Raw genomic sequence first — 115343 nt, 5'->3', positions numbered from 1 at the left:
CCGGCGGGTACTCCTTCACCCTCTGACGCCGGGCGGCGCGTCCGCCGGGGGCGGGCGCTGTCGGGGGCGCGCGCTAGCGTGGTGTGCGTGCCCGACTCACCCCTCGACGCATCGCTGGCCGGGGCCCTCGGCGGCCGGACGGCCACCGCCCTGCAGAAGGCCTTCGGCCTGCGCACGGTCGGCGACCTGCTGACGCACTTCCCTCGGCGCTACGCCCGTCGGGGCGAGCTCACCGCCCTCGACCAGCTGCCGCTCGGCGAGTCCGTCACCATCGTGGCCCAGGTGCTCGACGTCCGCGAACGCACGATGCGGGCCCGGCGCGGGTCGATCCTCGAGGTGCGCATCGGCGACGGCCAGGGCATCCTCACGCTCACCTTCTTCAACCAGGCCTGGCGGGCGAGGGACCTCGTGCCCGGCGCCCGCGGCATCTTCGCGGGCAAGGTCGGCGACTACCGGGGGCTCCGTCAGCTCGCGCACCCCGACTACGAGCTCTTCGACGCCTCGCACGAGGCCGTCGCCGGGGTCGGCGACCAGCAGGCCCAGAAGTGGGCGAAGCAGCCCATCCCGATCTACCCGGCCAGCGCCTCCGTGGCGTCCTGGCAGGTGCAGAAGTCGGTCGAGGTGCTGCTCGACGGACTGCCGCCGATCGACGACGCGGTGCCGGCGTCGGTCCGGTCCGAGCTCGACCTCATGCCCGTGTCCGAGGCGTACGAGCGCATCCACCGGCCCGAGAGCGATCGTGACCACCTCACGGCTCGTGACACCCTGCGGTTCGACGAGGCCTTCGTGCTGCAGAGCGCGCTGCTCCAACAGCGGGCCCTCGTGCGTCGATCGGCCGCGACCCCCCGTCGTGCCGCCCCCGACGGCCTGCTCGCCGCCTTCGACGCGGCCCTGCCGTTCGAGCGGACGGGTGACCAGCGCCTGGTCGGCGACGAGATCACCCGCGACCTCGAGGCCGAGGTGCCCATGAACCGCCTCGTGCAGGGCGAGGTCGGCTCGGGCAAGACCCTCGTCGCCCTCCGGGCGATGCTCGCCGTGGCCGAGAGCGGTGGGCAGTCGGCCCTGCTGGCTCCGACCGAGGTGCTCGCGGCTCAGCACCTGCGGTCGATCACGGCCACCCTCGGGCCCGACCTCGCCGCCCGACTGCGCCCGACCCTGCTGACCGGCCAGATGACGGTGGCCCAGCGCAAGAAGGCGCTGCTCTCCATCGTCAGCGGGCAGGCGCACGTCGTGGTGGGCACCCACGCACTGATCAGCGAGGCCGTCGAGTTCTTCGACCTCGGCCTCGTCGTCGTCGACGAGCAGCACCGCTTCGGCGTCGACCAGCGCGAGGCGCTCCGCAAGAAGGGCGCCACGCCGCCGCACGTGCTCGTCCTCACGGCGACGCCGATCCCGCGCACCGTGGCCATGACGGTCTTCGGCGACCTCGACGTCTCGACCATCGCCGAGCTGCCGAAGGGCCGTCAGCCGATCGAGTCGTTCGTCGTCCCCCTGGCCGACCACCCGACCTGGGGCGGCCGCATCTGGCAACGTTCGGCCGAAGAGGTCGCGAAGGGGCGACAGGTCTTCGTCGTGTGCCCGGCGATCGACGCGGTGACGGCCGAGCCGGGTGACCCGCCCGACGCCGAGGTCGCGCCCGGTGACGACCCCGACGGCGCCGAGCCCTCCGACGCACCGGCGCCGGAACGCGCCAGCGTCGAGGGGGTCATGGCCCGGGTGCCCACCATCCCCGTGCTGCAGGGCCTGCGGGTCGAGCCCCTGCACGGCCGCATGTCGTCCGACGAGAAGGACGACGTCATGCGCCGCTTCGCGGCCGGCGACATCGACGTCCTCGTCGCGACGACGGTCGTCGAGGTGGGGGTCGACGTGCCGAACGCCTCGACCATGGTCGTGCTCGACGCCGACCGCTTCGGCGTCTCGCAGCTCCATCAGCTGCGCGGCCGCGTCGGCCGTGGCGGCCACCCGGGCCTCTGCCTGCTCGTCACCCACGCGGCGGCCGACACCGTGGCCCGCGAGCGGGTCGACGCGGTCGCGGCCACACTCGACGGCTTCGAGCTCGCGCAGGTCGACCTCGACCTGCGCCGAGAGGGCGACGTGCTCGGCAACCTCCAGTCGGGCGGCCGCTCGTCGCTCCGGCTGCTGAGGGTCGCCCGCGACGGCGACCTCATCGGACTCGCCCGCGAGCACGCGGCCGAGGTCCTCGACGCCGATCCCCGCCTGGTCGACCACCCCGCCCTCGCCGCCGCCATCGCGCGGCGCCTCGACGACCGGGGCCGCGAGGCCATGGGCAAGAACTGAGCCGGTGGTGACGCGTGACGCGTCCTCGACCCGGTCCTCGCCCTGGGCATCCGTCCGGGGTCGGCGGGCTACAGTGACCGGATGAGCAGGATCGCCGTCGTCCCGGGTTCGTTCGACCCGGTGACCCTCGGTCACGTGGACGTGATCGCCCGGGCCGCCAACATCTTCGACGAGGTCCACGTCCTCGTGGTGCACAACCCCGAGAAGAGCGCGTTGTTGCCCCTGGCGCAGCGGGTCTCGTTGCTCACCGAGTCGCTCCGGGCGGCGGGGCTGCCCGACACCGTCACGGTGCACAGCTGGAGCGTCGGGTTGCTCGTCGACTACTGCACCGAGGTCGGGGCGAGCGTGCTCGTCAAGGGCATCCGCTCGCAGGTCGACGTCGCCTACGAGACCCCGATGGCGATCATGAACCGCAGTCTGGCCGGTGTCGAGACCGTCTTCCTGCTGCCCGATCCCGCCCACGCGCACGTGTCGAGCTCGCTGGTGCGACAGGTGGCCTCGCTCGGCGGCGACGTGTCGCCCTACGTGCCGGCGGCCGTCGCCGCCTACCTCAGCACGACCTGACCCCGACCCCACCCGACGAGGACGCCGCGATGACCACGACCAACGACCCCACCGTCGAGCCCGCCGCCGTCCGGGCGGCCGGCTCCGGTCCCACGATGTCGCTCGACGAGGTCCAGCAGCGGGCACGGGGCGTCCTCGAGGCCGTGGCCACCGTCATCGACGGCAAGGACGGCGCCATCTCGACGGCGCTCACCGTGTTGCTCGCCGAGGGCCACCTGCTGATCGAGGACGTCCCCGGCGTCGGCAAGACCCAGCTCGCCCGGGCGCTCGCCAAGGCCGTCGACGCGACCGTGACCCGCATCCAGTTCACCCCCGACCTGCTGCCGAGCGACATCACGGGCGTCTCGGTCTACGACCGGCAGAGCGGCGGCTTCGAGTTCAAGCCCGGTCCGGTCTTCGCCAACGTCGTCATCGGCGACGAGATCAACCGTGCCTCGCCGAAGACGCAGTCGGCGCTGCTCGAGAGCCTCGAAGAGCGCCAGGTGACGGTCGACGGCATCACGCATCCCCTCCCGTCGCCCTTCCTCGTCGTGGCCACGCAGAACCCCGTCGAGATGGAGGGCACCTACAACCTGCCCGAGGCCCAGCGCGACCGGTTCATGGCCCGCATCTCGCTGGGGTACCCGGACGCCCGCAGCGAGCTGCGCATGCTGCAGCAACGCGAGCGGGTCAGCCCTCTCGACACCCTGCGCCCGCTGGTGTCGCTCGACGAGCTCACGCGCATGATCGCGGCCGTCCGCACCGTCTACACAGCCCAGGCCGTCGAGGAGTACGCCGTGCGGATCGTCCAGGCGACCCGGGTCCACCCCGACGTGCGGCTCGGGGCCAGTCCCCGCGCGACCCTGCAGCTCATGCGCGCGGCGAAGTCCTGGGCCGCGCTCAACGGCCGCGGCTACGTGGTCCCCGACGACGTCGACGCCCTCTCCGGTCCCGTCCTCGGTCACCGGGTGATCCTCGCCGGTCGAGCCGGTGCCGGTGCCGCCTCGGCGGCCTACGACCTCGTGGCCGAGATCGTCGAGCAGACCGCCGTCCCGCTCGGCGACGCGGCCGACGCGCGCTGAGCATGGGACGGGGTGGGGTCCCCAGGCCGACCGGCCGTGGCGTCGGCGTGCTCGCCGCCGGGGTGCTGGTCGTGCTCGTGGGCTGGCTGCTCCAGGCCCCCGCCCTCGTCTTCGCCGGCACGACCCTGGTCGTGCTCATCGTGGCCGTCACGATCTCCTTGCTGTTCCGGACGGCCGACGTGCGGGTCACCCGTCGCTTCACTCCCGACCGCGGCGTCGCGGGGTGGTCCGCCGTCGAGACGGTCGCGGTCCTCCCTCGTGGGGGGCGGACCTCCGGCACCGTGCGGGTCCGCGAGCAGCTGCCGTTCGGACGATTGTCCGACGCCGAGGCCGCAGCCGTCCTGCTGGTGCCGGGCCGCGCCTCCTCGGCGGTCTTCCGCCACCACGACCTGCCGCGCGGCCGACACCGCATCGGCCCGCTGCACGTCGACCTCGTCGAGTCGTACGGCGTGGCCCGTCGACGGGTCGTGGCCTCCGGCGTGGCGGAGTTCGTCGTGGTGCCCGAGGTCGTCGAGGTGGGACTCGGCCGCGAGTCCCGTGCGCTGGGCGACGGGTCGAGGCGTCAGCGCGAGCACAGCCTGGCCAGCGGCGAGGACGATCCGGTCACCCGCGAGTACCGCCGGGGCGATCCGATGCGACGGGTGCACTGGAAGGCCACGGCACGACACGGCGAGCTCATGGTGCGGCAAGAAGAGCAGCACGGCCTGCCGAGTGCGCGGGTCGTCATCGCCGTCGCGGCCGAGGGATGGCCGGACGCCCGTCCGACCCTGCCCCCGACGAGCAGGGTCGGGGTCAGGGCGGCGACGGCCGCGATTCCTCTCGTCAGCGACGCCTTCGAATGGGCGGTGTCGTTCGCCGCGACGGTCGCGGTCGAGGTGGGCCACGCGGGCTCGGCGACCGTGCTGACGACACCCGGCGGCACGCTCGTCGCCCGGCACGATCCCGACTCGACCACGATGTTCCTCGACGACCTCGCCGACCTGCGGCTCGACGACGCGCCCGGGGCGCCCGCTCCGGCCCCGTCACCCCGCGAGCCCGTCGTGGCGGTCGTCTCCGGGCTGGGCCGACCCGACCTCGACCTGCTCGTCGCCTCGAGGGCCCCCGGGTCGTCGGCGGTCGCGGTCGTCGTCACGGCCGCGCTGCCCCTCGGCGCCGGCCTGACCTCGCGACCCACCCGCCCCGCCGACGGTCGTGCTCGGGCCGACGACCGCGTGCTGGCCCCCGACGAGGTCGCCGGTGCGCTGCGCGACTCGGGCTGGCGGGTCGTCGAGACCGACTCGAGCGTCGACGTCGGCCGCCTGATCACGACGTCGGGAGTCCTCGATGACTGAGTCGCCGACCCGCACGGGGTTCTTCGGTGCCGAGCCCACGGGCGCCGTCCGCGGGCAGACCACGGCCCTGCTCTGGCTCGTGCTCGTCCTGTCGCTCGCGAGCCTGCACCCCGTCTTCGTCGGGATCGGATGGTGGGTGGCCGGGGCCGTGGTGGCCGCCGTCGTGCTGGGCGGTTCCCTCGTCGTGCGGGCGCTGGGGGGCGCCTCCTGGCTGGGCGTCGTCGGTGGGGCGGTGCTGGGCGCCCTCGTCACGACGGCGTTCGCCTCGGGCGGCACGGCCCTGCTGGGCGTCGTGCCGACGGGGTCCACCTTCGCGCGCCTCCCCGAGCTGTCCGCGCAGGCGAACGCGGCGATCGTCGAGGGCTCGGCCCCCGTCGAGGTGAACGACGGCCTGCTGGTCACGGTCGCCCTCTCGGTGCTCGTCGTCGCCGTCGTCACCGACCTGCTGTCGTCGGTGGGGCAGCTGCCGGTCGTGACCGGGGTCTTCCCCGCCCTCGTGCTGGCGGTGCCGACCTTCGTCCCGGGCGTCGTCACGAGCTGGCCCTGGGTGGTGGCCACCGTGCTGGCCTTCCTGGTGCTGCTGATGGTGTCCACCGGCCGACGACCCTCGCGCGCCGGCCTCGTCGGAGCCGCCGCGTCGGTCGCCGTGGCGGGGTTGCTGACGGCCGTCGTCCCGCTCACGGGCGTGGCGCCGTTGACCGGTTCGGGCACCGGGACCGGACTCGCGACCGGCGTCAACCCGATCATCGACCTCGGCGACGACCTCCGGCGGGGTGCCCCGGTCACCGTCCTGTCGTACCGGACCGACGACCCGCAGGGCAACTACCTCAAGCTCGTCGACCTCGTCGACTTCTCGGGCCGCACCTGGAGCCCCGCCGACGTGCCGCTCGACCCGCTCAACACGCTCGACGCGCTGCCCGACGCTCCCGGCATCGACCCCGGCACCGCTCGACGCGACGTCACGACCGACGTCACGATCGGGGCGCTCCGCAGCCCGTACCTGCCCGTGCCGGTGCCGCCCGCGACCATCGAGGGCCTGGACGACGGGTGGCGGTTCGTCGACGAGAGCGGCGTCACCGTCCGCAGCGATTCCGAGGGCACGCAGGGCCTCGAGTACGAGGTGACGAGCCGGCCCGTCGATCCCAGCCCCGAGCAGGTCGTCGCCTCGCTCGACGACACGGGGCCCGACATGGCGCCCTATCTCTCGGTGGACGAGGTGCCGCAGTCCGTCACCGACCTCGCGGCGCAGGTGACGGCCGGTTCCGCGAACCCCTTCGACGCGGCCGTCGAGCTGCAGGACTTCTTCCGCGACGGCGACTTCACCTACTCGGAGGACACCCCGGTCGAGCGCGGCTACGACGGCAGCGGCCTCGACGCGATCGAGACGTTCCTGCAGGTCCGCAGCGGGTACTGCGTGCACTTCGCCTCGGCGATGGCCGTCATGGCTCGGACGCTGGGCATCCCGTCGCGAGTGGCCGTGGGCTTCCTGCCGGGCGACCTGCAGGGCGTCGGCGACGACGCCGCGTTCCGGGTCAGCAGCGACGACCTGCACACCTGGCCCGAGCTGTACTTCGCCGGACTCGGGTGGGTCCCCTTCGAGCCGACCGTCGGCCTCGGCGCACCGCAGCAGTACCTGCAGCAGACCGGCGTCGAACCGAGCGACGTCCCGAGCGACGACGCCAGCACCGCGCCCGACGCGAGCACGGCGCCCTCGGCGTCGGCCGCCCCGACGAGCGCGGCCCCGGGCGCGAGTGCCACGCCGACGTCCACCGCCTCCGGCCAGGGAGCCGGCGGCGGTCCCGTGCCGACGATCGCCCTGTCGGTGCTCGCGGCGCTCGCGCTGGCGGCCCTCGTCGTCCCCTCGGGGCTGCGGGCCGGTCGCCGTCGCCGCCGCCTGTCGGCGTCGCCTCCCGACCTGGCCCTGCACGCCTGGCGCGAGGTGGTCGACACCGCTCGGGACCTCGGCGTCCCGGTGACGGCCGCGATGACCCCTCCGGCCGTCGCCGACCTGCTGGCGCAGCGACTCGCGGTTCTCGGCGACGGTGCCGCGGCGACGACGTCACACGCACCGTCCACCGGCCGGACGGCCACGGCCCGGGAGGCGCGGGCCGCGTCCGTCGCGCTGCTGGACGCCCTGCAGGCCGAGCGCTTCGGAGCCGAACCGGCCGCCCGACAGGTGCAGGCGGACGCGCGTCGGGTCATCGCCGGGCTCCGTGCCTCGTCGTCCGTGGGGCAGCGTCTCACCGCCACGATCGCGCCGCGATCACTCGTCAGGGGTACGGAGGCGGCGTCCGGCTCGACGGCGTAAACTCTTCGTTCGTGCCTCATTTCACCCAGACCCCCTACACCGTCCCGGTGTTCGACCTCGTGCACCGTCCGGGCGAGATGCGCGAGCACGAGCTCGACGTCGTCGTGCCCGAGAAACTCGGCGAGGGCCAGATCTCGGTGCCGAAGGGTGCCGAGATCGCTATCGACGTCAAGCTCGAGGGGCTGCACGACGGCATCCTGGTGTCCGCACACGTGTCGGGCACGGCGGTCGGCGAGTGCAGCCGGTGCCTCCGTGACATCTCCGAGCCCGTCGAAGTCGATTTCGCCGAGCTTTTCGCGTACGATGTCGACGAAGCTTTTGACTATCAGGTTCAAGACGATCACGTGGATCTTGAACCCGTGGTCAGAGACGCAGTGGTTCTGTCACTGCCCTTCCAGCCGGTCTGTCGGCCGGATTGTCCGGGCCTCGACCCCGAAACGGGCGAGCGCGTGGACGACATCCCCGACTACCAGCCCCGCGAGATCGCCGACCCCCGCTGGTCGGCACTGGCAGGGTTCCAGGCTGAATCGGCACCCGCCGACGGCACGTCACAGGGCACCGGTCACGACGACCAGCGCCCGGCCGACGAGCAGCACTGAACACCACCGCGTCACCCACCATCGTCAGACCCAGGCACCCGTGAGGGTGCCGACAGAGAGAAGAGAAACCCATGGCCGTCCCGAAGCGCAAGCAGTCACGCTCCAACACGCACGCTCGTCGTTCGCAGTGGAAGGCCACGCCGGTCCAGCTCGTCAAGACGATCGAGAACGGCAAGGTCACCTACAGCCTCCCGCACCGTGCCAAGGTCGTCGAGGACAGCGCCGGCACTGCCCTGTACATGGAGTACAAGGGCCGCAAGGTCGCCGACGTCTGATCACCGACGTGAACCCGTCCACCCTCGCGGTGAGCGCATGAGTCAGCCCGAGTCGAGCCCTGGTGCCGACCGGGCTGTTCTCTTGTCCCGACTGCAGATCGAGCTCAGCGACGACCTGATCGACCAGGCGCTGACCCACCGGTCGTACTCGTACGAGCACGGCGGCGTGGGCAACAACGAGCGCCTCGAGTTCCTCGGCGACTCGATCCTGGGCCAGGCCGTCACGGTCATGCTCTTCACCGAGAACCCCGACCTCGACGAGGGCGACCTCGCCAAACGTCGGGCCAGCCTGGTCAGCACCGTCGCCCTGGCCGAGGTGGCGCGGATCATCGGCCTCGGCCCGCACCTGCGCCTCGGTCGCGGCGAAGAGCTGACCGGTGGTCGCGACAAGCACTCGATCCTGGCCGACACGGTCGAGGCCATCATCGGGGCGACCTACCTCGAGGCCGGCGGTGAAGCCGCCACGGCGCTCGTGCTGCGTCTCGTGGCTCCTCTGCTGGTCGACCCGGATCGCTTCGGCGCCGCGATGGACCCCAAGACCAGCCTGCAAGAACTGGCAGCGACCCTCGGCCGGGGCATGCCCTCGTACTCGGTGACCGACAGCGGGCCCGACCACGACAAACGGTTCCACGCCGTCGTCGCCCTGGGCGACGACCAGGGAGTCGCCGAGGGGTCCGGCAGCAGCAAGAAGCAGGCCGAGATGGCCGCCGCCCTCGGGGCGTGGACGTCCCTCAACGCGTCGGCTGCCGGCGTCGCCGCCGCCCGTCGGGCCGCCGCCTCCGTCGACTGACCGTGCCCGAACTGCCCGAGGTCGAGGTCGTCCGTGCCGGTCTGCACCCGGTGGTGTCCGGCGCCGTGGTGACGGCCGTCGAGGTGCTCGACCAGCGGTCGCTCAAGCGACACCGTGGTCCGAGCGACGACTTCGTCGACCGGCTCGTCGGCGGCACGATCGATTCGGCCGTCCGCCGGGGCAAGTTCCTCTGGTTCCCCTTCGAACCGGTCGAGCGGCACGAGCAGCCCCTGGCCCTGGTCGCGCATCTCGGCATGAGCGGGCAGGTGTTGCTCCGCAGCCGGGATGCCGAGCCCGACCGTCTGATGCGCATCCGGCTCGACGTCGAGAGCCCGTCGCTCGGCCCCGTGCGGCTCGCCTTTGTCGACCAGCGCATCTTCGGCTCGATGGCCCTCGACGAGACGGTGCCCACCCTGGACGGGCGCGCGGCGGGGTTCGCCGGCCCGCGCCTCCTGGGTTCCGACGTCCTGGCCGCGGGGGAGGCCACACCCGGCACCACGACCGCCACCACGGCCGTCGGCACCGACGCCGACCCGGCCGCCTGGGTGCGCCGCGTCCCGCAGCAGGTCTCGCACATCGCGCGCGACCCGCTCGACCCCGCCTTCGACGAAGCGCGGGTGATCACCCGTCTGCTGGACCGCCGCACGGCGGTGAAGCGGGCGCTCCTCGACCAGGGTCTGCTGAGCGGGGTGGGCAACATCTACGCCGACGAGAGCCTCTGGGCCGCGCGGGTCCACCCCGAACAGCCCACCGAGTCGTTGTCGAGGGCTCGGGCGCGGGTGCTGCTGGCCGAGGTGCGGGTCGTGCTGCTCAAGGCCCTCGGCGAGGGGGGCACGAGCTTCGACGCCCAGTACGTCAACGTCAACGGCCAGTCGGGCTACTTCAGCCACAGCCTCGCGGCGTACGGGCAGCAGGGGCGTCCGTGCCCTCGGTGCGGCACGCTCATCGTGCGCGAGGCCTTCATGAACCGGTCGAGCCACTTCTGCCCCCGCTGCCAGCGAGTGCGCACGCGCTGAACCCCGACGGCCGGGGGCGTCCGCCTCCCCGGTCCGCGGGGCCTCCGCCCCTATCCTTGAGCGCGGGTCACCACCCGTCACGAGTCCCGAGGAGGCGCGGCGCATGTACCTGAAGAGCCTCACGCTCAAGGGCTTCAAGTCGTTCGCCTCCGCGACCACGTTCGCCTTCGAGCCGGGGGTCACCTGCGTCGTCGGCCCGAACGGTTCGGGCAAGAGCAACGTCGTCGACGCCCTCGCCTGGGTGATGGGCGAGCAGGGGGCGAAGAACCTGCGCGGCGGCAAGATGGAGGACGTCATCTTCGCCGGCACGTCGACCCGCGGTCCGCTCGGTCGGGCGCAGGTCGTGCTGACGATCGACAACTCCGACGGGGCCCTGCCCATCGACTACACCGAGGTGACGATCAGTCGGACGCTCTTCCGCAACGGGGGCAGCGAGTACGCCATCAACGGCGAGGGCTGTCGGCTGCTCGACGTGCAAGAGCTCCTCAGCGACTCCGGCCTCGGCCGCGAGATGCACGTCATCGTGGGGCAGGGGCAGCTCGACGCCGTGTTGCGCGCCACTCCCGAGGACCGCCGGGGCTTCGTCGAGGAGGCCGCCGGCATCCTCAAGCACCGTCGTCGCAAGGAGAAGACCCTCCGCAAGCTCGAGGCCATGCAGACGAACCTCACGCGCCTCAGCGACCTCGCGGGCGAGATCCGCCGCCAGCTCAAGCCGCTCGGGCGCCAGGCCGAGATCGCCCGTGAGGCGCAGACCATCGCGGCGGTCGTCCGCGACGCCCGCGCCCGTCTGCTGGCCGACGAGGTCGTCGCCCTCCGCGAGTCGCTCACGGCCCGGTCGAGCAGCGAGGCCGAGCGCAAGAGCGAGCGCCTCGTCCTGCAGGGCCGCCTGGACGAGAACAAGCAGCGCGAGCACCGCCTCGAGCAGGCCATGGTCGGCGACGCCGTCGACGAGGCCCGCCGGGTGGTCTTCGGACTCGAATCGGTCCACGAGCGCCTGCGCAGCCTGTCGAGCCTCGCGCAGCAGCGACTCCAGCTGCTCGCCCAGCAGGGGGACCGACCCGCCGTGGCGACCACCGTCAGCTCGGGCATGGTCGCCGACGCCCGCGACGAGGCCGAGCGCCTGCGCGGCGACGTCTCGCAGGCCGAGGCGGCGGTGGGGCAGGCCGGGGCCGACCTGGCCACGGCCCGGGCCTCCCTCGACGCCCTCGACGTCGAGATCCAGGCCCAGAGCGTCCTCGTCTCGCAGCACGACCTCGAGGCGACCCGCCTGCGCGGCGCCCTCGAGGCGGCACGGTCGGGGCTCGCGGCCGTCCGGGGCGAGCAGCTGCGGCAGCGCGCGGCACTCGAGGCCGCCGAGGCGCGTCGCGACGCCGGGCGGGCCGAGTACGCCGAGCTCGAGCAGCGGTCCCCGCGGGCCGACGCCGACGGCGTCGACCACGCCGCCGTCCAGGCCGAGGCCGAAGAACAGCTGTCGACCCTCACGGCGAGCGTCGACGAGCGGCGCGACCGCCTGCACGCGGCCGAGCGTGAGCGCGACGCCCTCGCGGCCCGCCGCAGCGCGCTCTCGCTGGCCCTCGACCAGAACGACGCCACGGCCGCCCTGGTCGCCGCGGGCCGACCGGGCATCCGCGGCCTGGTGGCCGAGCACGTCCAGGTGAGTCCCGGCTACGAGGCCGCCGTCGCGGCGGCGCTCGGCAGCGTGGTCGACTCGGTGCTGGCCGACGACGTCGAGGCCGCCGTCGACGCGGTCGCGCACGCCACCGAGGCCGAGCTCGGTCGGGTCGAGGTCGTCGTGGCCGAGCCCGAGCGGCTCCGGTCGACGCTCGACGTCGATCTCCCGGCCGGGACCGTCGCCGCCACGGCCGTCGTCACCGCGCCTCCCGGGGTGCTCGGACTGCTGGCCGCCACCGTCGTGGCCGACGACCTCGCGGTCGCTCGCTCGGCCTGGCGGGCACTCGCCGGCCACCCGATCCCCGTGACCGTCATCACGCGGGCCGGCGAGGTGCTGACCGACTACGTGCTGCGCGGCGGGTCGGGCGTCGAGCGGTCGCGTCTCGAGCTCGTCGCCGAGCGCGATGCGGCCGCCGAGCGGCTCACCGGCGTGGCCACCGAGATCGAGCGGCTCGCTCCCGGGCTCGCCGAGCTCCGGGAACGGCTCGCCACGACGCGTACCCGAGCGAAAGAGGCAGCGGCCGCCGCCCGGGACGAGGAGGCGCGGGTCACCTCCCACGGGCAGCAGCTCGGTCGTCTGCGTGCCCGGGTCGAGGCCGCCGAGGCCGAGGTCGATCGGCTCTCGGTCGCGCTCGACGCGTCGGTCGAGGCCGTCGACGCCGCGAGCCGCGCCGTCGACGCCGCGGCGGCCGCCCACGACGAACACGCCGCCCGCCCGCGTCCGCTGCTCGACGCGTCGGCGCGCGACGGCCTGCTGGCCGAGGTCGAGACGGCGCGCGCCGTCGAGACCGAGCGCCGCATCGCCCTCGAGACCGTCCGCGAACGGGTCCGGGCCGAGATCGCCCGGGCCGAGGCCCTGCAGCGACAACTCGACGAGCAGCGGGCGGCCGCCGAACTCCAGGCCCGTCAGACGGTGGTGCGGCATCGCCAGATGGCCGCCACGTCGTCCGTGCTCGAGGCCCTGCCGCCGACCCTGGACGCCGCGGCCCGGTCGGTGGCCGAGGCGCGCGCGGTCCTGGCGGAGGCCGAGGCGGCCCGGACCGAGCAGAACACCGAGCTGCAGGCGCTCCGCGGAGCCGAGCGCGAGCTGCGCGACCGGCTCGCCACCGTGACCGAGAGCGTGCACGGCCTCGAGATGGAGATCTACGAGAAGACTCTTCACCTGTCCGGGCTGCTCGAACGGGCCGGCTCCGAGCTCGGCCTCGTCGAGGACGTCCTCGTCGCCGAGTACGGCCCACACGTCCTCGTGCCGAGCGACGACGAGGTCGCGACCCGCCCGTCCGTGGACGACGAGGTCGACCTGGTCGACGTCGACGCCGCGGGCGAGGACGGCGCCGCGGGCGAGGACGACGCCACGGGGGACGGCGCTGGCCGTGCCGCCCGGGGAGCCGACGGTGCCGCCGGCCTCGACGACGCGCCCCTCGCCGGGACCGCCACCGCGCCTCCTCGGGGCGTGCCCTTCGACCGGGCGACGCAGCAGCGCCGGCTCGCCGTGGCCGAGAAGAAGCTGGCCCGGCTCGGCCGGGTGAACCCCCTGGCCCTCGAGGAGTTCGCGGCGCTCGAGCAGCGCCATCTCTTCCTGACCGAGCAGCTCTCCGACCTGACCGGCACCCGCGCGGACCTGCTGACGATCATCGACGAGATCGACGACAAGATGCAGACCATCTTCGCGAGCGCGTTCGCCGACACCCAGGCCGCCTTCGACCGGGTCTTCCCGATCCTCTTCCCGGGGGGCAGCGGTTCGCTCCACCTGACCGACCCCGACGACCTGCTGGCGACCGGGATCGAGGTGACGGTGAAGCCCGCCGGCAAGAAGATCGAGCGGCTCTCGCTGCTGTCCGGGGGCGAGCGGTCGTTGGCCGCCGTGGCGTTGCTGATCGCGATCTTCAAGGCCCGGCCGAGCCCGTTCTACATCATGGACGAGGTCGAGGCGGCCCTGGACGACGCCAACCTCGGCCGGTTGTTGACGATCTTCGAGGACCTCCGCGAGTCGAGCCAACTGATCGTCATCACGCACCAGAAGCGCACGATGGAGATCGCCGACGCGCTCTACGGCGTCTCGATGCGTCAGGACGGGGTCAGTGCCGTCGTCGGCCAGCGCGTCGTCGCCGAGCCCGGCACCGCCGCGGGCGGCACGGCCGAGCGCGACATCGCCGACGCCTCCTGAGCCCGGCCCCGACGTGAAACGCAGGAGGCGCGACCTGCGTGGCCGCGCCTCCTGCGTTCTCGTCGCGCCCCGTGGGGCACCGGGGTGTCAGTCGATCGGCGTGTCGACGACCCCGCCGTTGATGCTCAGCACGTGCCAGGCGGTGCCGTCCCACTCGACCGTGTTCGCCGCGGCGTTCTCGATGTGCGGCACCTCGCGACCGAGGATCTCGGCGAGGGTGAACCGGATGATCGTGCCGTGGCAGACGACGACGATGTGGGCGTCGTCACCGTCGAGGGGCAGCCGCGTGTCGCGGATCATCTCGAGGGCGCCGAGGCCGCGGGCCGCGACCGACTCCCGCGGTTCGATGTCGGGGTAGTCCGCGTTCGGCTGGTCGGGGATCGGCGACTCGGGGGTGCGGCCCTCGTGCGACGCGTAGTCGCGCTCGATCAGTTCGTCGTAGGCGTCACCCAGCTCGATGCCCAGTTCGGCGGCGATGATCTCCGCGGTCTCGCGGGCACGCCCGAGCGGCGACGACACGATGGCGCTCCACTCGACGCCGGCCAGCAGGCGAGCCGCCTCGAGGGCCTGGCCGCGGCCCGTGTCGTTCAGGGGGATGTCCGAGGAGCCCTGGAGCTTGTCGGCGAGGTTCCAGTCGGTCTGACCGTGGCGGATGAGTTCGAGGCGCATCGGGGTGTTCCGTTCCGTGGTGCGGCCGCGGGGGTGCCGCGGGGAGTGGCGACGGGCGGCCCCGGTGGGGACCGCCCGTCGGGGGATCAGTGGTCGTCGTCGGTGCTCGCCGTGACGCCGGCCTTCGCGCGGGCGTCCCGACGGGTCTTCGCGAGGCTGGCGACGGTCGCGACGGCGATCGTCAGCACGATGAAGCCGAGGGAGAACCAGATCGGGATCTCGGGGATCCAGGTGATCGGCTCGCCGCCGTTGATGAACGGCACCTCGTTGACGTGCAGGGCGTGGAACAGCAGCTTGACGCCGATGAAGGCGAGGATGACCGCGAGGCCCTGGGCGAGGTAGACGAGGCGCTCGAGCAGGCCCGAGATGAGGAAGTACAGCTGGCGCAGGCCGAGCAGCGAGAACGCGTTCGCCGTGAAGACGATGTAGGCCTCTTGCGTGAGGCCGAAGATGGCCGGGATCGAGTCGAGCGCGAAGAGCACGTCGGTCAGGCCGATCGCGACCATCACGAGGAAGAGCGGGGTGAAGAGGCGCTTGCCGTCGACCTTGGTGGTCAGCTTCTGGCCGTCGTAGTCCTGCGAGGTGGGGATGACGCGGCGCAGGGCGCGGATGAGCTTGCTGTCCGCCTCGTCCTTCTCGTCGTCGCCGTGGCCGCCCTTGACCTGGCTGTAGGCGAGCCAGAAGAGCAGGATGCCGAAGAGGTAGAAGACCCACGAGAAGTTCTCGATGATCACGACGCCCGCCGCGATGAACAGACCACGCGACAGCAGGGCGATGGCGATGCCGACGAGCAGCACCTTCTGCTGGTAGATGCGGGGCACCGCGAAGCTCGTCATGATGATGAGGAAGACGAACAGGTTGTCGACCGAGAGGGCCTTCTCGGTGATGTAGCCGGCGAAGTACTCGCCACCGAAGGTCCAGTTCGAGAAGACGCCGACCCCGACGCCGAACAGGACGGCGATGCCGATGTAGACGCCCGACCAGATGGCCGATTCGCGGATGGTCGGCTCGTGCGGCGTGCGCACGTGACTGAAGAAGTCGAAGAACAGCAGGCCGATGATGCCGGCGATGGTGATCGCCCAGGTCAAGAAGTGGACGTCCATGTGTGTACCTCCAGTACGCAGCGGGTACCGAAGGTCTCCTCCACTCGCGACGCGTCCTGATCAGGACGGCTGCGAACCGGTGCACCGGGTCGAGATCGGTCTCTTCCGTATTGACGACGCCACCGCGTGGGAGTACTCCCCTTCAACCTGGCGAGCTTACAGCCTCTGCACGTCCGCGGTCTCGCCCGGGGCCGAATATGCTGGCCCGCATGGCTTCTCCCTGGTCCCTCTCCGGTGCCCTCCGTGGCATGTTCGCCAAGAAGACGATCGACGAGACCACGTGGGACGACCTCGAGGCCGCCTTGATCGGCGCCGACTTCGGCCCGGACGTGACCGAGCAGATCATCGACGACCTGCAGGCGAAGGTGCAGCGCTACTCGACCACCGACCCCGCCGACCTCAAGCGCATGCTGCGCGAGACCCTCGAAGAGCGCCTCTCCAAGCTCGACTCGACCCTGAAGCTCAGCGCGCGACCCGCCGTCGTGCTCATGGTCGGCGTCAACGGCGTCGGCAAGACGACCACCATCGGCAAGTTCGCCAAGTTCCTCCGCAACTACGACCGCTCGGTCGTCGTGGGCGCGGCCGACACGTTCCGGGCCGCGGCCGTCGAGCAGGTCGCGACCTGGGCCGATCGGGCGGGGGCGCGCATCGTCCGCCCGCAGCAACAGGGGCAGGACCCCGCGTCCGTGGCGTTCCAGACGGTCGAGCTCGCCATGCGCGAGGGCATCGAGATCGTCCTGATCGACACCGCCGGGCGCCTGCAGACGAAGTCGGGCCTGATGGACGAGCTCGGCAAGATCAAGCGCGTCGTCGAGAAGCAGACCGAGATCGCCGAGGTGCTGCTCGTGCTCGACGCGACGACGGGTCAGAACGGCCTCGCCCAGGCGCAGGCCTTCATCGAGCACGCCGGGGTCACGGGCCTCGTGCTGACGAAGCTCGACGGTTCGGCCCGCGGCGGCTTCGTCCTCGCGGTGCAAGAACAGACGGGCATCCCGATCAAGCTGGTCGGGCAGGGCGAAGGCATCGGCGACCTCACGGGCTTCACGCCGCACGTGTTCGTCCAGAACCTCATCGCGTAGCGAGCCCCGGCGGGCACGGGTCACACGGCCTGGCGCCCGGCCCCGGCCTCGAGCAGGTGTCGCAGGGCCTCGGGCGCGACCTCGCCCCGCGCCTCGGTCGCCCTCGCCCAGAGGCGGCCCGCCCGGTACGACGAGCGCACGAGCGGCCCGGCCAGCACGCCGCTGAACCCCATGTCCTCCGCGATCTCCCGGAAGTCGACGAACTCGTCCGGGTGCACCCATCGCGCCACCGGCAGGTGTCGCGGGCTGGGACGCAGGTACTGGGTCAGCGTGATGACGTCGGTGTGCGCCTCCCTCAGGCGCTCGAGGGCGTCGATCACCTCGTCGCGATCCTCGCCCATGCCGAGGATGAGGTTCGACTTGGTGACTAGGCCGGCGTCGTGCCCCTGCCGGATGACGTCGAGCGACCGCTCGAAGGTGAACGCGGGGCGGATGCGCTTGAAGATGCGCGGCACGGTCTCGACGTTGTGGGCGAAGACCTCGGGACGGGCGTCGAAGACCTGCGCGAGCAGGTCGGGGCGACCGTTGAAGTCGGGGACGAGGATCTCGACCCCCGTGCCCGGGTTCAGCTCGTGGATGCGACGGATGGTCTCGGCGTAGAGCCACGCGCCTCCGTCGTCGAGGTCGTCGCGCGCGACGCCTGTCACGGTCGCGTAGCGCAGCCCCATCTCGCGCACCGACTCGGCGACCGAGAGGGGCTCGCGGCGGTCGATCGGGCTCGGCCTGCCCGTGTCGATCTGACAGAAGTCGCAGCGCCGCGTGCACTGCGAGCCGCCGATCAGGAACGTGGCCTCGCGGTCCTCCCAGCACTCGAAGATGTTCGGGCAGCCGGCCTCCTGGCAGACCGTGTGCAGCTTCTTGTCGACCACGAGCTCGGTCAGGGCGCGGTACTCGGGGCCCTGCCTCGCGGTCGTCCTGATCCAGGTCGGCTTCTTCTCGATCGGGGTCTCGGCGTTGCGGGCCTCGACGCGCAGCAGGCGTCGTCCCTCGGGGGCGGTCGTCGTCATCGGTGGGCTCCCACGGGGTCGGGTCGGGCCGGCACGCGGCCGGCGGTCTCGAGGCTGGTCAGGTAGGCGGTCAGGGAGGTCTCGAGGGCGTCCGCGACGTCGGTCACGGCCACGCGCCTCCCGGAGGCGCGGGTCAGGCTGGTCACGCCGGCGTCGGTGATGCCGCAGGGCACGATCCCGGCGTACGACGACAGGTCGGCGTCGCAGTTGAGGGCGACGCCGTGCATCGTCACTCCCTCGGCGACCCGCACGCCGACCGCCGCGACCTTCTCGTCGCCGAGCGGTCCGCGCACCCAGGCGCCGCTGCGCCCCTCGACGCGGACGGCCGACACCCCGACGCCCGAGCACACGGCGATCAGGCACGCCTCGAGCGCCCGGACGTGGGCGACGACGTCCAGCGGTTCGGGCAGGCGCACGATCGGGTACGCCACGAGCTGGCCGGGGCCGTGCCACGTGATGCGTCCGCCGCGGTCCACCCGGGTCACGGGGGAGCCGTCGCGCGGCAGGTCGGCGGGCTGCGTCCGCGTGCCCGCCGTGTACACCGACGGGTGCTGGCAGAGGACGAGGGCCGAGTCCAGCCGGCCGGCCACGACGTCGGCGTGCAGCTCGCGCTGCAGGCGCAGGCCCTCGTCGTAGTCGAGTGGCGGGCCCGTGAGGCCCGTGCGTCGCGTCGTGGTCACACGCCGAGGCTAAGCCCATTGATGCACTCGGTACAACAACGACGGACCGAGGAGGCGCGGCCACGCAGCACAGGAGGCCGACGGTCGGTTAAGATGGGCGCACCATGGCCACTTTTGGAACCCTCTCCGACCGCCTCGCGGAAACGTTCAAGAACCTCCGCAACAAGGGCAAGCTGAGCCCCGCCGACGTCGACGGCACCGTGCGTGAGATCCGTCGTGCCCTGCTCGACGCCGACGTCGCGTTCGACGTCGTCAAGGCCTTCACGAACACGGTCCGCGACCGCGCCCTCGGCGACGAGGTCAGCAAGGCCCTGAACCCGGCGCAGCAGGTCGTCCAGATCGTCAACGAAGAACTGGTGCAGATCCTCGGTGGTCAGCAGCGCCGGCTCGAGTTCGCGAAGAACCCGCCGACCGTGATCATGCTCGCGGGCCTCCAGGGTGCCGGCAAGACGACCCTCGCGGGCAAGCTGGCCAAGTGGCTCGCGAAGGACGGCCACACGCCCATGCTCGTGGCGGCCGACCTCCAGCGCCCCAACGCGGTGACGCAGCTGCAGGTCGTCGGTGAGCAGGCCGGTGCCCACGTCTTCGCGCCCGAGCCGGGCAACGGCGTCGGCGACCCCGTCAAAGTCGCGAAGCAGGCCATCAAGTACGCCCGCGACAAGCAGTACGACACCGTCATCGTCGACACGGCCGGCCGTCTCGGCGTCGACGCCGAGCTCATGAAGCAGGCCGCGAACATCCGCAAGGCGGTCGATCCCGACGAGGTGCTCTTCGTCATCGACGCGATGATCGGTCAGGACGCCGTCGCGACCGCCAAGGCCTTCCAAGACGGGGTGGACTTCACCGGCGTCGTGCTCTCCAAGCTCGACGGAGACGCCCGCGGTGGTGCCGCACTCAGCGTGGCCTCGGTCACCGGCCGCCCCATCATGTTCGCCTCGACGGGCGAGTCGCTCGACGACTTCGAGCCGTTCCACCCCGACCGCATGGCGAGCCGCATCCTCGACCTCGGCGACATCCTCTCGCTCATCGAGCAGGCCCAGCAGGCCTTCGACGAAGAAGAGGCGATGGCGGTCGCGCAGAAGATCGCGACCGACTCCTTCACGCTCGACGACTTCCTCACGCAGATGCAGCAGCTGCGCAAGATGGGTTCGATCAAGGGCATGCTCGGGATGCTGCCGGGTGCCAAGGGCATGCGCGAGCAACTCGAGAACTTCGACGAACGCGAGATCGTCCGCACCGAGGCGATCATCCAGTCGATGACCAAGCAAGAGCGAGCGATGCCCAAGCTGCTCAACGGCTCGCGTCGCCTCCGCATCGCCCGCGGTTCGGGCATGACGGTCACCGACGTCAACCAGCTCGTCCAGCGCTTCGAGCAGGCGTCGAAGATGATGAAGACCGTCGCCAAGGGCGGCGTGCCCCAGGTGCCCGGCATGGGGCCGATCCCCGGGGCCTCGTACGCCGGCAAGAAGGCGCAGCCCAAGAAGAAGGGCTCAAAGGCCGGCAACCCGGCCAAGCGTGCCGCACAGAACGCCGCCCTCACCACGAGTGCCAGGTCGGCGTCCTCGGCTCCGGGCGGCTCGGGCTTCGGGCTCGGCGGCGGCGGGGCCGCCGCGGGTGGCGCGGCGCCCTCACCCGAAGAACTCGCGTCGCTGCAGAAGATGCTCGGACGCGGCTGAGCCGACCCGCGCCTCCTGACGGCCCTCGACGCCCGCCCCGCCTGCTGCGGGGCGGGCGTCGTCGTGTGCCCGCCGCACCGCAGGCGGCTGGTCACTCGGCTGCGGACAGCCCTTCGTCGAACTCGCGGACCAGCGACGCCACGACGGGGCGCAGGTCGCCCCCGTGCGCGGCGGCGACGGTGAGCTGACGTTGGTAGCTGGCCCCGCGGTCGGTGATCGTCGCGAGCGAGTGCAGTTCGTCGAGGCAGCCGAGGCGTTCGGCCGCCGGCTCGAGCGACGTCACGAGTTCGCGCAGGTCGTCCGTCACCAGTCGTTCGTCGCCGGCCGCGTTCTGGATCACGATGGCGTCCATGCCGTAGCGGGCGGCGCGCCACTTGTTCTCACGGACGAACCACGTGTGCATGCTCGTCAGGGTCTCGCCGCGGTCGAGCCGCTCGGACATGTCGTCGACGAGGCACTGCACCAGTGCCGTCACGGCGGCGAGCTCGTCGGTCGTCGCGATGCCGTCGAAGACGCGCGTCTCGAGGGTGCCCCACTTCGGTGAGGGGCGGAGGTCCCAGCGCAACTCGCTGTGGTCGTCGATCACGCCGGTGTGGGTCATGTCGGCGACCATGGCCTCGTACTCGGACCAGGTCGCGAACTGGGGCGGCAAGCCCGCCGTCGGGAGCTGCTGGAACATCAGGGCGCGGTTCGAGGCGTACCCGGTCTCCTCGCCCACCCAGAACGGGCTGGACGCCGTCAGCGCCTGGAAGTGCGGCAGGTAGGTGAGCATGCCGTTGAGGATCGGCAGCACCTTGTCCTGGTCGTCGATGCCGACGTGGACGTGGACGCCCCAGATCATCATCTGGCGGCCCCACCACCGCGTCCGGTCGATCAGGGTGGCGTAACGCTCCTTGTCGGGCGTCACCTCCTGGTCGGCGTAGCGGCTGTAGGGATGCGTCCCGGCGCACATGAGGTCGGCGCCGAGCACGGAGGCCGGGCCCCGGACCAGGTCGATCGTGCCCCTGAGGTCGTCGACGGCGTCGGCGACCCGACGGTGCACGCCCGTGACGACCTCGACCGTGTTGGTGAGCAGTTCGGTGGTCAACCGTTCCGGACCGCCGTCGTTGACGTGGGCCAGGTCGGCGAGGATCGCCGGGGCGTGCGGCGCCAGTTCTCCCGACTCGTGGTCGACGAGGGCGAGCTCCCACTCGACGCCGAGGGTCGACCGCTCTGAGGTCGTGAAATCGATGCGCATCCGCGTGGCCTTCCCATGGGCGTCAGGGCGGTTCCATCCTGCCAGTCGGGTGCCGGTCGGGGCCGTCCGGCGGGCCGGCCTGCGCCGCCCGTGACGTCCGGTGACGCCGAGGAGGCGCGGTGCCGGACACGACGGGACGCAATTCGTGCAGATGGCCTTTCGTCTGCAACAATGGGAGGTCGAGTCTTCTGTCGTCCGACCCTCTAATCAGACGACGTTCGACTCCCATCAGAGCTTTCGAGCCGAGTGTGCCCCCACGCTCACGGCTGGCAACTCGCCCACATCACATCACACAGGAGAATTGTGGCTGTCAAGATCCGTCTCAAGCGCATGGGCAAGATCCGCGCCCCCTACTACCGCATCGTCGTTGCCGACTCGCGCACCAAGCGTGACGGTCGCGTCATCGAAGAGATCGGCAAGTACCACCCCACCGAGGAGCCCTCGTTCATCGAGGTCGAGTCCGAGCGTGCGCAGTACTGGCTCGGCGTCGGCGCTCAGCCGACCGAGCAGGTCGCCGCTCTGCTGAAGCTCACGGGCGACTGGGGCAAGTTCAAGGGCGACGCCGACGCCGTCAGCACCGTCAAGACCAAGGCTCCGAAAGAGGCCTTCGTCGCCGACGAGAAGAAGAAGCCGGTCCTCGTGCCCAAGACCGAGAAGCCCGCGGCCAAGGCCGAGGCTCCCGCCGAGTCCGGCGACGACGCCGAGACCACCGAGGCGTAGTCGGTGCTCGCACCTGCACTCGAACACCTCGTCCGGGGGATCGTCGATCACCCGGACGAGGTGCAGGTCGTGGAGAAGAACTCCCCACGAGGCGACGTCCTCGAGGTGCACGTCCACGCGGACGACCTCGGTCGCGTCATCGGCCGTGCCGGTCGCACCGCCAAGGCCCTCCGGACCCTGATCACCGCGCTGGCCGACGGCAAGCGGGTCCGGGTCGACGTCGTCGACGGCGATCTCTAGACCCGTGCCGTCCGACCGCAAGACCGAACTCCGGGTGGGGCGCCTGACCAAGGCCCACGGCCTCAAGGGCGCCCTCAAGCTCGAACTCTTCACCGACACCCCCGAGCAGCGCTTCGTGCCGGGTGCCGTGTTCCGCCTCCAGGTGCCCGCCGACAGCGCCTGGCACGACAAGACCCTCACCCTCACCGAGCTGCGCTGGTACAACAGCCACCCGGTGGGCTTCTTCGACGGGGTCGACGACCGCACGGCGGCCGAGTCGCTCGTCAAGGCGATCCTCTGGGTCGACCAGGACGCCGACGAGCTGCCCCACGAGGACGACGCCTGGTACGACCACCAGTTGGTCGGCCTCCGCGTCGAGCGTGACGGCGTCGTCGTGGGCACCGTGGCCCGGGTCGACCACCTGCCGGCCCAAGACCTGCTCGCGGTCGACACCGCGTCGGGCGAAGTCCTCGTCCCGTTTGTATCGGCCCTCGTGCCGAAGGTCGACGTCGAGGGCGGCGTGGTCGTCGTGACCCCGCCGCAGGGGCTCTTCGAAGAGCTGGCCGACGACACCGACGACGAGCCGGCCTCCGACGACGTCGACCAGTCGGCCGCCGACGGTGTCGACGAGCCGGCCTCCGACGGCGAGTCCGCTCCCGACGACGAGCGCTGACCCGTGCGCATCGACATCGTGTCGATCTTCCCCGAGTTCTTCGGGGTGCTCGACATCTCGCTGCTCGGCAAGGCGCGGCAGCAGAAGCTGCTCGACGTCGAGGTGCACGACCTGCGTGACTTCACGCACGACCGGCACCGCACCGTCGACGACACCCCCTACGGTGGCGGGGCAGGCATGGTCATGCGGCCCGAGCCCTGGGGCGAGGCGCTCGACCATGTCTTCGGCGAGACGTCCACGCCCGACGACACGATCATGATCGTTCCGTCGCCGGCCGGCACGCCCTTCACCCAGGCCACGGCTCGCGAGCTCGCGTTCGCTCCGCACCTGGTCTTCACCTGCGGCCGGTACGAGGGCATCGACCAGCGCGTCGTCGAGCACGCCGCAAGCCGGGCGACGGTGCGCGAGATCAGCTTGGGCGACTACGTGCTGAACGGTGGCGAGGTCGCCGTCACGGCGATGATCGAGGCCATCGGTCGTCTCGTCCCGGGCGTCGTGGGCAACCCCGAGAGCCTCACCGAAGAGAGCCACGAAGACGGCCTGCTCGAGTACCCCAGCTACACCAAGCCGGCGTCCTGGCGGGGTCTCGACGTGCCTCCGGTGCTGCTGAGCGGCAACCACGCGGCGATCGCGACCTGGCGTCGCGAGCAGCAGCTCGAGCGCACCCGCCGGGTACGGCCCGACCTGCTCGACTGATCGGGCCGAGCCTGCGCGGTCCGGGCGTCCCGGCCCGACCCGCCGGGGAGGGTCCGCCGGGGACGGCCCGTCCGGGTCACCCGCGCGCGGTGAGCACGAGCGGCCCGTCCTCGGTGACGGCGACGGTGTGCTCGACGTGTGCGGCCCGCGAGCCGTCGACGCTGCGGAGCGTCCAGCCGTCGGCGTCGGTCACGATCGCGTCCGTGCCGCGCATCAGCCACGGCTCGATCGCGACGACGAGGCCCGGTCGGACGGGCCACCCGCGCCCCGCGCGCCCGTCGTTCGGCACGTGGGGGTCGCCGTGCATGGTGCGTCCGACCCCGTGGCCGCCGAACTGCAGGTTGACGCCGTAACCCGCCCCGCGAGCGACCTGTCCGATCGCAGCCGAGACGTCGCCGAGCTTGGCGCCCGGCCTCAAGGCCGCGATGCCGGCGTCGAGGGCCACCTCGCAGGTCTCGATCAGGCGGAGGTCCTCGGGCGACGCCCGCTCGCCGACGACGAACGACACGGCCGAGTCGGCGACCCAACCGTCCACCGAGGCGGCGAAGTCGAGGCTGAGCAGGTCTCCGTCGCGCAGGCGGTAGCGATGCGGCAGGCCGTGCAGGGCCGCGTCGTTGACCGACGTGCAGATGACCTTGCCGAACGGGCTCGCCCCGAACGACGGGTGGTAGTCGACGTAGCAGCTCTCGGCCCCCGCCTCGCGGATCATGCGGTGCGCGAGCGCGTCGAGGTCGAGCAGGTCGACGCCGGGTCGCGCGGCCGCACGGGTTGCCTCGAGCACGCAGGCGACGAAGGCTCCGGCGGGTCGCATGCGTTCGATCTCGTCGGGGGTGCGCAGTTCGATCATGCAGCCATTCTTCACGAAGCCCTCGTAGCCTCGACCGCATGACGACGCGCAGGATCTTCTACCGCCTCCTCTGGGTGGCCGTCTTCGTGCTGCCGCTCTGGGTGCTGCTGGGTCGGGCGTTCTTCGGCGTCCCGCTGGGCCTGCAGTTCGTCGGCCAGTTGCTGCTCGTTCCCCTGCTCTTCGTCGGGCAGGCGGTGGCCACCGGCGTGGTGGTGGGCCGCCGCAGCGTCCGGCGGGCGAAGGCCGTGTCGTGGGCCGACGCGGGTCTGCTCGCCCTGTCCTGGCTCGGCCAGCTCGGCCTGGGGTTCTTCATCGTCGACAGCTCCGCCGAGTCCGCGTCCGCGTCGGCCTTCACGCAGGTCGCCGGCGGGGTCTCGTCCCTCGACCTCTCGACCGCCCTGTTCGCCCTCTGCGCCGTCGTGACGATCGCGGCGGGCGTGGGCCTGTTCGCCTGCGCCCTCTGGCAGTTCGTGAAGGAGGCGCGGGCCCGCATGGCGACGTCGCTCGCCGATCTCGAGCGGGTCGCGTCGGGCACCGGGGCCGCCGCGGGGCGTCGGCCCGGCTACGGCGACGACGGCCCCGTCATCACCATCACGCCGCGAGGCTGACACGGGTGCCCGCGCTGTGGCACAATAGGCGCTTGTGCCTGCGCACGACTCTGCCACAGGGGAGTCTGCCGATCCAGAGCACACCTTCTTCATCATGACGGGCGCGTGACGCGCCCCAGACACGCAGTCGACCTGTGGCGGTTGCAGAGAGCGAACGACAATGCACATCCTCGACGCGGTTGACTCCGCCAACCTCCGCTCGGACGTCCCCGACTTCCGCGCCGGCGACACCGTCAAGGTGCACGTCAACATCATCGAAGGCACGCGCTCGCGCGTCCAGGTCTTCCAGGGTGTCGTCATCGGCAAGCAGAACGAGGGCATCCGCGAGACCTTCACGGTCCGCAAGGTGAGCTTCCAGGTCGGCGTCGAGCGCACCTTCCCGGTGCACTCCCCGGTCATCGACCACATCGAGGTCGTCAGCCGCGGTGCCGTCCGTCGCGCCAAGCTCTACTACCTGCGCGAACTGCGTGGCAAGAAGGCCAAGATCAAGGAGAAGCGCGACAACTAGTCACGCCCCTCAGCGACATCACGCGAGCTCCCCGCCATCTAAGATGGCGGGGAGCTCGGGTGGTTAAATGACGAATGACACAGTGAGGCGCGCCCTGCGTCCTCGACGCGACGACGGCGGAAAGCGCGGCATCGGCACCTTCGTGCGCGACGTGCTCGTCATCTTCCTGGCGGCCCTCCTGATCTCGTTCCTGATCAAGACGTTCCTGATCCGGTCGTTCTACATCCCCTCCGGGTCGATGGAGCAGACGCTCCAGATCAACGACCGCATCATCGTCAACGAGCTCGTACCCGACCTCGTCGACGTCAAGCGGGGCGACGTGGTCGTGTTCACCGACCCGGGCGGTTGGCTCGACGGCACGGCTCCCATCAGCACGACCACCGGCAACCCGGTGTCCGACGGCTTCTCGTGGTTCCTCACGCTGGTCGGGCTCGGCGCACAAGACAGCAACGACCACCTGATCAAGCGGGTCATCGGCCTGCCGGGCGACACCGTCGAGTGCTGCAACGACTTCGGCCAGATGTCGGTCAACGGCGTCCCCCTCGACGAGCCCTACGTGAACCTGCCCCCGGGCGAGACCCGGGTCTCGGCCGACGACTTCTCGGTCACGGTGCCCGCCGACTCCCTCTGGGTGATGGGCGACAACCGCTACAACTCGAAGGACAGCCGGTACAACGGCGCCACTCCGAGCAAGGGGTTCGTCCCGATGAGCGACGTCGTCGGACGCGCCTTCGTCATCAGTTGGCCCACTGAGCGCTGGACGTGGCTCGGCGACTACCCCGACGTCTTCCGCGGCACCGAGCGAGAGGGCGAATGAGCCCCGTCGTCGACCCCACCCTCGACTACGAACGCGAGCTGCACGCCGCCGGCGCGACCTGGGTGATCGGCTGCGACGAGGTCGGTCGGGGCGCCATCGCCGGGCCGGTCGCGGTCGGGCTCGGGGCGGTCCACGTCGAGTGCCTCGACGTCCCCGCGGGTCTGCGCGACTCGAAGCTCCTGTCCGAGAAGCGACGCGAGGCCCTCTACCCGCTGGCGACGTCGTGGGTGTCCCATCACGCGGTGGGCTTCGCCGAAGCGCACGAGGTCGACCGGCTGGGCATCGTCGTCGCCCTCGGGCTCGCCGGCAAGCGTGCCCTCACGGCGCTGCACCACGCCGGTGTCGGCATCATGCAGTCCGTGGTGGTGCTCGACGGCAACCACGACTACCTGTCACCCCAGCTCGCCACCCCTCCGCGCATCACGACCAGGGTCAAGGCCGACCGCGACTGCGCGTCGGTGGCGGCGGCGTCGATCATCGCCAAGGTCGAACGCGACCGGCTGATGATCGAGGCCGACGGCGTCCACCCGGGCTACGCCTGGGCCGGCAACAAGGGCTACGGCTCGTCGGCGCACTACGGGGCCCTGTCCGAATTGGGTCCGTCGCCGCTGCACCGCCTCACCTGGCTGCACTGACCTCGAGCGCCTACGCCGGCAGCAGAGGGACGACGGCGTCCGCTGCCCCGAGGGCCGCGTAAGCTCGACTCCGATGGACGAGGACGATTTCGAAGACTACGACCGCGAGGTCGAGCTCGCGCTCTACCGCGAGTACCGCGACGTGGTGTCGCAGTTCCGCTACGTGGTCGAGACCGAGCGGCGTTTCTACCTGGCCAACGAGGTCGACCTGGTCCGGCGTGACACCGAGCACGACTTCTACTTCGAACTGTCGATGACCGACGTCTGGGTCTGGGACGTCTACCGCTCCGACCGCTTCGTCAAGTCGGTCCGGGTGCTCACCTTCAAGGACGTGAACGTCGAAGAGCTCACGAGCCGCGACCTCGAGCTCCCGAAAGAACTCGCACTCGACGAGTAGTCGTCCGTCGCCACGCGACCTCCTGGCGCGGGACTCGTCGCGTCTCGACTCGGCTCGTCCCCAGCCGCGGCCGGGTCGGTGGCGTCCCCAGCCGATGCTCCGCCGGCCCTCCGAGGGGCGCGCCTCCGCCAGCCTGCTGGCAGGAGGTCAGACATGGCGAAGAAGGACGAATTGGGTCGGCGCGGCGAAGACGTCGCGGCCGAGTACGTCGAGGCGCAGGGCATGCGGGTCGTCGAGCGCAACTGGCGGTGCCGCGAGGGCGAGATCGACGTGGTCGCCCTGGACGGCGACGAGGTGGTCGTCGTCGAGGTCAAGACGCGGTCTGGCACCGGCTACGGTCACGCGCTCGAGGCCGTGACGCCGACCAAGCTGGCCCGTCTGCGACGGCTGGCGGGGGCCTGGTGCCAGGCGCATCCCACCTCGACGCCCCGGGGGGTGCGCATCGACGTCGTGGGCATCACGGTGGAGCGGTGCGCGGGGCACGAGCGGATCGACCACGTCCGCGGGGCCGGAGCATGAGCGTGGCGCGGACGCGGGCGGTCGCCCTGCTGGGCGTCGACGGAGCCCTGGTCGAGATCGAGGCGGACATGGGTGCCGGGCTGCCGGCGTTCGTGATCATCGGACTGCCCGACACGTCGCTGGGTGAGGCCCGTGACCGCGTCCGGTCCGCAGCGACCAACTCCGGGTGCGCCTTGCCGGCGCGCAAGCTGACCGTCAACCTGTCACCGGCGTCGCTGCCCAAGCAGGGGTCGTCCTTCGACCTCGGCATCGCCATCGCGGCCCTGGCCGCAGCCGAACTCGTCCCCGCCGAGTCCGTCGAGGGCGTCGTCCACCTGGGCGAGCTCGGGCTCGACGGCCGGCTCAGGCCCGTCGACGGAGTCCTGCCCGCCGTGTTGGGTGCGCGCCGGGCAGGGGCCGCCACCGTCATGGTGCCGACCGACAACGCGGACGAGGCCGCCCTCGTCCCCGGCATCCGCGTGGTGGCCGTGCCGAGCCTGCGCGAGGCGGCGATCTGGCACGGTGCAGGGCTCGAACCCGAGCCGGTCGTGGCCATCACGCGATCGCGCACCGAACCGACGGTGCCGGCCGCACTCGACCTCGCGGACGTCATCGGCAACGTCGACGCCGTCGAGGCGCTCGTCGTCGCCGCAGCCGGCGGCCACCACCTCCTCATGGTGGGGCCGCCCGGCGCAGGCAAGAGCATGCTGGCGGCCCGTCTGCCCGGTCTGTTGCCCGACCTCGACGCCGATTCGGCCCTCGAGGTCGCGTCGATCCGTTCGTTGGCCGGGGTCGCCGTCACGGGCGATCTCGACCGGAGGCCGCCGTTCGAGGCGCCCCACCACACCTGCAGCGCGGCGGCCCTGGTCGGCGGGGGCAGCGGGGTCATCAGGCCCGGCGCCGCGTCGAGGGCGACCCGGGGCGTGCTGTTCCTCGACGAGGCGCCCGAGTTCCGACAGACGGTCCTCGACTGTCTTCGCCAGCCCCTCGAGTCGGGCGAGACCGTCGTCCACAGGTCACGGGCGGTGGCGCGTTTCCCCGCGAGGTTCCAACTGGTCGCGGCGGCGAACCCCTGTCCGTGCGGGCAATACGGCTCCCGCGACTTCGACTGCAGTTGTTCCCCGCACCAGCGGCGTCGCTACCTGGGCAAGCTCTCCGGGCCTCTCGTCGACCGCATCGACCTGCAGTTGCGGGTGGCCCGCATCAGCTCGTCGCAGTTCCGCGCATCGGCCGACGTCGTCCCGACGACGACACGCCAGGCCCGCGAACGCGTCGACCGGGCGCGCGGCCGTGCCGCCCGCCGACTCGAGGGAACACCCTGGCGGTCGTCCGGCGAGGTCCCGGGAACCTGGCTGCGTGATCCGGCGAACCGCCTGGCCGTGGCGGACTCACAGCCCGTCGACCGGGCGCTCGAGACCGGTGCCCTGACGATGAGGGGTTACGACCGCGTGCTGCGGGTCGCCTGGACCCTCGCCGACCTCGACGACGAACCCGCCCCCGTCCGCCGTCACGTGGTCCGGGCCCTGAGCATGCGGCAGTCGCTGTGAGCGACCTGCTCCGGGCGACCCCCGCCGAGCTGGCCGACCTCGTCCGGCCCCTCCTGCCCGGCGCCCACGAGTTCAGCGAGGCACAGACCCTCGAGGCGTTCGCCCTGGGCGCCTGGACAGGTGTGGTCGAACCGGGTGACGCGGTGGGTGGCGTCGTCCGGTCACTGCTCGGACCGACCGTGGGGCTCCGCCTCGTGCTCGAAGCGGCGGTCGGTCACGACGACCCCCGCGCGGGTCTGCTCGCGGGAGCCCTGATCGAGGCAGGGGCCACCCGCGACGACGTGGAGCGGCTCGACCTCGTACGGGCGCTCACGAGATGGCGGCCCCGTCTCGAGACCAGCGTGATCCTCCGGTCGTTCCGCACGGCGACCGTGGTGGGATCGAGGCTGCTCGTGCCGCGCACCCCGCTGTGGCCCGAGGCCCTCGACGACCTCGGCCATCACACTCCCGTGGCCCTCTGGGCACGAGGTCCGGCGTCCGTTCCGGCGCCGACGTCGAGCATCGCGATCGTCGGCTCGCGGGCGGCGACGGCCTACGGCGAGCAGGTGTCGGCCGAGCTCGCCGGCGGCGTGGCCGACCGGGGTCTCGCGGTCGTCTCGGGTGCCGCCTACGGCATCGACGGTGCCGCCCACCGGGCGGCCCTGGCCGCCTCGGCGACGACGGTGGCCGTCATGGCCGGGGGAGTCGACCACCTCTACCCGGCCGGTCACGACGCCCTGCTGCGACGCGTCATCGAGACGGGTCTGGTGATCTCCGAGGCTCCGTGCGGGGGCAAGCCGTCGCGGTGGCGGTTCCTGCAACGCAACAGGCTGATCGCGGCGTTGACGGCCGCGACCGTCGTGGTCGAGGCCGGCGGCCGCTCGGGGTCGCTGAACACGGCCGCCCACGCGCAGTCGCTCGGTCGTCCGGTCGGGGCCGTGCCCGGCCCGGTCACCTCGCCGTCGTCCGTCGGCTGCCACGCCCTGATCCGGTCCGGTCTGGCCGAGTGCGTGACGGGTGCCGACGAGGTCCTCGCACTCGCGGGGGTGTCGACCGACCTCGTCGTCGCCTCGTACGAGGGCCGACGGCTCGACCCCGAGACGATGCGGGTGCTGGACGCGCTCAGCACGACGGCGACCCGGGAGACCGACGAACTGGCCGTCGCAAGCGGGCTGTCGCTCGAGACGGTCCGCGACGTGCTCGCCGAGCTCGACCTGTCGGGTGCGGCCCGGCGCTCCGGCTCGGGGTGGCGACGAGTGAGGGGGCGCCGCGATGGTTAGCCTGTCGGCATGCACGAGCCGGGATCGAGACGCGAGGGGCGGGCGCTGCCGTGACGCGCCTCCTGGGCGAGGTCGAACGGTTCGCCGACCACCTGCACGACGGCCGGGGGCTCAGCGACCACACGGTGCGGTCGTACGCGGCCGACCTCGACTCCCTCGTCGCCTTCGCCGAGAACCGGCTCGGTCGCCCGGGTGAGGTGGGCGACCTCGACCTCGACCTGCTTCGCGACTGGCTCTGGCAGGGCACGCAGGCCGGGCTCGCCCGGGCCACCCTCGCCCGGCGGTCGGCGAGCGTCCGGGCCTTCACCCGGTGGCTCGACGAGACCGACCGCACACCGGTCGACGTCGGTGCCCGACTGCGTGCGCCGAAGCCCGAGAGTCGCCTGCCGCGCGTCCTCACGCGCGAGCAGGTCGACGGCCTGCTGGCCTCCCTCGCCGTCCGGGCGGACACGGGCGACCCCAGGGCACGCCGGGACCTCGCGGTCGTCGAACTGCTCTACGGCGCGGGCCTGCGCGTGTCGGAGCTCGTCGGGGCGGACCTCGGCGACGTGGACCTCGAACGGCTGACCGTGCGGGTGACCGGCAAGGGGGCGAAGCAGCGCGTCGTGCCGTTCGGGGTGCCGGCGGCCGAGGCCCTGGGGCGGTACGTCGACCTCGCCCGCCCGACGCTCGTCACCCCGGTCACGGACGGCGCCTTCTTCGTGGGGTCGACCGGGGGGCGGCTCGGCACGAGGGCCGTCTACCGACTGGTCGCCGGGCTGCTCGCAGACCTCCCGGGCGGCGGGCCGGCGGGGCCACACGCGTTGAGGCACACGGCCGCCACCCATCTGCTCGACGGAGGGGCCGACCTCCGGGCCGTCCAGGAGCTGCTCGGTCATGCGAGCCTCGGCACCACGCAGATCTACACGCACGTCTCGACCGACCGCCTGCGCGACAGCTACCGGTCGGCACACCCGCGCGCCTGACGACGCTCCACCCGACGACGCCCACGACGCCCGAGGACCCTCCGAGCACCCGACCGTGCTGCGGTCGTCGACCCGGCGGGTGCCGGCCGGTGCCGGGCGGTGTTCAGCGGGGCGTCGTCGGCAGCAACACCGACGGCTCGATCCCGCCCAGGAACACCAGGGGCGAGACGTACTCGCCGTCGATCCGCGCCCCCAGGTGCAGGCACGGTCGGTCGGCGCAGTGCCCTCGCTCGAGCACACCGACGGTCTGCCCCCGCGTGACGGCGTCGCCCTTCGAGACACCGGCCACCACCGGTTCGAAGCTGCTCAGCACCCCGCCCGGGTGGGCGATCGACAGGACCGGCCGGTCCACCACGACCCCGGCGAAGTGCACGACGCCGTCGTCCGGGGCCGTCACGACCGAGCTCTCGACCGTCCCGACGTCAATGCCGCGGTGCCCCGGCGACCACGGGTTCGGCGGCCCGACGAAGGGCCGGACCACCGGATGGGGCGAGGCGACCGGCCAGGCCCACACCGCGCCTCCTGCGCTCGCTGCCCGGGGATTCGCTGTCCGGGGGTTCGCGACCGCGGGCGTGACCGAGAGCGACCCGGCGAGGACCGTGACGAGGGCCGCCGTCGTGAGGGTGACGAGAAGCCGCGTCGTCGGCCGCAGGTGAGAGCGCATACCGGCACCTTGCCGGTTGCGCAAGCTTTCTCGGCGAGGCGTAAGGTTCACCCGTGCACGAACACCCCGTGCACATCGTTTGTGGGGGAGTCGTGGCCACGAGCCCTGCTCCTCGAGCCGTGAAGGAGTACAGGTGTCGAACACCACTGCAACGACGAAGAGCTTGAACAGGCGGGTGACCGCGCTGGCCGTGGCGGCGGCCATCGGCGGGTTCCTGTTCGGTTTCGACTCGTCCGTCATCAACGGCGCGGTCCAGTCGATCACCGACGAGTTCGGTCTCACCGAGTTCGCCTCGGGCTTCGCGGTCGCCTCGGCCCTGATCGGTTGTGCCATCGGTGCCTACGTCGCCGGCCGCCTCGCCGACAAGATGGGTCGCATCAAGGTGATGCTGATCGGTGCCGGTCTGTTCCTGATCAGCTCGATCGGTGCGGCCGCGGCCTTCGCCGTCTGGGACCTCGTCCTCTGGCGCGTCATCGGCGGCCTCGGCATCGGCATCGCGTCGGTCATCGCGCCCGCCTACATCAGCGAGGTGTCGCCCAAGGCGATCCGCGGTCGCCTGGCGTCGTTCCAGCAACTCGCCATCACCCTCGGCATCTTCGCCGCCCTGCTGTCGGACCAGCTCTTCGCGGTCACGGCGGGTGGCGCATCCGAGCCGTCGCTCTTCGGCCTCGCCGCGTGGCGCTGGATGTTCCTGGTAGGAATCGTCCCGTCGGTCGTCTACGGAATCCTGGCCTGGCGTCTGCCCGAGTCGCCGCGGTACCTCGCCGGTGACGGACGCGAGGCCGAGGCCAAGAAGGTCCTCCAGACGATCGTCCCGGCAGAGACGGTCGAGACGAGCCTGAAGGAGATCACGGACTCGATCCGCACCGAGGCAGAGCTCGAGAAGAAATCGTCGATCCGCGGCACCCGCTTCGGCCTCCAGCCCATCGTCTGGGTCGGGATCATCCTCGCCGTGCTGCAGCAGTTCGTCGGCATCAACGTGATCTTCTACTACTCGACCACCCTCTGGCAGGCCGTCGGCTTCCAGGAAGAGGACTCGTTCCTCATCTCGACCATCACCGCGGTCGTCAACGTCGCGGTCACGTTCATCGCGATCGGGCTCGTCGACAAGGTCGGCCGTCGGCCCATGCTGCTCACCGGCTCCATCGGCATGTTCGTCAGCCTCGCCGTCACCGCCCTGGCCTTCAGCCAGGCGACCACCTCGGCGAGCGGCGACCCGTCGCTGCCCGGCGCCTGGGGCCCCGTGGCCCTCGTCGCGGCCAACCTCTTCGTCGTGTCGTTCGGTGCCACGTGGGGCCCGCTCATGTGGGTGCTGCTCGGCGAGATGTTCCCCAACAGCATCCGTGCCACGGCACTCGGCGTGGGCAGCATGGCCAACTGGATCGCCAACTTCATCGTGACGGTGTCGTTCCCCACCCTCGCCGCACTCAGCCTCACGCTGTCGTACGGCATCTTCGCGTTCTTTGCGCTCGTGTCGTTCTTCTTCGTGCTGGCGAAGATCCCCGAGACGAAGGGGCGCTCGCTCGAGGAGATGGGCACCTCGGCCGTCCAGGCCGATGCGGGGCGGTCGGCGAAGGCCTGAGCCCGACACGATCCACGAACGTCCCGTCCAGATCCTGGGCGGGACGTTCGTGCACGTCGGGGTCCCCGCCCGGGGTCGACCTCCACCTCACCGGGCCCGTGGTGGTGCTAACATGAGCGATGCAGCCTGCTCAGCAGGCTGACTTCGCGTGCCCTGTGCGTCCCCGGACGCACCGACGTCGAGGCGACCTGGTCGCCTCGCGCCGCTCCCGGCCTCCACGTCCATTCGGTCCGAACCGCCTCACGGTGGGCTCGGCGGACGTGTGCCCGGGCACCAGGCAGTGGCGACCGACCGGTCGCCCGACAACCGACAAGCAGGCACACCCGCGGGTGTGCCCAGAAACAAGGAGAACGACCATGGCCGTCGTCACCATCCGCCAGCTGCTCGACAGCGGCGTCCACTTCGGACACCAGACCCGCCGCTGGAACCCGAAGGTGAAGCGCTTCATCCTCGCCGAGCGCTCGGGCATCCACATCATCGACCTGCAGCAGTCGCTCGGCTACATCGACAAGGCGTACGACTTCGTCAAGGAGACCGTCGCACACGGCGGCACCATCCTCTTCGTCGGCACGAAGAAGCAGGCCCAGGGCTCCATCGCCGAGCAGGCGAACCGCGTCGGCCAGCCCTTCGTCAACCAGCGCTGGCTCGGTGGCCTCCTGACCAACTTCCAGACGGTCTCGAAGCGCCTCGCCCGCATGAAAGAGCTCGAGGACATCGACTTCGACGACACCACGCAGGGCTTCACCAAGAAAGAACTGCTGATCAAGAAGCGTGAGCTCGACAAGCTCCACAAGACGCTCGGCGGAATCCGCAACCTCACCAAGACGCCGTCCGCCCTCTGGGTCGTCGACACCAAGAAAGAGCACCTCGCGATCGACGAGGCCAAGAAGCTGGGCATCCCGGTCATCGGCATCCTCGACACGAACTGCGACCCCGACGAGATCAACTTCCCGATCCCGGGCAACGACGACGCCATCCGTTCCGTCGGCCTGCTGACGCGCATCGTCGCCGACGCTGCCGCCGAGGGTCTGGTGCAGCGTCACCAGAAGCCCGAGGACGCCGACCAGCCCGTCGAGCCCATGGCCGAATGGGAGGCCGAGCTGCTCGCGCAGGGCGAGGCCAAGGCCGCCGACGCCGCCGCCGAGGCACCTGCTGCCGAGGCCCCCGTGGCCGAGGCCCCCGTCGAGGAGAACGACGCCGACGCGCAGGTCGCCGCGAAGCCCCTGGGCGAGCCGGTCGTCGAGCCCGTCGCCGAGGCGACCGAGGCCACCGCGGCCGAGCCGGCCGACGCCGACTCGAAGTAGTCCTCTCCTTCACCCTTCCGACTCCACGAAAGGAAGTCAGACACATGGCCAACTACACCATCGCTGACGTCAAGATCCTCCGTGACCGCCTCGGCGCGGGCATGGTCGACAGCAAGAACGCCCTCGAAGAAGCCGACGGCGACATCGAGAAGGCCGTCGAGATCCTCCGCGTCAAGGGACTGAAGGGCGTCGCCAAGCGCGAGGGCCGTCAGACCACCGCGGGTCTCGTCGCCGCCAAGCCCGGTTCGGGGTACGCCACGCTGATCGAGCTCGCCAGCGAGACCGACTTCGTCGCGAAGAACGAGAAGTTCGTCGCCCTGGCCGACCAGGTCCTCGAGGCGGTGCACGCGGGCGGAGCCTCCAGTGCCGCCGAGGGCAACGCCGCCGCGATCGGCGGCCAGACCGTCGAGGCCTTCGTCAACGACGAGGCCGCGCTCATGGGCGAGAAGGTCGAACTGCGCACCGTCAACCGCATCGAGGGCGAGCAGTTCGCCATCTACCTGCACAAGACCTCGAAGGACCTGCCCCCGCAGGTCGGCGTGGTCGTGGGCTACACGGGTGACGACGCCGAGACCGCTCGGTCGATCGCTCAGCACATCGCCTTCGCCGCGCCGACGTACCTGTCGCGCGACGACGTGCCGACCGAGCAGGTCGACAAGGAGCGAGCCATCGTCGAGGAGACCGCGAAGAACGAGGGCAAGCCGGAAGCGGCCCTGCCCAAGATCATCGAGGGACGCCTCACCGGCTTCTTCAAGGAGATCGCCCTGCTCGACCAGGCCTACGCGAAGGACAACAAGTTGTCCGTCGCCAAGGTGGTCGCCGAGGCCGGACTGACGATCACGGGCTTCGCCCGCATCAAGGTCGGCGCCTAGACAGCACCGTGACGGGGTCCGAGACGAACGTGTCTCGGACCCCGTTCCCATGCCCGGCCGAGGTGACGACGTCGGGTGCATCATCGGCGACGGACGGCGACCAGCCCGAACTCGCTAACCTGGCTACGGCCACGACGAGACGGAGACTCGCATGACATCGGAAACGACCGGACGACGACGCGTCCTGCTGAAGCTCTCGGGTGAGGCCTTCGGCGGCGGCCAGCTCGGCGTGAACCCCGACGTGGTCGGCTCCATCGCCCGTGAGATCGCCGACGCGGCGACCGACGTCGAGATCGCCATCGTGGTAGGTGGCGGCAACTTCTTCCGCGGTGCCGAACTCAGTCAGCGCGGCATGGACCGGGGCCGGGCCGACTACATGGGCATGCTGGGCACCGTCATGAACGCCCTCGCCCTCCAGGACTTCCTCGAGCAGGCCGGCGCTGCCACCCGCGTCCAGTCCGCCATCGCGATGACCCAGGTCGCCGAGCCGTACATCCCCCGTCGCGCCGAGCGGCACCTCGAGAAGGGGCGCGTCGTCATCTTCGGTGCCGGCGCCGGCCTGCCGTACTTCTCGACCGACACCGTCTCGGCCCAGCGAGCCCTCGAGATCGGGGCCTCCGAGGTGCTCGTCGCCAAGAACGGCGTGGACGGCGTCTACTCGGCCGACCCCCGGCACGACCCGTCGGCGGTCAAGCTCGACCAGCTCACGTACCAAGAGGCGCTGATGCAGGGGCTCAAGGTCGTCGACTCGACCGCCTTCAGTCTCTGCATGGACAACGGCATGCCCATGCACGTGTTCGGCATGGAAGGCGAGGGCAACATCGCCCGCGCCATCCGCGGCGAACGCATCGGAACAATCGTCAGCAACTAGACGACTAAACTCGACCGCGAACCGAACAAGGAGCACCAGTGGCGATCAACGACGTACTCACCGAGACGCGCGAGAAGATGGACAAGGCGCTCGACGCCGCCAAGAACGACTTCGGGACGGTGCGCACCGGCCGCATCAACCCCGCTCTGTTCCAGAAGATCCCGATCGACTACTACGGGACCCCGACCCCGCTGGCCCAGCTCGCCTCGCTGCAGGTGCCCGAGGCGCGCACCATGATCGTCACCCCCTACGACAAGACGGCCCTCAAAGAGATCGAGAAGGCCATCGCGACCTTCCCGAACCTCGGGGCCAACCCGACGAACGACGGCACGATCGTCCGAGTCACCATCCCCGAGCTGACGCAAGAGCGTCGCAAAGAGTTCGTCAAGCTCGTGCGCAGCAAGGGCGAGGACGCCAAGGTGCAGGTGCGCAACGTCCGTCGCAAGTCGAAAGAGGCGCTCGACGCCCAGAAGACCGAGGTCGGCGACGACGAGGTCGCTCGTGCCGAGAAAGAGCTCGAGTCGATCACCAAGGGGTACATCGACTCCATCGACGACGCGTTGAAGAAGAAAGAAGCGGAGCTGCTCGAGGTCTGATGAGACAGCGACCCGACGGCGCCGGCCCCGACGACTCGTCACCGGCTCAGAAGAGCACTCTCGGTAGTCGCCGGGCCGACTTCGACGCTCGAGCGCAAGCGGCCCGCCACGACATCGAGAGCCAACTGCGGGCAGGCAAGGCGCGCCTCGACTCGCGCAACGAGAAGTTGACGGCGCGCACCGGTCGCAACCTTCCGGCCGCCATCGCCGTGGGTGTCCTGCTCGGGGCCGCGGTCTTGTTGAGCCTGATCTTCGTCAAGGCGTTCTTCATCATCGTGGCGGCGGCCCTGATCGGTTCGTTGTGCTTCGAACTCGCCAGTGCCCTGCGCTTCGCCGGGCGCGACGTGCCCCGCCTCCCGAGCGTCCTCGCCGGCGTGGCCGTGGTCCCCGCGGCCTTCTACGGCGGAGCCGGCGGCCAGTGGGCCGCTCTGGTGGGCGGCATCGTCGTCGTCTCCGTGTGGCGCCTCGTCGAGACGGCCCGTCCGTCGCACCGAGCCGGCGCCTCCGCGCTGGGTCGTGATCTCGGTGCCGGTGCGTTCGTCCAGATCTACTGCTCGTTCCTCGGCAGCTTCATGGCCCTCATGGCTGCTCGACCCGACGGCCAGTGGTGGACCCTGTCGGCTCTCATCGTCGTGATCGCGGTCGACACCGGTGCCTACGCGACCGGCCTGAACTTCGGCAAGCACCCGATGGCGCCCCGCATCAGTCCCAAGAAGACCTGGGAGGGCTTCGCCGGTTCGGTGGCCGCCAGCCTCATCGCGGCCGTGCTGTTGTCGGTCTTCCTGCTCGACGAGCCGTGGTGGTTCGGTCTCGTCTTCGGTGGCGTCATCATCGTGACCGCCACCATCGGCGATCTGTCCGAATCCCTCATCAAGCGCGACCTGGGCATCAAAGACATCAGCACCTGGCTTCCCGGACACGGCGGGTTCCTCGACCGGCTCGACAGCACGTTGCCCTCGGCCGCCGCGGCCTACGCCCTGTACCTCCTCTTCGCGTGACGCCCGTCCGCCGGTACTGACCGGCCGCGCGTCCAGCGGCTTGCCATCGGCCCATGCGGCATGATGGTGGCCGTGAGCAGCACATTCCCGATCGTTCCCAAGGGCAAGCGGGGTTACGACGTCGACGAGGTCGACGCGTTCCTGGTCGAGGCCCGGAAGGCCTACGCCGGCGAGACCGGCCTCGGCATCGACTCCGCCCGCATCCGACGCACGGCCTTCGGGTTGACCAAGAACGGGTACTCGACGGCACACGTCGACGCCGCGCTCGAACGTCTCGAGGACGCCTTCGCCAGTCGGGAGCGCGAACGGGCCGTCTCGTCGGGCGCCGAGTCGACCTGGTTCTCGACCGCGCGCTCCGGGGCGGAAGACATCGTGGCCCGTCTCGAGCGACCGCAGGGCCACCGCTTCGACAGGGTGGGCATCCTCACGACCGGCTACCACCCGCGAGACGTCGACCGCCTCACCCGGCGGCTGCACGGCTACTTCACCGACGGCCGCCCCCTCAGCATCGACGACGTCCGGGCTTCGGTCTTCCGGGCGAAGCGCGGCGGTTACCGCGAGAGCCAGGTCGACCTGGTGCTCGACACGGTGGTCGACGTCATGCTGGCCGTCCGCTGACGGTCACGGCCGGGCCTCTCCTCTTCCCCCGAGCCTCCGACACGCTGACGGGTCGTCCCTGGCCCTCCGGCGTCCCATCGGTTACCCTGGACGGACTCATGGGCAGGCACGCAGCGAATCCGACCCCCGGTCCCTCTCGACGAGAGCACCCGGCCGCGGTCGAACGACCCTCGACCCGCCGGCGCATCCGCGTGCCGGCCTCGCAGAGCGTCGTGCGACGCCCCGCAGCCGGCTCCCTCGCGTTCACCGGTCCCGTCCGCGATGCCGTACCGGCCGCTCGTCGAACCGGATTCCCTCGACGGGTGGCAATTCCCCTCGTCGGTTTCTGTGCGTCGTTCGCCTTCGTGTCGGCCTCGCTCGTCAACCCCTTGGCCGGTGCCGAGGCCGCGACGACCGTTCCGGGCGCTGCGTCGGTGCTGACGGCCCCCGGTCAGACCCTCACGGTCGCCGGTGCCGCCGTGACCGTCGCCGACCGGGACGCCTACGGCGTGACCGAGTACGTGCCGCCGCCGCCCCCGCCCGTCGTGGTGGCCGAGACCGAGAAGCCCGCGGCCCCGTCGGGTGCGACGTCCGGCTCTGCCAAGAAGTCGTCGTCTGCTCCCGTGGCGGGTACCCCTGACCCGGGCAGCGCGAAGGCCGTCGCCGCCGAACTCGTGGCCGCTCGCGGCTGGGGCTCCGACCAGTACGACTGCCTGGTGTCGCTGTGGCAGAAAGAGTCCAGCTGGAACGTCTACGCGTCCAACCGGTCGAGTGGTGCCTACGGCATTCCCCAGGCCCTGCCGGGTAGCAAGATGGGCTCCGTCGGTGCCGACTGGCAGACCAATCCCGCCACGCAGATCACGTGGGGGCTGAACTACATCGGCGGCCGCTACGGCAACCCCTGCGGTGCTTGGGCCCATTCCGTCGCCAACAACTGGTACTGATCCGTCGCACGGCCCTCGACCTCGGGGGCCGTTGCTACGCTGGTCGTCATGCCCCGCAGCAACCGCTCCCGTCGCTCGCGCGACCGGCGTGACGCCGACGAGGCCTACGACGTCACCCGAGCGTCGTTCGGCGGCTTGACGGTCGAGACCAAACACGGGCGTTCGTTCAACGTCCAGTCGGTCTCGGCGACGTCGGCCGTCAAAGAGTACGTCTGCCCCGGCTGCTCCTTGGGCATCGCTCCCGCGACGCCGCACGTCGTGGCCTGGCGTGCCGACGGGCTGTTCGGTGCCGAGGACGACCTGGCGGCCCGCCGCCATTGGCACACCCACTGCTGGAGGATCTCGTGACGACCCCCGACGCCGACGCTCTCGAGATCCGCGGGGGCGTCCTGCTGCCCGCGCGGCGTGAGGACGTCGAACTGCACACCGGCGACGGGCTGACCCTGGTGGGCGAGCTGAGCCTCCCGGCGGACCGCGAGCCCGTCGGCACGATCGTCGCGTTGCACCCTCTGCCCACCGCCGGCGGGTTCATGGACTCCCACGTCATCAGGAAGGCCGCGGCCCGTCTTCCGGCCCTGGCCGACCTCGCCGTGCTCAGGTTCAACTTCCGCGGGGTGTCGTCTCCGCGAGGTCGGTCCGAGGGTGAGTTCGGCGAGGGGGTGGCCGAAGCGGCCGACCTCGCCGCCGCCGTGGCCTTCGTGGGCGATCGCGGTCTGCCCACCCCGTGGTTGGTGGGTTGGTCGTTCGGCACCGAAGTCGCCCTGAAGCACGGCCTCGACGTCGAGGTGGCCGGCGTCGTGCTGCTGTCCCCACCACTGCACCGCACGTCCGACGCCGAACTCGGGGCGTGGCACGACTCCGGGCGGGCCGTGGTGGCCGTCGTGCCCGAGTTCGACGACTACCTGCGTCCCGACGAGGCGCGACGTCGCTTCGCCCTCGTTCCCGAGGCCGAGGTGGTCGCCGTCGAGGGAGGCAAGCACCTCTGGGTCGGCGAGAAGCAGACCAGTCGCGTGCTGACCGAGATCGTCCGTCGGGTCGCGCCCGGTGCCCTGCCGCTGCCGTCCACCTGGCCGCCCCGCGCCTCCTGACGGTGCCTCCGCCGGACGGCGGACTGTCCACCACGCCGGGCTCGGAGCGACCGGGGCGTAGCGCGTCTCAGAGCTGGTTCTGGCGTGGCACGTAGACCTCGCGGATGATCAGCAGGATCGACGCGGCGACGGGGATGGCGATGAGTGCGCCGAGCACTCCCAGCAGGGTGCCACCGACGAGGGCCGCGATGACGACGATCACGCCCGGGACGCGGACCGCCCGCCGCATGATGCGCGGGCTCAGCAGGTAGGCCTCGACCTGCATGTAGACCAGGTAGTAGACGGCTGTCGTCACCCAGGTGGCCGGTGACTGGGGCAACAGCGCGATCTGTGCCAGCACGATGATCGCCGAACCGCTGATGGTGCCGACGAGGGGGATGATCGACCCCAGGAACGCGATGAACGCGAAGACCGCCGGCTGTTGGGCTCCGATGATGGTGAGGAACACGAAGCTCAGGATGCCGTTGAGCGCCGCGAGCGTGAACTGGCCGATGACGTACCGACCCACCGATTGGCTGATCTGTTCGGAGATGTCGACGAACGTGGCCCGCTTCGAGGCCGGGACGAGCTGGTAGAGCGCGCGCTTGACGCTGTTGATCGACGAGGTGAAGTAGATCGTCAGGATGACCACGACGACCGTGCCGAAGAGGCCGTTGCCGATCGCGACGCCGACGGCGAGGACCCCGCCGCCGATCGTGACGACGTTGTCGGGGTTGGTCAGGAAGTCGACGATGGAGTCGAGCGCGTCCTGCACGTCGAAGACGTTCTGGGGGACGAGTTCTTGCAGGTTGTCGACGAACTGCTGGGTGGTGACGCTCTGCAGGTACGACGTCAGCGCCTGGATGAGGCTCGTGGTCTGCTGCACGATGACGGGCACGATCGCGAAGACGACGCCCACGAAGGCGCCCACCACGGCCACGAGGACGATCACGATGGCGATGCCCCGGGGCACCCGACGCTTCTCGAGCCACGAGACGACCGGGTCGAGCCCCAGCGAGATGAACAGGGCCGCGCCCACGTAGGTCAGGATCGTCGAGAGCTGGCCGACGGCACCCCCGATGACGAGGGCGACGAGCACTCCCAGCCCCGCGAGCAGACCGATGCGGAACGGGTTGTGGATCTTCACGGGCGGGCTCCTGTCGACGGCACGGGCCGGTCGAGGTCACGGCGGCACCGACTGCCCGACACGGCCTGTCGCCCTACTCTGACGTACCGCCGCCGACTTGTCCGATCATGCCACGCAGGTTCTCGAAGTACTCCGCGACGGCGTCGCGTTCGGCCGTGATCTCGGCCAGGCGTTCTTCGGCGTCGCCGATGAGGTCGTCGGCCCGCTGCTGGGCATCGGCCAGGATCGACCGTGAGCGTTCGTCGGCGTTGGTGAGCACCTCGTGGGCCGTCTCGTCGGCGTCCGTCCGGGTGGTGCGGGCGTACTCGAGCGCGGTGCGTTCGAGGTCGTCGGCCTCGCGCCGGACCTCGGTGGCACGACGGGTGGCCTCGGCGAGCTGCTCGGCCGCCGCGTCGAGCAGCTCCTGGGTCTCGGCGACGGCGTGCTGGTGTCGCTGCGTGAGCTCGACCTCGGCCTCGTCGCGACGGGCCAGCAGCTCGACCTCGAGGTCGGCGCGCCCCTGGTCGACGTCGCGGCGCAGGTCGGCGACGGCCCGTTCGCGGTCGGCCTCGAGCCCGGCGCGGACCCGGACGTCGTCGGCGGCCAGGCGGGCGCGCTGGGCCTCGGTCTCGTCCGCCAGGGCGGCGCGGGCCTCGACGGTCTCGGCGGCGAGTTCGGCGCGTGCCTGCTCGATCTCGGTCGCGAGTTCGGCCCGCCGGTCGGCGTCCTCGCGGGCGAGACGGTCGGCCTGCGCCTCGCTCTCGCGGGTGAGGCGCTCGTCGGTCTCGACGGTGATGCGCGCGATGCGTTCGCGTGACGTGGTCTCGGCGAGGTCGAGTTCGTCGCGCCGGCGCCGGGTCTCGCGGTCGAGCTCGGTGCGGGCGTCGCCGACCTCTTTCTCGAGTTCGGCACGGGCCTGTGCGATCTCGGCCGCGAGGCGGTCACGACCGGTCGCGATCTCGCGCTCGAGCTCGACCCGGGTGGATTCGACCTCGTCGGTGAGGTCGGCACGGGTGGCGTCGACGTCGCGGGCGAGGAGCGCGCGGGTCTCGGCGACCTCGTGGGCGAGCTCGGCACGGGCCGCGGCGACGTCGCGTTCGAGTTCGGCGCGCTGGGCCGCGACGTCGTCGGCCAGCTCGGCGCGGGCGGCCGTGATCTCGCGGTCGAGTTCGGCGCGGCGGGCGCCGACCTCGGCGTCGAGGTCGGCGCGGGTGGTCTCGTCGAGTCGGGCCAGCTCGGCGCGGACGGTGACGCCCTCGCGCTCGAGGTCGGCGCGATGCCGCCCGGAGTCGCTCTCGAAGACGGCTCGGGCCTCGCGCGTGTCGGCGGCGAGGGTGTCGGCCTCGTCGCGGGCCTCGGCGAGGTCGCGGGCGACGGCGGCCCGCTGCTCGGCGACTTCGTGCTCGACCTCGGCACGCAGCGCGGCTGCCTCGCGTCGAGCCGTCGAGACGTTCTGGGCCGCCTCGGTGGCGGCCGAGCCGCGGATCGAGATGGCGTCGCGCTGGGCCTCTTGCAGCAGGTCGCGTGCTTCGGCCTTGGCGCGTGCGACCAGACGGTCGGCGTCGGCGGTGGACTCGGCGACCTGCGCCGCGGCGCGGCCCCGGGCGTCGTCGAGCACGGACGTGGCCCGTTCGCTCGCGTCGTCCAGCAGGCGCTTCGCCTCGGCCGTCGAGGACGAGCGCAGGGCCTCGGCGTCGATGTCGGCCTGGCTGATCACCAGGGTGGACTGCTGTTCGGCCAGACGCAGGGTCTGCTCGAGCTTGCTGCCGAGACCGGAGTACGTGGGGGTGCCGGCCTCTTCGAGCTCGGCACGGATCTCGTCCACCCGCTGCTGGAGGAACGCGACCTCGCTCGCCCGGTCGGCCCGGTCGGCGTTGGCCTTGATGAGCTCCCGCCGCAGGTCGCCGAGCACGCGGTCGACCTCGTCCTTGCGGTAGCCCCGGAGTTCGATGCCGAAATCGGCTTCGTCAGCAGCCACGGTGTCTCCTTCGATGCAGGGTTCGGACCAGGGGAGCGCGGCCCGCGACACGATGCTAGTGGGAGGCCCTCGACGGACCCCGATCCACGGGTTAGGTGCCTCTCAGCCTCGTCGGATACGCTGAGCCGTCTTAAATTCTGCTGCCGCGCCCGGCCCCCTGGCCAGGCTCGTGCGAGGCCCGTCGTCGACCACGACGGTTCCTGGCGCCCCGACCGGGATGGTGGCTCGGAGGGAGAGAAACGTGCGTTTCATCGTCGCAGTCGTCGTCGTCGTCCTGGCGGCGGTGATGGTGGCGTTGGGCTTCGCCCAGCGCACCGTCTTCGCACCGCCGCCGAGCGTGTCGTCCCAGGTCGACACCGCCGACTCCGACGCGACCGTCACGGTCGTCCCGGCCTCGGCGCTGCACGGCCGCGACGGGCGTCAGACGGTCTCGGTGTCGGGCGGCGACACCGCCTTCGCCGCCTACGGCCGCACGTCGGACGTCCTCGGGTGGGTCGGCGACGCCAGCTACAACGAGGTCGAGTACGACGAGGCGTCCGGTCGGCTCGTCAGCCGCACGGTCGCCGGCGACACCACCGAGGTGCCCGACCCGACGGACTCCGACCTCTGGTTCGACCAGTTCGCGGGCAACGACCTCACCTTCTCGCTCGACGCGCCCGACGACGTCTCCCTCCTCATCGTCTCGGACGGCAGCCAGCCCGCCCCGTCCGACGTCCGCATCACCTGGCCGCTCTCGACCGCGACGCCCCTGGCCGGGCCGCTGATCGTCGGTGGGCTCGTGGTCCTGCTGATCGGCATCGGCCTGTACGTCTGGGCGATCCTGCACCACCGCCGGACGCGTGGCCCCCGTCGGCGCTCGGGTGACGGGAAGCGACCCCGCCTGTCGCGTCGGGCCGGTCGCAAGGCGGTCAAGGCGCTCGACGCCGCCGGCACCGAGACCCTGGCGCCCGGCCGCGGTCGTGCCCGCGGCATCCGTCGGTTCGCCGCCGTGGCGCCGATCGTGCTGGTCTCCTCGCTCGCCCTGTCGGCGTGCACCGCCGACTACTGGCCGCAGCAGGCGCCGGCGGCGGGTTCCGACTCGTCCACGCCGACCCCGACGCCCACCTCGACCGACGGCACGGACTCCGGCGACCAGGGCAACGCGCTGCAGCCCCCGGTGATCAGCGTCGCCCAGGCGAAGCGCATCGTCGAACGCATCTCGGCCACGGCGACCGAGGCCGACGCATCGCTGAACGCCGACCTCGCGGCCACCCGTTTCACGGGTCCGGCCCTCGAGCAGCGTCAGGCGAACTACACCATCCGTTCCAAGGACGCTGCCGCCGCCGCGCCCCTGGCGATCCCCACGGGCACCGTCACGCTGACGCTGCCGCAGCAGGCCGACTCGTGGCCGCGCTCGGCGTTCGTCGTCGTGCAGGACGCCGACGCGAGCGTGGCGCCCGTCGCCCTCACCCTCGAGCAAGAGAGCGCCCGCGACCCGTACAAGGTCGAGTACGCGGTCAGCCTGCAGACGCAGACCCCGTTGACCGTCGCACCCGCCTCGATCGGCGCCGCCCGGCTCTCGCCCGACGTCAAGCTGCTCACGCTGCAGCCCGACCAGCTGGCCGAGGCCTACGGCGACATCCTTCGCAACGGCGACGAGAGCCAGTACGCCGCCCAGTTCCAGACCGAGGGCGACACGCTGCGTGAGAAGATCGGCAAGGCCTACAAGGACGCGAAGCGTGCGGCCCTGCCCACCACGGCGTCCATCGACTACACGTCCCAGGCCGACGACGAGACCCCCGTCGCCTTCGCCACGAACGACGCCGGTGCCATCGTCTCGGTCGCGTTGAACGAGATCGAGACCGTCAAGCCGACGGCCACGGGTGCCAAGGTCAACCCCGAGGGCACCGTCAAGACCCTGCTGGGGCTCGACGAGTCGTCGAAGGGCATCGAGGCGACCTACGGCGTCGAGCTCTTGTTCTCCGTCCCGCCCGTCGGCAGCGACGACCCCATCGTCCTGCTCGGTTTCAGCCAGGCCCTCACCTCTGCCAAGGAGCTGCCATGACCAACCTCCCTCCCGTCCCCGCCGGTCTCCGCGGCGCCGTCGACCTCTCGTCGCTCGTCAACCGTCCGCCGGCCCCCGCCCCGGCGGGTCCGTCCGCCGGGGCGCCCGTCGACGGTGCGCCCGCAGGAGGCGCGGGTGGCGTCCCGGCCCCGTCCGCCGGTCAGGTCGCGGTGCCGGGCCTCGTGCTCGACGCGACCGACGCCACCTTCACGCAGGTCCTCGAGATCAGCAACACCGTCCCCGTGATCGTCGACCTGTGGGCGGAATGGTGCGGCCCGTGCAAGCAGCTGTCGCCCGTCCTCGACAAGCTGGTCGGCGAGTACGCCGGCCGCCTGCTGCTCGTGAAGGTCGACGTCGACGCCAACCCCCAGCTGACGCAGGCCTTCCAGGCGCAGTCGATCCCGGCGGTCGCCGCCGTGATCGGCGGTCGTCCCGTCCAGCTCTTCGTGGGGGCCCTGCCCGAGGCCCAGGTCCGCGACGTCTTCGAGCAGGTGCTCGAGCTGGCCGCGCAGAACGGCGTGACCGGCACGGCGGTCGTCGACGGCGCCCCGGTGGGCGAGGCCGACGAGGTCGAGCCCGAGCCGGAACCGCTGCCTCCGCACCACCAGGACGCTTACGACGCGATCGACCGGGGCGACTACGCCGCGGCCATCACGGCCTACAAGACCGCCATCGCGCAGGACCCTCGTGACCAGCTCGCCGTGGCGGGCCTCGCCCAGGTCTCACTGCTCGAGCGGCTGCAGGGGGCGTCGCTGTCCGACGTCCGTGCGGCGGCCGCCGCCGCCCCCACCGACCTCGACGCCCAGCTCGACGTGGCCGACCTCGACCTCAGCGGGGGGCACATCGACGACGCCTTCGACCGCGTGCTGACCGTCTTCCCGTCGCTCGACCCCCACGGCCGTGACGCCGCCCGGGCCCGCCTGCTCGAGTACTTCGAGATCGTCGGGGTGGACGACCCCCGGGTGGCGACCGCCCGTCGTCGTCTGGCGACGCTGCTGTACTGAGCCGCGCCTCCTGCACGGATGACGGAACCCCCGCGACCCGGAAGGGGCGCGGGGGTTCCGTCGTGTGTCGGCGTCGGATCAGCGGCGCAGCTTGAGCCAGACGACCCCGAGCGGCGGCAGCTGGACGTCGGCGGCCGCGGGGCGACCGGCCCAGGGCTCGTCGGTGGCGGTGACTCCGCCGAAGTTGCCCACGCCCGAACCGCCGTAGACCTCGGCGTCGGTGTTGAGGATCTCGTCCCAGCGACCGGCCTCGGGCAGGCCGAAGCGCATGTGCACCGGTTCGCCCGAGAAGTTCGCCAGGACGGCGATCGACTCGCCCGAGCCGGACTTGCGCATGAAGGCCACGACGCTGTGCTGCGCGGCACCGCCGTCGATCCACTCGAAGCCGTCGGTGTCGAAGTCGTGCGCCCAGAGAGCCGGCTCGTCGCGGTAGACCTCGTTGAGGCGGGCCACCAGGCCGTGGAGCCCCTGGTGGGCGGGCTGGTCGAGGATCCACCAGTCGAGCCCTCGTTCTTCGCTCCACTCGCCGGGCTGGCCGAACTCGCTGCCCATGAAGAGCAGCTGCTTGCCGGGGTGGCCCCACATGTAGGCGAGGTAGGCCCGCACGTTGGCGAGCTTCTGCCACTCGTCGCCGGGCATCTTGTTGAGCAGGGACCCCTTGCCGTGCACGACTTCGTCGTGGCTGATCGGCAGCATGAAGTTCTCGCTGAACGCGTAGACGAACGAGAACGTGATCTCGCCGTGGTGGTGCGAGCGGTAGAGCGGGTCCTCGGCGACGTAGCCGAGGGTGTCGTGCATCCAGCCCATGTTCCACTTGAGGCCGAAGCCCAGGCCGCCCTCGCTGGTCGGGCGGGTGACGCCGGGCCAGCTCGTGCTCTCTTCGGCGATCATGACGATGCCGGGGTGGCGCTTGTACGCCGTCGCGTTCGCCTCTTGCAAGAAGCTGATCGCCTCGAGGTTCTCGCGCCCGCCGAACTCGTTCGGCAACCACTCGCCCTCGTTGCGGCTGTAGTCGAGGTAGAGCATCGAGGCGACGGCGTCGACGCGCAGCCCGTCGATGTGGAACTCCTCGAGCCAGTACAGCGCGTTCGAGACGAGGAAGTTGCGCACCTGCGAGTCGCCGAAGTTGAAGACCAACGTGCCCCAGTCGGGCTGCTCGCCGCGGCGGGGGTCGGAGTGCTCGTAGACGGCGCGACCGTCGAACTTCGCGAGGGCCCACTCGTCCTTCGGGAAGTGCCCGGGCACCCAGTCCATGATGACGCCGATCCCGGCCTGGTGCAGGCGGTCGATCAGGTAGCGCAGGTCGTCCGGGCTGCCGAAACGGCTGGTCACGGCGTAGTAACCGGTGACCTGGTAGCCCCAGGAGCCGCCGAAGGGGTGCTCGGCGAGCGGCATGAACTCGACGTGGGTGAACCCGAGCTCGCCGACGTACTCGATGAGCTGGTCGGCGAGTTCGCGGTAGTTCAGGCCCGGCCGCCAGGAGCCGACGTGCAGCTCGTACACGCTCATCGGTCCGGAGTGGACGTCGTTCTCGGCCCGGGCGGTCATCCAGGCGTCGTCGGCCCAGGCGTGGGCGGCCTTCGTGACGACGGACCCGGTGAGCGGCGGCACCTCGGAGGTGCGCGCCATGGGGTCGGCGCGCTCGACCCAGACGTCGTCGGGCGTGAGCACCTCGTACTTGTAGATCCCGTCCGTGACGCCGGGCACGAAGAGCTCCCAGACGCCGTTGCCGTCGAGGCGGCGCATCGCGTGCCGCTCGCCGTCCCAGCCGTTGAGGTCGCCCTTGACGCGGACGGCGCGGGCGTGCGGCGCCCAGACGGCGAAGGAGGTGCCGGTCACGCCCTCGTGCTCGCGGACGTGGCTGCCGAGCATCTTCCAGAGCTGCTCGTGGCGGCCCTCTCCGAAGAGGTACAGGTCGAACTCGGTGACGGTGGGGGCGAAGCGGTAGGGGTCGTCCGAGACCCACGCCGCGCCTCCTTCGTAGGTCGCCTCGACGGTGTAGGCGCCCACGGGCTCGTTCGTGACGCCCTGCCAGAGGCCGTGGGCCACGTGCTCGAGGGCGAAGGACGACCCGGAGGCGCCGGTCACGGTGACGGTGTCGGCCAGCGGTCGGACGACGCGGACGGCGGTGCGACCGCCGCGGGGGTGGGCACCCAGGACGGCGTGCGGGTGGCCGTGGGTGCCGTTGGCGGCCGAGAAGACCTCGTCGTCGCCCAGGGCGAAGGAGGTGTCGGGCTCGGTCGGGGGAGTGGTGGTCATCGGGTCGCTCCTACGGGGCTCGGTTGAGGTCGACGGAGAGGACGTGCACCGGTTCGACGAAGGCGTCCAGTCGGACGTAGTTGTCGTCGCCCCAGGTCCACGACTGACCGGTGATCAGGTCGCGGACGGTGTAGGTGCCACCGGGCTGCAGGCCGAACTTCGTGACGTCGAGGTGGACGGTCGTCTCGCGCGCCGAGTGCGGGTCGACGTTGGCGACGACGATGATGCCGTCGGCGCGTCCGCTGCGGGTGTGCGCACGGGACAGGTACTTCGAGAACACGAGGATCGACTCGTCGTCGCTCGAGTGGATCTCGAGGTTGCGCAGCTGGCGCAGGGCCGGGTGGGAGGCGCGGATGCGGTTGAGCTGCGTCAGGTACGGCGCCAGCGAGGCCCCCGCCTCTTCGGCGGCGGCCCAGTCACGGGGCTTGTACTCGTACTTCTCGTTGTCGATGTTCTCTTCGCTGCCCGGGCGGGCGACGTCCTCGAAGAGCTCGTAGCCCGAGTAGACGCCCCAGGTCGGCGAAGCCGTCGCGGCGATAGCGGCACGGATCTTGTAGGCCGCGGGACCGCCGAACTGCAGGTAGGGGGTCAGGATGTCGTGCGTGTTGACGAAGAAGTTCGGGCGCAGCCAGGCGCTCGTCTCCTTCGACAGCTCGTCGAGGTACTCCTCGAGCTCCCACTTCTCGTTGCGCCAGGTGAAGTACGTGTACGACTGGTGGAACCCCACCTGCGCCAACGCCTGCATCATGGCCGGCTTCGTGAACGCCTCGGAGAGGAAGATGACCTCGGGGTTCGTCTGCCGGATCTCGTGCAGCAGCCACTCCCAGAAGCGCACGGGCTTCGTGTGCGGGTTGTCGACCCGGAAGATCGTGACGCCGAGTTCGATCCAGTGACGGACGATGCGGAGCACCTCGCGGCTGACGCCCTCGTAGTCGTTGTCGAAGTTCAGGGGGTAGATGTCCTGGTACTTCTTGGGCGGGTTCTCGGCGTAGGCGATCGTCCCGTCGGGCAGGGTCGTGAACCACTCGGGGTGCTCGGTGACCCAGGGGTGGTCGGGCGAGCACTGCAGGGCCAGGTCGAGCGCGAGTTCGAGACCGGCGTTCTTCGCCGCGTCGACGAACCAGCGGAAGTCGGCGACCGTGCCGAGGTCGGGGTGCACCGCGTCGTGCCCGCCGTCGGGCGAACCGATCGCGTAGGGCGATCCGGGATCGTTCGGCCCCGCGGTCAACGTGTTGTTCGGGCCCTTGCGGAAGGTCGTCCCGATCGGGTGCACGGGCGGGATGTACACGACGTCGAAGCCCATGCGGGCGATCGAGGGCAGGCGGCGGGCCGCGGTGCGGAACGTGCCGCTCTTCCAGGTGCCGTCGGCCTGCTTGCGGGCGCCCTCGCTGCGGGGGAAGAACTCGTACCAGCTGCCGAGGCCGGCGCGGCTGCGTTCGACGCGGAGCGCCTCGGGGGCGCTGCGCGTGACGAGGCTCGCGAGCGGCGTCACCAGGAGGACCGCGGCGAGGCGCGGATCAGTGGCGACGCGGAGTCGCGAGGCGGGGGAGAGGGCGGGGTTCGCGAGGGCCTTGGCCGCGTCGCGGATCAGGGTCGTGTCGGGGTGGTTCTCGACGGCCTCGGTCAGCAGTCGACTGCCGAGGGCGAACGTGACCTCGACGTCGAGACCGGCCGGCACCTTGATCTCGGCCGCGTGCAGCCACGTGGCCCAGTCGTCGGTGTAGGCCTCGACCTGCCAGGACCAGTCGCCCTCGACCTCGAGCTGTACCTGGGCCGTCCACCGGTCGGTGCCGGGGATGCCGGCGACCATCCGGTGCCGGGTCTCGGCGCCCTCGGGGTCGATCGTGACGAGGTCGGCCCCGATCAGGTCGTGGCCCTCGCGGAAGACGGTCGCCCCGAAGGTGACCACCTCGCCGGAGAAGGCCTTCGTCGGGAACACTCGGTCGGGGGTCGTCGGGGTGAGGCCCGTGATGGGGATCCGCCCGACTCTGGGTTCGTATGCTGTCGCCACGTTGTCGACCGTACCCGGTCTGGCCCGCCCGGTCCCGGCCCGGGGCCCCGCAGGGCCGACGGTCGACGATCGGGGTGCGGAAGAGGCGATTCGGGGTACAAAAACGTGTCCACCCTGTCGCCGACAGACGCCCCGGTCCGTTTTGTCCCCCCAACTGGGTGCATGCATCGGCATGAATCCCCTGTCGGCACTTTGGGGGACCGCGTAATGTCGATCCTGTCGTCGCGGCCTGCCCGCCCGAAGAACCCGAACTCCTCGAGAGCCCGGCGCCCGACGACACCGATCGGCCGCCCGACCCGGAGCCGACAGCCCCTGCAGCGCCGTGCGCCACCCCGAAGTCGACCCGACCGACGGCGCACGGCGGTGCTCGAGCGCGCCTCGGCGCGCGGAACAGGACCGACATGAACAAGCTCGTCACGGGTGCCGTCGCCGGTGCCGCCGGCATCGCCCTCCTCCTCGGCGGCGCCGGGACCTTCGCCCTCTGGAACGCCAGCACAGAGGTCAACGCCGCCAGCGTCGCCTCGGGCACGCTCTCGCTCACCCAGTCGTCGGCGGGCAGCTGGACCGACGTGACGAACGGTCGCAGCACGGCCCTCACGGCCGCCCAGGTCGCCGCCTACAAGATCGTCCCGGGCACCAAGCTGCAGTTCACGCAGCCGATCACCATCGCCGCCTCGGGCAACGACCTGCGCGCCGACCTGACCTACGACGCGACCTCGGTCACCGGCAGCCTCAAGCCGTACGTGACCAACACGATGGTCCTGTCGACGGCCGCCGGCGGCACGACGCTGCCCTCGGGCGTGACCGCGGGCAGCACGGCCGGCAGCTACGTCGTGGCTCCCGTCTCCGCCGGCAGCACCTCGGCCGTCGTGACCTTCGTCGTCGAGCTGCCCTCGACGGTGTCCGACGCCGCCAGCCAGGGCGGCACGCTCGACCTGAGCAAGCTGACCTTCACGCTGAAGCAGCGCGCCATCGCGTAGCGGGTGTCGGCGGCCCGACGGCCACCGCACCCCGTCACCCACCGGCGACCGGACCGCACCCGACGCGGTCCGGTCGCCCCCTTCCGTCCGTCCGTCCCGCCCAGGGACCCACGGGCCGCCGCATCGCACGATCGACCACCAGGGGGTGAGACGTTGACCGGACCGTCCCGCGGACGCGCGCGTCACCGCTCGGTCGAGCGCGCCTCCTCGTCCCGCCGTCCGCTGCGCTCCCTGTGGGCGGCGACCGCCGTCGTGGCCGGCGCGGTCACCGTCGCCCTCGTGGCGACCGGGGGGACCTACGCGCTGTGGAACTCCTCCGTCAAGCCGACGGCCGTCACGGTCGGTTCGGGGACGGCGGGCCTCTCGGTCGGCGCCGTCAAGGCCCTCGACACGTCCGCGCTCGGCCCCGGCGGCGCGACCGCGGGGACGTTCACCGCGACCAACACGGGGTCGGTCGACCTGGCCATGCGGGTGTCGGCCGGGACCACCACGGCGTCCGCGTCCGCCCTGCCCGGCGAGCTGACCGTCAGGCTCGCCGCCGTGGCGAGGGCCGCGGACTGCGTCGTCGGCGTCGGCGGCTACTCGGCCCGGCCCGCCGCGTTCGACACGGGGAGCGGGTACTTCACGTTGCCGGCCGGAGTCACCGTCACCGGCTGCGTCGTCGTGACACTCGACTCGGACGTCCCGGCGACCCTGCAGAACCAGACCTCGTCGATCGGGCTCGTCCTGACCGGGACGCAGGTGGCCCCGTGAGCGGGCGCCGCCCCGTGAACGGGCGCCGCCCCGTGAGCGGCCGCCGCACCGTGAGCGGGCGCCGGCCCCGGACGACCACGCGATCGACGCTGGCCGCCGTCGTCGTGGGCGTGATCGTCGGTGTGGCCCTGGCCTCGGGAGGCGCGGCGTCCGCCCTCTGGACGGCGTCCGCCACCGTCACCGAACAGGTCAGGACCGGCGCCGTCGGCCTCACGGCCGGCACCCTCGACGCCCTGCAGGCCGACTACGCCGGATCGACCAGGTCGCTCACGGCGCCCTGGACGTTCACGAACTCGGGGACGGTCGCGGCGTCCTACTCGACGAGCGGCAGCCTGAGCTCGGGCAGCTCCGCCGCCCTCGCCGCGTCGATCGCCGTCGTCGCGTGGCCGGTGACCGCCGCGTCCGCGTGCACGTCGACGACCGCCGTCGGCCCGGGCAGCGTCAGCGGCACCTGGTCCGCCGTGCCGAACCTCACCGGGACGTTGGCGAGCAAGGCCGCCGCGACCTGGTGCCTCCGCACCTCGATCGCGACGTCCTCTCCCACCGGGCGCGTGAACCCGGTCCTCACGGCGTCGCTCGCCTCCGGGTCGTGGGCCGCCACGCCGCAGGACCGCCGGATCGTCCAGAACAACACGATCGTCCCCCCGCAGACGGCGGTCTGCCGCACCGACGGCGAGGCCTACGCCTGGCTCGACTTCGACCCGTCGACCCGGGCGACCGCGACCCGGTACGCGACCTACGTCGGCGGCACCCGGATCTCGAACGACGAGCGGACCGGCGACTACCCGCACTTCGCGTTCACCCGCGACAACCTGCCCAGGGACCCCTTCGGCGACGGCCCGATCCACGTCGACATCCGCGTGATGGTCGACGGGCAGCCGACCGACCTCATGGCCGTCGGCACGGTCACGGTGGTCTACGACCAGTACGGCACGAGGAACATCCAGTGCGGGTGACCGGCGGTCGGGCGGTCGCGGTCGTCGTCGCCGTCGCGGCGGTCGTCCTGGGCCCCGGCGTCGTCTCGGCCGCGGCTCCCGCCACGGCCTCGACCGCGCCTCGCCTCATGGTGAGCGACGACGGCCGACACTGGCAGGGTCGCCTCGACTCCGCTCTCTTCGGCGACGGACTGCGGCTCGTCCCCGGGGCCGGCACGGTGGGCACCTTCTGGGTCAAGAACCTGTCGAGCGCGCCGGCCGTGCTCAGCGCCCGCCTCGTCGACGTCACGACCTCGTCGCCCGCGTTCGCCGAGGCGGTCACGGTCCGCTCGCACTCCGACCTCGACGTCGGCGACCTGCCGCCCGTCACCCTGTCCGGCGACGGGTGCACCCCCGTGCTCGCGCCGGTCCGCCTCGCCGCCGGGCAGGAGGCCCCGGTCACCGTCTCGGTCGACCTCGACGCCTCCGCCGCCGCGGGCACCGGTGACCAGACCCTGGACTTCGCCGTGCTCGTCACGCTCACAGGGCTGGCCGGGTCGGCCGTGCCGGCCGGCTGCGCGTCGGCCGGGACCGCCGGCGCGGCGGACCCCGCCGAGACGAGCACAGGAGGCGCGGGAGGCGACCGTGCCTCGAGCGCGACGATCGAGGCGGTGGCGACCCGCGCCTCCTCGGCCGGTGCGGCCGACGAGACGGCGCCCTCCGTCGGCGACGGCGCCTCGCGCGGGGCCGCCGACGGGTCGGGCGCGGACACCGAGCTGCCCGTCCACTCCCTGGACGTGCTCGACGACTTCGTGCCGGAGCCCTTGCGGGGCAGCTGGCTGCCGCTGCTGATCGCGGCGATCGCGGTGCTGTCGGGCGCGTTCGTGGCGGTCGGACGCCGTCGCCCGGACGAGGTCGACCCCTCGGGGGAGCAGCCGTGAGCGGCCGCCGCGCCGCCGTGAGCGGCCGCCGCGCCGCTGTGCGCGAAAAGGGGCTGGTGCACGCTCTCGGCCTCGGCCTCAGTGCGGGGCTGTTCGTGCTCGTGCTCGGCCTCGCGACCGTGTTGGTCGTCGTGCCGAAGGTCGCGGGGGCGACGCCCCTGACCGTGTTGACCAGTTCGATGGAGCCGCGGCTGCCCCCGGGCACGCTGATCGTGGTGAAGCCGACCCCGACCGACGAGATCCGGATCGGTGACGTCGTGACCTACCAGATCGAGAGCGGCCGCCCCGAGGTGATCAGCCACCGGGTGACCGAGATCGTGTCGTCGTCGGACGGCGGCACGGCGTTCGTCACCCAGGGCGACAACAACTCCGAACCCGACGAGGCGCTCGTGCTGCCCGAACAGGTCCGCGGCACGCTGTGGTACTCGGTGCCGTGGCTCGGCTTCGTCAACCAGGTCGTGAACGGCGACGCCCGGTCGTGGATCGTGCCGCTGCTGGCGATCGCGCTGCTCGGCTACGCGGGCTACTCGGTGGCCGCCGGCCTGGTGGAGGCGCAGCGACGGCGGGCGGGGACGCGGAAGGCCCGCCCGGCCCCGCGCTGAGCGGGGGCCGGACGGGCCCGGGGGAGGCGTCTACTTCGTGAAGCCGACGACCGTCCAGTCCACGTCGCTGGCACCGGCGCGGGCGCCGAAGTTCGCGAGCTTGGGGCTCTGGAACGAGATGTACGGCGCCTGGATGATCGGCATCGAGTGCCCGATCTCCCAGATCTTCTCGTCGGCCTGGTTGTACAGGTCGGCGGCCTTCTCGGGATCGCCCTCGGCGACGGCCTGGCTGAGCAGGTCGTCGATCTCGGGGCTCGAGACGCGACCGTAGTTCTGGCCCTGCTCGTCCGAGTTGTAGATGCTGACGCCGGACGCCTGGTAGCCGGTACCGGCCCAGACGAAGATCGTCATGTCGTAGTTGCCCGGGGTGACGTTGTCCTCGAAGAACGAGTCGACGCTGACGGCGTTGATCGTCAGCTTGATGCCGACCGCGGCGAGCTGGCTCTGCATGACCTCGGACAGCTGCTGCGAGATGGGCGTGCCGGACGGGATCGTCACGGCGATCTCGAGCTGCTTCCCGTCCTTCTCGAGCACGTCGCCGTTCAGCTCCCACCCGTCGTCGGCCAGGATCTTCTTCGCCTCGTCGACGTCGTAGTTCCCGGTCTCCTTCGCATTGTCCTGGTAGGCGCCGTCGGTGCTGAGGAACAGGTGGTTGTTCAGCGTGGTCAGCTCGTAGGGCAGGGTGCCCGTGATGACCTTGCCGAGCGCCTCGCGGTCGACCGCGTGCTGGATCGCCTGACGGATCTTCTCGTCGGCGAGCACGCCCTTGGTGCTGAAGTCGACGTGCGTGTAGCGAGCCGACGGTGCCGCCCGGATGTCGGTGTCCTTCGCGTCCTTCAGGCGGTCGTAGCGCTCCGACGAGTTGCCCGTGACGAAGTCGATCTCACCGTTCAGGTAGGCGTCGACGTCGGCGTCGCTGTCGAGGGCGCGGAAGACCACCGAGTCCAGCTTCGGGGCGTCGCCCCACCAGGTCTCGTTGGGCACGATCGTGACCGTCTGGGCGGTCGTGTCGATCTTCTCGACCTCGTAGGGGCCGCCCGAGACGGGCAGGGTGTCGACGTAGGCCGTGTTGAAGGCGTTCGGGTCGTTGTAGAGGCTCGCGGGGTAGAGCGGGGCGAACATGCTCTTCCAGTCCGAGAACGGCTCGGCGTAGGTCACGACGACCTGCTTGTCGCTCGAGCCCGCCTCGACGGAGGCCATGCGGTCGGGGCCGAGGGTGCTGCCGACGAGGTACTCGGGGTTCGAACCGTCGAGTGCGGTCTTCCAGGCCTGGAAGTCGGCGACCGTGATCGGGGTGCCGTCGTTCCACACCGCGTCGGGGTTGATGTCGTAGGTCACGACCAGCGGGTCCTCGCTGGTGGCCTCGGCGCTCGTGACGAGGTTCTCGTCGATCTGCGCGACGCCCTTCTCGTCGATGCGGAACGGCTGGGGCAGCACGGCGCTCTCGATCAGCGAGGCGTCGGCCAGGGCGCCGTCGAGCTGGCCGTAGTTCCACTGCGAGGGCAGCTGGCTGAGCGGCAAGGTCAGCGTCCCGCCCTGCTCGACATCGGCCGCCGCCGTGGCGTTGATGTCGCCGTCGGGGGACAACTGGCCGTTCTTCGCGGCTCCGTCGCCGTCGTTGCCGCCGCCACCGCTGCACGCCGTGACGACGAGAGCGATGCTGACGAGGCCGGCCGCGAGGCCGAGCTTCTTCGTGATCTTCATGGCACTCCGAACTGAAGGGTGGTGAAAAGTGCTGATCAGACGGGATGCTGCATCGTCGTCGACTCGTGCGGGCACGCGTCGCGACACCTCCCGAGAGCTGACCGCGTGTGCCCAAATGTACGGACGCCTTGAATCCACGCAAACTTTCATGTGAATTTGTTACACGCTCGAAACCTGGCCAGCTGGTCGGGCCGCGGGGTACGTCTAGTGTGATCTGCCATGGCTCGATTCCTCGCCCGCCGGCTGGTGTACTACGTCGCCCTGGTCTTCATCGCGACGTCGCTCACCTACTTCCTCGCCTCGGCGACCCTCAACCCGCGCTCCGTCTACGCCGACCGCAACCCGCGTCCGTCCACCGAGATCGTCGACGCGAAGCTCAGCTCGATCGGGGTCAACGACAAGGACCCTCTCGGCGAGCGCTACGTGCACTGGGTCGGCGGCGCCCTCACGGGCGACCTCGGGCAGACCATCCAGGACAAGCCGGTGGCGCAGGAGTTCGGGCCGAGGCTGGGCGTCAGCCTGCGCCTCCTGCTGGTGGGATCGATTCTCGGCATCGTGCTGGCCGTCGTGGTCGGCACCTGGAACGCCATCCGGCAGTACGCGTTCTCGGACCGCGTGTCGTCGGTGCTGTCGTTCGTCCTGATCTCGACGCCGGTGTTCCTCACGGCGGTGCTGCTCAAGATCGGGGCGACGAAGCTCAACGACGTCCTGGGGTACCAGCTGATCACCTTCACGGGCGAGGCGACGCCCAACCTGACCGGCGGGCTCGGCACGATCGCCTGGGACCGCATCGCCCACCTGCTGCTGCCCACCATCTCGATCGGCGTCGGCCTGATCGCCGTCTACAGCCGGTACCAACGGGCGACGATGCTCGACGTGCTGCAGGCCGACTACATCCGCACCGCCCGGGCCAAGGGCCTGCGACGTCGGCCGGCGATCTTCAAGCACGGGCTGCGCACCGCGCTCATCCCGATGACGACGCTGTTCGCCTTCGCGTTCCTCGGGGTGCTGACCGGTGCGACCTTCACCGAGAAGATCTTCGCCTGGAACGGCCTCGGCGCCTGGTTCATCGACGCCGTCCAGGCCAACGACATCAACGTCGTCGTCACCTACACCCTCTACAGCGCCGTCGTCGTGCTGCTCGCCGGCTTCGTGTCGGACGTGCTCAACGCGGTGCTCGACCCGCGCGTCCGAGCGCAGAAGTAGGGCCGCGCCATGACCCGGTTCACACCCGACCTGCTCGAGGGGCCGTCCGACGCCGTCGTGCCCGAGTCGCGAGAAGAGGTCGCCGCCACGTCGACGAACCGCTTCGCGCTGACCTTCCGTCGCCTGTTCGCCAACCGCGGGGCCACCGTCGGGCTCGTGACGATCGTGCTGCTCTTCATCTTCGCCTTCGTCGGCCCGCTCGTCTCGCCGTACGCTTACAACTACATCGACTACACGGCCCTGTCGTCGCCGCCGACCGGGGCGCACTGGTTCGGCACGAACAACATCGGCCAGGACGTCTTCGCGCAGACCGCGCGCGGCCTGCAGAAGTCGCTGCTGATCGGCCTGCTGGTCGCCCTGTTCTCGACGGTGATCGCGGGCATGCTCGGCGCGATGGCCGGCTACTTCGGCGGCTGGATCGACCGGGCCGTGATGGTCTTCGTCGACCTGCTGCTCGTGCTGCCGTCGTTCCTGATCATCGCGATCCTGTCGCCGCGCCTCAAGCAGTACGGCTGGTTGATCCTGGTGGCCCTGCTCGCCCTGTTCGGCTGGATGATCACGGCCCGCGTGGTGCGCTCGCTCACCCTCAGCATCAAGGAGCGCGAGTTCATCCGCGCCGCCCGGTACATGGGCATCGGCCACTTCACCATCATCGTGCGGCACATCCTGCCGAACGTGGCCTCGTTCCTCGTGATCGACGCCACCATCGCCATCGGGGCCGCGGTGCTCACCGAGTCCGGGCTGTCGTACTTCGGCTTCGGCGTGCAGCCGCCCGACGTCTCGCTCGGCACGCTGATCGCCCAGAACCAGAGCGCGGCGACCACCAAGCCGTGGCTGTTCTTCTTCGCGGCCGGTGCGCTGATCGTCTTCGCCCTCGCCAGCAACCTGCTGGGTGACGGGCTGCGGGACGCGCTCGACCCGACCTCGACGGCCGGGCGCACCGGTCGTCGCCGTCCCACCCGCGGACGGACGGCCGAGAGCCGAGGAGGCGCGGTGCCGCTCGGGCGCACCGGCGGCGTCTCCGAGGCCGCGAGCCCCGCCCCCGGGGCCGACGTCGGCTCGCCGGCGCCGACCCGCACGAACGACGAGAAGGGGGAGCGCGCATGACGCTCACCGAACCGGTCGACCGCACCCGCGCCTCCTCGGCTCCGGTGCTCGAGGTGCACGACCTCACCGTGACCTTTCCGACCCCGGACGGCGACGTGCGCGCCGTCCGCGGCGTCGACCTGACGCTGCGCCGCGGCGAGGTGCTCGGCATCGTGGGCGAGTCGGGCTCGGGCAAGTCGGTCACGAGCCTGGCCGTGCTCGGCCTGCTGCCCGCCACGGCCAAGGTGACGGGGTCGATCACGCTCGACGGCGAAGAACTGCTCGGCCGCGGCGACAAGGCGATGTCGGCGATCCGCGGCAAACGGATCGCGATGGTCTTCCAGGACCCGCTCTCGGCGTTCACCCCGGTGTACACGGTCGGTCAGCAGATCGCCGAGACGGTCCTGATCCACCGCGGCGGCACGAAGAAGCAGGCTCGTGAGCGGGCGATCGAGCTGCTGGGGCTCGTGGGCATCCCCGAGCCGGAGCGACGCGTCGACTCGTTCCCGCACGAGTTCTCGGGCGGCATGCGGCAGCGCGCGATGATCGCCATGGCGATCGCGAACGACCCCGACGTCATCCTCGCCGACGAGCCGACCACGGCCCTCGACGTGACGATCCAGGCCCAGGTCATCTCGGTGCTGCGCACGGCGCAGCGCGAGACCGGGGCCGCGCTGCTGTTCGTCAGCCACGACCTCGGCGTCATCGCCGGGTTCGCCGACCGCATCGCCGTGATGTACGCCGGCCGCGTCGTCGAGACGGCGACGGCCGACGACCTCTTCGCCCACCCGCGCATGCCCTACACCGTGGGTCTCATCGGCGCGCTGCCGCGCCTCGACCAACGGTCGGACCAGCCGCTCGTGCCGATCCCCGGCACACCGCCGTCGCTGTTGTCGCTGGCGCCGGGCTGCCCGTTCGCGGCGCGGTGCCCCCTGGCGACGGCCGAGTGCCGGGTCGACGAGCCCGCGCTCGAGCAGGCTCCGGCGGTCGAGGCGGGTCACCGCGCGGCCTGCCTGCACGCCGACCAGCTGGTGGGGGAGGGCACCGACCCCGAGGACGTCTACGACCTGCCGCCCGTGCCGACCTCGGGCCTCGCTGCCGTCCCGCGGGCGGAGCGGGACCGGGTGCTGCACGTCGACGGGCTCGTCAAGACGTTCCCGCTCACCAAGGGGTCGGTCTTCAAGCGACGCGTGGGCAGCGTCTGGGCGGTCGACGGGGTCGACCTCGACGTGCGCGAGGGCGAGACCCTCGGCCTGGTCGGCGAGTCCGGCTCGGGCAAGAGCACGACGCTGCACGAGATCATGGACCTCCGGGTGCCCGAGGCCGGCACCATCGAGCTGCTCGGCACGGCCCTCGACCGAAAGCTCGACGGGTCGACGGTGAAGCGGCTGCGCGGTGCCGTGTCCATGGTCTTCCAGGACCCGATGGCGAGCCTCGACCCGAGGCAGCCGGTCAGCGACATCATCGCCGAGCCGTTGCTCGCGATCGGTCGGCCCCGCGACGAGGTGTCGCGTCGGGTGCCCGAGCTGATGCGCCTCGTCGGGCTCGAGCCCGCCGCCGCGACGCGCTACCCCCACGAGTTCTCGGGTGGCCAGCGGCAGCGCATCTCGATCGCGCGGGCGCTCGCCGCCGACCCGAAGCTCATCGTGCTCGACGAGCCGGTGTCGGCGCTGGACGTGTCGATCCAGGCCGGCGTGCTGAACCTGCTGGCCGAGCTCAAGGCGAAGCTCGACCTGTCGTACCTCTTCGTGTCGCACGACCTCTCGGTCATCCGTCACGTGGCCGACCGCGTCACGGTGATGTACCTCGGCCGCACCGTCGAGACGGGACCGGTCGACGAGGTGTTCGAGCACCCGCTGCACCCGTACACGCAGGCGCTGCTGTCGGCCGTGCCCGTGCCCGACCCCGTCAAGGAACGGGCACGCGAGCACATCGTGCTGCCGGGCGACCCGCCCACGCCGACCGTCAAGCAGACCGGCTGCCGGTTCCGCAGCCGCTGCCCGCTCTACGCGATGCTGCCCGAGGCGCAGCGGTCGCGCTGCGAGGACGAGGTCCCCGCGATGCTGCCGCACGGACGCGACGGGGCCGACCACACGGCCGCGTGCCACTTCGCCCGCGAGAAGCAGCTGGTCTGAGGCCCGAGCGCTAGCCGACGAGCGCGGAGGCCGCGGTGACGACCGCCACGTTCACGGCGACCGTGCCCCAGAAGGCGACCTGGAACGACCGCTTGCTCGTCTTGTGCCGCAGCAGTTGTTGTGCGGCGAGGGCCCCGGGCCAGCCGCCGAGCAGGCCGAGCAGCAGCAGGACGCGTTCGGGCACGCGGCGTCGTCCTCGACGGGCGGCGGACTTGTCGACCGCGTAGACCGCCGCCGTCACCAGGCCGAGGGCGACGGCTGTGGCGACGAGCCAGGGGAGGGCCCCGTCGATCCGGGCGGACGGCCCGGCGGAGGCGACGACACCCACCACGACCGCGACGGCCACGACGAGCAGCAGCCCGACGACGAGGGCGACCCGGCCGGCCCGTGTCGGGCGCGGGGCTCGTCCCCGGGGCGCCGTCCAGCTCTATCCGACGGAGGACACCCGCACGGCGGCCGGCCCCCGGTCGCCGTGGCGGTCGACCTCGTACGAGTAGGCGTCACCGACCCGGGGCCGGGCCGTGCCGCGGCTGAACGCCGTGATGTGGACGAACGCCCGGCCGCGTCCCGAGGCCGGGGTGAGGAACCCGAAGCCGCGGTCGTCGTCCCACGAGGTGAGCGTGCCCTCGACCCGGGCCGGGCTGCCGGTCATGCGCCCGACCCTATCCCGCGTCGCCCGTGCCGCATTCGGCCATCCCGCCACGAGGTCGACATCCCGCCACGTTTTCGCGTGGCGGATTGTTGACTTCGTGGCGGCGTGGCGGCGTGGCGGCGTGGCGGCGTGGCCGCAGATCCGAGGAGGCGCGGCGCGGGTCAGTCCCGACGGATCGCCGCGTAGGATCCGCCGGTGGCGCGCACGAGGTCGTCGGGTGCGATCTCGATGTCGAACCCGCGCCTCCCGCCGCTGACGAAGACCGAGGCGAAGGAGGCGGCGCTCGCGTCGACCACGGTCGTCGCGGCGGTCCGCTGCCCGAGCGGGCTGATGCCGCCCACGACGTAGCCCGTGCGGCGTTCGACCAGGGCGGGGTCGGCCAGCGAGGCCTTCTTGGCCCCGACGGCGGCCGCGAGCGCCTTGAGGTCGAGGCGACCCGAGACGGGGACGACGCCCACCACGAGGGTGCCCTCGGCGTCGACCACGAGGGTCTTGAAGACGCGTTCCGCCGAGAGGCCGAGCTCGGCGGCGGCCTCCTCGCCGAAGTTCGTCGCCGTGTCGTGGTGTTCGTAGGTGTGGGCCGTGAAGGGGATGCCGGCCGTGGTGAGCGCGACGGTGGCCGGCGTGGCGGGGCCGCGCGCCCCTCCGGACGCCTTGCTGGTCACGAGGCCACCTCGGTCGTCGTGGCGCGGAACACCACCACGGTCGGCCCCGAGACGAGCAGGTCGTCACCGGGGGCCGTCGCCTGCGGCAGGCTGCGGTCGTCGCTCGACCACAGGGCCTCGTACGCCGTCACCCCGTGGTGTCGGGGGAGCGTCACCGAGACGGCGGTCTCGGCCCCGTGCACCACGACGAGGACCGTGTTCGGCGCCTCGTGCTCGGGCGTCGAGGTCGCGAGGTACTGCATCGTGCGGACGCCGGGGTCGTTCCACTCGTCGGGACGCATCTCGTCGCCCGAGGCCGAGTGCCACGACATCTCGTTGGCGCTGAGCGTGCAGGCGCCGTCGAGGCCGAACCGCGACGGGCGCAGGGCGGGGTTCTCGGCTCGCAGCCGGGAGAGCGTGGCGACGTCGTCGTGCAGGTCCCGGTGCCAGGGTTCGTCGGACCAGTCGACCCAGGTGAGCTCGCTGTCGGTGCAGTAGGCGTTGTTGTTGCCGTGCTGGGTGCGGCCGCGTTCGTCGCCGGCGGTCAGCATGGGGATGCCGGCCGACACGAAGAGGGTGGCGAGCAGGTTGCGCATCGAGCGGCGCCGGGCGTCCGAGATCCAGGGGTTGACGCTGTCGCCCTCGACGCCGTGGTTGAACGAGCGGTTGTCGTCGGTGCCGTCGCGGTTGTCCTCGCCGTTGCTGAGGTTGTGCTTGCCGTCGTACGACACGAGGTCGAGCAGGGTGAAGCCGTCGTGCGCCGTGACGAAGTTCACGCCCGACAGCGGACCGCGCTCGTGGGCGTAGATGTTGCTCGACCCGCTGAGCTTCGACGCGAAGCTGCCGAGCCCGGACGGGGGAGCGCCCTGCGACCGGGCCGCGGCGATGTCGGTCAGCCAGAAGTCGCGGGCCCGGTTGCGGAACCGGTCGTTCCACTCGATCCAGCCGTCGGGGAAGGCCCCGGTCTGCCAGCCGCCCATGCCGACGTCCCACGGCTCGGCGATCATCTTGACGCCCTCGAGCGCCGGATCGTCCACGATCGCACTCAGCAGCGGGTGCTCGGGGTCGAAGACGTGGTCCGCACCACGTCCGAGCGTGGCGGCGAGGTCGAAGCGGAAGCCGTCGATCTGCACCTCGTCGGCCCAGTACCGCAGGGAGTCGAGGACGAGCCGCGAGGCGGCCGGCGTGCTCGTGTCGAGCGAGTTGCCGCACCCCGTCACGTCGACCGGCCGACCCTCGGCGTCGTGTCGGTAGTAGCCGGAGCCGTCGAGACCGCGCAGGCTCGTGACCGGGCCGCCGACCTCGCCCTCTTCGGCCGTGTGGTTGTAGACCACGTCGAGGTAGACCTCGATGCCGGCCTCGTGCAGTAGGCGCACCATGCCCTTGAACTCGCGGAGGATCGCCGAGGCGCCGGCGAGCTGCGCGTCGCGGCTGGCGTAGGCGGCGTGCGGGGCGAAGTAGCCGAGGGTGTTGTAGCCCCAGTAGTTCTCGATGCCCTGCGCGACGAGGCGCTGCTCGTCGACGTGCTGGTGCACGGGCAACAGCTGCACCGCCGTCACGCCGAGGCCGATCAGGTAGGCGATGGTCGACTCGGCGGCGAGGCCGGCGTAGCTGCCGCGCAGCTCTTCGGGCACGAAGGGGGCCAGGCGGGTGAGGCCGCGGACGTGCGCCTCGTAGACCACCACCCGGTCGAGCGGCGTGCGGGGCTTGGACACCCCACCCCAGTCGAACGACTCGTCGACGACGGCCGACTGCCACGTGCCGCGTCCGGTGCGACCGAGCCCGCGCGCGTAGGGATCGAGCAGCTCGAGCGAGGGGTCGAAGGCGTTGCCGCCCCCGGCGGGGCCGTCCGCCCGCAGCCAGTACCGCCGCCCGGGGGTGAGGGCGCCGTCGGTGGCGCTCCACACGTCGTGTGCGTCGCGGACCATCGGGACGACACGGTCGTGCGGGGCGTCGTCGATCACGACGTCGATCCGGGACGCCGACGCGGACCAGACGCGCAGCGTCGGCCCGTCGGGGCCGGAACGGATGCCGAGATCGCGCAGGGGGTCGGGGTCGGTCACGCGTTTACAGTAGAGGAGGCGCGTGTCGGCCCCGAAATCATCGAGCGTCTCCGCCCCACCCAGCCTGAGGACCCGAACATGAGCGTCTACCTCGACCACGCGGCCACCACGCCGATGCACCCGGCGGCGATCGCCGCCTACGCCGAGGCGCTCGGCACGGTCGGCAACCCGTCGTCCATCCACTCGGCCGGCCAGAACGCCAAGCGCGTCCTCGAAGAGGCCCGCGAGCGCGTGGCCGCGACCCTCGGCTGCGACCCGATCGAGATCGTCTTCACCTCGGGCGGCACCGAGGCGGTCAACCTCGCGATCAAGGGACTGTGGTGGGCGAGGCAGTCCGACCGACCGCGGCCGCGCCTCCTCGTCCCCGCCGGCGAGCACCACGCCACCGTCGACACCGTCGAGTGGCTCGAACGGTACGAGGGCGCCGTCGTCACCTGGCTGCCGCTCGACGAGCAGGGCCGGCTGCGCGTCGACGCCCTCGCCGCGGCCCTCGACGAGCACGACGACGTCGCCCTGGTCAGCCTGCTCTGGGCCAACAACGAGGTCGGCACGATGCAGCCCGTCGACGAGGTCGTGGCGCTCGCCGCCGCCCACGGGGTGCCGGTGCACTCGGACGCCGTCGCCGCCTACGGGCAGGTGCCGATCGACTTCGCGGCCTCCGGGCTCGCGGCGCTCAGCGTCAGCGCCCACAAGATCGGCGGGCCCATCGGCATCGGCGCGCTCGTGCTGTCGCGGTCGGCGACCGTCGTGCCCCTGATCCACGGGGGCGGACAGCAACGACAGGTGCGCTCGGGCACGCAGGACGCCCCGGCCGCCGTCGCCTTCGCCGTGGCGGCCGAGCAGCCGCACGGGGCCTACGAGCCGCTGCGGGACCGGCTGATCGCCGGGGTGCTGGCGTCGGTGCCCGGGGCCGTGCTGCGGGGCGACCCCGTCGACCGGCTGCCCGGCAACGCCCACTTCACCTTCGACGGGTGCGAGGGCGACTCGTTGCTGTTCCTGCTCGACGCCGCCGGGGTCAGCGTCTCGACCGGATCGGCCTGCCAGGCGGGCATCCCCGAACCGTCCCACGTGCTGCTCGGCATGGGCCTGCCGGCGGACGCGGCCCGCGGTGCGCTCCGCATGACGATCGGCCACACGAGCACCGAGGCCGACGTCGACGCGCTGCTCGCGGCGCTCCCGACCGCCGTCGCGCGCGCCACGACGGCCGGTTACGCCGACCGCGCCCCGGTGCTCGGCGCCCGCTGATCCGCCCGCCGGGCAGGGCACCCCGGCCACGACCCCCGAACGGGTGGGTTGTCGCCCCCGCGCGGGGGTGGTGTACTCGACCCCAACACACGTGAGCACGCCTCACCGGCCGGGCCCCACCACCCCGAGCCGCCGCCGCATCCCGGCCCGCCGCCCGCTCACCACGGGCGTCCATCGCACCACCCCGAGCGCCGCCCCCACCAGGCGACGCGGATCAGGAGCACCACCATGTCGCAGCACCGCTCTGCCTCCGACACCCCTCACGGCGAGGTCCCGCGCGACGACGTCGCGACGCACGACCGGTCGGCGCCGAGACCTCGTCGCCTCCGCAAGGTCGCGGCGCTCGCCGCAGGCGGTGCGCTGGTCGTCGGCGGACTCGGCTACACCGTCGCGGCCTGGACCGACAGCGAGTGGGTCTACGCCGGGGACGGCACGGGCGGCCCCGGCATAGGCACCGGCACGTTCGAGGTGCAGCAGAGCGTCACCTCGCCCTACACGGCGGGCTTCTCCGACTACGAGACCGCACCGGGTCGCGGCACGGTCTTCACGCCGGGCGCGCAGACCCTGAGCCCGGGCGAGAGCGTCTACTCGGGCGTGGCCCTGCGGACGACGGCCACGACGAGCGTCCCCGCCGACGTGCAGGTCCGGGCCGCGGTGCCCGCCACCGGCGTGACCGTGGCCGATGCCGGGGGAGCGCTCTTCAGCGCCCTGACCGTCCGCGTCGCGACCGTCGAGGTCACGGCCGGGGGTGCCGCGCCGACCTGCACCGCCGCCGCGTTCACCGCGCCGACGACCATCGCCACGGGTTCGCTCTCGACGACGGGCGCCACGGCCACCCAACGACTCGCCGCCGCGTCCGGCACCACGCAGTTCTACTGCTTCGAAGTGACCCTGCCGGCGAGTGCCGCCACGTCGGCGAGCTCGACGCTCCAGGGCCGTACCGCCGCCCCGGCGTGGGAGTTCGCCTCGACCAGCGTCGAGTGACGGGCCGACCGGTGGTCGACACCGTGACCCGGCCCCGGGCGGAACGTCGGGGCCCCGAGGTCGAGCCGCGCCGGGCGGATCGCCGTGAGCGCCGTCGCCGACGCCCTCGCCGCCGACCGGTCGACGTCGTCAGCACGCTCCTGCTGTCGGTGGTCGGCCTCGTCGGCGCGGTCTGCCTCCTCTGGCTCGCCGTCTCGACGGTCCTCGGCCTCTCGCTCGTGGTCGTCCTGACCGGCTCGATGAGTCCCACCGTGCCCGCGGGCGGCGCCGTCGTCACCCGGGCGATCGCGGCGGCCGACGTGCGGCCCGGCGACGTGGTCACGGTGCCCCGACCCGGCTTCGACGTCCCCGTGACCCACCGGGTCGTCTCGACGACCGCCGTGCCCGGCGACGCCGCCGCGCGCTCCCTCGTGCTGCGGGGCGACGCCAACGACTCGGACGACCGCGACCCCTACGTCGTGCGCGACGCCCGGATCGTCGTCGCCTCGGCCCCGGGCCTCGGCTTCGTCCTGACGACGATGTCGACCCCGTCGGCCCGCGGGCTCGCGGTCGCCGTCGTCGGTGCCGCCGTCGTGCTGGCCTTCTGGCCGACGCGACGCGGCGCCGTCCGCCGAGGGTGAGGACGACCGTGGACGGGGAGTCGAGTGGCGGCGCGCCCGGCGGGCCGAGCGGCGAGCACCACGGCCGCGGTGCGCACCACGACCGCGGTGCGCACCGCGGACCCACGACCCGCGGGCACCGCGCCGCGACGACGCTCCTGGCCGTCGTGGGGACGGCCGCGTTCGTGCTCGGCGGGGCCCTCACCGTCCAGGCCGGCACCGCCCGTGCCCTCGAACCCGTGCCCGAGACCGGCCTCGACGGCCACCTCGTGCTGGCCGACGAACTGACCGGCACCGAGGACATCGCGCCCGCGGCCCCGGGCCGCTGGCAGATCGCGACCGACGTCACGACCGGCGACCGGGTGGCACTCGGCCTCGAGCTCGTCAGCTCGGGGTCGCTCGTCGACGACGAGGCCGGATTCACGCTGGGGGTCGAGACCTGCGACGTCGAGTGGCAGCGGGTCGAGACGACGCCGCTCTGCGCGACCGGGGCGCGGACCGTGACCGCCCCGACCCGCGCCTCCTCGTTCGTCGACGGCAGTCCCTCGTGGCCGGTGCGGTCGGTCGGGGGCTCGGGCCGGGTCTTCGTGCTCGTCAGCCTCGGTCTCGCCGGTGGGCGCGGCGACGACGCCTCGTCCATGGGACGGAGCGCCCGGGTCGGCGTCGGCATCACGGCGACGGCGCTGGACCCCGTCGCGACCCTCCCGGCCGAGCCCGAGCCGACCGTCACGACCGCCGTGCCCGGCGACCCGGCCGGTCCCGGCCCGGGCGGGGCGGACCCGGCGGCGCCCGGCACCGGCGGCACCGGCACCGGCCCCGGCGGCGTCGCCCCCGTCATCGACTCCGCCGGCGACGGGCGCCCCGTCGACGTGACCCTCAGCGGCGTGGACGCCCCGCGGGCGCTCGCCTTCACCGGCGGCCTCTCGTCCGGCCCGGCCATCGCGGGTGCCGGTGCCCTGGTCGTCGGCCTCTCGCTGCACCTCCGCGGACGACGCCGGGCGGTGACGTCGTGACCGGCACGCACGGCCGCCGTCGCCGTCGCCCCACGGGTGTCGCCCGCCTCGTCGCGGCGCTCACCGCGCGACGGGCCGTCGTCGCCGTGGCGGCCGTCGTCGCCGTCGTGGGTGCCGTCATCGTGCCCCCGCCGCCCGTGACGACCGCCGCCTGGACCGACTCCGAGCGCACGTACGGGCTCGTCGGCACCACGAGGTTCACCTGCGGCACCGACACCGGGTACGCCGCCGCCGCGTCCAGCCGGTTCGTGCGCGGCAGCCTGGCCGGCACCGACCTCGACACCGTCGCGGCCGTGCGTGGGGCGGACCTGACGCGCACCCGCTCCGGCGTCGTCACCGCGGTGCCGGCATCGCCCGCCCCGACCACGGACGCGGGAGGCACGACGACGTTCCGCAATCCCCTGTCGGCGAGCGCGGGGTCGGGTCTCGTCGGCCTCGACCTGACCGGGCTCGGCACGAACCTGCCGGCGGGGTCGGCCGGAGCCCTGAACCAGTTCACGCGGGTCGCCCCGACCGGCACGGCGGCCGCCGCCGCGGGTCTGGTGAGCGACTCGGGCGGGCTCGGCGTGACGCCGACGACCCCCGCCTCGTCACTGCCCGGTCCCGCCCGCATCGGCCTCACCTCGGTGCTGCCCGCCTCGACCGCCCTCGACCGGGCCGACCTGACCGTGGGCGCGGTGGCGTCCACGGCGACCCTCGACGGCTGCCGAGCCCTCGAGAGCCGCATCTGGGGCGACGGCAGCGTGACGGGGGTGACCCGCGACTACGGCATCGCCGGTCTCGCCCTCGAGCTGCACAGCCCGGCGGTGGCGGGACTGTCGGGTCAGGTGTCGAGCACGGTCACGAGCCTGAACACGGCCGCCGCCGGCCTGACGGGCGTCAACGGCACGATCTCGAGGACCGTCCGGGACGGCGTGCTCGCCACCGTGAACGGCCTCACGAACCTGCTGAGCCTGGGCGGGGTCACGGGTTCGGTCACCCTCACCGGCCTGGCCCTGCAGTCGGCGGTGGACCCGGTGCTCGCGGGGTCGGTCACCAGCACGGACGGCACGGTCACCATCACCCCGTCGACCGGTGTGGTGTCGGTCGACCTGGCCACGCTGGTCGGCCAGCCCGGCGGGCTGAACGGGCTCGCCCCGAACACCGAACTCGTGCTGAGCGCGGCGGCGATGGCCTCGATCACGACCACGGTCGGGTCGATGCTCGACGGCCTGACCCAACGGGTCGTGGCGGCGCTGCAGTCCGCGGTGTCGGCGGCGCAGCTGTCGGTGGCGTTGACGGTGACGTTGCGGGCGACGGTGCTCGGCGTCCCCGTCGACGTGCTCGCCGTCGACGTCGCGATGGGGGGAACGCTCGGCCAGTTGCTCGCGTCCCCGTCCACCGCGACGGCGGTGGTCACCACGCGGGTGCTGAGCGGGGCGCTCGCCACCCTGCTCGGCAACGTGCTGAACCCGCTGCTCGCCGCGTTGACGGGCTCGGCCGGGTCGCTGCTCGCGTCGGTGGCCACGCTCGTCCGCTCCACGCTCGTCACCCCGGTCACCACCCTCGGCAGCACCCTCTCGACCACGCTCGCCCCGGTGCTCACGGCGCTCGGCACCCTGACCACGCGCCTGCCGTCCGTCCTGTCGCTGAGGGTGAACCTGCGCCCCGACCAGGCCGGCTACCCGGGCGGCGTCGTGACCGGCGTCCCGCCCGACAAGTGGACGACCGTCCCCTACCAGGTGGGGGCGTTGCGGGTGGCCCTGTCGGCCGGAGCGACGACGGTCACCTCGCTCGACCTCGCGACCTCGCGGGTGGGACCCGTCAGCACCGTGCCCCGGTAGTCGTCGTCTCCGACCCGAGGAGGCGCGGGTCGCGCCTCGCGGGCCGCCTCGCGTCAGACTGGGGCCATGCAGCTCTACTCGGCCTCGCCCCTCGTCCGGACCCGCCAGGTGACCGGAGACGTCGTGGCCGTCGGCCTCGTCGTCCTCTTCGTCGTGCTCGGGGTGAGCATCGCGACCTTCATCGGCACCTTCGCCGACCTCGGGAGGCAACTCGAGGAGGCGGGGGCCGGCTTCCAGGGCGCCATGCAGGACGCGTCGCGCGCGCTGCAAGGGCTGCCCCTGGTCGGCGGTGCGGCCAGCGCCCCGTTCGACGGGGCCAGCGGGGCCGGACAGTCCCTGGCCGACGCCGGACGGCAGCAGCAGGACGGCGTGGCCCGGGCGGCGCTGGTCGCCGGACTCGTCGTCGCCGGGGTGCCGAGCCTCGTGGTGCTGTGGGTCTGGCTGCGCGGGCGGATCGCGTTCGTGCGCCGCGCCTCCTCGGTCCGTGCGCTGCTCGCCCTGCCGGGCGGCGAGGACCTGCTCGCGTTGCGGGCACTCACCGGCCGCGACGCGAAGGCCGCCCTCGCCGTGTCTCCCGACCCGGTGGCCGCCTGGCGCGCGGGGGATGCCGCGGTCGTCCGCCGCCTCGCCGACGTGGCCCTGCGGGAAGCGGGCGTCGCCCGGCGCTGACGCGGGCCGACCGGTGCCGACCTCGGGGAGAGGAGACGAAGGAACCTTTCCGGGCGATCGGACATGTACGGGAGGCAGCAACGGACCAGAGGGGACGTCGACATGACGACGAGAAGCGAGCACGACCGGTGACGGGGGACGCCGACGTCTGGGCCCGGGCGGTCGCAGGGGACCCGGCCGCGTTCGGGACCGTCTTCGACCGCCACCAGGCACGGGTGCACGGCCACGCCCTGCGGCTGTGCCGACACCGGCACGACGCCGAGGACGTCACGGCCATGGTCTTCCTCGAGGCGTGGCGCCGTCGGGACGCGGTCCGCATCGTCGACGGGTCGGTCCTCGCGTGGTTGCTCGTGACCACGGGCCACGTCGCCCAGAACCTCGCCAGGTCGACCCGTCGACACCGCATCGCCCTGGCCTCCCTGCCGCCGCACGCCGACGTGGACGATCCCGCCGACGACGTCGCGGCGCGACTGGACGTCGTCGATCGGGACCGGCGGTTGAGAGTCGCCCTCGACGGCCTGGGCAAGGCCGATCGCGACGTCCTCGGGCTCTGCGTGCTCGAGGAGTTCCCGATGGCGACCGCGGCCGAGGCGCTCGGCGTGCCCGTCGGGACCGTCAAGTCCCGACTGTCGCGGGCCAAGTCGCGACTCGCCAAAGCGATGTCGGCTTCCGAGTCGGCCTCCGGACGTCCCGTCACCCTGACCGGAGAGAACCGATGAGCGACGCACCGAACGACCGTCCGAACGGCCCACACGACGCGCACGACGCGCTCGGCCTTGACCGCGACCGTGCCGCGGCCGTCCGCGGCCTCCTGATCGAGACCGTCGCGCGCGAACCCGACCGCGCCCGTTCGGTCCGTCGCCGGCGGGTCGTCCTGCTGTCGGTGGCCGGCGCGGCCGCCGTGGCGCTGGCCGTCGGGGGCGTCGCGCTCGCCGGGGGCGGCACCCTGCCGTCGGGAAACGGTGAAGCGGCCCCCACCTCGCTCCCGTCCGATCGACCCGAGGACGATCCCGGCACGTCGCCCGGTGTCGTCGAACCGGCCGGGACGCCGTCGGCGACACCGGTCCCGCCACCGGCACCGGTGGTGGACGATCCGACGGCCCCGTCGACCTGGATCGTGTCCACCGATCGGATCGGGCCGCTGGTCCTCGGCGGCCGGCTCGAGGAGCAGGCCGCCCGGCTCACCACCTTCGACCGGCACCCGGACGACGGCTACGGCTGCCCGGCGTCGTTCTTCTCGGACGGCCGGGGACTGAGTCTCGCTGTCTCGCGCGGGTCGTCTCCGGACGCGACCGAGATCGCGACCGTCTCCGCCGACCCGACGTTCGACGACCCGGCCGCCCTCGCGAGCGCCACCCCCCGGACCGCGTCCGGCATCGGGCTCGGCGACGACGAAGCGACACTGCTCGCCGCCTACCCGGATGCCGAACTCACTCTCGACCACCACGAGAACTACGGGACGCAGTACGCCGTCGCCGGCGACGACGGGCAGTACCTCGTCTTCGTGGTGGGGACGTCCGACCGGATCACCGACATGAGCGTGGGCACGACGCGCATCGCCCCGCCCGAGTACTGCGGATGAGACGAGACCTCACCCTGTCGTCGGGAGGCGCGGGGCGGGTGGCGCGAGGCGGGCGGCGGGAGGCGCGGGGCACGGGCAGGCCCGGCCCACGCGGGCCGGGTAAGCTCGGGGACCATGATCGCACTGGATTTCTCTGAGCAGATTGCCGCCCTCCGGGCCACGTTCGAAGACATCCGTGCGGTGATCGGGCAAGACCGTCTCGTCGCCGAGATCGCCGAGCTCAGCGAACAGGCCTCGGCCCCCGACCTGTGGGACGACACCGACAACGCCCAGAAGGTCACCAGCGCCCTCAGCCACCGGCAGTCCGAGCTCGAGAAGCTCGAGACCACCGAGGCGCGGCTCGACGACCTCGAGGTGCTCGTCGAGATGGCGAACGACGGCGACGACCAAGAGAGCGCCGACGAGGCCCAGGCCGAGCTCAGGGCCCTGCAGAAGATGATGGACGTCCTCGAGGTGCAGACGCTGCTCGACGGCGAGTACGACCCGCGCCCGGCCGTCATCACGATCCGCGCCGGGGCCGGCGGGGTCGACGCCGCCGACTTCGCCGAGATGCTGCTGCGCATGTACCTGCGCTACGCCGAGAAGCACGGCATGTCCGCCACCGTCATGGACACCAGCTACGCCGAAGAAGCCGGCATCAAGAGCGCCACCTTCGAGATCGACGCCCCCTACGCGTTCGGCACGCTCAGCGTCGAGGCCGGCACGCACCGGCTCGTGCGCATGAGCCCCTTCGGCGCCGCCGGCAAGCGCCAGACCAGCTTCGCCGCGGTCGAGGTCATCCCGCTGATGGAAGAGACCGAGTCGATCGACATCCCCGAGAACGACATCCGCGTCGACGTCTTCCGGTCCTCGGGCCCCGGCGGTCAGAGCGTCAACACGACCGACTCGGCCGTGCGGCTGACGCACATCCCGACCGGCACCGTCGTCTCGATGCAGAACGAGAAGAGCCAGATCCAGAACCGCGCCGCCGCCATGCGCGTGCTGCAGTCGCGCCTCCTGCTGCTGCAGAAAGAAGCCGAGAACGCCAAGAAGAAAGAGCTGGCGGGCAACATCACCGCCAGCTGGGGCGACCAGATCCGCAGCTACGTGCTGGCGCCCTACCAGATGGTCAAAGACCTGCGCAGCGAGCACGAGGTCAACAACCCCTCGAACGTCTTCGACGGCGATCTCGACGGCTTCATCTCGGCGGGCATCCGCTGGCGCAAGCGCGACGACCAGGACTGACCGGGCGTCGCCCGCCCGGCGGCTCCCAGCACATCCATAGCCGCCCCGCCGCAGCGAGTCGCTGCGGCGATCGTCGCCGGCCGCACTTAGGGTGATCCCCGTCATGATTCGGTTTGATGAAGTCACCAAGGTCTACGTCGGCAACCCCCGGCCCGCGCTGAACGCCGTCACCCTCGAGATCCTCAAGGGCGAGTTCGTGTTCCTCGTGGGGGCGAGCGGCTCCGGCAAGTCGAGCTTCCTGCGGCTCGTGCTGAAGGAAGAGAAGCCGTCCCAGGGCCAGATCCACGTCCTCGGGCAGCGTCTGGGCACGCTCTCGAGCCGCAAGGTACCGTACTTCCGGCGCAACCTCGGCGTCGTGTTCCAGGACTTCCGGCTGCTGCCGCAGAAGAACGTGTTCGACAACGTCGCGTTCAGCCTCCAGGTCATCGGCAAGAGCAAGGGCTTCATCCAGGAGGCCGTGCCCGACGTCCTCAAGATGGTCGGCCTGGTCGGCAAGCAGCACCGTCTGCCGCACGAGCTCTCGGGCGGCGAGCAGCAGCGCGTCGCCATCGCCCGTGCGATCGTCAACAAGCCGGCGATCCTGCTGGCCGACGAGCCCACCGGCAACCTCGACCCGTCGACCAGCGCCGGCATCATGACCCTGCTCGAGCGCATCAACGCCGGCGGCACGACGGTCATCATGGCGACCCACGACGCGGGAATCGTCGACCAGATGCAACGACGGGTGATCGAGCTCAGTGCGGGCAACATCCTCCGCGACGAGCGTCACGGCGGCTACCAGACCCAGGCGGTGCCCATCCAGGCCATCGGGGTCGAGGACCTCAGCACGAGAGGGGCCGACGCATGAGACTCGGACTCGTCATGAGCGAGGTCGGCAGCGGCCTCCGTCGCAACGCCTCGATGGTCATCTCCGTCGTGCTCGTCACGTTCATCTCGCTGACCTTCGTCGGCACCGCGGCCCTGCTGCAGATGCAGATCACGCAGATGAAGGGCTACTGGTACGACAAGGCCCAGGTCGCCGTCTACCTCTGCACCGACACCGACACGACCGGCAACTGCACCGGGGCGATGGCGACCAAGGACCAGATCGACGGCGTCCGCGCCCAGCTCGACAGCGACGTCCTGACGCCCTACGTCGACAAGTTCTACTTCGAGGACCAGACCCAGGCCTACGACCGCTTCAAGCAGCAGTTCGCCGACAGCCCGGCCACCGAGTTCGTGCAGCCGGCGTACCTCAACGAGACTTTCTGGGTGAACCTCAAGGACCCGACGCAGTCCGACGTCCTCACCGAGAGCCTGTCGAGCCTGGCCGGCGTCCAGAGCGTCGTCGACCAGCGCGGGTACCTCGACCCGATCTTCTCGGTGCTGAACGCGGCGAGCTACACGGCCATCGGCATCGCCTCCCTCATGTTGATCGCTGCCGTGCTGCTGATCGCCACGACCATCCGGTTGAGCGCGTTCAGCCGGCGTCGAGAACTCGGCATCATGCGCCTGGTCGGGGCGTCCAACCGGTTCATCCAGACGCCGTTCATCCTCGAGGGGGTGATCGCGGCCCTCGTGGGCTCGTTGCTGGCCGGTGGGGCGATCGTCGCGATCGTCAACTTCTTCGTCAAGGGCTACCTGGCGGTGACCTTCCAGGGCACGCCGTTCATCGGACTGCGGGACGCCGCCCTGGTCGTGCCGATCGTCATCGTCGTCGGCATCCTGCTCGCAGCCCTCAGCGCGAACGTCGCCATCAGGCGCTACCTCAAGGTCTAGAAGCCGGCCCCGTGAAGGAGGCGCGGTGTCCGTCAGACGGGCACCGCGCCTCCTTCGCTGTATACTGAACGGCTGCCTGTCGGCAGCACCCCCACCCGAACGACCAGGAGGCCAGCGTGGCGAAAGAACGCGGTGAGAAGGTCGTGGCCACGAACCGCCGCGCGCGCCACGACTACACGATCGAGACGACGTACGAGGCGGGCATCGTCCTGAGCGGCACCGAGGTCAAGTCGCTGCGGCAGGGCCGCGCGTCGCTGGTCGACGGGTACGCGTTCGTCGACGCCGGCGAGGCCTGGCTCGACGCGGTGCACATCCCCGAGTACACCGAGGGCACCTGGAACAACCACGCACCCCGGCGCAAGCGCAAACTGCTGCTGCACCGCCACGAGATCGACAAGATCGGGCAGAAGACCAAGGAGGGCGGCTTCACGGTCGTCCCGCTCAAGATCTACTTCAGCGACGGTCGGGCCAAGGTCGAGATCGCCCTCGCGAAGGGAAAGCGCGAGTACGACAAGCGCCAGACCCTGCGCGAGCGCACCGCGACGCGCGAGGCGCAGTCGGCGATGTCGGCGCGCAAGCACCTGGGGGAGTGACCGGTCGGTCGTCGGGCACGGGCGGGCGGGTCGCCGACGGTGGCGCGAACGCGTCGGACGACGTAGACTGATGGGCCGCACGGAAACGTGCGTTGGTAATTCAAGAGCGTGTGACGACGGCCCCCTCATGGGGATGATCGGTTTCGACATCGCCTGTGTGCGAACGAGAAGCGGGCCGAGGATCCAGGGTTATCTCGTAAACGATCTCTGGAAAACAATAAGTGCCAATAACAAGCGCACTGACTTCGCTCTCGCTGCGTAAGCAGTAGAGCCACATGGAGTCCGTCAGTCTGGTGACCGCCTTCTAACCAGATCCTGACGTCATTTAGATGGCTTGCTGTGTGACTACGCCTGGGGGTCACACGGGACTTGCACTCGGGCTGGGCTCGTCGACCTAGAAGCCAGTAACAAAGGTCGGAGCCGAGCAGAACGCCTCATCTGGCTACGCCCGTAGAATGCGTGCAATCTCAGCGATGGACGGGGGTTCAATTCCCCCCATCTCCACCACCGGTCGTCGTCACACCTCTCGAACACCGAACGCCCCCGCCTCTCGAGGCGGGGGCGTTCGTGCGTCCCGGGCCTGAGCGGTCTGCGCGGTGTCGCACCGCCGGATGAGCATCGCACCGCCGAAGTGGACGGTGCGACGTTCATCCGGCGGTGCGACACCTGCGAAGGGGACCGGGGGCCGGGTGTGGCCGCCGCCGGACGCGGCACGGCCCTTGCCGGACGGGGAACGGCCCCCGCCGCTGCCGAGGCAGCGACGGGGGCCGTCGTCGTGGTGCGGGTGTTACTCGCCGGCCACGTCGGTGGTCGCGAGCTTCGCGCGGCGGCGAGCGAGGACCATCAGCGTCGAGCCGAGCAGCAGGACGGCGGCGCCGATGCCGATGGCGGCCTCGGTGCCCTCGCTACCCGTGTACGCCAGGCCCGTGGTGCCGGTGGCGATCGGGGTGGCGGGCAGGGCTGCGGGCGTCACGGCGGCGACAAGGCTGAACGCCACGTCGGCCGAGGGGTCCGAGACGATCGGCTGACCGGCGGCGTCGAGCACCGGCAGGCCGTCGGCGTCGAGGAGGAACGACACGGCGGCAGCCGTGTAGTCGTTCGGCGTCAGGGCGAGGGTGACGGTCCAGTTGCCGGCGGCGTCGACCACGATCGGGTCGGCGGGGTCGGCGGGGACCGCAGCGGCGGCGGCGCGTCCGTTCTCGGCGGCCTCGAGCTCGTCCAGCTGGTCCGTCGGGACGACGGCCAGCAGGATGTTCGAGCCGGGGGTGCCGGTGCCCTCGAAGGTGACCTGGTCACCGACGACGACCTGACCCTGGGTGGGCGAGGTGATGACCGGGGCGTCGAGGACGACGTCGGTCGGCGGGACGACCACTGCGGGCAGGTTGAACGAGCGGGGGACGTCACCCGAGCCCGCGCCGCCCGTGACCTGGGTCACGCGGACGGACTGCGCCACCGTGGCGTCGTCCGGGTAGGTGTAGTCGAGCGTCCAGCGGCCGTCGATGACGACGATCGCACCGGTGCCGGGGAGGCGGTTGCCGTCGGCGCCGAGGACGTTGACGGTCGAGCCGGAGGTGCCGGTTCCCGAGAAGGTGACGGTACGCGTGGCGGTGGTGGTGTCCGCGGCGGGCGTCTCGACGACGAGCGTCTGGCCCTGCGGCAGGACGAACGCGACGGGGGCGTCGCCGGTCCCGGAGCCACCCGTGACCTGGGTCACGCGCACGCTCTGGTTGCGGTCGACGGTCTCGGGGTAGGTGTACTGGAGCGACCACTGGCCGCCGACGACGGCGACGGCGCCGGTGCCGGGGAGGCGGTTGCCGTCGGTGCCGAGCACGTTGACGGTCGAACCCGAGATGCCGGTGCCCGAGAAGGTGACGGTGCGCGAGGCGAGCTGCTGGCCGACCTCGGGGGTCGTGACCGCGAAGACCTCGACCGGGGCGACGGCGGGCAGGCTGAACGAGCGCGTGACGGTCGGGTCGAAGCCGCTGAAGCCCTTCTCGCCGTCCACGAAGATGGTCTGCGCCACGATCGCCGTGTCGGGGTACTGGATCGTCGTCGAGAAGGCGCCGGTGGCGTCGGTGGTCGTGCGGGCGAGCACGGCTCCGTCGGTGTCGGTGTCCTTGATGATCACGTTGGCGTCGGCGATCGCCGTACCCGCCACGGTGACCAGACGCGAGTCCGTGGTCGAGGCGGCGGTCGGCGAGGTGACGATCAGGTCACTGTCGACGGCCTGGGCCGCCGTGGTGGAGAGGAGGGCCCCTCCGAGGGCGAGCGTGAGGACGGCCGGGACGGCCACCGCACGGCGCCAGGAGAACTTGGTGATCACGTGGTGAGTGCTTTCTTGATCGGTGGTGCAAGCGTCATCGCTTGTCCGCCCCCGGCCCAGCGCCGGGTGAGACGCGCAGCACGAAGGGAACCCCCCGTGCCCACCGAACCTATCCGGAACCTGAGAGAAACCCACCGAACTGTCCGGAATGCGCAGGGTGGTTGTCGGGTCACCCCTGTTTCACCTGGGTGGGAGTCGACACCGGGGCCGGCGGATCGGCAGGTGTCAGACCGGCGCGGGCCCCGACGACCCCCGCCGCACGAGCGACGCGGGTGGCGCCTCGACCGACGCCACGCCCTCACCCGCGAGCACGCCGAGCAGCATGCCGGCGGCCACCTCGCCGAGGCGTTGCACGTCGTGGCTGACCGCCGAGAGCGGGGGCGTCGACAACTGGCACTGCGACGAGTCGTCCCACGCCACGAGCGTCAGTCGCGTCGGCACCTCGACCCCGAGTCGTTGCGCCGCGGCGAGGCCGCCGAGCGCCATCTGGTCGTTGTCGAAGACGACGGCCGTCGGCGGCGTCGGCCCCGAGAGCAGACGCGAGAGGGCGGCCGCGCCGGCGTCCCACGAGTAGTCGCCCTCGATCGTCTCGACGACGGACGAGGAGGCGCGACTCGCGGCGACCAGCGCCTCCTGCCTGACCTGCGTGTGCAGCAGCGCTCCCGGGCCCGACACGTGCGCGAGTCGACGGTGCCCGTCCGCGACGAGCGCGGCGACGGTGTCGCGCATGGCCACGCCGTCGCCGGTCCAGACGGCGGGCAGGTCTCCCGAGAGGGCGGGGTCGCCGAGCACGACCGCGGGCAGGCCGAGCTCGCGCAGCAGGGCCGGTCGGGGGTCGTCGTCGGTGAGGTCGACGAGCACGACCGCGCCGAAGTCGCCCGAGGCCGCCCACCGCCGGTAGGCCGACAGCTCGGCGTCGCGGTCGGCGAGGGCCTGCAGCAGCAGGGTGTGGCCGCGCGGGCGCAGAACCCGTTCGATGCCGGCGATCAGTTCGTGGTAGAACGGCTCCGCCCCCAAGATCTCGCCGGGGCGGACGAGGGCGAGACCGACACGACGGCGGTCGCCCGGCCCGGCAGGGGCAACCCGGGTGTCGACGATCGAGTCGGTCATGCGCCCGAACCTACAGCCCCCGACAGGTCGGAGCGACGCCCGTGGTGACCCGCGACCCCGACCGGACCCCGACGCAGCCCCCTGCCCGGCCCGCGACGCCGTGGCGGTCGCACACCTCGGCGCCCACCCCGGCACAGCCCGCGATGCAGCCCACCTCGCAGCCGGCGCCCCAGCCCGCGCCGCAGACCAGCCGCGAACTCGTGGTCGACCTCGTGCGGTCGTCGGGCCCGATCAGCCGTGTCGAGCTCGCCCAGGCCAGCGGGCTGACGCAGGCGTCGATCTCGACGATCGTCCGGCGGCTGCTGGACGAGGGGCTCGTCCGGGAGACCGGCCGGGTCGCGTCGACCGGTGGCAAACCGCGCACGATGGTCGAGATCAACCCGCGTGCCGTCTACGGCATGGGAGTGCAGATCGGTGAGGACGCGCTCACCTACGTCGTCACCGACATGCGCGGGGGAGTCGTCGGGCGCCTGCAGGTCGACGCCGGGCCCGCCGCGTCCGACGACGTCACGGCCGCCGCGGTCCGCATCGTCGACGGCTTCCACGACGTCGTCGGCAGCCTCGGCCTCGCGAGCGGGGCGGTGGCCGGCCTGGCCGTCGTCGGTCCCCGTGCCACCCTCGCCCACGGGGTGCGTACCGGGCCCCGGTCGACCGAGAGCGCCCTCCACGCCGGGCTGCACGCCGCGCTGGCCCTGCGCCTCGGCCTGCCCGTGATCGTCGACAACGATGCGGCGGCCGCCGCGCTCGGCGAGTTCTGGAGTCGCCAGGTGCCGCGCTCCGAGACGTTCGCCTGCGTCTACCTCGGGACGGGGGTCGGTTCCGGCATCGTGCTCGACGGGGCCCTGCACCGGGGCGCGAGCTCGGGCGCCGGAGAGCTCGGCCACGTGTCGATCGACCTCGACGGCGAGCCCTGCTACTGCGGCAACCGCGGCTGCCTCGAGCTCGCGGCGTCGCCCGGGGCCGTCGTCGCCCGGGCCCGGCGCGACGCCGCCGCGTTCGACGACCTCGGCCTCGCCTGGGCGCCGGGCGGGGTCGCGCGCGACTTCGACCTGCTCGCCCGCGCGGCGATCGCCGGTCACGCCGCGGCCGACGGGCTCGTCACGCGCGCCGCCGAGCAGCTCGCCGCCGGGGTCGTCACGCTCGCCAACCTGCTCGACCTCGACCGCGTCGTGCTGAGCGGACCCGGGGTCGCGGTCGCCGGCTCGATCTACGCCCGGGCGGCCGTCGAGGCCCTGGCCCGCACGGCGTTCTCACGAGGCGTGCACACCACGAGGGTCGAGGTCTCGACCGACCCGCGCGACGCGGCCGCGATCGGTGCGGCCGCCCTCGTCGTGCAACGCGCCATCTCGCGCTGACCCCGCGACGGTGCCCGGACCCGGCCCGCGCCTCCTCGGCACCGCGAGTCGTGCACTGCACCGGGTCCGGTCGGCGGCCCGGGCGGGCCCGCACGCCTCCGCGCCGCGTTCCGTGCAGCACACCGCGTCTAGTCGGGGTGCCGTGCACGAAACGCGGTGTGGTGCGTGGGGAGGTACGCCGCGCAGCGTGCCCCCGCTGCCCGGGCGGGCCCACCTGCCTCCGCGCCGCGTTCCGTGCAGCGCACCGCGTCTCGTCGGGGTGCTGTGCACGAAACGTGGTGTGGTGCGGGCCGGGCCAGCGCGGGCCGGGCGAGCGCGGGTCGGGCCGGTGTGGTTCGTCGCGGCACCGCAGGAGGCGCGGGTCACGATCCCGACACGTCCTCACGACTTTCTTGACTCGCTTACGTAAGTCGTCTAAGAAAGACCCCGGGACCAGGCGACGGCGCCTGGCACGACGAAGGGTCGACGATGCCTCTCTCCATGACCAACCGCCGACGGGTCGGGTTCGGTGCGATCGCACTCGCGACCGCCGCGGGCCTCGCGCTCACCGGGTGCACCGCCTCGAGCGGCGGCGACGAAGGCGGCATCACCGCCAACACGGGCCCGGCGGGCGACCTCACGGCCAACTTCAACCCGTTCTCGGCCACGGCCGACAGCACCTCGCAGGGCCTGCTCTACGAGCAGCTGTTCTACTACAACGTGCTCACCGGCGCCGACCCCAAGCCCATGCTGGGCGAGGAGTACGAGTGGAACGACGACGGCACCGAGCTGACCGTCGACCTGCGCACCGGCGTGCAGTGGAGCGACGGCGAGGACTTCACGGCGGACGACGTCGCGTACACGTTCCAGACGATGCTCGACAAGCCCGAACTGAACCGCGTCGGCTTCGAGGGCACCGTCGAGGCCACGGACGACGACACGGTGGTCTTCACCTTCGCCGACACCTCGTTCGTCAAGGGCCCGGACATCCTCGGCCAGGCCGCGATCGTGCCCGAGCACGTCTTCTCGAAGCTCTCCGACATCGCGACCGACCCGGTCGAGAAGCCGATCGGCACCGGGCCGTACATGCTCGACACCTTCACCCCGCAGAGCTACGTCTACAAGGCGAACCCGAACTACTGGCAGTCGGGCAAGCCCGAGGTCAAGAGCATCCGGTACATCGCCCTGGCGAACAACACCTCGGCCACCGACGCGGTCGTCGGCGGCGACCTCGACTGGTCGAGCATCTTCATCCCCGAGGCCGACAAGGTGCTCGGCAGCAACCCCGACGTCAGCTACGTCGCCACCCCGCTGCAGCAGATCACGTTGATGACCTGCTCGAACGCCGACCTCGGCTGCACGGGCCCGCAGACCGACCCGGCCGTGCGCCAGGCGATCTACAAGGCGATGAACCGCGACCAGCTGAACGACCTGGCCTTCTCGGGCACGAACAAGCAGATCTCGCCGACCTTCATGACCCTCGGTCGTGACGACGACTACATCAGCCCCGACGTCGAGAAGGAGACGCCGATGACGGCCGACACCGAGGGCGCCGACGCGCTCCTGCAGTCGGCCGGCTACGCGAAGGGCTCGGACGGCATCTACGCCAAGGACGGCCAGAAGCTGCAGCTCGAGATCCAGGTCGTCACCGGCTACTCGGACTACATCGCGGCGATCGACGCCATGGCCGAGCAGCTGCGCGCGGTCGGCATCGAGATCACGCAGAGTGCCAAGTCGTACAACGAGTGGGTCGCCGCCCGCAACAACGGGCAGTTCCAGCTGACGATGGACTCGCTCGGCCAGGGCCCGTCGACCGACCCGTACTACCTCTACAACGGCAACTTCGACTCGACGACGACCTCGCCGGTGGGCGAGCAGGCGATCAACAACTTCGCCCGCTACTCGAACCCGACCGTCGACGCCGCGATCGTCGCGGCCGAGCAGACCGACGACGTCGCGGCCAAGACCGAGCAGTACTTCACGATCCAGAAGGAGATCGTGGCGGACATGCCGTACATCCCCGTGCTGCTGCAGTCCACGCTCACCGAGTTCAACAACGCGAAGGTGACCGGCTGGCCCACGGGCGACGACGACACCGAGAACTTCCCGGCGACGTGGAAGACCTGGGACAACGCCCAGACCGTCCTGAACCTGAAGCTCAAGTGATCGTGGTCGGGACCGAGAAGGTCAGGAGGCGCGGATGAGGTACGTCGCGCAGAAGGTCGGCTTCTACGCGGTCGCGTTGTTCGCGGCCCTGACGCTGAACTTCTTCATCCCGCGGTTGCTGCCCGGTGACCCCGTGGACATCCTGCTGGCCAAGATGCAGCAGAAGGGACCGGTCAGCGAGGCGACCGTGACCAGCCTGCGCCTCCTTCTCGGTTCCGACTCGGACGAACCCCTGTTCTCGCAGTACGTGCAGTACCTCGGCAACCTGGCCCGGGGGGACCTCGGCATCTCGGTGTCGTACTTCCCGGCCGGGGTGTCGACCATCATCGGCCAGGCCATCCCGTGGACGATCGCCCTGATCGGCATCGCGACGATCCTGTCGTTCGTCTTCGGGGTGGGTCTCGGGACCCTCGCCGGCTGGAAGCGCGGTTCGGTGCTGGACAACTTCATCCCGGTGACGACGATGTTCCAGGCGGTGCCGTACTTCTGGCTCGCGCTCATCCTGTTGTACGTGTTCGGCAGCGTCCTGCGGGTGTTCCCGCTGTCGGGCGGCTACAACGTGTACGAGGCGACGCCGGGGCTCAACTGGACGTTCGTCCAGAGCGCGGTGCTCTACGGCACGCTGCCGGCGTTGACGATCATCATCTCGTCGATCGGCGGCTGGCTGCTCGGCATGCGCAACATGATGGTGTCGACCCTCAGCGAGGACTACATCGTCACCGCCGAGGCCAAGGGCCTGTCGCCGATGCGCATCCGCCAGAGCTATGCGGCCCGCAACGCGGTGCTGCCGCAGTTCGCGGGCTTCGCGATCTCGCTCGGGTTCGTCGTGTCGGGCTCGATCGTGACCGAGCAGGTGTTCTCGTACCCGGGCATCGGCAACGCGCTCTTCACGGCGACGCAGAACAACGACTACGCGCTGATGCAGGGCATCTTCCTGGTCATCACCCTCGCCGTGCTGGGGACGAACTTCATCGTCGACCTGATGTACGGCTTCATCGACCCGCGCACGCGCGCCAAGCGTTAGGACGACGAGCATGTCCACGATCGACCTCGGCCAGCTCGCCGACCCGAACTCGCCCACCGGCGACAGCGGCGCGGGCACCGGCCGGAAGGGCCTCAAGCGGGTCTTCCCGCACGTGACGCCCAAGCTCTGGGTGGGGGCGGGCATGATCGCCGCCATCGCCCTGTTCGGCCTGGTCTTCCCGTTCGTCGTCCAGAACCCGCAGGCCATCAGCGACGTCGGCCTGAGCGCCCCGAGCGGGGAGCACCTGCTCGGCACCACGCAGACCGGGCAGGACGTCTTCGCCCAGCTGGCCTACGCGACCCGCGGCTCGCTGCTGATCGGCGTGCTGGTCGGCGTCGTCGCGATGGCGTTGGCCATCGTCTTCGGCGTGATCGGCACCTACGTCGGCGGGTTCGTCGACGAGGCGTTCTCGCTGTTCTCGAACGTCGTGCTGGTCATCCCCGGCCTGCCGCTCGCCATCATCGTGTCGAGCTACGTGCCGCAGAAGGGCCTCGTGGTGATCGCCTTCGTGATCGTCATCACGAGCTGGGCGGCCAGCGCCCGCGTGCTGCGTGCCATCACGCTGAGCCTGCGGTCGCGCGACTACGTCGCCGCGTCGCGGGTGTCGGGCGAGAAGACCTGGCGCATCGTCGCCGTCGAGATCCTGCCCAACGTGCTGCCCGTGCTGGCCAGCCAGTTCTTGTTCGCGGTGATCTTCGCGATCCTCGCCGAGGCGGGACTGTCGTTCCTGGGGCTCGGCGTCTCGGGCCAGTTCACCTGGGGCTCGATGCTCTACTTCGCGCAGAACGGGCTCGCGCTGCGACTCGGCGCCTGGTGGTGGTTCGTGCCGCCGGGGCTGATGATCGCGCTGCTGGGGTGCGCGCTGTCGCTGATGAACTTCGCCATCGACGAGATCATCAACCCGAAGCTGCGCGACCAGACCCGGGCCGGCGTCAGCCGGGCCGACCGCAAGCGACTGGCGCGGGCCGAGGCCGCCGCCGGCACCACCGAGGGGGCCACCGCATGAGCACCGTCCTGACCGTCGAGGACTTCAGCGTCGACTACGCCGTCGAGCACCCCGTGCACGCCGTCAAGAACGTCAGCTTCGAGCTGGCCCGGGGCGAGATCCTCGGGCTGGCGGGCGAGTCGGGCTGCGGCAAGACGACGCTCGCCTACGGCATCAACCGGCTGCTCAAGGCGCCGGCCGTGATCACGGGCGGTCGGGTGGTCTTCCACGACGCCGAGGGCGCCGACATCCTGCTGCCCGAGCTCGACGACAAGGCGTTGCGGGCGTTCCGCTGGGACAAGCTGTCGATGGTGTTCCAGGGGGCGATGAACGCGCTCAACCCGGTGACGACGATCCAGGCCCAGCTCGAGGACGTCTTCAAGACCCACCGGCCGTACTGGAAGAAGGCCGACCGCGTCGAGCGGGCGGGCAAGCTGCTCGAGACCGTCGGGGTCGACCGCAACCGACTCCGGTCGTATCCGCACGAGCTCTCGGGCGGCATGCGCCAGCGCGTGATGATCGCGATGGCGCTCGCCCTCGGCCCGCAGATGATGATCATGGACGAGCCGACCACCGCCCTCGACGTCGTGGTGCAGCGCGAGATCCTGCGGGAGATCGGGCGGTTGCGCGACGAGTTGGGCTTCGCGGTCATCTTCATCACGCACGACCTGCCGTTGCTGCTCGAGATCAGCGACCGCATCGCCGTGATGCGCGCGGGCGAGATCGTCGAGATCGGGGAGTCCACCGAGCTCTACACGAACCCGCAGCACGAGTACACGAAGAAGCTGCTCGGGTCGTTCCCGAGCCTCACGGGCGACCGCGGGGCGTTCATCCGCAGCGGGGTCGACGAGACGGCCGGGGACGGCGCGACCCGCGCCTCCTCGGGGCACGAACCGGCGACGTCCGTCGCCACGAGCACAGGAGGCGCGGCGTGAGCACGCTCGAGTTCCGGAACGTCGTCAAGGACTACCGGGTGCGCGGGGGCCGGGGTGAGAAGGGTCGCCTGCGCGCGGTGGACGACGTCAGCTTCACGCTGGAGGCCGGCAAGACGGTGGCCCTGGTCGGTGAGAGCGGCAGCGGCAAGTCGACCATCGCCAAGATGCTGCTGCAGCTCGAACGGCCGACGAGCGGCTCGATCGTGCTCGACGGTGCGGTCGCGCCCCGGCACGGCGAGGCCCTCCGTCGCTACCGGAGCGACGTGCAGATGGTCTTCCAGGACCCGTTCGCCTCGCTCAACCCGTTCCACTCGATCGGGCACCACCTGGCGCGGCCGCTGCTGCTGCACGGCAAGGCGACCCGCTCGACGGTCGACGAGAAGGTGCGCGACCTGCTCGGGCGGGTGCAGCTCGGCCCGGCCGCCGACGTCGCCGCGCGTCGACCGCACGAGCTGTCGGGCGGGCAGCGGCAGCGCGTGGCGATCGCCCGGGCCCTGGCGCCCGAGCCGCGCATCCTGATCGCGGACGAGCCGGTCTCGATGCTCGACGTGTCGATCCGGCTCGGGGTGCTCAACCTGCTGGCCGACCTGCAGCGGCAGGAGGACCTCGGCGTTCTCTACATCACGCACGACCTGGCGACGGCCCGCCACTTCTCGGACGAGATCCTCGTGATGTACAAGGGGCAGGTGGTCGAGCGCGGGACCCCCGACGAGGTCATCCTGAACCCGCAGCACCCCTACACGCAGCAGCTCGCCGAGGCCGCGCCCGACCCCGAGAAGCGCATCGCTGAGCGGCGCGCCGCCCGCGCCTGACCGGCACCGCCCCTCCTGCGCCTGAACCGCGCCCCATCCGCCCGGCCATGAACCCGGTTTCGAACGTTGCCCCCCGTTGCTTCCGGGTGTTTCGTTCGAAACGGGGTTCATGGTGGGCGGGCCCGACTCCACGCCACACCCTCGATCGCTGGGAGCGACATGAGCACCACCGACACCACCACCACCGGCACCACCACCCGCGCGACGCAGCGCACCGTCCGCACCCTGCACACCGGCTGGAGCCTGCGCAGCACTGCGGGCCCCGTGCCTCCCGAGATCGCGGCCGTCGACGTGCCCGCGACCGTCCCGGGCACGGTGCACACCGACCTGCTGGCGGCCGGCCTGATCGTCGACCCGTACCTGGACGCGAACGAGCACCTGCTCGCCTGGATCGGGCAGGCCGACTGGTCGTACGCGACGACGTTCGACTGGCGGCCCGACGGGCACGACCGTCACGAGCTGGTCTTCGCGGGCCTCGACACCGTGGCCACCGTGTTGCTCAACGGCGAGGTCGTCGCCGAGACGCGCAACCAGCACCGCACCTACCGGGTCGGGGTCGACGGACGGCTCCGCGAGGGGTCGAACGACCTCGAGGTGCGCTTCGGGTCGCCCGTGGCCTACGCCGACGCGCAGAGCCTGGCGCTCGGCTACCGGCCGCACGTGAACCACCACCCCTACAACGCGATCCGCAAGATGGCGTGCAGCTTCGGCTGGGACTGGGGGCTCGACACGGCGACCTCGGGCATCTGGAAGCCGGTGACGCTCGAGTCGTGGTCGTCGGTGCGGCTGGCGTCGGTCCGACCGGTCGTGACGGTCGACGGGGCGCGGGGCGTCGTCGACGTGCACGTCGACCTCGAGCGCGCCGGGGCGTCGGTCGGGGACGGGGCCGCCCCGGTGACCGTCCGGGCGACCGTCGGCGCCGTCACGCAGGAGGCGCGGGTCGAGTCGGGCGTGGACTCCACGGTCGTGCAGGTGGTCGTCGACGACCCCGAGCTCTGGTGGCCGCGGGGGCACGGCGGGCAGCCGCTGTACGACGTGACGGTCTCGGTGACCGGGGGAGGGGACGGGGACGTGGGCCGCGCCTCCTCGGGGGGTGACGGCGACGGAGTCGACGCGACCCGCGCCTCCTCGGCTGACGGGGAGCGGGCAGGCGACGTGCTCGACGAGTGGTCGTCGCGGATCGGGTTCCGCACCGTCGAGGTGCAGGTCGAGCCCGACGAGGTCGGCACGAGCTTCACGGTGGTGGTGAACGGCGAGCCGCTGTGGATCAAGGGGGCGAACTGGATCCCCGACGACGCGTTCCCGCACCGCATCGGGCGCGACCGGTACCGGGACCGCATCGAGCAGGCCGAGTTCGGCAACGTGAACCTGCTGCGGGTGTGGGGTGGCGGCATCTTCGAGTCGGACGACTTCTACGAGCTGTGCGACGAGCGCGGCATGCTCACCTGGCAGGACTTCCTCTTCGCCTGTGCCGCCTACGCGGAGGAGGACCCGCTGCGCGGCGAGGTCGAGGCCGAGGTGCGCGACAACGTGACGCGGCTCATGACCCACCCGAGCCTGGTGCTGTGGACGGGAAACAACGAGAACATCTGGGGCCACGACGAGTGGGGCTGGGAGCGCCGGCTCGACGGGGCGACCTGGGGGCTGGGCTACTACCTCGACCTGCTGCCGGCGCTGGTGGGCGAGCTCGACCCGGGGCGTCCGTACGCGGCGGGCAGCCCCTGGTCGGGCAGCCTCGACGTGGCGCAGAGCGATCCCGACCACGGGTCGGTCCACCTGTGGGAGCAGTGGAACCGCAAGGACTACCCGACGTACCGCGACGTCGTGCCGCGCTTCGTGGCCGAGTTCGGCTGGCAGGGGCCGCCCACCTGGTCGGCGATGACCCGGGCGATCCACGACGAGCCGCTGACGCCCGAGTCGCCCGGCATGATCGTGCACCAGAAGGCCATGCAGGGCAACGACAAGCTGACCGACGGCCTGCTGGCGCACTACCGGCTGCCCGACGAGATCGAGGCGTGGCACTGGGCGATGCAGCTGAACCAGGCGAACGCGGTGCAGGTGGCGCTCGAGCACTTCCGCTCGCACGCCCCGCGGTGCAGGGGAGCCGTGGTGTGGCAGATCAACGACTGCTGGCCGGTGACGTCGTGGGCCGCCGTCGACGGCGACGGGCAGCGCAAGCCGCTGCTCTACGCGATGCGGCACGCGTTCGCCGACCGGCTCGTGACGATCCAGCCCCGGGACGGCGGCCTCGCCGTGGTCGTGGTCAACGACACCGAGGAGGCGCTGGCCGGCCCGCTCACGGTGCGTCGCGTCGCGTACGACGGGCGCGTCCTCGCCTCGGAGCAGGTGTCGCTCACGGTGGCGGCCCGCGACACGGTGACCGTGCCGGTGCCCTCGGCCGTGGCGGCGTTCGGTGCTCCGGAGTCGGAGCTGCTCGTGGCGTCGGTGGACGGGGTCTCACGTGGACTGTGGTTCCCGGTCGAGCCGCGGGACTCGGCGCTCGCCGCGGCGTCGCTGTCGACGTCGGTGACCGCGCTGGGCGAGGGTTCGGGCTACCGGGTCGAGGTGACGGCGGGTTCGCTCGTGCGTGACCTGGCCCTGCTCGTCGACAAGGTCGACCCTGCCGCGACGGTGGACGAGATGCTCGTGACTCTGCTGCCGGGCGAGGCGGCCGTGTTCACAGTGGCGTCCGAGGTGGTGGGCGTGGGGGAGGAGTTCGCCACGCAACGGGTGTTGCGTACCGCGAACGAGTTGGTCGGGTGAGGGAGGCCGTCGTCCGGGGCGGGGGAGTCCGGCGAGGAATCTTCGGCTCCTTGTTATAGTCAGGTGCGCTGTGGCCGAGATCCGTGACCGAGTGCTAGGGGAGCGAGCCGCATGAGCGACATCTTCACGCTGACGCCGGACGAAGGCGACGGTGGCGAGCCGACGCCGCAGAAGAAGCGCGGGCGGCGTCGTTCGAAACCGGTCATCGCTCTGATCACGCTGGCGTCGGTGCTGGTGGGGGTCATCGTGATCGTCGGGGTCGTGGGCGGCGTCTACGCGTCGCGGCTGGCGAACTCGTTCAACGACAACGCGACGAAGATCGAGCAGGCCTTCCCCGAGGAGTCGACGCGTCCGGCGCCGGCACCCGACGGGGCGATGAACATCCTGTTGATGGGTTCGGACTCCCGGGCCGACGCGACGACCATCGACGACCCGTCGTCGTCGGACCAGCGGACCGACTCGATGATGCTCGTGCACGTCGACGCCGACCGCGAGAACGTCTACGTGATGTCGATCATGCGCGACCTCTACGTGCCGATCCCCGGCCACGGCTCGAACAAGATCAACGCGGCCTTCGCCTACGGCGGCTCACCCCTGACTGTCCAGACTGTCGAGCAGCTGCTCGGCGTCCGCATCGACCACGTGGCCATCATCGACTTCGAAGGCTTCAAGGGCATGACCACGGCACTGGGCGGGGTCGACGTGTTCTCGCCGCAGGCGTTCTCAGCCGGTGAGTACTCGTACGTAGCCGGTCTGAACAAGCTCGAAGGCGACCGGGCTCTCCGCTTCGTCCGGGAACGTCATGCTTTTGCCGATGCGGACTTCACCCGCGTCAAGAACCAACAGGCGTTCGTCAAGGGCCTGGCGAACACGGTCCTGAGCCGGTCGACGCTGACCGACCCGGGCAAGGTCTCGGCATTCGTCACCGCGATGTCGCCCTACCTCACCGTCGACAAGCAATTCGACATCGGAACGATCGCCTCGCTCGGTGTCAGCCTGCGGTCGATCGACACGTCCAAGATGCACTTCTTCACCGTCCCGACGGCCGGCACCGGCTCGGTCGGAGGCCAGTCCATCGTGAACGTCGACCAACCAGGCCTCGACGCCGTCAAGGCCGCCCTGGCCAACGACTCGTTGAACACCCTGCCCATCAGCCAGTAGCAGCACTCATCTGGCAATCACGCCGCATCGCACGTGTTCGCGTCGTCGCGTCACGATCAAAAGAGAGTCACGAAAATGAAGACGGTCATCGTAGGTCAGGGGTACGTGGGACTGCCGGTCGCCATGAGGGCGGTCGAGGCAGGCCACGTCGTCGTAGGCATCGACCTCGACGTCAATCGAATCGAACTGCTTCAAGCGGGCACATCGTACGTCGATGACATCAGCGATGCCACGCTGACCAGCGCGCTTGACAGTGGTCGCTATCTGGCGACCACCCAATACGATGACGTCGAGGGCTTCGATTTTGCGGTCATCACCGTACCCACCCCGTTGCGGGATTCCCTGCCCGATCTCAGTTTCATCGAGAAGTCAGCCGCTTCACTGGCGCCATTCGTCAGGCCTGGGGTCACGGTCATTCTCGAGTCGACGACCTACCCGGGCACCACAGAAGAACTCCTGTCTCCCATTCTCGAAAGCGGATCAGGCCTTCGAGCAGGCGTAGATTTCTACGTTGGATACAGCCCAGAGCGCATCGACCCCGGCAATAAAGTCTGGGGATTCAAGGAGACGCCGAAGGTCGTCTCGGGCATGAATCCAGTTTCGCTGAAGAGCGTTCAGGGCTTTTACGACGAACTCGTGGACACCACCGTGCCAGTGTCCGGTACGAAGGAGGCCGAGCTCACGAAGTTGCTGGAGAACACTTTTCGACACGTCAACATAGCCCTCGTGAACGAGTTGGCCATCTTCGCCGATCAACTCGGAGTCAACGTCTGGGAGAGCATCGAAGCAGCGTCGTCGAAGCCATTCGGATTCATGAAGTTCACACCGGGCCCGGGCGTGGGGGGTCATTGTCTTCCCGTCGATCCGAGCTACCTTTCCTGGCAGGTACGCAAGCAACTCGGTATGAATTTCCGCTTCGTCGAGCTTGCGAACGACGTGAACGACCACATGCCGAATTATGTGGTACAGCGGGTGATGACCATGCTGAACGATCGATCGAAGTCGGTTCGAGGAGCCCGGATCAGTCTCGTTGGACTCGCGTACAAACCGAATACTGGTGACATCAGAGAAGCGCCGTCTATCCGAATCATCGAGCTCCTCCTCGGTCTCGGTGCCGTCGTGAGCGGCCTCGACTCCCACGTCGAAGACCACCGATGGCCGTCGGGCGTCGTCCGGGTCCCCTCAGTCGAGGCCGCGGTCGACGAAGCGGACTTGGTCATCGTCTTGACCAACCACGCTGACATCGAACTGAATGTGTTGTCGACGTCGGGAGTCCCCGTCTTCGATGCGAGGAACGTGGTCACGGGGCCAGAAGTGGAAAGACTCTGATGGTCTGTTCCGTGATCCGTCTCCGAGACGTGGCCTAGGGTGCCGGTGGCTGCCGGCACGTCTGCCCCGAAATTGTCACAGGGCTTGCCCCGAGACAACAACTTCGATTTCCTCCGGCTGCTCGCAGCGCTGACCATCGTGGTGCATCACGTCGTCTTCTACGTCGATGTCCAATTCCTGTGGGTCACTCGGGAGAACAATTGGTGGTTTTCGGGCGGAGTGCCTCTCTTCTTCATCCTGAGTGGCATGCTCATCTACGCCTCCGCGGAGAAAGCATCCGACACCGGCCGCCGTTGGCGCGAGTTCTACTTCAACCGCTTCCTTAGGATCGCTCCCGCTCTCTACATCTGTCTTGCGGGAACACTTCTCATCCTCGCCGCTGCGGGATCCTTGACCGCAGCCAGCCCACGGGAGGTTCTGGCGCTCGTCGGTAGTTACCTTTTCTTCGTCCCGGTCTACAACCCGGACTTTGTCGGCGCTTTCGGCGGCGGAATCGTCAACAGCAGCCTGTGGACGATTCCGGTCGAGGTGTCCTTCTACGTCGTCGTGCCCCTGCTGGTCAAGATGCGGGCCAAGACGAATTGGCGTTGGATGATCGCCGTCGTTCTGGTCGTCGGCATAAGCAGCCTCCTCCTCTATGCCGCTGTGGGTGGCAACGCGGCGGCGTCTCGCCTCTGGCTCCTGTTCGGGCTGTCCTTTGCCCCGTACCTCTTCTACTTCGCCCTCGGCATGATCATCGGCCACACGTGGCGGAGCATTCCTTGGCGTGGTGATGTAGCCCTGATCGCTGTGGTGCTCTACTTCGCCATCACGATCAACGGGTTGGGTATCTCGCCGCAGGCAGATCTACTCGTCAATGCTGCCGCGGCGATTCCGCTTGCTTACTCCGCCACTTGGCTCGGGCTGAAAGGGCCACGCGTTCTACGGCGCTTCACTTCCAGGGTCGGCGACCTGAGTTTCAGTTCTTACCTCTGGCACCAGGTGTTCATCAACGTGGTTCTCCTGACCGGCTTCGCCCGCCTCCTCACCGGCGAGGCCCTCGTTGCGATGGTGCTCGCTGCAACGGTCGCAGTGGCGTTGCTGTCTTGGTGGTTCGCGGAGAAGCCCGCTCTCCGCCTGAAGCGGTATTCACTCCGGTCCTGACGGGCCGCCCTCGCCAGCAGGCTCTTGGCCTCGCCGGTGACTCGACGGTGATCACCGTCGATGATCGAACCTCACGCCCTCAGATACGACGGGAGGGAGGCCCTGCGAGGGGTTTGTTGATGATGGTCGCGAAGGGGCTCGCTGGTCGGGACGCATCGAAGCCCGAAGGGGTGGGCGCTTCCCGCGGTGTCATGAGGCCTTGGCCCAGCACGATGGAGAGCAACAAGACCTTCGACAAGCCGACGTAGAGGCCGTCCGGCTCGAGCAGCGAAGTCATGAGCACGATGATCGCCATGCAACGAACGACGAACACATGCCCCCCACCCGGTATCGGGCGCCTGAACAGAACGATGGACAAGGCGACGGTGAGGAGGACAGCCACCATCAGCCCGACGAAGCCTGCCTCGATCGCGAACGTCAAGAACGGAGTGTGCGGGTTGAGGGACTCGAGATCGTTGGGCGTTGCCCCGAAGACCGGGTCTGCGACGAACGCCTGCCACGCCTTCGCGTTGAGGTCACCACGGCCTGTCGTGACATCCGAGGAGTCGGACCTCAGGATCAGCGTCTCGAGCTGCGACCTGAAGCGGACCATGACAGCGAGACCGAGCCCCGCGAGGAGCGCGATGCGAATGCGGCTCCGGCGGCTCTTGTGCAGGAGCATGGCTCCGACCGCCACGGCGAGTGAGAGGACCCCACCACGACCTTGGCTCTCGTAGAGGCCACCGAGGAGAACTGCCAGTACGACAAGTCGGAAGGTCAGCACGATCAAGCGTGCCCCGCCTTGCGGTCGCGGCCACAACCACGAGGACAAGGTCAGGACTGCGGCGATCGCGAGCAACGGGGCCAGGGTCGTGCTGTTGAAGCTGAAGCCCGAGTACCTGAAACCGAATGCGCTGGGCATTCCGAAGAAGGGCAGGCCGGCGACTTGGAGGGCGATGTCGGCTGCGCTGGCGGCCATTCCGAGGATGAAACCGCGCAGGAGGTCCTTGTGGAGCCCCCGCCTCTGAGACAGCAGTACTCCTGCCAGCGCGGAGAGTATCCCGATGATTCCACGAACTAGTTGTTCCGGACTGCCATCGAGTCCTTTTGCGACGGAGGCCAGGCCGATGAAGACGAGACCGGCGAAGCACATCAAGACGAACGGGTTTCCGTCCCGCGAAGTGTCACGGCGGGTTCGAACGAACAGGATGATGAGAAGCCCGTAGCGCGAAGCATCGAGGTACGTCGGGTTGACGCCGGAGATGAAGTCGATCGGCAAGATGACTCCGAGTGCGAACGCGACGGCCCTCTTCGGGAGGAGGAAAGCGGTGGCTATCCCGAGAACGGCGAGGAATGCGAGAACCAAGGTCATGTCAAGTCCGTTCCCGTCGGAGCCTCGAGGAAGCGACGACCACAAGGCGCACCGCAGCGTCGAACACATGGGACGCCATTCGTACCCGTGTGTGCACCACCGGGCCCAAGGCTCGACGCGTGCGGGGCGACAGGTTGCCGTCGTGTAGCCGGCGATGGACGGTCACTTCGGGTGCGTGCCTCAGGCTGCGACTCACGATTCCCAAGATGGCGAGCCAATGGTCATGCGCCTGGGTCGCCGGCGGGAAGGGGAGCGCGAGGGTGATGAATTCCCTTGTGAAGACCATCGTGCAGCCGTAATAGGGTCGTCTGCCGAGGGCCAGGCCCACGAGATCGCCCACAGTGGATGACGAGGCTTTCAGTCGGCGCTCGGAAGGTTCTCCACTGGCGAGAGACACATGGTCGAAGTTCGAGGCGACCATGCCCACCCCCTCGAGTTCATGGAGCAGGTAGGCGACACGACCCTCGGCCCAGACGTCGTCTTGATCACTCAACATGAGGACGTCCCCGGATGCAGCTGCGAGAGCTCGTTCGAAGGTGCGAACGTGGCCGGCATTGTGCTCGTTGACCATGAGGCGAATGCGAGCGTCGCCGAACGAGGCGACGATCTGAGCGCTCTCGTCCGTCGAGGCATCGTCCACGACGACGAGTTCGTCCCCGGCCTGTAACTGTCTCAGAATGGACTCGATCTGCTCCGTCAGGTACAGGGCACCGTTGAACGTAGCCATGCACACGCTCACACGAACGCGTTCGATCATCATCGGTCACTTTCCGTGGTGGGGGCGGTGGATGTGTGTCGGAGTGCAAGCAGCACTATTGCGATGGCTTGTAACACGTAGGCGATGGTCAAGCCGATCGATGCGCCGACGGCGCCGTTCAGTGACGCCCCGGAGAAGACCCCTGCCAAACAGACGATGGTGAAGCCGATCGCGACGACCGCAGCCATCCTCGCCAGGCCCCAGCCCTGGAGAGCCGAGGTCAACAGCGCGGTCAGGGACGCGAAAGGCAAGCCGATCAGCACGATCTGGATGACGAGGATCGATGGAACGTAGGCGTCTCCGAGAACGAGCGGCACGACGTACGGTACGAGCAGCGCCAGCGAGACATAAGCAATGCTCGTGACGGCCAGGAAGACGAGCGAAGCGTGCACCATCCTGAGCCGGGCCGTGCTTCTCGTTGCGAACGGGAGAAGGACTGTCGCCGCCGCACTCGCAACGAGCTGAAGAGGGCCCGTCAGGCGGGTCGCTGACGCGTAGAACCCCGCTTGGGTGGTACCCGAGACCGCGGAGGTCATCAGGACGTCGAAGTTTCGGGCTTGGACGGCCATCGAATTGAGCCAGAACGGCAACCCTGCTCGGAACACGAGTCGGAAGGGAACTGAGGTCGCCGGCTGCACCCTGGAGGACGCGTAACGACGAGCCAGGACGGCAGAAACCAAAGCAGCCAGCATCTCTCCAGCCGAAAAGGCGAAAAGTGGATCAAGCCCGAGTGACGTGGCGGAGACGAACACGAGGAGAGACAGGGTGCGACGCAGGATGATGTTCGTCGTGTTCACGGACGCCTGCTGGTTGGCAAGGGCGATGCTCAAGAACGTATCCGCGTTCTTCTCCGCAGCGGCAGCGACGGCCAAGGGCAACAGATAGAGGAAGCGCGAATCGGCGGTCAAGCCGGCTCCCAGCAACATGATGATCAGGAGCAGAGCCAGCAGTGCCGAGAGGCGTGAATTCGTCCGCAGCGCCGCCGACACGAGGGCGTGATCCACCCTCGCGCTGTGTTCCCGCAAGATCAGCTTTGCCAGGCCCAGATCGGTCATGGCCTGAGCGATCACGATGGCAGCCGCCACTGACGAGAAGAATCCGAAATCGTCCGGCAGAGCAAGCCGCGCGAGAAGAACGAGTGCGACAGCACGGATGATTGCGCTTCCGACATACCCGCTGAGGACGGCTGTGAACTGTCTCGCAAATCGATTCGTCAGTAGCCCTGAGGTCTTCATTTGGCGCTGGGAGACTTCACGTCCCACTCGTCTCGGATCGCCTCGAGTATCCGGCCCGCTTGTGATCGGGCCGTCCATCGCTCCTCGACTTCGGCCAGGCATGCAGCGGCAACACCTGATCGATCTGCCGTGACTCGACTCATGACACGTGCCAGTGCGTTCACCAATGATGCGATGTCGCCGTGTTCAAAGATGCCCCCGGTCTCATTCGTGACCGCTTCCCACTCGGGCCCCTGGCCATAGACGTCATCGTCCGTCACGACGGGAACGCCATGGCCGAGGCTCTGGATGATGCTGAGACCGGCGTAGGTGGGGATGACGGTCACGTCGAGTGAGTCGTAGAAGACCTTCGTGTCCTCTGCACCGTAGACCGGGCCGGTGAGCGTGAGGTCGACTCCGAGGTCTGCGGCCAGATCGTAGAGAGGGCGGTGCTCAGGCCCCTCACCTCCTAGAGTGACGCGTACGGGAGTCCCGCTTCGGGTCAGCTCGGAGGCCGCGTGAAGCAAGAGGTCGAAGCGCTTGGCACTCTTCAGTCTCGCAATGGCTCCTACGTTGACCACGCGATGAGTCGGCACTGCGCCCTGCTCGTCAGAACGGATGGGTACCTGCCCGACGCTGTTGTAGATCACGGTGATGCGGTCCTCCGGGTAGCCGGCAGCAGCCCCGAGTCGCTTCGCGGTGTTGCCGTAGACCATCAGACGGGTGGCTAGCCGATAGAACGCCAGTCGAACGAGCGATTTCATGCCCCCCTCCGGGCGATGCCACCCGATTGTCCAGAACAGGACAGGCTTCCCGCGCAAGCGGGCGACGATTGCACCCACCCACGTGCTCAGGACCGATACGTCGCCCGTGAAGATGTACGAGTCGTACCTCTTCGACAAAGCCATGCGGGTGACGCCGGACTGCCATGTAGCTCGGCCCCAATAGCGGTTCTTGAGCACGAGGTGTTCCCGGAGTCCATCCGGAGACATCGTCTTGAGGGCGTAGTGAGATCCGTCAGGGTCTGAAGCGAACACGAAGTCCAACTCGCTGCTCTCGTCGAGTTGTTTGTGAACCGCCTCTCGATAATGAGCCATGACCTGGCAGATGACAGCCACGCGTGGTTTTCGTTCGCGTTCCGTCATCAGTTGCTTTCTGCCTCGCGGGCCGAAGTCCGGATTCCCGTCCGTGCGTGGTGAGAGGGAAGGGACGACAAGATGTTCCCCAGAACGCGGTGAGAGGTGTCGTCGATCTGATAATCGGTGGGCACCGCTCCGGTTGACGAACCCTGCAGCACGTAGTCGACGGCCCTCTGGATGCCCGAGGACGTGGTGCCGGTCAGGATGATGCTGCCCGTGTCCTCGGCCTCCGGACGCTCGATGGCGTCACGCAGGGTCACCGCTCTGAACCCCATGAGGGAAGATTCCTCGGCGATCGTTCCGCTGTCCGACAGAACGAGCCGGGCCGACGCCTGCAGGGCCAGATAATCGTGGAATCCGAACGGCTTGTGGAACACCAGCCGCTCGAAGGATTCACCCAACTCCTCGAGCCGTTTCCTCGTCCGCGGGTGGGTCGACACGAGGACGGGGAGGTCGTACCGGACACCGACGTCGTTGAGTCCTCGCAAGATGGAGGCCAGACGACCGGCATGGTCGACGTTCTCCTCACGGTGCAGGCTGACCAAGAAGTAACCGTCTGCCTCCAGATGCTCGTCGGCGAGCACCGTGCTGCCGGCGACGCCGTCGGCGTTCTGGGCCAACACCTCCTTCATCGGCGAGCCGGTGAGGCGGATGCGCGAAGGGTGCAGGCCCTCGGCGAGGAGGTTGCGGCGGGCATGCTCGGTGTAGACGAGGTTGTAGTCGGCCACGTGGTCCACGAGCCGCCGGTTGGTCTCTTCCGGGACGTTCTCGTCGAACGACCGGTTGCCGGCCTCCATGTGGAAGACGGGGACTTTCATCCGCTTGGCGATCACGGCCGAGATGCTGCTGTTCGTGTCTCCGAGGATCAGCATCGCGTCGGGCTTCTCTGCGAGAAGAACCTGCTCGGTCTTGACCAGGATCGAGCCGAGGACGGCGCCGAGGCTGCTCGTGTCGGCCTCGAGGAAGTGGTCGGGCCGTCGCAACCCGAGGTCTTCGAAGAACACCTCGTTGAGTTCGTAGTCGTAGTTCTGACCGGTGTGCACGAGGACGTGGTCGACGTGCTGGTCGAGACGCTTGATGACGGCGGAGAGACGGATGATCTCGGGTCGCGTGCCGACGACGGTCAAGACCTTCAGTCGAGGGGCAGGGGTGTTCATACTGTCTCCGGAATGGTGTCGGGGGCGGCCGGATCGAAGATCTCGTTCGACCAGAACATCGTGAAGAGGGTGTCGTCACCGGTGTTGGTGATCGAGTGGGCCCAGAAGGTGGGCATGTCGACCGAACACGGTGCCGTACCGTCGACGGTGACGGTGACCACCTCGTCCGAGAACAGGCGCCGCAGCCGGATGTCGGCCGTTCCGGCCACCACGGTGAAGCGCTCCATCTTCCGCCGGTGGTAGTGCTGACCTCGAGTCACGCCGGGCGCCGTCGTCGAGAACGACGTCTGCCCAGACCCGCCGTGTGACCGAATCACCTCGGTGAAGCTGCCCCGGGCGTCGGTGTTCTGGGTCAGCGGGATGACGTGTGACGCCTCGAACGCGAACGACCTGTAGGTGTTGAACAAGTCGCGCTCGAAGTCGGACGCCAACACGGGCACGTCGCCCTTCGAATACGCCGAGGCGAATCGCGACAAGGTCGCCAACAACTCCGACACCGTCGTCGACGTCGCGCGGGCGAGGACGTCCTCGGCCCCGTCGAGGCCGACGAGCGCCTCGGCGGCGTGCTGCGCGTGCAGCAGGCTCAGCTCGCGGTCGACGTCGACCGATGGGGTCTCGCCGCGGCTCAGCAGGTGGCAGAACGTCGCTGTCACGGCGTTGTAAAAAGGGCGTCCGTGCTCGCCGAACAGGTTCGGGAGGTGCACGTCGACGAAACGTGCCCCGACGTCCGCGGCAGCGTCACGGATGATGCGTGCCGCCGCCTCCTTCGCGACGCCATAGGTCGAGCCGTTGCCGACTTGGGTGGAGTTGGCGAAGACGATGCAGGCCGGCGCCACCTCGGCGGCGCGGATGACCCGGGCGGCCTGCTCGGCGAACAGGACGTTTCCCGCGTGGACCTCGTCATCCGTGCCACGGTTGACGCCCGCGATGAGGACGAGTCGATCACTGCACGAGACGGCCTCCGCCGCCTGCTGAGCATCGAATCGATCGCCGACGGCGAACGGATGGACGACGGGTTCACCCAGCGAGTGGAGGAGGGCGCGGGTGTGCCACCCCAGGAAGCCACCGGCCCCCGTCATCGCGATCTTCACGCGGTGACCTCGGGGTGGTGGATGCCCGCGAGAGCCAGCTCCGAACGTACCTCGGGCAGGGCCAGGAGCATCGCCTCGACATCGGTCACCGTCATGCGGTCGACCGTGTGGGAGTCGTAGTCGGAATACTCGACCTGCTCGGGGTCGCCCTCCTCGAAGAACGCGCCGTAGTTCAGGTCGCGCTTGTCCGCCGAGATGCGGAAGTAGTCGCCCATGTCCTCGGCGCGCGAGAGTTCCTCGCGGTTGGCCAGCGCCTCCGAGACCTTCTCGGCGTGACGGGTGCCGATCACGGTGACGCGTCGCTCGCTCTGGAAGATGTTGATGACCGCCTGGGCGAGGTCGCCCATGGTGCAAGCCGCCGCCTTGCGGATGAAGAGGTCGCCCTGATGGGCATTGCGGAAGGCGTGCTCGACGAGGTCGACGGACGACGGCAGCGACATCATGAAGCGCGTCATCGACGGATCGGTCACCGTGAGGTCCTTCCCCGCCTTGAGCTGCGAGATGAACAGGGGGATCACCGAGCCGCGCGAGTACATGACGTTGCCGTAGCGAACGCACGACACCGTGGTCACGGCGTTCGGGTTGTTCAGGCCGTGTGACTGCGCGACCTTCTCCATCATCGCCTTGCTCATGCCCATGGCGTTGACCGGATAGACGGCTTTGTCGGTGCTGAGGCAGACGAGGGACTCGACCCCGGCGGCTTCGCTGGCACGGACGACGTTCTCGCTGCCGAGCACGTTGGTCTTGACCGCCTCGATGGGGAAGAACTCGCACGACGGGACCTGCTTCAGGGCAGCGGCATGGAACACGTAGTCGACGTCTCTCACGGCCCGCTCGACGCTCAGGTGGTCGCGGACGTCGCCGACGTAGAAACGGACCCTGGCGTCGCCCAGGTCGTGACGCATCTGGTCCTGCTTCGCCTCGTCGCGGCTCAGGACGCGCACCTCGCCGACACCACGGCTCAACAGCTTCTGCGTGACGGTACGGCCGAACGAACCGGTGCCGCCCGTGATGAGAATTTTCTTGCCGACGTAATCGGCGGAGGCATCAGTGGTCAAGATCGGTCCTTCGTGGCGTGCTGGTCGGAACTCGTGGGTGACGTTGCGTCAATGATGGCGGCTGCTGCGCGATCGGCCGAGAAATGGGCGTCGTAGTGATGGCGACCCGAGCGGCCTCGACCCCGGAGGTCCTCCGTCGTCAGGTGGGTCAGCGAGATGAGCGCGTCCTGCAGCGCGCCAGCGTCGCCCGGGGGGACGACGGTGCCGGCACCGGACTCGGTGATCAAGAGGGCACCGTCACCGGCGATGACGCCGACTACCACGGCGCCGGACGCGAGCAACGACGGGATCTTGCTGGGCGTCGTGTGCTCGAGGAACTCCGACGCCCCGAGGGAGACCAGGTGAGCGTGGGCTTGCTTCATGAGACCCGGCACGCGTTCCTTGGGCACCCGGCCGACGAACTCGATGCGCCCTCCATCGTCGACTCGTGAGGCGAGAGCTCTGAGGCGATCGAGGGCGATGCCGTCACCGACCAGGACGAGCCGCAGATCGACGTCCGAGGGCAATGCCCCGACGGCCTCGACGACGTTCTCGAGCCCCTGGACGTCCCCGATGGCACCCGAGTACATCAGGACGAACGGTTCCCCGTCGCGACGCTCGCGCACCTCGTCGAACGTGAAGAGGCCCTCGTCGGTCGGGTTCGGCACGTAGACGACGTCGTCCGGCCCGACGTGACGGTTCCGTCGCTGGATGAGATCCGCGACGCTGGGCGAGATGACCCCGACCCGTCGCGCCAGGCGTTCCGTCAGCGACACCGTCTTCGAGACGGCGGCCAGGGCGAGGCGTCCGGCGCGACCGTCCGGGAACATGCCGCTGTGGACGAGCGAGTCGGGCCACAGGTCCTGCACGTGCAAGAAGTACGGCAGACGCCCCCATCGGGTGTGGACGAGCAGGGGCAACGCCACCGTCGCCGGCGAGTTGTAGACCCAGACCATGTCACAGCCACGCAGCGACCTCGCCCCGAGGACCGTGGCCGAGACGGCAAAGCTCAGGTAGTTCAGCGCTCGTCCGACGGCGGACGAGTCATGGCTCGCGTACAGCGGGACGCGGGTCACCGTGACACCGTCGACCGTGCTCGTCCTCCGCCACGTCTGGCGGTGACCGGGGTACACACGCCCCGTCGGGTAGTTCGGGAACCCCGTCAGCACGCGGACCTCGTGCCCTGCCGCCGCGAACTCGCGGGCCAGGACACCCGGGATCGCAGCTGGCCCCGGTTCGGGGTCGTACCACTGGGTCAAGATGCCGATCCTCACGCGTCACCCCCGCGGAGCAGGTCGGCGACGGCGGGCGTCGGACGGATGCCCACGCTCTCGGCCCAACCGCTCGTCTGGCCCTGACCGAACCACATCAGCTCCACCCGTCGGATCGGCCCGGCGAGGCGTCCACCGATCAGTCGCGAGACGACGCGGGCAGAACCCACGACGAAACGGCACAGCAGGCGTGGCAGGCGTCGGGGTGACCGCCCGCCGGCCGCCTCGAGCACGGAGGAGACCGTGAGCCCCTCCCAGGGCTGCAGGACGACGGCGGGCACGATTCCCTCGAAGGTCCCGACCGCCGTCACGAACTCGGCGAGGGCCGCGACGCTGGTCACGGGCGTGGGTGCGTCGCCCGGTGAAGCGACCGATGCGAGGGGTGACGCCGCGATGCGTCGGAGACGGTCCGTCGTGGGGCGCCCGGGCCCCTGCACCGAGGTGGCACGCACGACGACGACCTCCGTCACGTCGTCCGGGGCGCCCTCGGCGCGCGCCTCGACGAGCAGTTGCTCGCCCCAGGCCTTGCTCTGCGAATACGGCGAGAAGGGCAGCGTCCGTGTCGACTCGTCGAGGACGGGCACCGGGCCCTGGACGGCGGCGGAACTCAGGTGCACGAACCTCCTCGCACCGCTCCGACGAGCGGCGGCGAGTGCGACGAGGGGAAGGGCGGCGTTGGCGCCGACGAGGGATGCCGACATCTCGGCGTCGGGGGTCGCGAGGCCCGCCGCGTTGACGACGACCCCAGCCCCGCGGAAGGCGGCGGCGAGCTCGTCCACGACGTCGACGGCACCGGCCGCGGCTGTTCGCGCCGCCGCGACCGACGCGGGCACAGCCTCGAGCCGGGGCGCCGCGAGCTCGACGATCGTGATGCCGCGCGAGCGGGCGTCGGCGACGATCCGACTCCCGACGAAGCCACTCGCTCCGATCACGACCCAGGTCGTCGCGTCACGGGTCTCAGACATGCTCGACACGCGCCTCTCGGTGGGTGAGCCGCAGGGTCCAGCTCGGAAGTGACAGGTAGACGGCCGCGATCACCGCGAAGAGGACGACCGCTGCGACGGCACCGACCGGACCGACGAACGCGAGCGAACCGGCCGCGGCACAGGCCACGGTGGCCGCGGTCACGATCGACGACGCGGGCACGTGGCCGTGGCGACGCGCCAGCACTTGGTACACGTGGGTGTTGTGTGCCTCGAACCAGCGCTCGCGTCGCGCCACCCGGCGGGCGAGGGTGCTGGACGTGTCGACGAGGTAAGGCACGAGCGGTGCGACGACGGCGACCAGAGGCACACCGACGGCGATGGCGGCCACGGCGGCCACGGCGATCGTCCCGCCCAGCAGGTAACTTCCGACGTCACCGAGGAACATCCGTCGACCCACGACGTTCCAGGGGACGAACGCCAGGAAGGCCAGGGCGATGCACGTGCCGAGGCCCGTGAGCCAGGGCTGTCCGGCCAACGCCCCCGACACCACGAACGAGGCTCCCACGATGGTTCCGTGCAGGCCGGACACCGTGTTGATGCCGTCCATGAAGTTCGCGACGTTGACGTAGCCGGCGACGGCGACGGGGCCCAGGACGTACAGCCACCACGGACCCTCGGCGATGGTCACGATCGCCACGCAGGCCACGGTGGCGATGACCATCTGGACGACGGCACGGCTGAGGGAGCCGAGGCTGCGCACGTCGTCCGCGAACCCCAGGATGGCGAAGGCTGCGCTGGCGACGGCGATCACGACGAGCAGTCGACCGCTGACGCCCGGGACCGCGGCCGCCAGGACGAGCGTGCCGAGGACGATCCCCATGCCGGGGGCGATCCCGCCACCGCGAAGGGTGGGGCGGACGTGGGACGAGCGTTCGCTCGGGACGTCGACCACGGCGAAACGGTACAGGAGCGGTCGCACCGCGAAGGGGAGCAGTGCGGAGGCGAGCAGGCACAGTACGGCGGCGGTCCAGAAACCGACGCTCACGCGGGGTCCTCGACGTGCGTGGGTGACTCCGAGGCGCCGGGTTGCGCGAGCTCCGCCGTCCACGGGCCCACGTGGGCGTGCACGCCCTCGAGCTGCGACGGGTGCAGCGCCGGCACGGTGGTGTGCGAGATCTTCGGGTGCACGGGCCGGTTGTCGCTCTCGCCGAGGCCGACGAGCTCCTCGTGCATCTTCTCGCCCTCGCGCAGGCCCGTGTAGACGATGCCGATGTCCCGGCCCGACATGGCGATCATGCGTTCGGCGATGTCGAGGATGCGCACGGGCTCGCCCATGTCGAGGATGAGCACCTCGCTGGGCGAACCGATCCCACCCGCCTGCACCACGAGGTGGCACGCCTCAGGGATGGTCATGAAGAACCGCGTCACGTCGGGGTGCGTGATCGTCAGCGGGCCACCGGCCTCGATCAGGGACGTGAACACCGGCAGCATCGACCCGCGGCTGCCCAGCACGTTGCCGAACCGCACCGACAGGTAGCGGGCACCGGTCTCGTCGGCGGTCCAGGCCGTGAGCCGCTCGGCCAGGCGCTTCGAGTGCCCGAGCACGCTCGTCGGGTTCGCCGCCTTGTCGGTCGAGATGTTGACGAACGTCGTCACCCCGACGGCCTTGCTCGCGTCGAGCACGTTCTGGGTGCCGAGCACGTTCGTCTTCCACGCCTCGTCGGGGTACTGCTCGAGCATCGGCAGGTGCTTCAGCGCCGCGGCATGGAAGACCACCTCGGGTCGACGGTCCGCGAAGATCGCTCGCAGCGCCTCCGGGTCCCTGATGTCGGCCAGCACGACCTCCTTGGTGTCGAGCAGGCCGTTGCCCGAGATCGACAGCTGCGACTGCTGCAGACCGGTCTCGTCACGGTCGAGCATGATCAGCTCGGCGGGGCCGAACTTGGCGATCTGGCGGCACAGCTCGCTGCCGATCGACCCGCCGGCTCCCGTGACGAGGACGCGCTTGCCCGCCAGGTAGCCCGCGATCGACTCGACCTGCGTGTCGACCGGGTGGCGGCCGATGATGTCCTCGATGGCGATGTCGCGCACGTCGCCGAGCCGCGACTTGCCCTCGAGGATCTCGTCGAGCAGGGGGAGGACCATCACGCGGAGTCCGGCCTCGGCGGCCCGGTCGGTGACGTCCTGCAGCAGGGGGGCGTCGGCCTTCGCGATGCCGATGATGATCGCCTTCGCCCCGCTCCGCTCGGCGGCGGCGACGAGGTCCTGTCTCGTCCCGAGGACGCGCACGCCCTCGATGCGCAGGCTCGACCGCGTGCGGTCGTCGTCGATCAGGCCGACGGGGAGGTACGGCGAGGCCGGGTCGGTCAGCATGCGGCGGACGAGGTGGTTGGCGAGACGGCCCGCTCCGAAGATGAGCGTCGGTTGGGCACTCTCGCCGGGGCGGCTCTGCGTCTCGACGTAGAGCCGGGCCACGTAGCGCAGGGCTCCCATGAAGACGAAGACGACCGGCATGGCGATGAACACGGTGCTGCGCGCCAACATGATCTCGGTCCCGATCGCGAGGACGGGGATGCCGACGATCAGCCCCGTCCCGACGACCACCGTGACGATGGTGCGCACCTCGGCGAAGCTGCCCGGCACGAACCGGCGACGGTAGAGCCCCGTCGCGTAGCCGAGTGCCGCCCCGACGACGACCGTCACGGCGGCGACGCCGAAGACCGCCCGCCAGGTGACGTCGCCGTACCAGAAGTCGTAGCGCAGCGACACGGCGAAGAAGATCGCGACGACCCACGAGAGGGCGTCGAGCCCCACCTGCAGGGCGGTCCGTCGCGCCGGCGAGGCCATGAACCGGTCGATCACCAGGTCACCCCGCCGTCCGTCGACACCGACACGACGTCGTCGGCCCAGAGCCAGACCGCCGCCGCCGAGGCCGAGAGCGCGATCGCTCCGGGCGTCTCGGACGACGCCGGCGCGCAGCCCACGGTCGTCGCGGCCGCGCCCGACGCGGTCGGCGGCGTCACGACGGCCGTGCCGTCGCAGTCGGCGGCACCGGTCGAGGCGACGAGGTACGAGCCCGAGGCGGCGGTGACGGCGACGGCGCCGTCGACGACGGTGCCCGCGTCCCAGGTGGTCGCGCCGTCACCGGTGCGGAAGAACGTCCGGTCGCTGCACAGCACACCGGCCTCGGCGTCGCTCACGACCGCGAGGTCGACGACGGTCGGGCACGGGGCCGCACGGTCACCCGAGGGGGAGTGCACGGTGCCGGGCGCGGTCCGGGCGACGTACCACGATGCCGCCAGTCGCTCGGGGTAGTCGCGGTACTCGGCACCCCCGCTGAAGGTCTGGGCGAACGCCGGCGCGCAGTCGTCCCCGGCCGGTCCGACGACGAAGGCCGACGACGCGTCGGTCGCCTGCAGGCGGTCCAGGCCGGCGAGGGAGCCACCGGTCTCGACCGACGTGGCCGACCAGGTGGCGCCTCCCGACGTCGTCTGTTCGACGACGGGCGCCGACGCGACGGTGCCGGGGGTGCAGCTCGCGGCCTGCGCGCGCCACGCGGTGCCCGCGTCGACGACCGACAGGAGGCGCGTCGGCGTCACGGCCTCGGCGGCGGTGGTGGGGGTCGCGGTGGGCGACGGTGTGCTCTCGGTCTCGACCGGGCGAGGCGTCGACGTGGCGGCGGGCTCGGCGTCGGCAGCCAGACCAGACGGTTCGCGGTTCAGCGCCAGGGCGACGAGTCCGAGGTCGACGAGGACGAAGGCCCCGATCCCGATGATGGCCAGGCGGCGGCGGGCACGTGCGCGCGAGCCCCTCTTGCGGCGTGCGTCGGGCATCAGCGGTCACCTCCGTCGAGGGCGGCGGCGCGGGTCAGCAGGTCCACGAGCACGTCGGCCGCCGGCACCAGCTGGCGCCCCGACTCGGTGAACGTCTCGTCCGACCGGCGGTAGGGATCGACGACGTCGTCGTCCAGCGCGTCGTCCGGTGCCTCGACCGTGCCGCGGCGCGAGGCCAGCAGGGCCACGGTCGCACGCAGTCGGTCGGCCACGGTGGACGCGTCGGCGGGCAGGGCGTCGACCAGCTCGGCGTCGGTCACGTCGCGGGCGAGGCGGGCGGCCTCGCGCAGGGTGAACGTGTACCGGCTGGCGCGGGGGTGCATCGAGACGACGGCCCGGCGGTGTTCGCGGGCGAGCGCCACGACGAGGTCGGCGTCGCGGACGTCGCGCTCGAACAGGAACCGGGCCCGGTGGTCGTCGGGCTCCAGGTCGAAGGACCGGGCGAGGGCCCGGGCCTGGTCGGGCATGACGTCGTCGTCGACGGCCATGGTGCCGGCGCTCGACACGGTGACGTCGTCCCACGACGAGAGACCGCGGCGGAGGTACAGCTCGGCCAGGGGGGACCGGCAGATGTTGCCGGTGCAGACGGTCAGCAGCGAGAACGTGGTCGAGGTGCGGCGGGGGATCACGAAAGACACGGGGCCGCCTACTTCGCCGAGCGCGAGCTCGTCTTCGGGGCCACGGGCAGGTCGCCGACGCCCGCCTCGGGGGCGTCCTGCTCCATGCCGTAGTACGCCCCGTAGTTGCCGTAACCGTAGGCGTCCGGCCCCTTCGTCGGCAGCATGGTCAGCACGATGCCGTGCACCTTGCTGCCGATGTGCTCGAGGTTGCGCAGCGCGGACTGCAGCTCGTTGCGGGTCGTGCGGCCCGCGGCCGACACGACGATCGCACCACCGGTCAGCTTGCTGAGGATGGCCGCGTCGGTCACCGGCAGCAGGGGAGGCGCGTCGATCAGCACGTAGTCGAACGACGTCGTCAGCGACTCGATCAGCGACGACATCGCCTTCGAGCCGAGCAGCTCGCTCGGGTTCGGGGGAACGCGACCGGCCGGCAGCACGTACATCGTGCCGCGGCCCCAGGGCTGCAGGACGTCCTGGAGGTCGGCCCGACCGATCAACACGTCGGTCAGGCCGACGACGCCCTCGAGCCCGAGGGTGTCGGCGAGGCGGGGCAGGCGGAGGTCGCCGTCGACGACGGCCACCGTGGCACCGGTCTCGGCGAGGGCCACCGCGAGGTTGGCCGTCGTGGTCGTCTTGCCCTCGCCGGGCAGCGACGAGGTGACGACGAAGCAGCGGCTGGCCGACTCGACGTTGACGAACTGCAGGTTGGTCCGCAGGGTGCGGAACGACTCGGCGCGCGGGTTGCGAGGGTCGACGTGCACGATCAGCGGGTGCTTCTTCGCACCGGGGTCGTAGCTGATGCCACCGACGATCGGCGCGTCGGTGACGAGCTCGACGTCGTGCGAGCCGTGGATGCGGGTGTCGAGGGTGCTGCGCAGCACGGCCGCTCCGACGCCCAGAGCGAGGCCGATCAGGAGGCCCAGGCCGAGGTTCAGCGTGGTGCGCGGGGTCGAGGGGGCCGAGGCGACCGACCCGGGGACGATCGTCGCGATCTTGACCAGGCTCGCGCCTCCACCGGTCGGCGTCTCGAGCTCGTTGACGACGACGTCCGTGAGGGAGGCGCCCACCGCGTTGGCGACGTCGGCCGCGCGCTGGGCGTCGGTGTCGGTGACCGTGATGTTGATCAGGACGGTGTTCAGGGGCGACTCGGCCGTGATCTTCGAGGCGAGGCCCGCGGCCGTGGTGTCGAGGCCGAGTTGGTCGATCACCGGGTCGAGCACCGCGTCGCTCGTCACGACGTCGACGTACGACCGGACCTTCTGCTGGGCCGCGCTGCTGCCCTGCACCGCGTCGACCGTGGTCGACGAGTCCTGCGCCTGCACCGAGACGAACAGCCGGGTCGACGACACGTAGGTCGGCGTGGCCAGGATCGAGCTCAGCGCCCCGGCGGCGAGGCCGACGAGCGTGAGGGCGGCGATGAAGATCCAGCCCTTGCGGAGAATGCGGATGTAGTCACGGAGTTCCACGTGGCTGAGGTCCTGTCCTGATCGGGTGCGGGCACCGCGGCAGGCACCCCGGCAGTCGTCGCACGGACCATGCCTCCCGGCACCCTGATGGCTCCCCGCGACTCTGCGCCGTGACCAATACTCACACACGGGACGGCCAGACGGGGTACATATGTTGCCCGATCCGGCGAAGTGGCCCCCGAACGGGGGTGCGGGGGGCCGTACCGCGACACCCGTCGCTGATCGTCCGCCTGAACGCTGGCTGGGATTCGGGCGCACCACCCGACCCGCGCAATAGCCTGCCGACGACGGGCACGTCCCGTGCTCGCTCGTGATCAAGGAGGATCACCATGGCAACGAATCACGCGGTCGCCTACAAGGGCCCCGGCCAGGTCGAGGTCATCGACGTCGACTACCCGACCTTCGAGCTCAAGGACGGCCCCGGCGTCAACCCGGCCAACGTCGGGCGCAAGGTCAACCACGGCGCGATCCTGCGCACGGTCGCCACCAACATCTGCGGTTCCGACCAGCACATGGTCCGCGGCCGCACCACCGCCCCGACGAACCTCGTGCTCGGCCACGAGATCACCGGCGAGGTCGTCGAGGTCGGCCCCGACGTCGAATTCATCAAGGTCGGCGACATCGTCTCGGTGCCGTTCAACATCGCCTGTGGCCGGTGCCGCAACTGCAAGGAACGCAAGACCGGCATCTGCCTCAACGTCAACCCCGACCGCCCCGGCAGCGCCTACGGCTACGTCGACATGGGCGGCTGGGTCGGCGGCCAGGCCGAGTACGTGCTCGTGCCCTACGCCGACTGGAACCTGCTCAAGTTCCCCGACGCCGACCAGGCCATGGAGAAGATCCTCGACCTGGCGATGCTGTCCGACATCTTCCCGACCGGCTTCCACGGTGCCGTCACCGCGGGCGTCGAGGTCGGCTCGACCGTCTACGTCGCCGGAGCCGGCCCCGTCGGCCTCGCCGCCGCCACCGGAGCCCTGCTGCTCGGTGCCAGCGTCGTCATCGTCGGCGACATGAACGCCGACCGCCTCGCCCAGGCGCGCAGCTTCGGCTGCGAGACCGTCGACCTGACCAAGGGCGAACCGGGCGAGCAGATCGACCAGATCCTCGGCGAACCCCTCGTCGACTGCGCCGTCGACGCGGTCGGCTTCGAGGCCAAGGGCCACGGAGGCGGTTCGGGCGAAGAAGCACCGGCCACCGTGCTGAACTCGCTTATGGACATCACCGCGGCCGGAGGCGCCATGGGCATCCCGGGGCTCTACGTCACCGGCGACCCGGGCGGCATCGACGCCGCCGCGCAGAAGGGCTCGCTGTCGCTCAGCCTCGGCACCGGCTGGGCCAAGTCGTTGTCGTTCACCACGGGCCAGTGCCCGGTGATGAAGTACAACCGGCAGCTGATGATGGCGATCCTCCACGACCGCACGAGCATCGCGAAGAACGTCCACGCCCAGGCGATCAGCCTCGAGGACGCCCCGCGCGGCTACGCCGAGTTCGACCAGGGCGCGGCCACGAAGTACGTCCTCAACCCGAACGGCCTGATCAAGGCGGCCTGACCCTCGTCGCCCCCGCGCCTCCTCGGCTCTCGGTCCCCTCGACCGTCGGAGCCCGGGAGGCGCGGGGCGGCGCACCCGCGCCCCTCGCGTTCCGCAGGCACCCGCGTCGTTGCAGGCCGTGCACGGTGTATGACGGAACGATCCCATGACGAAGACATCCGACACCCCTGCCCCGGGAGGCGCCGACGCCGCCCGCCCCGCCTCCGGCCGCGCCGCCCGCTCCGACGAAGAACGCCAGAAGTGGCGCGCCTTCGCCGTCTGCGTCGGCGTCGCCGCCCTGACGATCCTCGACCTGTCGAAGGTCAACGTCGGCCTGCCCAGCATCGAGGCGTCGCTCGGCGCCGGTCCCACCGCCCTGCAGCTGATCGTCGCCGGCTACGCGCTCGCCTTCGGCCTCTCGCTCGTGCCGTCCGGCCGTCTCGGCGACCTCAAGTCGCGCCGCATGATGTTCGTCATCGGCCTTACCTCGTTCACCGTCGCGAGCCTGCTCTGCGCCCTCGCGCCGACCATCGAGTTGCTCGTCGCCGCGCGCATCCTGCAGGGCGTCGCCGCCGGAATCCAGATGCCGCAGGTGCTCGGGCTCATCCAGCAGCTCTTCCAGGGCAAGGAGCGCGGTCGCGCGTTCGGCTTCTTCGGCGCCATCATCGGCGTCAGCACGGCGTTCGGCCCGACCCTCGGTGGCCTGCTCATCGCGATCGGCGGCCCGGAGGACGGTTGGCGCCTGCTGTTCTGGATGAACATCCCGCTCGGCCTGATCGCCATCTTCTTCGCCCTCAAGCTGCTGCCGAAGACCCGCACGGCCTCGAACGGCCACAACGAGCTCGACCTGTTCGGCATCGTGCTGCTCGGCCTGACGATCTTCACCCTCATGCTGCCGTTCGTGCTGACGACCGGCCAGGGGGACGACCCGCTGCGCTGGCTCTTCCTGATCGGTTTCGTCGGCTTCGGCGCCGCGTTCGTCTGGTGGGAGCAGCGCTACAAGGCCCGGGGCAAGTCGCCCGTCGTGCACTTCAGCCTGTTCTCGCTCGCGTCGTACCGCAACGGCACCCTGATCGCGACGGTCTACTTCTGCGCCCTGCCCGCGACCTTCCTGCTGACGACCCTGTACCTGCAGCAGGGGCTCGGCCTCGAACCCGTCTACGCCGGCATGGTCACGATTCCCTTCGCACTGACCAGCGCGGTCGCCGCGTTCTACGGCGGACGCCTCGTCGACCGCTTCGGTCGCAGCCTGGTCGTGCTCGGGCTGATCCTGGTCGCGGTGGGCTTCGTCGCCCTGCTGCTCGCGGCCGTGCTCACCCCGCGCGACATCACGCCCTACGCCATGGGCATCGGCATGCTGATCGCCGGCACCGGCGGTGGCTTCGTCATCTCGCCGAACCAGACGCTGACGCTGGCCGAGGTGCCCGTCGAGATGGGCGGCGTCGCCGGCTCGATGGGGCAGGTCGGTCAGCGGGCCGGCACGGCCATCGGCACGGCGGCGGCGGTCTCGACGTTCTACTCGGTCATCGCCGGCTCCGGGGGAGCGGACGGGGCGAACCTCGACGTCTACCACGAGGCGTACCGCAACGGCTTCTTCGTCACGATCGCCCTGGTGTCCGTGGCGCTCGTGCTCGGGCTGATGGACCTGCGCGCCCGCAAGAAGGGGCGCGTGGGCGAGGGGGCCGCGGCCTCGTAGCCGGCGATCGCTGTCGGGGAGGCGACCCGCACCTCCTCGGGGGGACGCGCCTCCCGGGTCGTCGATGCGTCGGGCGTCGAACCGTCGGGTGGCGGATCGTCGGGTGGCGGATCGTCGGACGGCGGATCGTCGGGCGGCGGTCGGGTCAGAGGCGGGCGAAGGCCTCGACGACGTAGCTCGTGACGTCGACCTGACGCGTGGTCGGCAGGGCGATCGAGGCGGGGTCGATCGAGCCGGCGACCGTGCTGGTGGTGGCGGAGACGGAGACGGCGGGCGTGACGAACATGATGGGCCTTTCGATCGGCTGGTGACGCGGTCGGTGACGCGGTTGGCGAGGCCCGGCCGCCCGTGCAGGGACACGGGCGGCGGGGCCCCTGACGACCCTGCCCGAGCTGCTCGGTGCCCCTGTGCGGAGCCGGTGACGTCGTGTGATCAGTCAAGCCGTCCGCACGTTGCGTGAACATAAGCGCAGGGCTGAGTCGCCCTCCGTCGCAGGGATGAACCTCGACCGCCGGTGCCGATCAGGCAGGAGGCGCGGCCACGACCCCGAGGACGCTCTCGTGCAGCAGTCCGTTCGTCGCCATCGCGGTGCCGTGCCAGGGGCCCGGCCGGCCGTCGGCACTGGTGAATCGTCCGCCGGCCTCCTCGACGACGACCGCCACGGCGGCCATGTCGTAGGGCTGCAGGTCGAACTCGCCCGCGACGTCGAGCGCGCCCTCGGCGACGAGCATGTACGACCAGAAGTCGCCGTAGGCCCGCGTCCGCCAGACCCGGCTCGTCAGGTCGAGCAGCTGCGGCAGGCGCCCGGCGTCGATCCAGTACTCGAGTCCGTTGAAGCTCAGGGACGCGTCGGCCAGGTCGCGCACGCCCGACACCCGCAGCGGCCCGTCGTGCTCGGTCGAGAACGCCCCGCCGCCCTGCGTCGCCCACCAGCGCCGGCCGAGCGCGGGAGCACTGACCACGCCCACCACGGGCACCCCGTCGACGACGAGCGAGATCAACGCCGCCCAGACCGGCACCCCGCGCAGGAAGTTCGCCGTGCCGTCGATCGGGTCGACCACCCACTGGCGGTGCGAGGGAGCGTCGTGGCCGTACTCCTCGCCGTAGAAGGTGTCGTCGGGCCGCGCGCCGGCGACCCGGTCGCGGATCGCCCGCTCGACGGCCTGGTCGGCGTCGGTCACGTGCGAGCGGTCGGGCTTGAGCGACACGTGCAGGTCGGCCGACCGGTACCGCTCGGTGCTGATCGCGTCGGCCAGGTCGGCCAGCTCGAGCGCGAGCGCCAGGTCGTCCGCCCAGGGCGTCCCGGTGGATCGGTCGGACGAGGAGGCGCGGGTCGGCTCGGCAGCATCGGTCACCCCGTCAGCGTACCCAGCCCGCCCTGCTCGTCCGCGCCCTGTCCGCCGACCCGGCCCGCGCCTCCTGCACCCACCGCACCGCCGCCCCGGCCCGCCCCGCACTTCACTGCACCGCGTTTCGTGCACGGCACCGCGACTAGTCCAGGTGTGCCGCACGAAACGCGGTGCGATGTCGCGCGGTCGGCCCCAGCGCGGATCGGCCGACGCCGAGCGACCGAGTGCGGTGCGACGCGTCGGCGCGCTAGCCGAGTTCGTCGCTGCGGGCGTCGTCGGCCGCGGCCGCGAGGTCGCGCGCGCTCACGCCGCCCTTGGACGCGAGCAGCGACTGCAGCGACTCGAGCCGTTCGCGGCCGACGTCGCCGAGTTCGCCGGCCTCGATGCGGTCGACGATCTCCCAGTCGTGGGCCTCGGCCAGCGGGATGCCGTCGACCGGCTCGCCCTCGGCCGGGATCGCGTGCGCCGCGAACGACTTGAGGATGTTCTCGGGGTCGACGTGCCCGAGACCGAACGACCGCACGCCGGGGGTGTCGACGATCCAGCCGCCGGTCGGCACCTTGAACGACACGGTCGACGACGAGGTGTGCCGTCCGCGACCGGTGACCGCGTTGACCACGCCCACCTCGCGACGCGACCCGGTCAGGGCGTTGACGAGGGTCGACTTGCCGACGCCCGAGTGGCCGACCGTGACGGTCACGTGGCCGTCGAGGACGCCGCGCAGCTCGTCGAGCGCGGGGGAGACCTGCCCGCCGGGTGCGACCTCGTCGAACGAGGTCGAGGTCGTCGTGACGATGCGCAGGTCGAAGCACGAG

General features: G+C 70.8%; 105 protein-coding genes and 1 other RNA gene (1 of these 106 cut by a window edge). 71 read left to right on the top strand and 35 right to left on the bottom strand.

The genetic code is table 11. The features are described 5' to 3' along the window. From ASL10_RS08080 to smc, 11 genes are all read left to right on the top strand, one after another. On the top strand, positions 1-26 hold the end of the coding sequence (locus ASL10_RS08080) for an acyl-CoA dehydrogenase family protein (protein ID WP_056046218.1). Its footprint begins 1681 nt before the window's first position; only the last 26 of its 1707 coding nucleotides appear in the window; its start codon lies beyond the left edge, outside the window; it ends in the stop codon at positions 24-26. Positions 27-87: 61 nt separating this feature from the next. Next, positions 88-2298, top strand: a complete 2211-nt coding sequence (locus ASL10_RS08075) for an ATP-dependent DNA helicase RecG (protein WP_056046217.1) — start codon at positions 88-90, stop codon at positions 2296-2298. Between the two features lie 81 nt (positions 2299-2379). Continuing rightward, on the top strand, positions 2380-2862 hold the full coding sequence (coaD, locus tag ASL10_RS08070; RefSeq protein WP_056046215.1) for a pantetheine-phosphate adenylyltransferase: 483 nt from the start codon (positions 2380-2382) through the stop codon (positions 2860-2862). 29 nt (positions 2863-2891) lie between these two features. Continuing rightward, complete coding sequence (locus ASL10_RS08065) at positions 2892-3923, top strand: AAA family ATPase (protein WP_369794384.1); 1032 nt, start codon at positions 2892-2894, stop codon at positions 3921-3923. Between the two features lie 2 nt (positions 3924-3925). After that, entirely contained in the window at positions 3926-5254 is a 1329-nt protein-coding gene (locus ASL10_RS08060; protein ID WP_056046213.1) for a DUF58 domain-containing protein, read from the top strand. Further along, positions 5247-7562: a DUF3488 and transglutaminase-like domain-containing protein gene (locus ASL10_RS08055; RefSeq protein ID WP_056046211.1), complete on the top strand. Its 2316-nt coding sequence runs from the start codon at positions 5247-5249 to the stop codon at positions 7560-7562. Before ASL10_RS08060 ends, ASL10_RS08055 begins: the two co-directional genes overlap by 8 nt. Before the next feature lie 11 nt (positions 7563-7573). Next, positions 7574-8161 (top strand): DUF177 domain-containing protein, encoded by a 588-nt coding sequence (locus ASL10_RS08050; protein ID WP_307785131.1) that lies wholly within the window; start codon positions 7574-7576, stop codon positions 8159-8161. Between the two features lie 71 nt (positions 8162-8232). After that, positions 8233-8436: a 50S ribosomal protein L32 gene (rpmF, locus tag ASL10_RS08045; protein ID WP_043593937.1), complete on the top strand. Its 204-nt coding sequence runs from the start codon at positions 8233-8235 to the stop codon at positions 8434-8436. Between the two features lie 37 nt (positions 8437-8473). Further along, positions 8474-9226, top strand: coding sequence for a ribonuclease III (rnc, locus tag ASL10_RS08040; protein WP_056046210.1), 753 nt, complete (start codon positions 8474-8476; stop codon positions 9224-9226). Positions 9227-9228: 2 nt separating this feature from the next. After that, complete coding sequence (locus ASL10_RS08035) at positions 9229-10242, top strand: Fpg/Nei family DNA glycosylase (RefSeq protein ID WP_056047661.1); 1014 nt, start codon at positions 9229-9231, stop codon at positions 10240-10242. Positions 10243-10345: 103 nt separating this feature from the next. Next, a complete protein-coding gene (gene smc, locus ASL10_RS08030) occupies positions 10346-14080 on the top strand; it encodes a chromosome segregation protein SMC (protein ID WP_056046207.1) in 3735 nt (1244 codons plus the stop codon). An 87-nt stretch (positions 14081-14167) separates the two neighbouring features. On the opposite strand, the gene ASL10_RS08025 is transcribed toward smc, so the two are convergent. After that, the gene (locus ASL10_RS08025) at positions 14168-14749 is read right to left on the bottom strand and encodes a histidine phosphatase family protein (protein WP_056046205.1); all 582 of its coding nucleotides are present in this window, start codon (positions 14747-14749) and stop codon (positions 14168-14170) included. Positions 14750-14835: 86 nt separating this feature from the next. After that, positions 14836-15852, bottom strand: a complete 1017-nt coding sequence (locus ASL10_RS08020) for a TerC family protein (RefSeq protein WP_056046204.1) — start codon at positions 15850-15852, stop codon at positions 14836-14838. A gap of 197 nt (positions 15853-16049) precedes the next feature. Between ASL10_RS08020 and ftsY the strand changes: the two genes are divergently transcribed. Continuing rightward, positions 16050-16931 (top strand): signal recognition particle-docking protein FtsY, encoded by an 882-nt coding sequence (gene ftsY, locus ASL10_RS08015; RefSeq protein ID WP_369794381.1) that lies wholly within the window; start codon positions 16050-16052, stop codon positions 16929-16931. Positions 16932-16951: 20 nt separating this feature from the next. On the opposite strand, the gene lipA is transcribed toward ftsY, so the two are convergent. Then, entirely contained in the window at positions 16952-17938 is a 987-nt protein-coding gene (gene lipA / locus ASL10_RS08010; RefSeq protein ID WP_056046201.1) for a lipoyl synthase, read from the bottom strand. Beyond that, on the bottom strand, positions 17935-18618 hold the full coding sequence (gene lipB, locus ASL10_RS08005) for a lipoyl(octanoyl) transferase LipB (protein WP_056046200.1): 684 nt from the start codon (positions 18616-18618) through the stop codon (positions 17935-17937). The genes lipA and lipB overlap by 4 nt, the downstream gene beginning before the upstream one ends. A 104-nt stretch (positions 18619-18722) precedes the next feature. On the opposite strand from lipB, the gene ffh reads away from it, so the two are divergent. Then, complete coding sequence (ffh, locus tag ASL10_RS08000) at positions 18723-20294, top strand: signal recognition particle protein (RefSeq protein WP_056046198.1); 1572 nt, start codon at positions 18723-18725, stop codon at positions 20292-20294. Between the two features lie 91 nt (positions 20295-20385). On the opposite strand, the gene ASL10_RS07995 is transcribed toward ffh, so the two are convergent. Continuing rightward, positions 20386-21531, bottom strand: a complete 1146-nt coding sequence (locus ASL10_RS07995) for a glutamate--cysteine ligase (protein ID WP_056046196.1) — start codon at positions 21529-21531, stop codon at positions 20386-20388. A gap of 303 nt (positions 21532-21834) precedes the next feature. Here ASL10_RS07995 and rpsP point away from each other — a divergent pair, with 303 nt between their 5' ends. The 4 genes from rpsP to trmD are packed head-to-tail and all read left to right on the top strand — an operon-like array spanning position 21835 to position 23839. Continuing rightward, the gene (rpsP, locus tag ASL10_RS07990) at positions 21835-22251 is read left to right on the top strand and encodes a 30S ribosomal protein S16 (protein WP_056046194.1); all 417 of its coding nucleotides are present in this window, start codon (positions 21835-21837) and stop codon (positions 22249-22251) included. Between the two features lie 3 nt (positions 22252-22254). After that, entirely contained in the window at positions 22255-22491 is a 237-nt protein-coding gene (locus tag ASL10_RS07985) for an RNA-binding protein (RefSeq protein WP_043596309.1), read from the top strand. 4 nt (positions 22492-22495) lie between these two features. Continuing rightward, positions 22496-23143, top strand: a complete 648-nt coding sequence (gene rimM, locus ASL10_RS07980; RefSeq protein WP_056046192.1) for a ribosome maturation factor RimM — start codon at positions 22496-22498, stop codon at positions 23141-23143. 3 nt (positions 23144-23146) lie between these two features. Next, a complete protein-coding gene (trmD, locus tag ASL10_RS07975) occupies positions 23147-23839 on the top strand; it encodes a tRNA (guanosine(37)-N1)-methyltransferase TrmD (protein ID WP_056046189.1) in 693 nt (230 codons plus the stop codon). Positions 23840-23915: 76 nt separating this feature from the next. On the opposite strand, the gene map is transcribed toward trmD, so the two are convergent. Further along, positions 23916-24686, bottom strand: a complete 771-nt coding sequence (gene map / locus ASL10_RS07970) for a type I methionyl aminopeptidase (protein ID WP_056046188.1) — start codon at positions 24684-24686, stop codon at positions 23916-23918. A gap of 38 nt (positions 24687-24724) precedes the next feature. Between map and ASL10_RS07965 the strand changes: the two genes are divergently transcribed. The 9 genes from ASL10_RS07965 to ASL10_RS07925 all read left to right on the top strand — a co-directional run bounded on the left by ASL10_RS07965 (position 24725) and on the right by ASL10_RS07925 (position 31920). After that, complete coding sequence (locus ASL10_RS07965) at positions 24725-25294, top strand: hypothetical protein (protein ID WP_056046186.1); 570 nt, start codon at positions 24725-24727, stop codon at positions 25292-25294. A gap of 160 nt (positions 25295-25454) precedes the next feature. After that, the gene (rplS, locus tag ASL10_RS07960) at positions 25455-25802 is read left to right on the top strand and encodes a 50S ribosomal protein L19 (protein WP_043596315.1); all 348 of its coding nucleotides are present in this window, start codon (positions 25455-25457) and stop codon (positions 25800-25802) included. A gap of 67 nt (positions 25803-25869) precedes the next feature. Further along, the gene (gene lepB / locus ASL10_RS07955) at positions 25870-26619 is read left to right on the top strand and encodes a signal peptidase I (protein ID WP_056046184.1); all 750 of its coding nucleotides are present in this window, start codon (positions 25870-25872) and stop codon (positions 26617-26619) included. Further along, a complete protein-coding gene (locus tag ASL10_RS07950; protein WP_056046182.1) occupies positions 26616-27254 on the top strand; it encodes a ribonuclease HII in 639 nt (212 codons plus the stop codon). Before lepB ends, ASL10_RS07950 begins: the two co-directional genes overlap by 4 nt. 73 nt (positions 27255-27327) lie before the next feature. Then, complete coding sequence (locus tag ASL10_RS07945; RefSeq protein ID WP_056046179.1) at positions 27328-27651, top strand: DUF2469 domain-containing protein; 324 nt, start codon at positions 27328-27330, stop codon at positions 27649-27651. Positions 27652-27804: 153 nt separating this feature from the next. Beyond that, complete coding sequence (locus ASL10_RS07940; protein WP_056046177.1) at positions 27805-28170, top strand: YraN family protein; 366 nt, start codon at positions 27805-27807, stop codon at positions 28168-28170. Continuing rightward, positions 28167-29696: a YifB family Mg chelatase-like AAA ATPase gene (locus tag ASL10_RS07935; RefSeq protein WP_056046175.1), complete on the top strand. Its 1530-nt coding sequence runs from the start codon at positions 28167-28169 to the stop codon at positions 29694-29696. Before ASL10_RS07940 ends, ASL10_RS07935 begins: the two co-directional genes overlap by 4 nt. Then, positions 29693-30955: a DNA-processing protein DprA gene (gene dprA, locus ASL10_RS07930; protein WP_056046173.1), complete on the top strand. Its 1263-nt coding sequence runs from the start codon at positions 29693-29695 to the stop codon at positions 30953-30955. Before ASL10_RS07935 ends, dprA begins: the two co-directional genes overlap by 4 nt. A gap of 50 nt (positions 30956-31005) precedes the next feature. Then, a complete protein-coding gene (locus ASL10_RS07925; protein ID WP_082460279.1) occupies positions 31006-31920 on the top strand; it encodes a tyrosine recombinase XerC in 915 nt (304 codons plus the stop codon). A gap of 103 nt (positions 31921-32023) precedes the next feature. Here the strand turns inward: ASL10_RS07925 and ASL10_RS07920 are convergent, their stop codons facing one another. Then, entirely contained in the window at positions 32024-32584 is a 561-nt protein-coding gene (locus tag ASL10_RS07920) for a murein hydrolase activator EnvC (protein WP_056046170.1), read from the bottom strand. 133 nt (positions 32585-32717) lie between these two features. Here ASL10_RS07920 and ASL10_RS07915 point away from each other — a divergent pair, with 133 nt between their 5' ends. The 10 genes from ASL10_RS07915 (at position 32718) to ASL10_RS07870 (ending at position 41436) form a co-directional block, all read left to right on the top strand. After that, positions 32718-34166, top strand: a complete 1449-nt coding sequence (locus ASL10_RS07915) for a sugar porter family MFS transporter (protein WP_056046168.1) — start codon at positions 32718-32720, stop codon at positions 34164-34166. A 356-nt stretch (positions 34167-34522) separates the two neighbouring features. Continuing rightward, positions 34523-35470, top strand: coding sequence for a 30S ribosomal protein S2 (gene rpsB / locus ASL10_RS07910; RefSeq protein ID WP_056046166.1), 948 nt, complete (start codon positions 34523-34525; stop codon positions 35468-35470). 44 nt (positions 35471-35514) lie between these two features. Beyond that, on the top strand, positions 35515-36342 hold the full coding sequence (tsf, locus tag ASL10_RS07905) for a translation elongation factor Ts (RefSeq protein WP_056046164.1): 828 nt from the start codon (positions 35515-35517) through the stop codon (positions 36340-36342). Between the two features lie 151 nt (positions 36343-36493). Beyond that, positions 36494-37213 carry a UMP kinase gene (gene pyrH, locus ASL10_RS07900; RefSeq protein ID WP_056046162.1) on the top strand — a complete coding sequence of 240 codons (720 nt, stop codon included), beginning with the start codon at positions 36494-36496 and terminating at the stop codon, positions 37211-37213. Between the two features lie 77 nt (positions 37214-37290). Beyond that, positions 37291-37809, top strand: a complete 519-nt coding sequence (frr, locus tag ASL10_RS07895; protein WP_054145670.1) for a ribosome recycling factor — start codon at positions 37291-37293, stop codon at positions 37807-37809. Next, positions 37809-38807 (top strand): phosphatidate cytidylyltransferase, encoded by a 999-nt coding sequence (locus tag ASL10_RS07890; protein ID WP_082460278.1) that lies wholly within the window; start codon positions 37809-37811, stop codon positions 38805-38807. Before frr ends, ASL10_RS07890 begins: the two co-directional genes overlap by 1 nt. A gap of 63 nt (positions 38808-38870) precedes the next feature. Beyond that, entirely contained in the window at positions 38871-39425 is a 555-nt protein-coding gene (locus ASL10_RS07885; protein WP_056047652.1) for a DivIVA domain-containing protein, read from the top strand. A gap of 302 nt (positions 39426-39727) precedes the next feature. Next, the gene (locus ASL10_RS07880) at positions 39728-40348 is read left to right on the top strand and encodes a lytic transglycosylase domain-containing protein (protein WP_056046159.1); all 621 of its coding nucleotides are present in this window, start codon (positions 39728-39730) and stop codon (positions 40346-40348) included. A gap of 48 nt (positions 40349-40396) precedes the next feature. Further along, entirely contained in the window at positions 40397-40696 is a 300-nt protein-coding gene (locus tag ASL10_RS07875) for a hypothetical protein (protein ID WP_056046157.1), read from the top strand. After that, positions 40693-41436 (top strand): alpha/beta hydrolase, encoded by a 744-nt coding sequence (locus ASL10_RS07870; protein ID WP_235452591.1) that lies wholly within the window; start codon positions 40693-40695, stop codon positions 41434-41436. The genes ASL10_RS07875 and ASL10_RS07870 overlap by 4 nt, the downstream gene beginning before the upstream one ends. A 67-nt stretch (positions 41437-41503) precedes the next feature. Here ASL10_RS07870 and ASL10_RS07865 read toward each other — a convergent pair whose 3' ends face one another. Together ASL10_RS07865 and ASL10_RS07860 are read right to left on the bottom strand one after the other, a co-directional pair. Next, entirely contained in the window at positions 41504-42562 is a 1059-nt protein-coding gene (locus ASL10_RS07865) for an AI-2E family transporter (RefSeq protein ID WP_056046155.1), read from the bottom strand. A 73-nt stretch (positions 42563-42635) separates the two neighbouring features. Further along, positions 42636-44519: a hypothetical protein gene (locus tag ASL10_RS07860; protein WP_157485327.1), complete on the bottom strand. Its 1884-nt coding sequence runs from the start codon at positions 44517-44519 to the stop codon at positions 42636-42638. A 241-nt stretch (positions 44520-44760) separates the two neighbouring features. Between ASL10_RS07860 and ASL10_RS07855 the strand changes: the two genes are divergently transcribed. Next, positions 44761-46563: a hypothetical protein gene (locus tag ASL10_RS07855; RefSeq protein WP_056046149.1), complete on the top strand. Its 1803-nt coding sequence runs from the start codon at positions 44761-44763 to the stop codon at positions 46561-46563. Then, entirely contained in the window at positions 46560-47567 is a 1008-nt protein-coding gene (locus ASL10_RS07850) for a tetratricopeptide repeat protein (protein WP_056046147.1), read from the top strand. Before ASL10_RS07855 ends, ASL10_RS07850 begins: the two co-directional genes overlap by 4 nt. 78 nt (positions 47568-47645) lie before the next feature. On the opposite strand, the gene glgB is transcribed toward ASL10_RS07850, so the two are convergent. After that, the gene (glgB, locus tag ASL10_RS07845) at positions 47646-49826 is read right to left on the bottom strand and encodes a 1,4-alpha-glucan branching protein GlgB (RefSeq protein ID WP_056046145.1); all 2181 of its coding nucleotides are present in this window, start codon (positions 49824-49826) and stop codon (positions 47646-47648) included. A 10-nt stretch (positions 49827-49836) separates the two neighbouring features. Continuing rightward, on the bottom strand, positions 49837-51837 hold the full coding sequence (locus tag ASL10_RS07840; protein WP_235452587.1) for an alpha-1,4-glucan--maltose-1-phosphate maltosyltransferase: 2001 nt from the start codon (positions 51835-51837) through the stop codon (positions 49837-49839). A gap of 401 nt (positions 51838-52238) precedes the next feature. On the opposite strand from ASL10_RS07840, the gene ASL10_RS07835 reads away from it, so the two are divergent. The 5 genes from ASL10_RS07835 to ASL10_RS07815 all read left to right on the top strand — a co-directional run bounded on the left by ASL10_RS07835 (position 52239) and on the right by ASL10_RS07815 (position 56027). Then, complete coding sequence (locus tag ASL10_RS07835; protein WP_056046143.1) at positions 52239-52817, top strand: alternate-type signal peptide domain-containing protein; 579 nt, start codon at positions 52239-52241, stop codon at positions 52815-52817. Between the two features lie 153 nt (positions 52818-52970). After that, complete coding sequence (locus ASL10_RS07830) at positions 52971-53570, top strand: TasA family protein (protein ID WP_056046140.1); 600 nt, start codon at positions 52971-52973, stop codon at positions 53568-53570. 32 nt (positions 53571-53602) lie between these two features. Further along, entirely contained in the window at positions 53603-54526 is a 924-nt protein-coding gene (locus tag ASL10_RS07825; protein WP_157485323.1) for a hypothetical protein, read from the top strand. Then, a complete protein-coding gene (locus tag ASL10_RS07820; protein WP_056046136.1) occupies positions 54517-55425 on the top strand; it encodes a hypothetical protein in 909 nt (302 codons plus the stop codon). The genes ASL10_RS07825 and ASL10_RS07820 overlap by 10 nt, the downstream gene beginning before the upstream one ends. Continuing rightward, positions 55422-56027, top strand: a complete 606-nt coding sequence (locus ASL10_RS07815; protein ID WP_056046134.1) for a signal peptidase I — start codon at positions 55422-55424, stop codon at positions 56025-56027. The genes ASL10_RS07820 and ASL10_RS07815 overlap by 4 nt, the downstream gene beginning before the upstream one ends. Before the next feature lie 30 nt (positions 56028-56057). On the opposite strand, the gene ASL10_RS07810 is transcribed toward ASL10_RS07815, so the two are convergent. After that, on the bottom strand, positions 56058-57731 hold the full coding sequence (locus ASL10_RS07810; RefSeq protein ID WP_056046131.1) for an ABC transporter family substrate-binding protein: 1674 nt from the start codon (positions 57729-57731) through the stop codon (positions 56058-56060). Positions 57732-57950: 219 nt separating this feature from the next. Here ASL10_RS07810 and ASL10_RS07805 point away from each other — a divergent pair, with 219 nt between their 5' ends. Genes ASL10_RS07805 through ASL10_RS07795 form a run of 3 tightly spaced genes read left to right on the top strand, consistent with a single transcriptional unit; the run spans position 57951 to position 62158 of the window. Further along, positions 57951-58937: an ABC transporter permease gene (locus ASL10_RS07805; protein ID WP_056046129.1), complete on the top strand. Its 987-nt coding sequence runs from the start codon at positions 57951-57953 to the stop codon at positions 58935-58937. 9 nt (positions 58938-58946) lie between these two features. Beyond that, positions 58947-60044 carry an ABC transporter permease gene (locus tag ASL10_RS07800; RefSeq protein ID WP_082460276.1) on the top strand — a complete coding sequence of 366 codons (1098 nt, stop codon included), beginning with the start codon at positions 58947-58949 and terminating at the stop codon, positions 60042-60044. Then, positions 60041-62158 (top strand): ABC transporter ATP-binding protein, encoded by a 2118-nt coding sequence (locus tag ASL10_RS07795; RefSeq protein WP_056046127.1) that lies wholly within the window; start codon positions 60041-60043, stop codon positions 62156-62158. The genes ASL10_RS07800 and ASL10_RS07795 overlap by 4 nt, the downstream gene beginning before the upstream one ends. Positions 62159-62168: 10 nt before the next feature. On the opposite strand, the gene ASL10_RS07790 is transcribed toward ASL10_RS07795, so the two are convergent. From ASL10_RS07790 to glgX, 4 genes are all read right to left on the bottom strand, one after another. Further along, positions 62169-62504 (bottom strand): DUF1294 domain-containing protein, encoded by a 336-nt coding sequence (locus tag ASL10_RS07790; RefSeq protein WP_235452584.1) that lies wholly within the window; start codon positions 62502-62504, stop codon positions 62169-62171. Positions 62505-62585: 81 nt separating this feature from the next. Continuing rightward, a complete protein-coding gene (locus ASL10_RS07785) occupies positions 62586-62810 on the bottom strand; it encodes a cold-shock protein (protein ID WP_056046124.1) in 225 nt (74 codons plus the stop codon). A 161-nt stretch (positions 62811-62971) separates the two neighbouring features. After that, a complete protein-coding gene (gene ybaK, locus ASL10_RS07780) occupies positions 62972-63475 on the bottom strand; it encodes a Cys-tRNA(Pro) deacylase (protein ID WP_056046122.1) in 504 nt (167 codons plus the stop codon). Next, on the bottom strand, positions 63472-65517 hold the full coding sequence (gene glgX, locus ASL10_RS07775) for a glycogen debranching protein GlgX (RefSeq protein ID WP_056046120.1): 2046 nt from the start codon (positions 65515-65517) through the stop codon (positions 63472-63474). The genes ybaK and glgX overlap by 4 nt, the downstream gene beginning before the upstream one ends. A gap of 78 nt (positions 65518-65595) precedes the next feature. Here glgX and ASL10_RS07770 point away from each other — a divergent pair, with 78 nt between their 5' ends. From ASL10_RS07770 to ssrA, 13 genes are all read left to right on the top strand, one after another. Next, entirely contained in the window at positions 65596-66762 is a 1167-nt protein-coding gene (locus tag ASL10_RS07770) for a cysteine desulfurase family protein (RefSeq protein ID WP_056046118.1), read from the top strand. Positions 66763-66990: 228 nt separating this feature from the next. Further along, on the top strand, positions 66991-67746 hold the full coding sequence (locus ASL10_RS07765; protein WP_192123288.1) for an acyl-CoA dehydrogenase: 756 nt from the start codon (positions 66991-66993) through the stop codon (positions 67744-67746). Between the two features lie 11 nt (positions 67747-67757). Continuing rightward, the gene (locus tag ASL10_RS07760) at positions 67758-68366 is read left to right on the top strand and encodes a signal peptidase I (RefSeq protein WP_162234603.1); all 609 of its coding nucleotides are present in this window, start codon (positions 67758-67760) and stop codon (positions 68364-68366) included. 8 nt (positions 68367-68374) lie between these two features. Beyond that, the gene (locus ASL10_RS07755; RefSeq protein ID WP_157485321.1) at positions 68375-69358 is read left to right on the top strand and encodes a hypothetical protein; all 984 of its coding nucleotides are present in this window, start codon (positions 68375-68377) and stop codon (positions 69356-69358) included. After that, on the top strand, positions 69355-71181 hold the full coding sequence (locus ASL10_RS07750; protein WP_056046113.1) for a choice-of-anchor G family protein: 1827 nt from the start codon (positions 69355-69357) through the stop codon (positions 71179-71181). Before ASL10_RS07755 ends, ASL10_RS07750 begins: the two co-directional genes overlap by 4 nt. 66 nt (positions 71182-71247) lie before the next feature. Then, positions 71248-71850: a hypothetical protein gene (locus tag ASL10_RS07745; RefSeq protein ID WP_056046111.1), complete on the top strand. Its 603-nt coding sequence runs from the start codon at positions 71248-71250 to the stop codon at positions 71848-71850. Between the two features lie 128 nt (positions 71851-71978). Next, a complete protein-coding gene (locus ASL10_RS07740; protein WP_056046109.1) occupies positions 71979-72569 on the top strand; it encodes an RNA polymerase sigma factor in 591 nt (196 codons plus the stop codon). Continuing rightward, on the top strand, positions 72566-73432 hold the full coding sequence (locus ASL10_RS07735; protein WP_056046107.1) for a hypothetical protein: 867 nt from the start codon (positions 72566-72568) through the stop codon (positions 73430-73432). Before ASL10_RS07740 ends, ASL10_RS07735 begins: the two co-directional genes overlap by 4 nt. A gap of 114 nt (positions 73433-73546) precedes the next feature. Beyond that, entirely contained in the window at positions 73547-74656 is a 1110-nt protein-coding gene (prfB, locus tag ASL10_RS07730; RefSeq protein ID WP_056046106.1) for a peptide chain release factor 2, read from the top strand. A gap of 103 nt (positions 74657-74759) precedes the next feature. Continuing rightward, entirely contained in the window at positions 74760-75503 is a 744-nt protein-coding gene (gene ftsE, locus ASL10_RS07725) for a cell division ATP-binding protein FtsE (RefSeq protein ID WP_043593759.1), read from the top strand. Beyond that, positions 75500-76414 (top strand): permease-like cell division protein FtsX, encoded by a 915-nt coding sequence (ftsX, locus tag ASL10_RS07720; protein ID WP_056046104.1) that lies wholly within the window; start codon positions 75500-75502, stop codon positions 76412-76414. Before ftsE ends, ftsX begins: the two co-directional genes overlap by 4 nt. A 116-nt stretch (positions 76415-76530) precedes the next feature. Next, a complete protein-coding gene (gene smpB, locus ASL10_RS07715) occupies positions 76531-77007 on the top strand; it encodes an SsrA-binding protein SmpB (protein WP_056046102.1) in 477 nt (158 codons plus the stop codon). A 129-nt stretch (positions 77008-77136) separates the two neighbouring features. Continuing rightward, positions 77137-77514, top strand: a transfer-messenger RNA (tmRNA) gene (ssrA, locus tag ASL10_RS15560). A gap of 280 nt (positions 77515-77794) precedes the next feature. Here the strand turns inward: ssrA and ASL10_RS07710 are convergent. Both ASL10_RS07710 and ASL10_RS07705 read right to left on the bottom strand, forming a co-directional pair. Continuing rightward, on the bottom strand, positions 77795-79330 hold the full coding sequence (locus ASL10_RS07710; RefSeq protein ID WP_056046100.1) for a hypothetical protein: 1536 nt from the start codon (positions 79328-79330) through the stop codon (positions 77795-77797). A 225-nt stretch (positions 79331-79555) separates the two neighbouring features. After that, complete coding sequence (locus ASL10_RS07705) at positions 79556-80440, bottom strand: LacI family DNA-binding transcriptional regulator (protein ID WP_056046098.1); 885 nt, start codon at positions 80438-80440, stop codon at positions 79556-79558. 41 nt (positions 80441-80481) lie between these two features. On the opposite strand from ASL10_RS07705, the gene ASL10_RS07700 reads away from it, so the two are divergent. From ASL10_RS07700 to ASL10_RS07655, 10 genes are all read left to right on the top strand, one after another. Continuing rightward, positions 80482-81795, top strand: a complete 1314-nt coding sequence (locus ASL10_RS07700; RefSeq protein WP_200922576.1) for an ROK family transcriptional regulator — start codon at positions 80482-80484, stop codon at positions 81793-81795. A 480-nt stretch (positions 81796-82275) separates the two neighbouring features. Further along, entirely contained in the window at positions 82276-83940 is a 1665-nt protein-coding gene (locus ASL10_RS07695) for an ABC transporter substrate-binding protein (RefSeq protein WP_157485319.1), read from the top strand. A gap of 34 nt (positions 83941-83974) precedes the next feature. Then, positions 83975-84964, top strand: coding sequence for an ABC transporter permease (locus ASL10_RS07690; RefSeq protein WP_056046096.1), 990 nt, complete (start codon positions 83975-83977; stop codon positions 84962-84964). 10 nt (positions 84965-84974) lie between these two features. Further along, positions 84975-85970 (top strand): ABC transporter permease, encoded by a 996-nt coding sequence (locus ASL10_RS07685; protein ID WP_082460275.1) that lies wholly within the window; start codon positions 84975-84977, stop codon positions 85968-85970. After that, complete coding sequence (locus tag ASL10_RS07680) at positions 85967-86884, top strand: ABC transporter ATP-binding protein (protein WP_082460274.1); 918 nt, start codon at positions 85967-85969, stop codon at positions 86882-86884. The genes ASL10_RS07685 and ASL10_RS07680 overlap by 4 nt, the downstream gene beginning before the upstream one ends. Then, entirely contained in the window at positions 86881-87696 is an 816-nt protein-coding gene (locus ASL10_RS07675) for an ABC transporter ATP-binding protein (protein WP_056046094.1), read from the top strand. Before ASL10_RS07680 ends, ASL10_RS07675 begins: the two co-directional genes overlap by 4 nt. A 159-nt stretch (positions 87697-87855) precedes the next feature. Continuing rightward, the gene (locus tag ASL10_RS07670; RefSeq protein WP_056046091.1) at positions 87856-90459 is read left to right on the top strand and encodes a beta-mannosidase; all 2604 of its coding nucleotides are present in this window, start codon (positions 87856-87858) and stop codon (positions 90457-90459) included. 111 nt (positions 90460-90570) lie between these two features. After that, positions 90571-91620 (top strand): LCP family protein, encoded by a 1050-nt coding sequence (locus ASL10_RS07665; RefSeq protein ID WP_056046089.1) that lies wholly within the window; start codon positions 90571-90573, stop codon positions 91618-91620. Between the two features lie 75 nt (positions 91621-91695). Next, positions 91696-92949 (top strand): nucleotide sugar dehydrogenase, encoded by a 1254-nt coding sequence (locus tag ASL10_RS07660; RefSeq protein ID WP_056046087.1) that lies wholly within the window; start codon positions 91696-91698, stop codon positions 92947-92949. 45 nt (positions 92950-92994) lie between these two features. Next, positions 92995-94092, top strand: a complete 1098-nt coding sequence (locus ASL10_RS07655) for an acyltransferase (protein WP_162234602.1) — start codon at positions 92995-92997, stop codon at positions 94090-94092. A gap of 79 nt (positions 94093-94171) precedes the next feature. Here the strand turns inward: ASL10_RS07655 and ASL10_RS07650 are convergent, their stop codons facing one another. The 14 genes from ASL10_RS07650 to ASL10_RS07585 are packed head-to-tail and all read right to left on the bottom strand — an operon-like array spanning position 94172 to position 109954. Then, complete coding sequence (locus tag ASL10_RS07650) at positions 94172-95443, bottom strand: O-antigen ligase (protein ID WP_056046083.1); 1272 nt, start codon at positions 95441-95443, stop codon at positions 94172-94174. 1 nt (position 95444) lies between these two features. Then, the gene (locus ASL10_RS07645) at positions 95445-96203 is read right to left on the bottom strand and encodes a glycosyltransferase (RefSeq protein ID WP_056046081.1); all 759 of its coding nucleotides are present in this window, start codon (positions 96201-96203) and stop codon (positions 95445-95447) included. After that, positions 96200-97435, bottom strand: coding sequence for a lipopolysaccharide biosynthesis protein (locus ASL10_RS07640; protein WP_162234601.1), 1236 nt, complete (start codon positions 97433-97435; stop codon positions 96200-96202). The genes ASL10_RS07645 and ASL10_RS07640 overlap by 4 nt, the downstream gene beginning before the upstream one ends. Continuing rightward, the gene (locus ASL10_RS07635) at positions 97432-98559 is read right to left on the bottom strand and encodes a glycosyltransferase (RefSeq protein ID WP_082460399.1); all 1128 of its coding nucleotides are present in this window, start codon (positions 98557-98559) and stop codon (positions 97432-97434) included. The genes ASL10_RS07640 and ASL10_RS07635 overlap by 4 nt, the downstream gene beginning before the upstream one ends. Then, a complete protein-coding gene (gene wecB / locus ASL10_RS07630) occupies positions 98559-99710 on the bottom strand; it encodes a non-hydrolyzing UDP-N-acetylglucosamine 2-epimerase (RefSeq protein ID WP_056046074.1) in 1152 nt (383 codons plus the stop codon). The genes ASL10_RS07635 and wecB overlap by 1 nt, the downstream gene beginning before the upstream one ends. Beyond that, positions 99707-100801 (bottom strand): NAD-dependent epimerase/dehydratase family protein, encoded by a 1095-nt coding sequence (locus tag ASL10_RS07625; protein ID WP_056046072.1) that lies wholly within the window; start codon positions 100799-100801, stop codon positions 99707-99709. The genes wecB and ASL10_RS07625 overlap by 4 nt, the downstream gene beginning before the upstream one ends. Then, the gene (locus tag ASL10_RS07620) at positions 100798-101859 is read right to left on the bottom strand and encodes an SDR family NAD(P)-dependent oxidoreductase (RefSeq protein WP_056046070.1); all 1062 of its coding nucleotides are present in this window, start codon (positions 101857-101859) and stop codon (positions 100798-100800) included. Before ASL10_RS07620 ends, ASL10_RS07625 begins: the two co-directional genes overlap by 4 nt. Then, complete coding sequence (locus ASL10_RS07615) at positions 101856-103097, bottom strand: glycosyltransferase family 4 protein (protein ID WP_162234600.1); 1242 nt, start codon at positions 103095-103097, stop codon at positions 101856-101858. The genes ASL10_RS07620 and ASL10_RS07615 overlap by 4 nt, the downstream gene beginning before the upstream one ends. Before the next feature lie 11 nt (positions 103098-103108). Beyond that, positions 103109-104074 (bottom strand): NAD(P)-dependent oxidoreductase, encoded by a 966-nt coding sequence (locus tag ASL10_RS07610; protein WP_056047632.1) that lies wholly within the window; start codon positions 104072-104074, stop codon positions 103109-103111. Further along, positions 104067-105080: a glycosyltransferase family 4 protein gene (locus ASL10_RS07605; protein WP_056046066.1), complete on the bottom strand. Its 1014-nt coding sequence runs from the start codon at positions 105078-105080 to the stop codon at positions 104067-104069. The genes ASL10_RS07610 and ASL10_RS07605 overlap by 8 nt, the downstream gene beginning before the upstream one ends. After that, positions 105077-106897, bottom strand: coding sequence for a nucleoside-diphosphate sugar epimerase/dehydratase (locus ASL10_RS07600; RefSeq protein WP_056046064.1), 1821 nt, complete (start codon positions 106895-106897; stop codon positions 105077-105079). The genes ASL10_RS07605 and ASL10_RS07600 overlap by 4 nt, the downstream gene beginning before the upstream one ends. After that, entirely contained in the window at positions 106894-107868 is a 975-nt protein-coding gene (locus ASL10_RS07595; protein WP_056046061.1) for a hypothetical protein, read from the bottom strand. Before ASL10_RS07595 ends, ASL10_RS07600 begins: the two co-directional genes overlap by 4 nt. Continuing rightward, positions 107868-108506: a low molecular weight phosphatase family protein gene (locus ASL10_RS07590; RefSeq protein ID WP_056046059.1), complete on the bottom strand. Its 639-nt coding sequence runs from the start codon at positions 108504-108506 to the stop codon at positions 107868-107870. The genes ASL10_RS07595 and ASL10_RS07590 overlap by 1 nt, the downstream gene beginning before the upstream one ends. Before the next feature lie 8 nt (positions 108507-108514). Continuing rightward, positions 108515-109954, bottom strand: coding sequence for a polysaccharide biosynthesis tyrosine autokinase (locus ASL10_RS07585; protein ID WP_056046057.1), 1440 nt, complete (start codon positions 109952-109954; stop codon positions 108515-108517). 329 nt (positions 109955-110283) lie between these two features. Between ASL10_RS07585 and fdhA the strand changes: the two genes are divergently transcribed. Together fdhA and ASL10_RS07575 are read left to right on the top strand one after the other, a co-directional pair. After that, on the top strand, positions 110284-111504 hold the full coding sequence (fdhA, locus tag ASL10_RS07580; protein WP_056046055.1) for a formaldehyde dehydrogenase, glutathione-independent: 1221 nt from the start codon (positions 110284-110286) through the stop codon (positions 111502-111504). 145 nt (positions 111505-111649) lie between these two features. Beyond that, a complete protein-coding gene (locus tag ASL10_RS07575; protein ID WP_056046053.1) occupies positions 111650-113179 on the top strand; it encodes an MFS transporter in 1530 nt (509 codons plus the stop codon). Between the two features lie 145 nt (positions 113180-113324). On the opposite strand, the gene ASL10_RS15975 is transcribed toward ASL10_RS07575, so the two are convergent. From ASL10_RS15975 to rsgA, 3 genes are all read right to left on the bottom strand, one after another. Further along, complete coding sequence (locus ASL10_RS15975; RefSeq protein ID WP_157485316.1) at positions 113325-113465, bottom strand: hypothetical protein; 141 nt, start codon at positions 113463-113465, stop codon at positions 113325-113327. 235 nt (positions 113466-113700) lie between these two features. Next, positions 113701-114462, bottom strand: coding sequence for an inositol monophosphatase family protein (locus tag ASL10_RS07570; RefSeq protein WP_056047629.1), 762 nt, complete (start codon positions 114460-114462; stop codon positions 113701-113703). A 313-nt stretch (positions 114463-114775) separates the two neighbouring features. Then, positions 114776-115343 (bottom strand): GTPase RsgA (gene rsgA / locus ASL10_RS16540; protein ID WP_235452581.1); only part of this gene is annotated, 568 nt, incomplete at its 5' end.

It is taken from the genome of Frigoribacterium sp. Leaf8, from assembly GCF_001421165.1.
Taxonomy (GTDB): domain Bacteria; phylum Actinomycetota; class Actinomycetes; order Actinomycetales; family Microbacteriaceae; genus Frigoribacterium.
The sequence above is the reverse complement of the archived record's forward strand: the minus strand, read 5'-3'. Positions and strand labels throughout refer to the sequence as shown.

Excerpts from the sequence above, each read along its gene's own strand:
- pyrH (WP_056046162.1), top strand. The coding sequence starts at position 36,494 with ATGACATCGGAAACGACCGGACGACGACGCGTCCTGCTGAAGCTCTCG.
- ASL10_RS08025 (WP_056046205.1), bottom strand. The coding sequence starts at position 14,749 with ATGCGCCTCGAACTCATCCGCCACGGTCAGACCGACTGGAACCTCGCC.
- ASL10_RS07940 (WP_056046177.1), top strand. The coding sequence starts at position 27,805 with ATGGCGAAGAAGGACGAATTGGGTCGGCGCGGCGAAGACGTCGCGGCC.
- ASL10_RS07690 (WP_056046096.1), top strand. The coding sequence starts at position 83,975 with ATGAGGTACGTCGCGCAGAAGGTCGGCTTCTACGCGGTCGCGTTGTTC.
- ASL10_RS07800 (WP_082460276.1), top strand. The coding sequence starts at position 58,947 with ATGACCCGGTTCACACCCGACCTGCTCGAGGGGCCGTCCGACGCCGTC.
- ASL10_RS07785 (WP_056046124.1), bottom strand. The coding sequence starts at position 62,810 with ATGACCGGCAGCCCGGCCCGGGTCGAGGGCACGCTCACCTCGTGGGAC.
- map (WP_056046188.1), bottom strand. The coding sequence starts at position 24,686 with ATGATCGAACTGCGCACCCCCGACGAGATCGAACGCATGCGACCCGCC.
- ASL10_RS07770 (WP_056046118.1), top strand. The coding sequence starts at position 65,596 with ATGAGCGTCTACCTCGACCACGCGGCCACCACGCCGATGCACCCGGCG.
- ASL10_RS07995 (WP_056046196.1), bottom strand. The coding sequence starts at position 21,531 with ATGCGCATCGATTTCACGACCTCAGAGCGGTCGACCCTCGGCGTCGAG.
- ASL10_RS08065 (WP_369794384.1), top strand. The coding sequence starts at position 2,892 with ATGACCACGACCAACGACCCCACCGTCGAGCCCGCCGCCGTCCGGGCG.
- ASL10_RS07635 (WP_082460399.1), bottom strand. The coding sequence starts at position 98,559 with ATGACGGAACGCGAACGAAAACCACGCGTGGCTGTCATCTGCCAGGTC.
- ASL10_RS07745 (WP_056046111.1), top strand. The coding sequence starts at position 71,248 with ATGCAGCTCTACTCGGCCTCGCCCCTCGTCCGGACCCGCCAGGTGACC.
- ASL10_RS07645 (WP_056046081.1), bottom strand. The coding sequence starts at position 96,203 with ATGATGATCGAACGCGTTCGTGTGAGCGTGTGCATGGCTACGTTCAAC.
- ASL10_RS07795 (WP_056046127.1), top strand. The coding sequence starts at position 60,041 with ATGACGCTCACCGAACCGGTCGACCGCACCCGCGCCTCCTCGGCTCCG.
- ASL10_RS07670 (WP_056046091.1), top strand. The coding sequence starts at position 87,856 with ATGAGCACCACCGACACCACCACCACCGGCACCACCACCCGCGCGACG.
- smc (WP_056046207.1), top strand. The coding sequence starts at position 10,346 with ATGTACCTGAAGAGCCTCACGCTCAAGGGCTTCAAGTCGTTCGCCTCC.
- rnc (WP_056046210.1), top strand. The coding sequence starts at position 8,474 with ATGAGTCAGCCCGAGTCGAGCCCTGGTGCCGACCGGGCTGTTCTCTTG.
- ASL10_RS07650 (WP_056046083.1), bottom strand. The coding sequence starts at position 95,443 with ATGACCTTGGTTCTCGCATTCCTCGCCGTTCTCGGGATAGCCACCGCT.
- ASL10_RS08020 (WP_056046204.1), bottom strand. The coding sequence starts at position 15,852 with ATGGACGTCCACTTCTTGACCTGGGCGATCACCATCGCCGGCATCATC.
- ASL10_RS07575 (WP_056046053.1), top strand. The coding sequence starts at position 111,650 with ATGACGAAGACATCCGACACCCCTGCCCCGGGAGGCGCCGACGCCGCC.
- ftsE (WP_043593759.1), top strand. The coding sequence starts at position 74,760 with ATGATTCGGTTTGATGAAGTCACCAAGGTCTACGTCGGCAACCCCCGG.
- ftsX (WP_056046104.1), top strand. The coding sequence starts at position 75,500 with ATGAGACTCGGACTCGTCATGAGCGAGGTCGGCAGCGGCCTCCGTCGC.
- ASL10_RS15975 (WP_157485316.1), bottom strand. The coding sequence starts at position 113,465 with ATGTTCGTCACGCCCGCCGTCTCCGTCTCCGCCACCACCAGCACGGTC.
- ASL10_RS07735 (WP_056046107.1), top strand. The coding sequence starts at position 72,566 with ATGAGCGACGCACCGAACGACCGTCCGAACGGCCCACACGACGCGCAC.
- ASL10_RS07765 (WP_192123288.1), top strand. The coding sequence starts at position 66,991 with ATGTCGCAGCACCGCTCTGCCTCCGACACCCCTCACGGCGAGGTCCCG.
- rplS (WP_043596315.1), top strand. The coding sequence starts at position 25,455 with ATGCACATCCTCGACGCGGTTGACTCCGCCAACCTCCGCTCGGACGTC.
- ASL10_RS07610 (WP_056047632.1), bottom strand. The coding sequence starts at position 104,074 with ATGTCTGAGACCCGTGACGCGACGACCTGGGTCGTGATCGGAGCGAGT.
- ASL10_RS07665 (WP_056046089.1), top strand. The coding sequence starts at position 90,571 with ATGAGCGACATCTTCACGCTGACGCCGGACGAAGGCGACGGTGGCGAG.
- prfB (WP_056046106.1), top strand. The coding sequence starts at position 73,547 with ATGATCGCACTGGATTTCTCTGAGCAGATTGCCGCCCTCCGGGCCACG.
- ASL10_RS07950 (WP_056046182.1), top strand. The coding sequence starts at position 26,616 with ATGAGCCCCGTCGTCGACCCCACCCTCGACTACGAACGCGAGCTGCAC.
- ASL10_RS07890 (WP_082460278.1), top strand. The coding sequence starts at position 37,809 with ATGAGACAGCGACCCGACGGCGCCGGCCCCGACGACTCGTCACCGGCT.
- lipA (WP_056046201.1), bottom strand. The coding sequence starts at position 17,938 with ATGACGACGACCGCCCCCGAGGGACGACGCCTGCTGCGCGTCGAGGCC.
- ASL10_RS08055 (WP_056046211.1), top strand. The coding sequence starts at position 5,247 with ATGACTGAGTCGCCGACCCGCACGGGGTTCTTCGGTGCCGAGCCCACG.
- ASL10_RS07810 (WP_056046131.1), bottom strand. The coding sequence starts at position 57,731 with ATGAAGATCACGAAGAAGCTCGGCCTCGCGGCCGGCCTCGTCAGCATC.
- ASL10_RS07965 (WP_056046186.1), top strand. The coding sequence starts at position 24,725 with ATGACGACGCGCAGGATCTTCTACCGCCTCCTCTGGGTGGCCGTCTTC.
- rpmF (WP_043593937.1), top strand. The coding sequence starts at position 8,233 with ATGGCCGTCCCGAAGCGCAAGCAGTCACGCTCCAACACGCACGCTCGT.
- ASL10_RS07935 (WP_056046175.1), top strand. The coding sequence starts at position 28,167 with ATGAGCGTGGCGCGGACGCGGGCGGTCGCCCTGCTGGGCGTCGACGGA.
- frr (WP_054145670.1), top strand. The coding sequence starts at position 37,291 with ATGGACAAGGCGCTCGACGCCGCCAAGAACGACTTCGGGACGGTGCGC.
- ftsY (WP_369794381.1), top strand. The coding sequence starts at position 16,050 with ATGCTGGCCCGCATGGCTTCTCCCTGGTCCCTCTCCGGTGCCCTCCGT.
- ASL10_RS07945 (WP_056046179.1), top strand. The coding sequence starts at position 27,328 with ATGGACGAGGACGATTTCGAAGACTACGACCGCGAGGTCGAGCTCGCG.
- rpsB (WP_056046166.1), top strand. The coding sequence starts at position 34,523 with ATGGCCGTCGTCACCATCCGCCAGCTGCTCGACAGCGGCGTCCACTTC.
- ASL10_RS07680 (WP_082460274.1), top strand. The coding sequence starts at position 85,967 with ATGAGCACCGTCCTGACCGTCGAGGACTTCAGCGTCGACTACGCCGTC.
- ASL10_RS07920 (WP_056046170.1), bottom strand. The coding sequence starts at position 32,584 with ATGCGCTCTCACCTGCGGCCGACGACGCGGCTTCTCGTCACCCTCACG.
- ASL10_RS07885 (WP_056047652.1), top strand. The coding sequence starts at position 38,871 with ATGGTGGCCGTGAGCAGCACATTCCCGATCGTTCCCAAGGGCAAGCGG.
- ASL10_RS07805 (WP_056046129.1), top strand. The coding sequence starts at position 57,951 with ATGGCTCGATTCCTCGCCCGCCGGCTGGTGTACTACGTCGCCCTGGTC.
- ASL10_RS07595 (WP_056046061.1), bottom strand. The coding sequence starts at position 107,868 with ATGCCCGACGCACGCCGCAAGAGGGGCTCGCGCGCACGTGCCCGCCGC.
- lepB (WP_056046184.1), top strand. The coding sequence starts at position 25,870 with ATGACGAATGACACAGTGAGGCGCGCCCTGCGTCCTCGACGCGACGAC.
- ASL10_RS07850 (WP_056046147.1), top strand. The coding sequence starts at position 46,560 with ATGACCAACCTCCCTCCCGTCCCCGCCGGTCTCCGCGGCGCCGTCGAC.
- ASL10_RS07640 (WP_162234601.1), bottom strand. The coding sequence starts at position 97,435 with ATGAAGACCTCAGGGCTACTGACGAATCGATTTGCGAGACAGTTCACA.
- coaD (WP_056046215.1), top strand. The coding sequence starts at position 2,380 with ATGAGCAGGATCGCCGTCGTCCCGGGTTCGTTCGACCCGGTGACCCTC.
- ASL10_RS07705 (WP_056046098.1), bottom strand. The coding sequence starts at position 80,440 with ATGACCGACTCGATCGTCGACACCCGGGTTGCCCCTGCCGGGCCGGGC.
- ASL10_RS08060 (WP_056046213.1), top strand. The coding sequence starts at position 3,926 with ATGGGACGGGGTGGGGTCCCCAGGCCGACCGGCCGTGGCGTCGGCGTG.
- ASL10_RS07835 (WP_056046143.1), top strand. The coding sequence starts at position 52,239 with ATGAACAAGCTCGTCACGGGTGCCGTCGCCGGTGCCGCCGGCATCGCC.
- ASL10_RS07660 (WP_056046087.1), top strand. The coding sequence starts at position 91,696 with ATGAAGACGGTCATCGTAGGTCAGGGGTACGTGGGACTGCCGGTCGCC.
- ASL10_RS07695 (WP_157485319.1), top strand. The coding sequence starts at position 82,276 with ATGACCAACCGCCGACGGGTCGGGTTCGGTGCGATCGCACTCGCGACC.
- glgB (WP_056046145.1), bottom strand. The coding sequence starts at position 49,826 with ATGACCACCACTCCCCCGACCGAGCCCGACACCTCCTTCGCCCTGGGC.
- ASL10_RS07685 (WP_082460275.1), top strand. The coding sequence starts at position 84,975 with ATGTCCACGATCGACCTCGGCCAGCTCGCCGACCCGAACTCGCCCACC.
- fdhA (WP_056046055.1), top strand. The coding sequence starts at position 110,284 with ATGGCAACGAATCACGCGGTCGCCTACAAGGGCCCCGGCCAGGTCGAG.
- tsf (WP_056046164.1), top strand. The coding sequence starts at position 35,515 with ATGGCCAACTACACCATCGCTGACGTCAAGATCCTCCGTGACCGCCTC.
- ASL10_RS07875 (WP_056046157.1), top strand. The coding sequence starts at position 40,397 with ATGCCCCGCAGCAACCGCTCCCGTCGCTCGCGCGACCGGCGTGACGCC.
- wecB (WP_056046074.1), bottom strand. The coding sequence starts at position 99,710 with ATGAACACCCCTGCCCCTCGACTGAAGGTCTTGACCGTCGTCGGCACG.
- ffh (WP_056046198.1), top strand. The coding sequence starts at position 18,723 with ATGGCCACTTTTGGAACCCTCTCCGACCGCCTCGCGGAAACGTTCAAG.